The 111232-nt window shown below is 65.3% G+C and carries 111 protein-coding genes and 1 pseudogene (2 of these 112 running past the window's edge); 62 read left to right on the plus strand and 50 right to left on the minus strand.

Annotated elements, in window-relative coordinates:
* From ccoG to FBY20_RS21615, 5 genes are all read left to right on the plus strand, one after another.
* Positions 1-779 carry the 3' portion of a cytochrome c oxidase accessory protein CcoG gene (gene ccoG / locus FBY20_RS21595; RefSeq protein ID WP_056323943.1) on the plus strand. 712 nt of this gene lie to the left of the window's left edge, so only the last 779 of its 1491 coding nucleotides appear in the window; its start codon lies beyond the left edge, outside the window; the stop codon is at positions 777-779.
* Between the two features lie 36 nt (positions 780-815).
* On the plus strand, positions 816-1088 hold the full coding sequence (locus FBY20_RS21600; protein WP_062839085.1) for a FixH family protein: 273 nt from the start codon (positions 816-818) through the stop codon (positions 1086-1088).
* Positions 1089-1104: 16 nt separating this feature from the next.
* Positions 1105-1341: a hypothetical protein gene (locus FBY20_RS21605; RefSeq protein WP_056323947.1), complete on the plus strand. Its 237-nt coding sequence runs from the start codon at positions 1105-1107 to the stop codon at positions 1339-1341.
* Positions 1342-1444: 103 nt separating this feature from the next.
* Complete coding sequence (locus FBY20_RS21610; RefSeq protein ID WP_056324626.1) at positions 1445-2368, plus strand: ABC transporter ATP-binding protein; 924 nt, start codon at positions 1445-1447, stop codon at positions 2366-2368.
* A complete protein-coding gene (locus FBY20_RS21615) occupies positions 2365-3126 on the plus strand; it encodes an ABC transporter permease (protein ID WP_056323950.1) in 762 nt (253 codons plus the stop codon). Before FBY20_RS21610 ends, FBY20_RS21615 begins: the two co-directional genes overlap by 4 nt.
* 119 nt (positions 3127-3245) lie before the next feature.
* Here FBY20_RS21615 and FBY20_RS21620 read toward each other — a convergent pair whose 3' ends face one another.
* Complete coding sequence (locus FBY20_RS21620; protein ID WP_056323953.1) at positions 3246-3647, minus strand: DUF4168 domain-containing protein; 402 nt, start codon at positions 3645-3647, stop codon at positions 3246-3248.
* A gap of 211 nt (positions 3648-3858) precedes the next feature.
* Positions 3859-4674: a sulfite exporter TauE/SafE family protein gene (locus FBY20_RS21625; RefSeq protein ID WP_142054489.1), complete on the minus strand. Its 816-nt coding sequence runs from the start codon at positions 4672-4674 to the stop codon at positions 3859-3861.
* A 148-nt stretch (positions 4675-4822) separates the two neighbouring features.
* On the opposite strand from FBY20_RS21625, the gene FBY20_RS21630 reads away from it, so the two are divergent.
* Positions 4823-5620 (plus strand): helix-turn-helix transcriptional regulator, encoded by a 798-nt coding sequence (locus FBY20_RS21630; protein ID WP_062839082.1) that lies wholly within the window; start codon positions 4823-4825, stop codon positions 5618-5620.
* Here the strand turns inward: FBY20_RS21630 and FBY20_RS21635 are convergent.
* Positions 5617-6261, minus strand: a complete 645-nt coding sequence (locus tag FBY20_RS21635; RefSeq protein WP_056323957.1) for a hemolysin III family protein — start codon at positions 6259-6261, stop codon at positions 5617-5619. The two genes, FBY20_RS21630 and FBY20_RS21635, sit on opposite strands and share 4 nt — an antisense overlap.
* Positions 6262-6737: 476 nt before the next feature.
* Between FBY20_RS21635 and FBY20_RS21640 the strand changes: the two genes are divergently transcribed.
* Both FBY20_RS21640 and FBY20_RS21645 read left to right on the plus strand, forming a co-directional pair.
* Entirely contained in the window at positions 6738-7868 is a 1131-nt protein-coding gene (locus tag FBY20_RS21640; protein ID WP_142054490.1) for a PHB depolymerase family esterase, read from the plus strand.
* Positions 7869-8011: 143 nt separating this feature from the next.
* The gene (locus FBY20_RS21645; protein WP_142054492.1) at positions 8012-8533 is read left to right on the plus strand and encodes a DUF1993 family protein; all 522 of its coding nucleotides are present in this window, start codon (positions 8012-8014) and stop codon (positions 8531-8533) included.
* Between the two features lie 43 nt (positions 8534-8576).
* Here FBY20_RS21645 and FBY20_RS21650 read toward each other — a convergent pair whose 3' ends face one another.
* Both FBY20_RS21650 and FBY20_RS21655 read right to left on the minus strand, forming a co-directional pair.
* Positions 8577-9074, minus strand: a complete 498-nt coding sequence (locus tag FBY20_RS21650; protein WP_142054494.1) for a VOC family protein — start codon at positions 9072-9074, stop codon at positions 8577-8579.
* A gap of 53 nt (positions 9075-9127) precedes the next feature.
* Entirely contained in the window at positions 9128-9484 is a 357-nt protein-coding gene (locus FBY20_RS21655) for a DUF1428 domain-containing protein (protein WP_056323968.1), read from the minus strand.
* A 169-nt stretch (positions 9485-9653) separates the two neighbouring features.
* Between FBY20_RS21655 and FBY20_RS21660 the strand changes: the two genes are divergently transcribed.
* Complete coding sequence (locus FBY20_RS21660) at positions 9654-10628, plus strand: GlxA family transcriptional regulator (protein WP_142054496.1); 975 nt, start codon at positions 9654-9656, stop codon at positions 10626-10628.
* An 11-nt stretch (positions 10629-10639) separates the two neighbouring features.
* Here FBY20_RS21660 and FBY20_RS21665 read toward each other — a convergent pair whose 3' ends face one another.
* On the minus strand, positions 10640-11092 hold the full coding sequence (locus FBY20_RS21665) for a GNAT family N-acetyltransferase (RefSeq protein ID WP_142054498.1): 453 nt from the start codon (positions 11090-11092) through the stop codon (positions 10640-10642).
* Positions 11093-11363: 271 nt separating this feature from the next.
* Here FBY20_RS21665 and FBY20_RS21670 point away from each other — a divergent pair, with 271 nt between their 5' ends.
* Positions 11364-12989, plus strand: coding sequence for a methyl-accepting chemotaxis protein (locus FBY20_RS21670; RefSeq protein WP_142054500.1), 1626 nt, complete (start codon positions 11364-11366; stop codon positions 12987-12989).
* A 3-nt stretch (positions 12990-12992) separates the two neighbouring features.
* Here the strand turns inward: FBY20_RS21670 and FBY20_RS21675 are convergent, their stop codons facing one another.
* A complete protein-coding gene (locus FBY20_RS21675) occupies positions 12993-13478 on the minus strand; it encodes a hypothetical protein (protein WP_142054502.1) in 486 nt (161 codons plus the stop codon).
* Positions 13479-13587: 109 nt separating this feature from the next.
* Between FBY20_RS21675 and FBY20_RS21680 the strand changes: the two genes are divergently transcribed.
* Together FBY20_RS21680 and FBY20_RS21685 are read left to right on the plus strand one after the other, a co-directional pair.
* Positions 13588-14175, plus strand: coding sequence for an SUKH-4 family immunity protein (locus tag FBY20_RS21680; protein ID WP_142054504.1), 588 nt, complete (start codon positions 13588-13590; stop codon positions 14173-14175).
* A gap of 16 nt (positions 14176-14191) precedes the next feature.
* Positions 14192-14416 carry a hypothetical protein gene (locus tag FBY20_RS21685; RefSeq protein WP_142054506.1) on the plus strand — a complete coding sequence of 75 codons (225 nt, stop codon included), beginning with the start codon at positions 14192-14194 and terminating at the stop codon, positions 14414-14416.
* A 144-nt stretch (positions 14417-14560) separates the two neighbouring features.
* Here the strand turns inward: FBY20_RS21685 and FBY20_RS21690 are convergent, their stop codons facing one another.
* Positions 14561-15415, minus strand: a complete 855-nt coding sequence (locus tag FBY20_RS21690; RefSeq protein ID WP_142054508.1) for a helix-turn-helix domain-containing protein — start codon at positions 15413-15415, stop codon at positions 14561-14563.
* 264 nt (positions 15416-15679) lie between these two features.
* On the opposite strand from FBY20_RS21690, the gene FBY20_RS21695 reads away from it, so the two are divergent.
* The 9 genes from FBY20_RS21695 (at position 15680) to FBY20_RS21735 (ending at position 24596) form a co-directional block, all read left to right on the plus strand.
* Positions 15680-16558, plus strand: a complete 879-nt coding sequence (locus tag FBY20_RS21695) for a fumarylacetoacetate hydrolase family protein (RefSeq protein WP_142054510.1) — start codon at positions 15680-15682, stop codon at positions 16556-16558.
* Positions 16555-17340: an alpha/beta fold hydrolase gene (locus FBY20_RS21700; protein WP_056323990.1), complete on the plus strand. Its 786-nt coding sequence runs from the start codon at positions 16555-16557 to the stop codon at positions 17338-17340. Before FBY20_RS21695 ends, FBY20_RS21700 begins: the two co-directional genes overlap by 4 nt.
* Positions 17341-17434: 94 nt before the next feature.
* Positions 17435-18751, plus strand: a complete 1317-nt coding sequence (locus FBY20_RS21705) for an amidohydrolase family protein (RefSeq protein WP_142054512.1) — start codon at positions 17435-17437, stop codon at positions 18749-18751.
* A 154-nt stretch (positions 18752-18905) separates the two neighbouring features.
* Positions 18906-20096: an AMZ family class C beta-lactamase gene (blaAMZ, locus tag FBY20_RS21710; RefSeq protein ID WP_142054514.1), complete on the plus strand. Its 1191-nt coding sequence runs from the start codon at positions 18906-18908 to the stop codon at positions 20094-20096.
* Between the two features lie 264 nt (positions 20097-20360).
* A complete protein-coding gene (locus FBY20_RS21715; RefSeq protein ID WP_142054516.1) occupies positions 20361-21242 on the plus strand; it encodes a DUF2242 domain-containing protein in 882 nt (293 codons plus the stop codon).
* Between the two features lie 105 nt (positions 21243-21347).
* Positions 21348-21773: a CopD family protein gene (locus FBY20_RS21720; RefSeq protein WP_223576143.1), complete on the plus strand. Its 426-nt coding sequence runs from the start codon at positions 21348-21350 to the stop codon at positions 21771-21773.
* A 314-nt stretch (positions 21774-22087) separates the two neighbouring features.
* Complete coding sequence (locus tag FBY20_RS21725; RefSeq protein ID WP_174245485.1) at positions 22088-22849, plus strand: MetQ/NlpA family ABC transporter substrate-binding protein; 762 nt, start codon at positions 22088-22090, stop codon at positions 22847-22849.
* Between the two features lie 6 nt (positions 22850-22855).
* Entirely contained in the window at positions 22856-23959 is a 1104-nt protein-coding gene (locus FBY20_RS21730) for a methionine ABC transporter ATP-binding protein (protein WP_142054518.1), read from the plus strand.
* Entirely contained in the window at positions 23940-24596 is a 657-nt protein-coding gene (locus FBY20_RS21735; RefSeq protein ID WP_142054520.1) for a methionine ABC transporter permease, read from the plus strand. The genes FBY20_RS21730 and FBY20_RS21735 overlap by 20 nt, the downstream gene beginning before the upstream one ends.
* Before the next feature lie 33 nt (positions 24597-24629).
* Here the strand turns inward: FBY20_RS21735 and FBY20_RS21740 are convergent, their stop codons facing one another.
* Positions 24630-25652, minus strand: a complete 1023-nt coding sequence (locus FBY20_RS21740) for a hypothetical protein (RefSeq protein ID WP_142054522.1) — start codon at positions 25650-25652, stop codon at positions 24630-24632.
* A gap of 140 nt (positions 25653-25792) precedes the next feature.
* On the opposite strand from FBY20_RS21740, the gene FBY20_RS21745 reads away from it, so the two are divergent.
* Positions 25793-26983, plus strand: coding sequence for a PLP-dependent aspartate aminotransferase family protein (locus FBY20_RS21745; protein WP_142054524.1), 1191 nt, complete (start codon positions 25793-25795; stop codon positions 26981-26983).
* On the opposite strand, the gene FBY20_RS21750 is transcribed toward FBY20_RS21745, so the two are convergent.
* A complete protein-coding gene (locus FBY20_RS21750) occupies positions 26958-27443 on the minus strand; it encodes a hypothetical protein (RefSeq protein WP_142054526.1) in 486 nt (161 codons plus the stop codon). The two genes, FBY20_RS21745 and FBY20_RS21750, sit on opposite strands and share 26 nt — an antisense overlap.
* A gap of 145 nt (positions 27444-27588) precedes the next feature.
* On the opposite strand from FBY20_RS21750, the gene ppk2 reads away from it, so the two are divergent.
* A complete protein-coding gene (ppk2, locus tag FBY20_RS21755; protein WP_142054528.1) occupies positions 27589-28746 on the plus strand; it encodes a polyphosphate kinase 2 in 1158 nt (385 codons plus the stop codon).
* A 4-nt stretch (positions 28747-28750) separates the two neighbouring features.
* On the opposite strand, the gene FBY20_RS21760 is transcribed toward ppk2, so the two are convergent.
* The 5 genes from FBY20_RS21760 to FBY20_RS21780 form a co-directional block, all read right to left on the minus strand.
* Positions 28751-29101 (minus strand): DOPA 4,5-dioxygenase family protein, encoded by a 351-nt coding sequence (locus FBY20_RS21760; RefSeq protein WP_142054530.1) that lies wholly within the window; start codon positions 29099-29101, stop codon positions 28751-28753.
* 19 nt (positions 29102-29120) lie between these two features.
* Positions 29121-29483 (minus strand): translation initiation factor Sui1, encoded by a 363-nt coding sequence (locus FBY20_RS21765; RefSeq protein ID WP_142056139.1) that lies wholly within the window; start codon positions 29481-29483, stop codon positions 29121-29123.
* Positions 29483-29866, minus strand: a complete 384-nt coding sequence (locus FBY20_RS21770; RefSeq protein ID WP_062839065.1) for an RNA-binding S4 domain-containing protein — start codon at positions 29864-29866, stop codon at positions 29483-29485. Before FBY20_RS21770 ends, FBY20_RS21765 begins: the two co-directional genes overlap by 1 nt.
* A 132-nt stretch (positions 29867-29998) precedes the next feature.
* Positions 29999-30988: a tripartite tricarboxylate transporter substrate binding protein gene (locus FBY20_RS21775; RefSeq protein WP_056324022.1), complete on the minus strand. Its 990-nt coding sequence runs from the start codon at positions 30986-30988 to the stop codon at positions 29999-30001.
* Complete coding sequence (locus tag FBY20_RS21780) at positions 30985-31842, minus strand: amidohydrolase (RefSeq protein ID WP_056324025.1); 858 nt, start codon at positions 31840-31842, stop codon at positions 30985-30987. Before FBY20_RS21780 ends, FBY20_RS21775 begins: the two co-directional genes overlap by 4 nt.
* Positions 31843-31953: 111 nt before the next feature.
* Here FBY20_RS21780 and FBY20_RS21785 point away from each other — a divergent pair, with 111 nt between their 5' ends.
* Together FBY20_RS21785 and FBY20_RS21790 are read left to right on the plus strand one after the other, a co-directional pair.
* Positions 31954-32841 carry a LysR family transcriptional regulator gene (locus FBY20_RS21785; RefSeq protein ID WP_142054533.1) on the plus strand — a complete coding sequence of 296 codons (888 nt, stop codon included), beginning with the start codon at positions 31954-31956 and terminating at the stop codon, positions 32839-32841.
* A gap of 137 nt (positions 32842-32978) precedes the next feature.
* Entirely contained in the window at positions 32979-34814 is a 1836-nt protein-coding gene (locus FBY20_RS21790) for an ABC transporter ATP-binding protein/permease (RefSeq protein WP_142054535.1), read from the plus strand.
* 10 nt (positions 34815-34824) lie between these two features.
* Here the strand turns inward: FBY20_RS21790 and FBY20_RS21795 are convergent, their stop codons facing one another.
* The 5 genes from FBY20_RS21795 to FBY20_RS21815 all read right to left on the minus strand — a co-directional run bounded on the left by FBY20_RS21795 (position 34825) and on the right by FBY20_RS21815 (position 40139).
* Positions 34825-35628 (minus strand): aspartate dehydrogenase, encoded by an 804-nt coding sequence (locus FBY20_RS21795; RefSeq protein WP_142054537.1) that lies wholly within the window; start codon positions 35626-35628, stop codon positions 34825-34827.
* A 186-nt stretch (positions 35629-35814) separates the two neighbouring features.
* Positions 35815-36762, minus strand: a complete 948-nt coding sequence (locus FBY20_RS21800; RefSeq protein WP_142054539.1) for a tripartite tricarboxylate transporter substrate binding protein — start codon at positions 36760-36762, stop codon at positions 35815-35817.
* An 83-nt stretch (positions 36763-36845) separates the two neighbouring features.
* Positions 36846-38114 carry a carboxylesterase/lipase family protein gene (locus FBY20_RS21805; RefSeq protein WP_142054541.1) on the minus strand — a complete coding sequence of 423 codons (1269 nt, stop codon included), beginning with the start codon at positions 38112-38114 and terminating at the stop codon, positions 36846-36848.
* Positions 38115-38252: 138 nt separating this feature from the next.
* On the minus strand, positions 38253-39203 hold the full coding sequence (locus tag FBY20_RS21810) for an adenosine deaminase (RefSeq protein WP_056324040.1): 951 nt from the start codon (positions 39201-39203) through the stop codon (positions 38253-38255).
* A gap of 45 nt (positions 39204-39248) precedes the next feature.
* Entirely contained in the window at positions 39249-40139 is an 891-nt protein-coding gene (locus FBY20_RS21815) for a LysR family transcriptional regulator (protein WP_230964910.1), read from the minus strand.
* 222 nt (positions 40140-40361) lie between these two features.
* On the opposite strand from FBY20_RS21815, the gene FBY20_RS21820 reads away from it, so the two are divergent.
* The 5 genes from FBY20_RS21820 (at position 40362) to FBY20_RS21840 (ending at position 43909) form a co-directional block, all read left to right on the plus strand.
* Positions 40362-41129: a hypothetical protein gene (locus FBY20_RS21820; RefSeq protein WP_255452438.1), complete on the plus strand. Its 768-nt coding sequence runs from the start codon at positions 40362-40364 to the stop codon at positions 41127-41129.
* Positions 41130-41168: 39 nt separating this feature from the next.
* The gene (locus FBY20_RS21825) at positions 41169-41534 is read left to right on the plus strand and encodes a hypothetical protein (protein WP_062839058.1); all 366 of its coding nucleotides are present in this window, start codon (positions 41169-41171) and stop codon (positions 41532-41534) included.
* Positions 41535-41628: 94 nt separating this feature from the next.
* Entirely contained in the window at positions 41629-43119 is a 1491-nt protein-coding gene (locus tag FBY20_RS21830; protein ID WP_142054543.1) for a lytic murein transglycosylase, read from the plus strand.
* Between the two features lie 14 nt (positions 43120-43133).
* Positions 43134-43679: a GNAT family N-acetyltransferase gene (locus FBY20_RS21835; protein ID WP_142054545.1), complete on the plus strand. Its 546-nt coding sequence runs from the start codon at positions 43134-43136 to the stop codon at positions 43677-43679.
* Between the two features lie 47 nt (positions 43680-43726).
* Positions 43727-43909, plus strand: coding sequence for an oxidoreductase-like domain-containing protein (locus FBY20_RS21840; protein WP_056324053.1), 183 nt, complete (start codon positions 43727-43729; stop codon positions 43907-43909).
* 10 nt (positions 43910-43919) lie between these two features.
* Here FBY20_RS21840 and FBY20_RS21845 read toward each other — a convergent pair whose 3' ends face one another.
* The 7 genes from FBY20_RS21845 to FBY20_RS21875 all read right to left on the minus strand — a co-directional run bounded on the left by FBY20_RS21845 (position 43920) and on the right by FBY20_RS21875 (position 52088).
* Positions 43920-44357: an acetyltransferase gene (locus FBY20_RS21845; RefSeq protein WP_062840607.1), complete on the minus strand. Its 438-nt coding sequence runs from the start codon at positions 44355-44357 to the stop codon at positions 43920-43922.
* Positions 44358-44394: 37 nt separating this feature from the next.
* Positions 44395-46134 carry a peptidase M14 gene (locus FBY20_RS21850; RefSeq protein ID WP_142054547.1) on the minus strand — a complete coding sequence of 580 codons (1740 nt, stop codon included), beginning with the start codon at positions 46132-46134 and terminating at the stop codon, positions 44395-44397.
* 40 nt (positions 46135-46174) lie between these two features.
* Positions 46175-47041, minus strand: coding sequence for an ABC transporter permease (locus tag FBY20_RS21855; protein WP_142054549.1), 867 nt, complete (start codon positions 47039-47041; stop codon positions 46175-46177).
* Positions 47042-47046: 5 nt separating this feature from the next.
* Positions 47047-47970, minus strand: coding sequence for an ABC transporter permease (locus FBY20_RS21860; protein WP_056324064.1), 924 nt, complete (start codon positions 47968-47970; stop codon positions 47047-47049).
* A 164-nt stretch (positions 47971-48134) separates the two neighbouring features.
* Complete coding sequence (locus FBY20_RS21865) at positions 48135-49661, minus strand: ABC transporter substrate-binding protein (protein WP_142054551.1); 1527 nt, start codon at positions 49659-49661, stop codon at positions 48135-48137.
* 51 nt (positions 49662-49712) lie between these two features.
* A complete protein-coding gene (locus FBY20_RS21870) occupies positions 49713-51566 on the minus strand; it encodes a dipeptide ABC transporter ATP-binding protein (RefSeq protein WP_142054553.1) in 1854 nt (617 codons plus the stop codon).
* A 9-nt stretch (positions 51567-51575) separates the two neighbouring features.
* Positions 51576-52088, minus strand: coding sequence for a winged helix DNA-binding protein (locus FBY20_RS21875; protein ID WP_008160698.1), 513 nt, complete (start codon positions 52086-52088; stop codon positions 51576-51578).
* Between the two features lie 389 nt (positions 52089-52477).
* Between FBY20_RS21875 and FBY20_RS21880 the strand changes: the two genes are divergently transcribed.
* The 12 genes and pseudogenes from FBY20_RS21880 to FBY20_RS21935 all read left to right on the plus strand — a co-directional run bounded on the left by FBY20_RS21880 (position 52478) and on the right by FBY20_RS21935 (position 72852).
* Entirely contained in the window at positions 52478-54196 is a 1719-nt protein-coding gene (locus tag FBY20_RS21880) for a ShlB/FhaC/HecB family hemolysin secretion/activation protein (protein WP_142054555.1), read from the plus strand.
* 28 nt (positions 54197-54224) lie between these two features.
* The gene (locus FBY20_RS21885) at positions 54225-65777 is read left to right on the plus strand and encodes a hemagglutinin repeat-containing protein (RefSeq protein WP_160144426.1); all 11553 of its coding nucleotides are present in this window, start codon (positions 54225-54227) and stop codon (positions 65775-65777) included.
* Positions 65774-66232 (plus strand): DUF4279 domain-containing protein, encoded by a 459-nt coding sequence (locus FBY20_RS21890; protein ID WP_222119277.1) that lies wholly within the window; start codon positions 65774-65776, stop codon positions 66230-66232. Before FBY20_RS21885 ends, FBY20_RS21890 begins: the two co-directional genes overlap by 4 nt.
* A 241-nt stretch (positions 66233-66473) precedes the next feature.
* Complete coding sequence (locus FBY20_RS21895; RefSeq protein ID WP_222119278.1) at positions 66474-66683, plus strand: hypothetical protein; 210 nt, start codon at positions 66474-66476, stop codon at positions 66681-66683.
* 35 nt (positions 66684-66718) lie between these two features.
* Positions 66719-66869: pseudogene (locus tag FBY20_RS28040) on the plus strand (IS5/IS1182 family transposase); the annotation flags it as partial.
* A 206-nt stretch (positions 66870-67075) separates the two neighbouring features.
* Positions 67076-67348 carry a hypothetical protein gene (locus tag FBY20_RS21900; RefSeq protein ID WP_142054559.1) on the plus strand — a complete coding sequence of 91 codons (273 nt, stop codon included), beginning with the start codon at positions 67076-67078 and terminating at the stop codon, positions 67346-67348.
* Positions 67349-67446: 98 nt separating this feature from the next.
* Positions 67447-67833 carry a hypothetical protein gene (locus FBY20_RS21905; RefSeq protein WP_160144427.1) on the plus strand — a complete coding sequence of 129 codons (387 nt, stop codon included), beginning with the start codon at positions 67447-67449 and terminating at the stop codon, positions 67831-67833.
* A 302-nt stretch (positions 67834-68135) separates the two neighbouring features.
* The gene (locus tag FBY20_RS21910; protein ID WP_142054563.1) at positions 68136-68462 is read left to right on the plus strand and encodes a hypothetical protein; all 327 of its coding nucleotides are present in this window, start codon (positions 68136-68138) and stop codon (positions 68460-68462) included.
* Between the two features lie 1118 nt (positions 68463-69580).
* The gene (locus tag FBY20_RS21915) at positions 69581-69856 is read left to right on the plus strand and encodes a hypothetical protein (protein ID WP_142054565.1); all 276 of its coding nucleotides are present in this window, start codon (positions 69581-69583) and stop codon (positions 69854-69856) included.
* 1267 nt (positions 69857-71123) lie between these two features.
* Positions 71124-71435, plus strand: coding sequence for a colicin (locus FBY20_RS21925; protein ID WP_142054569.1), 312 nt, complete (start codon positions 71124-71126; stop codon positions 71433-71435).
* A gap of 449 nt (positions 71436-71884) precedes the next feature.
* Positions 71885-72322: a hypothetical protein gene (locus tag FBY20_RS21930; protein ID WP_142054571.1), complete on the plus strand. Its 438-nt coding sequence runs from the start codon at positions 71885-71887 to the stop codon at positions 72320-72322.
* Between the two features lie 131 nt (positions 72323-72453).
* A complete protein-coding gene (locus FBY20_RS21935; RefSeq protein WP_142054574.1) occupies positions 72454-72852 on the plus strand; it encodes a hypothetical protein in 399 nt (132 codons plus the stop codon).
* Positions 72853-72948: 96 nt separating this feature from the next.
* On the opposite strand, the gene FBY20_RS21940 is transcribed toward FBY20_RS21935, so the two are convergent.
* On the minus strand, positions 72949-74607 hold the full coding sequence (locus FBY20_RS21940; protein ID WP_142054576.1) for an ABC-F family ATP-binding cassette domain-containing protein: 1659 nt from the start codon (positions 74605-74607) through the stop codon (positions 72949-72951).
* A gap of 369 nt (positions 74608-74976) precedes the next feature.
* The gene (locus tag FBY20_RS21945) at positions 74977-75450 is read right to left on the minus strand and encodes an Lrp/AsnC family transcriptional regulator (RefSeq protein WP_056324093.1); all 474 of its coding nucleotides are present in this window, start codon (positions 75448-75450) and stop codon (positions 74977-74979) included.
* Between the two features lie 108 nt (positions 75451-75558).
* Between FBY20_RS21945 and FBY20_RS21950 the strand changes: the two genes are divergently transcribed.
* Positions 75559-77049, plus strand: coding sequence for an aminotransferase class V-fold PLP-dependent enzyme (locus FBY20_RS21950; RefSeq protein ID WP_142054578.1), 1491 nt, complete (start codon positions 75559-75561; stop codon positions 77047-77049).
* Positions 77050-77109: 60 nt separating this feature from the next.
* Here the strand turns inward: FBY20_RS21950 and FBY20_RS21955 are convergent, their stop codons facing one another.
* Positions 77110-77478, minus strand: a complete 369-nt coding sequence (locus FBY20_RS21955) for a hypothetical protein (protein ID WP_142054580.1) — start codon at positions 77476-77478, stop codon at positions 77110-77112.
* A gap of 264 nt (positions 77479-77742) precedes the next feature.
* On the opposite strand from FBY20_RS21955, the gene fmdA reads away from it, so the two are divergent.
* A complete protein-coding gene (gene fmdA, locus FBY20_RS21960) occupies positions 77743-78972 on the plus strand; it encodes a formamidase (RefSeq protein ID WP_142054586.1) in 1230 nt (409 codons plus the stop codon).
* A gap of 9 nt (positions 78973-78981) precedes the next feature.
* Positions 78982-79314 (plus strand): zinc ribbon domain-containing protein, encoded by a 333-nt coding sequence (locus tag FBY20_RS21965; RefSeq protein ID WP_142054588.1) that lies wholly within the window; start codon positions 78982-78984, stop codon positions 79312-79314.
* A 66-nt stretch (positions 79315-79380) separates the two neighbouring features.
* Here FBY20_RS21965 and FBY20_RS21970 read toward each other — a convergent pair whose 3' ends face one another.
* Entirely contained in the window at positions 79381-80136 is a 756-nt protein-coding gene (locus FBY20_RS21970; RefSeq protein WP_142054590.1) for an ABC transporter substrate-binding protein, read from the minus strand.
* An 81-nt stretch (positions 80137-80217) separates the two neighbouring features.
* Positions 80218-80643 (minus strand): copper resistance protein NlpE, encoded by a 426-nt coding sequence (locus tag FBY20_RS21975; RefSeq protein ID WP_056324109.1) that lies wholly within the window; start codon positions 80641-80643, stop codon positions 80218-80220.
* Positions 80644-80843: 200 nt separating this feature from the next.
* Here FBY20_RS21975 and FBY20_RS21980 point away from each other — a divergent pair, with 200 nt between their 5' ends.
* The 7 genes from FBY20_RS21980 to FBY20_RS22010 all read left to right on the plus strand — a co-directional run bounded on the left by FBY20_RS21980 (position 80844) and on the right by FBY20_RS22010 (position 84945).
* Positions 80844-81323: an OsmC family protein gene (locus FBY20_RS21980; RefSeq protein ID WP_056324111.1), complete on the plus strand. Its 480-nt coding sequence runs from the start codon at positions 80844-80846 to the stop codon at positions 81321-81323.
* Positions 81324-81332: 9 nt separating this feature from the next.
* Positions 81333-81881, plus strand: a complete 549-nt coding sequence (locus FBY20_RS21985) for a cysteine hydrolase family protein (protein WP_056324114.1) — start codon at positions 81333-81335, stop codon at positions 81879-81881.
* Between the two features lie 5 nt (positions 81882-81886).
* The gene (locus FBY20_RS21990; protein WP_056324642.1) at positions 81887-82111 is read left to right on the plus strand and encodes a DUF3820 family protein; all 225 of its coding nucleotides are present in this window, start codon (positions 81887-81889) and stop codon (positions 82109-82111) included.
* Positions 82112-82264: 153 nt separating this feature from the next.
* Entirely contained in the window at positions 82265-82585 is a 321-nt protein-coding gene (locus FBY20_RS21995) for a hypothetical protein (RefSeq protein WP_056324115.1), read from the plus strand.
* A gap of 76 nt (positions 82586-82661) precedes the next feature.
* Positions 82662-83915: an Hsp70 family protein gene (locus tag FBY20_RS22000; RefSeq protein ID WP_062840629.1), complete on the plus strand. Its 1254-nt coding sequence runs from the start codon at positions 82662-82664 to the stop codon at positions 83913-83915.
* Between the two features lie 85 nt (positions 83916-84000).
* Positions 84001-84588, plus strand: a complete 588-nt coding sequence (locus FBY20_RS22005) for an NUDIX domain-containing protein (protein WP_062840630.1) — start codon at positions 84001-84003, stop codon at positions 84586-84588.
* Between the two features lie 24 nt (positions 84589-84612).
* On the plus strand, positions 84613-84945 hold the full coding sequence (locus tag FBY20_RS22010) for a 2Fe-2S iron-sulfur cluster-binding protein (RefSeq protein ID WP_056324123.1): 333 nt from the start codon (positions 84613-84615) through the stop codon (positions 84943-84945).
* Here FBY20_RS22010 and FBY20_RS22015 read toward each other — a convergent pair.
* From FBY20_RS22015 to FBY20_RS22045, 7 genes are all read right to left on the minus strand, one after another.
* Complete coding sequence (locus tag FBY20_RS22015) at positions 84926-85411, minus strand: hypothetical protein (RefSeq protein WP_255452442.1); 486 nt, start codon at positions 85409-85411, stop codon at positions 84926-84928. The genes FBY20_RS22010 and FBY20_RS22015 overlap by 20 nt on opposite strands.
* Positions 85362-86063 carry a thioredoxin family protein gene (locus tag FBY20_RS22020; RefSeq protein WP_142054592.1) on the minus strand — a complete coding sequence of 234 codons (702 nt, stop codon included), beginning with the start codon at positions 86061-86063 and terminating at the stop codon, positions 85362-85364. Before FBY20_RS22020 ends, FBY20_RS22015 begins: the two co-directional genes overlap by 50 nt.
* 51 nt (positions 86064-86114) lie before the next feature.
* Positions 86115-86564: an SRPBCC domain-containing protein gene (locus FBY20_RS22025; protein WP_142054594.1), complete on the minus strand. Its 450-nt coding sequence runs from the start codon at positions 86562-86564 to the stop codon at positions 86115-86117.
* Positions 86465-86902 carry a metalloregulator ArsR/SmtB family transcription factor gene (locus tag FBY20_RS22030; RefSeq protein WP_056324133.1) on the minus strand — a complete coding sequence of 146 codons (438 nt, stop codon included), beginning with the start codon at positions 86900-86902 and terminating at the stop codon, positions 86465-86467. Before FBY20_RS22030 ends, FBY20_RS22025 begins: the two co-directional genes overlap by 100 nt.
* Before the next feature lie 72 nt (positions 86903-86974).
* Positions 86975-88126, minus strand: a complete 1152-nt coding sequence (locus FBY20_RS22035) for a hypothetical protein (RefSeq protein ID WP_142054596.1) — start codon at positions 88124-88126, stop codon at positions 86975-86977.
* A 14-nt stretch (positions 88127-88140) separates the two neighbouring features.
* Positions 88141-88869, minus strand: coding sequence for a fumarate/nitrate reduction transcriptional regulator Fnr (gene fnr, locus FBY20_RS22040; RefSeq protein ID WP_056324138.1), 729 nt, complete (start codon positions 88867-88869; stop codon positions 88141-88143).
* Between the two features lie 97 nt (positions 88870-88966).
* Positions 88967-89413 carry a gamma-glutamylcyclotransferase gene (locus FBY20_RS22045; protein ID WP_142054598.1) on the minus strand — a complete coding sequence of 149 codons (447 nt, stop codon included), beginning with the start codon at positions 89411-89413 and terminating at the stop codon, positions 88967-88969.
* 138 nt (positions 89414-89551) lie between these two features.
* Here FBY20_RS22045 and clpB point away from each other — a divergent pair, with 138 nt between their 5' ends.
* Positions 89552-92158 (plus strand): ATP-dependent chaperone ClpB, encoded by a 2607-nt coding sequence (clpB, locus tag FBY20_RS22050; protein WP_128828563.1) that lies wholly within the window; start codon positions 89552-89554, stop codon positions 92156-92158.
* Between the two features lie 94 nt (positions 92159-92252).
* Here clpB and FBY20_RS22055 read toward each other — a convergent pair whose 3' ends face one another.
* Both FBY20_RS22055 and FBY20_RS22060 read right to left on the minus strand, forming a co-directional pair.
* Positions 92253-93914: an S-layer protein gene (locus FBY20_RS22055; RefSeq protein WP_142054600.1), complete on the minus strand. Its 1662-nt coding sequence runs from the start codon at positions 93912-93914 to the stop codon at positions 92253-92255.
* Between the two features lie 130 nt (positions 93915-94044).
* Positions 94045-94692 carry a TetR/AcrR family transcriptional regulator gene (locus FBY20_RS22060; RefSeq protein ID WP_062840786.1) on the minus strand — a complete coding sequence of 216 codons (648 nt, stop codon included), beginning with the start codon at positions 94690-94692 and terminating at the stop codon, positions 94045-94047.
* A 161-nt stretch (positions 94693-94853) separates the two neighbouring features.
* Here FBY20_RS22060 and FBY20_RS22065 point away from each other — a divergent pair, with 161 nt between their 5' ends.
* From FBY20_RS22065 to FBY20_RS22075, 3 genes are read left to right on the plus strand one after another with little or no spacing between them, the layout of a single operon-like run.
* Positions 94854-96065, plus strand: a complete 1212-nt coding sequence (locus tag FBY20_RS22065) for a Tm-1-like ATP-binding domain-containing protein (RefSeq protein WP_142054602.1) — start codon at positions 94854-94856, stop codon at positions 96063-96065.
* Between the two features lie 11 nt (positions 96066-96076).
* Entirely contained in the window at positions 96077-96907 is an 831-nt protein-coding gene (locus FBY20_RS22070) for a phosphoenolpyruvate hydrolase family protein (RefSeq protein ID WP_056324151.1), read from the plus strand.
* A 57-nt stretch (positions 96908-96964) separates the two neighbouring features.
* Positions 96965-97408 carry an SRPBCC family protein gene (locus FBY20_RS22075; RefSeq protein ID WP_142054604.1) on the plus strand — a complete coding sequence of 148 codons (444 nt, stop codon included), beginning with the start codon at positions 96965-96967 and terminating at the stop codon, positions 97406-97408.
* 25 nt (positions 97409-97433) lie between these two features.
* Here FBY20_RS22075 and FBY20_RS22080 read toward each other — a convergent pair whose 3' ends face one another.
* Positions 97434-98399, minus strand: a complete 966-nt coding sequence (locus tag FBY20_RS22080) for a LysR family transcriptional regulator (protein WP_142054606.1) — start codon at positions 98397-98399, stop codon at positions 97434-97436.
* A gap of 89 nt (positions 98400-98488) precedes the next feature.
* Between FBY20_RS22080 and FBY20_RS22085 the strand changes: the two genes are divergently transcribed.
* Together FBY20_RS22085 and FBY20_RS22090 are read left to right on the plus strand one after the other, a co-directional pair.
* Positions 98489-99946 (plus strand): amidohydrolase family protein, encoded by a 1458-nt coding sequence (locus FBY20_RS22085; protein WP_142054608.1) that lies wholly within the window; start codon positions 98489-98491, stop codon positions 99944-99946.
* Positions 99947-99974: 28 nt separating this feature from the next.
* Positions 99975-100934: a tripartite tricarboxylate transporter substrate binding protein BugE gene (locus FBY20_RS22090; protein ID WP_056324159.1), complete on the plus strand. Its 960-nt coding sequence runs from the start codon at positions 99975-99977 to the stop codon at positions 100932-100934.
* A gap of 25 nt (positions 100935-100959) precedes the next feature.
* Here FBY20_RS22090 and FBY20_RS22095 read toward each other — a convergent pair whose 3' ends face one another.
* Genes FBY20_RS22095 through FBY20_RS22115 form a run of 5 tightly spaced genes read right to left on the minus strand, consistent with a single transcriptional unit; the run spans position 100960 to position 105366 of the window.
* The gene (locus FBY20_RS22095; protein WP_142054610.1) at positions 100960-102336 is read right to left on the minus strand and encodes a sulfite reductase subunit alpha; all 1377 of its coding nucleotides are present in this window, start codon (positions 102334-102336) and stop codon (positions 100960-100962) included.
* 6 nt (positions 102337-102342) lie between these two features.
* Complete coding sequence (locus tag FBY20_RS22100) at positions 102343-103359, minus strand: FAD:protein FMN transferase (protein WP_142054612.1); 1017 nt, start codon at positions 103357-103359, stop codon at positions 102343-102345.
* A gap of 13 nt (positions 103360-103372) precedes the next feature.
* Complete coding sequence (locus tag FBY20_RS22105; RefSeq protein WP_142054614.1) at positions 103373-104173, minus strand: DUF4198 domain-containing protein; 801 nt, start codon at positions 104171-104173, stop codon at positions 103373-103375.
* A gap of 23 nt (positions 104174-104196) precedes the next feature.
* The gene (locus FBY20_RS22110; RefSeq protein ID WP_056324163.1) at positions 104197-104712 is read right to left on the minus strand and encodes a DUF2271 domain-containing protein; all 516 of its coding nucleotides are present in this window, start codon (positions 104710-104712) and stop codon (positions 104197-104199) included.
* Between the two features lie 27 nt (positions 104713-104739).
* Positions 104740-105366: a PepSY-associated TM helix domain-containing protein gene (locus tag FBY20_RS22115; RefSeq protein ID WP_142054616.1), complete on the minus strand. Its 627-nt coding sequence runs from the start codon at positions 105364-105366 to the stop codon at positions 104740-104742.
* Between the two features lie 212 nt (positions 105367-105578).
* Here FBY20_RS22115 and FBY20_RS22120 point away from each other — a divergent pair, with 212 nt between their 5' ends.
* Both FBY20_RS22120 and crcB read left to right on the plus strand, forming a co-directional pair.
* Complete coding sequence (locus FBY20_RS22120) at positions 105579-106133, plus strand: HdeD family acid-resistance protein (protein WP_142054618.1); 555 nt, start codon at positions 105579-105581, stop codon at positions 106131-106133.
* Between the two features lie 5 nt (positions 106134-106138).
* Positions 106139-106531 carry a fluoride efflux transporter CrcB gene (gene crcB / locus FBY20_RS22125; RefSeq protein ID WP_056324169.1) on the plus strand — a complete coding sequence of 131 codons (393 nt, stop codon included), beginning with the start codon at positions 106139-106141 and terminating at the stop codon, positions 106529-106531.
* Positions 106532-106550: 19 nt separating this feature from the next.
* Here crcB and FBY20_RS22130 read toward each other — a convergent pair whose 3' ends face one another.
* The 3 genes from FBY20_RS22130 to FBY20_RS22140 form a co-directional block, all read right to left on the minus strand.
* On the minus strand, positions 106551-107339 hold the full coding sequence (locus FBY20_RS22130) for a GntR family transcriptional regulator (RefSeq protein WP_142054620.1): 789 nt from the start codon (positions 107337-107339) through the stop codon (positions 106551-106553).
* Between the two features lie 22 nt (positions 107340-107361).
* Positions 107362-108327, minus strand: coding sequence for a tripartite tricarboxylate transporter substrate binding protein (locus FBY20_RS22135; RefSeq protein ID WP_142054622.1), 966 nt, complete (start codon positions 108325-108327; stop codon positions 107362-107364).
* An 87-nt stretch (positions 108328-108414) separates the two neighbouring features.
* Positions 108415-109317 (minus strand): LysR family transcriptional regulator, encoded by a 903-nt coding sequence (locus FBY20_RS22140; RefSeq protein ID WP_142054624.1) that lies wholly within the window; start codon positions 109315-109317, stop codon positions 108415-108417.
* Between the two features lie 85 nt (positions 109318-109402).
* Here FBY20_RS22140 and FBY20_RS22145 point away from each other — a divergent pair, with 85 nt between their 5' ends.
* Positions 109403-110248, plus strand: coding sequence for a CoA ester lyase (locus FBY20_RS22145; protein WP_142054626.1), 846 nt, complete (start codon positions 109403-109405; stop codon positions 110246-110248).
* 49 nt (positions 110249-110297) lie between these two features.
* Positions 110298-111232 carry the 5' portion of a CaiB/BaiF CoA-transferase family protein gene (locus tag FBY20_RS22150; protein ID WP_142056149.1) on the plus strand. The gene runs 295 nt beyond the window's last position, so the window shows 935 of its 1230 coding nt (coding positions 1-935); it begins with the start codon at positions 110298-110300; its stop codon lies off the right edge, out of view.

Raw genomic sequence — 111232 nt, forward strand, 5'->3', positions numbered from 1 at the left:
AGTACATGTGCCCGTACGCTCGCTTCCAGAGCGTGATGGTCGATCCGGACACGTTCGTCGTCACGTACGACAAGCGCCGGGGCGACCCGCGTGGCGGCCGCTCGCGCAAGGTCGACCACAAGGCGCAAGGGCTGGGCGACTGTGTCGACTGCAGTCTCTGCGTGCAGGTCTGTCCGACGGGCATCGACATCCGTGACGGCCTGCAATACATGTGCATCGGCTGCGGCGCGTGCATCGACGCCTGTGAGCAGGTGATGGACAAGATGCAGTACGAACCCGGTCTCATCCGCTACACGTCCGAGCGCGCCATGCTGGACGGCCTGTCCACCAAGAGCGCGCGGTCGCATCTGCTGCGGCCTCGCGTGCTGATCTACGGCACGTTGATCCTGATTCTGGCGGTGGCCTTCGTGGCCTCGCTGGTGGTCCGCAACCCGTTACGCGTCGACGTCATCCGAGACCGCGGCGTGCTGGGCCGCGAGGTGGCGGGCGGCATGATCGAAAACGTTTACCGCCTGCAGATCATCAACACCTCGGACGCGCCAATGCGCCTGCGCCTGACTGCCGAAGGCATGCCCGATCTGGCGGTGATGGCCGGCCAGCAGGGATCGGACGTGGTCGAGGTCGAGCCGGCCGCCAACAAGCTGGTGCCGATGGTCATCCGCGCCCCGGCGGGCGCGACGCCCGGCGCGCATGCCATCACGCTGCGCGCCAAGGGGCAGGACGGCGAGAACCGCCAGGTCGAAACCGACGAAGCCGCCAGTTTCTACGTGCCCGAGTAGGGCTGACACCCGCCCTGGGCACTACAAGGACATTTCATGAACGCTGCACACATCACCCTCGAATCCGCCGACCCGGCGCATCCCGTCAAGCCCTGGTACCGCGAGCCCTGGCCGTGGATCCTGATGGCGGGTCCGTTTGCCGCCATGATAGGCTGCTTCATCACGATCTACTTTGCGATGACCCAGTTTGCCAGCCAGCCCATCCAGGAGGGCGTGGTCAAGCGGGGGCTGGTCATCGAACAGACCGCGCCTGCTGCGGCCGGGACGCAGTCGCCGGCGGCTGCCAGCCCGGCAGCCGCCAAACCTTGATCGGGGGAGTGCACGCATGGGATTGCGATCGCTGATGTGGATCCTGTGGCCATCGTTTTTGGCCGCCGCAGCGGGAAGCGCGCTGATCTTCGCCCTGATCGACCCGCTGGACGTGACCATTTTTGGATACGTTCCCACGGGCCGCATGGGCTTTTACACCGTGTCGTTTTTCGTCCTGTGGGTGATGGCCGGCTTTTCCAGCGCGCTGACGGCCTACCTGATGCCCAAGGTGGAAGAGGACGAAGACTTCTAAGGCCAGTGTTTCCAAAAATCAAACACACCGTTCCGCCTGGCGGAACAAGCAGGGTCTGCGCGGCGGGTAAAATCCTCCGGCTATGGTCAAGTTGGGGGCTCGCGTGCAGCCAGTCATTTCAGTACAAGGCTTATCCAAGCAATATGCGTCCGGATTCCAGGCGCTCAAGAACGTCAACCTGGACATCCAGCGCGGCGAGATTTTTGCGTTGCTCGGACCGAACGGCGCGGGCAAGACCACGCTGATCAGCATCATCTGCGGCATCGTGAATCCCACCCAGGGCAAGGTGCTGGCCGACGGTCACGATATCGTGACGGACTTTCGCGCCGCGCGGTCCAAGATCGGATTGGTGCCGCAGGAGATCTCCACCGACGCCTTTGAAAGCGTGTGGAACACCGTCACCTTCAGCCGCGGGCTGTTCGGCAAGCCGGCGGATCCCGCCTATATTGAAAAGGTCCTGCGCGAGCTGTCGCTGTGGGACAAGAAAGACAGCCGCATCATGGCGCTGTCCGGCGGCATGAAGCGCCGTGTCATGATCGCCAAGGCGCTGTCGCACGAACCGGCCATCCTGTTCCTGGACGAGCCCACCGCGGGCGTCGACGTCGAATTGCGGCGCGGCATGTGGGAAATGGTGCGTCGGCTGCGCGAAAGCGGCGTCACCATCATCCTCACCACGCACTACATCGAAGAAGCCCAGGAAATGGCGGACCGCATCGGCGTCATCCGCAAGGGCGAGATCATCCTGGTCGAGGAAAAGAACGCGCTCATGGCCAAGCTGGGCAAGCGCCAGCTTGCGCTGACGTTGAAAGCGCCGCTGCCGGGCATTCCCACGGCGCTGGACGCCTACCAGCTCGAACTGTCTGCGGACGGCTACAAGCTGGTCTATACCTATGACAACGAACGGGGCGGCGACATCTCGCGTCTGCTGCAGGACCTGAGCCGCCTGCAGATCGAATTTGCGGACCTGAATACCTCGGAAAGCTCGCTCGAGGACATCTTTGTCAGCCTGGTGCACGGTCAATCATGAACTTCTACGCCATACGCGCCATCTACCTCTTCGAAATGGCCCGCGCCTGGCGCACGCTGATGCAAAGCGTGCTGTCACCGGTGATTTCGACCTCGCTTTATTTTGTCGTGTTCGGCTCGGCCATCGGATCGCACATGGTCGAAATCGACGGTGTGAGCTACGGCGCGTTCATCGTGCCCGGCATGATCATGCTGTCGCTGCTGACGCAAAGCGTCGCCAACGCCTCGTTCGGCATCTACATGCCGCGATTCTCCGGCACGATCTACGAGATCCATTCGGCGCCGATTTCCTACGTGGAGATCCTGATGGGCTACGTGGGAGCGGCCGCCAGCAAATCCATCATCCTGGGCCTCATCATGCTGGCCACCGCGCGTCTGTTCGTGACGTTCGACGTGGCGCACCCGTTCTGGATGCTGTCCTTCCTGGTGTTGACCGCGGTGACGTTCAGCCTGTTCGGCTTCATCATCGGCATCTGGGCCGACGGCTTTGAAAAGCTGCAGATCATTCCGCTGATGATCATCACGCCCCTGACGTTCCTAGGCGGCACGTTCTATTCCATCAACATGCTGCCGCCGTTCTGGCAGACCGTCACGCTGTTCAATCCCGTGGTCTACCTGGTCAGCGGTTTCCGCTGGGCGTTTTTCGGGGTGTCGGACGTCAGTATCGAAATCAGCGTGGGCATGACACTGGTCTTCCTGGTGGCGTGCCTGATCGGCGTGCGTTGGATCTTCAAGACGGGTTATCGCCTGAAGACCTGACAGGTCCAATGAACAAGGCGCCGCAGCCCCAGCAGGGCTCGCGGCGCCGAGTCATCGAATTAGCCGCGTCGTACGCGAGCGGAATTCGATGTGGTGTCCGTTTGGGTTGCCGTTGCAGGTCAGCGCTGCGCCGGCGCCATCTTCATCAGACGGTCGCGAAGCTGGGGATCTTGCTGCACGGCTTGGCCGATACCGTTGAATTCCTCGACCGACAGCCCATCGGCGCGGACGAGTTTGACCATCTTGGCGTCGGCTTCCTGAACGACCTTCTGCTTGGCCTCATCGGTCTTGGCGGCGTCGACCTTGGGACGGTATTCGTCAACGACGCCCGAAATCTTCTGCGAAGCCGAAGCGAACTTCTGCAATTGTTGATCCGTCGGTTTCTGGATGGCGGGAGCCATGCCGGGCTGGGCCTGCGTCTGCGCCGGGGCCTGCGCGCTTTGTTGAGCCAGGGCGGGTGCACCGGACAGCGCCGTCGTCAGCACGGCGGCGGATAGGAATGCAAAAGTGGAACGCTGCATGAAAACTCCTTGTTCCGGTTGAAAGTCCGACCATGATGACGATCTGGGGGGGCGGCGGACAAGTTTCGCGATGTGTTTTCCTGTTTCGGCAGGCCACGAGACGACCGCGCCTGGGCGGGGGGGCGCCCCGGGAGCGCACCCGAAACGTTTTGCGCGGTTTCGTAGTCGCTGCTGGCCGCGATGTTTCCTTAGGTTTGCCGAAAATCGAGGGTTAGAGCGCGATCATGCTCAACATGACGAGAATCAGCAGCAGCACGTAGACGCGGGCATGCACACGGTCGGGGATGCGCGGGATCAGCGGGGCCGCAAGGTGAATCCCGGCCAGCGACCCCAACGCAAGCACCGCGAAGGCCAATATGTCCACATATCCCACAATCCACGGCGCCAGCGCCTGGGGCAGGTCGCGCGCGGCGGCCAGGTAGGCCAGCGTGCCCGCCAGCGCGACCGGCAGCGATAGCGGATTGGCCATGGCGGCGGCCTTGGCCATGGGCAGACCCCGCCGGCGCAGCAGCGGCACGGTCATGACGCTGCCTCCCACCCCAAGAAACGCGGCAATCATTCCGATGACGACGCCGCCGCCCATCGCGGTAACGCGGTCCAGCCTGCGCGGCCCCGCGCCGTCGCGTCCAGACATGAAGCCCCGGCGCAGCACGCAATCCACGACAGTCGCCGCCAGATAGACAATGAAAGCGTGACGCACGAAGTCGCCGCCGGCGTGCATGGCGGCAAGCGCGCCCAGCAGTGCGCCCGCCGCGATATACCCGGCCAGCGGCCAGACGTATTCGCCGATAAGATTGCCGGCGCGCCAATGCTTGCGCGTGGCCGAGACTGAGTTGACGATCATCACGCACGTGGAAGTGGCCACGGCGATGTGCATCGCCGATTGGCGCATCGCGTCGTCCGCGCCATGCAGCGACGTCAACACGCCATACAGGGCCGGCACCACCACGAAACCGCCGCCAAAGCCGAACAGCACCGTCGTGACGCCGCTCAGAACGCCAACCAGCGCCAACACCAGATAGATCATGTCGTTGCCCAATCAGGAAAAGCGCCACGATAGGACGCCAGCGGTTGGCCCGCTTTCGAGGGTGGGACAATGATGTTTTCGTTTCGGCCAACGCCTTGCGCCGTGGACGCGTCACATCCAGGCTGGCGCCTCGCTCCCGGCAGATCCCATGCGCAATACCCATATCGACCGCTACGACAACCTTGACCGCCCGGTGGTGGCCATCGGCAACGACTATCCGCCCGGCGGTCTGCTGCCGGCGCACGCGCATCGGCGCGCGCAGTTGCTATACGGGGCGACGGGCGTCATGCACGTCGTGACGCGTGACGGCAATTGGGTGGTGCCGCCGCAACGCGCCGTCTGGATTCCGGCGGGTGTGACGCATCAGGTCCGCATGCTGGGCGTCAGCACGCGCAGCGCGTACATCGAGCCGGGCGCGGCGCGCGCGGACCGCGCTATCTGCGAGGTGATTGAAGTGTCCGCGCTGATGCGCGAGTTGTTGCTGGAGGCGGTGGACATGCCCGCCGCCTATGATCCGCGCGGCCGGGATGGGGCACTGGCTGCCTTGCTGCTGCACGAGATCGAGCGCGCGGCGGTTCTGCCCCTGCATATTCCGCTGCCGCGCGACAGGCGTCTGGCGCCGCTATGCCGCGCGTTCATCGCCGCGCCGGATGCGCGGATGCCGCCGCAGGCATGGGCCGACCGGCTGCACGTAAGCCTGCGCACCTTCAGCCGGGTTTTCAGGCAGCACACGGGCATGTCGTATCTGGCCTGGCGGCAGCGCGCTTGTGTGGTGCTGGCGCTGGCGCGCCTGGCCGAGGGCGACCCCGTCACGGCCATTGCGCTGGATTTCGGGTATCAAAGCCCTGCGGCGTTTTCAACGATGTTCCGTCGCGTGCTGGGCCATCCGCCGACGGCGTATTTGCGGCAGGCGCCTGCGGCTGGCCGGGCGCCGTTGCGGCGTTAGGCGGCGTACCAGAACACGGCAAAGAAGTGGCAGACGGTGCCTGCCAGCACGAACAGATGCCAGATGAAATGGCTGTAGCGCCAGCGGTTGTCGAAGACGAAAAACACCACGCCGCCGGTGTACGCCAGCCCGCCCGCCACGAGCCACCACAGTCCGCCGGCCGGCACCAGTTCAAGCAGCGGTTTGACCGCGATGACGACGATCCAGCCCATTGCCAGGTACAGTCCGGTGGACAGAGCGGGCCGGTTGAGCCGCTTGCTCGCCTTCAGGCCCACGCCCAGCAGCGCCAGGCTCCAGACGAGTCCAAAGAGGGTCCAGCCCCATGGTCCGCGCAGCGCGCCCAGCGCGAACGGCGTGTAGGTGCCGGCGATCAGCAGGTAGATGGCCGAATGGTCCAGTACGTTGAAGATCTGCTTGGCGCGGCAGCGTGGCAGCGCGTGATAGATGGTGGACGCGAGGTACAGCAGGCACATCGAGGCCGCGAACACGGCGGCGCCGGCAATGAAGGCGGCATCGCCCTGACGCACTGCGGCGGCGATCAGGAGCGGTGCGCCAGCCAGCGCGCCGGCGGCGCCAAGTCCGTGGCTGATGCTGTTGGCGATTTCTTCGCCCAGGGTCTGGGGTCGGTCGTTGGGAAACATGGGGGACCTGTTTGTGACAAGTTGCCCACCTTAGGCCTTTTGGTTCGGGCGCTCAAGCGCAAGGGTTCAGTTCTGCCGGCCGATACCGGAAAGATTTGATCTGGTGCAAGGTTGAGACCCAAGTAGGCGATCCAGGCGAGCGGGGCGAACAGGACGAGCCGCGCAGGCAGGGTGGTTAGTTACTCTGTGATACATTTGACGCGCGAATTTGACGCGCGAACGAACTGCCCGGCAGAGGCGGCGCGCGTTCTTCACTTTGGGCTTGCACGTCGGCCGCGCGTGGCGCTGCCGTGATCGACACTCTTAAGGGAAGCACCCATGAATCCGGCACTCGGCGTCACGGTTGGAAAGTTCTCATCACGCGACAGGCATCTGTCTTGCGGAGCGGCATAGCCTCGGCGACCGCCGTCCGGCGCTGACGCCCTCGGCTTCTCCGGATGGCGCGGCAAACAGGAACTTCCGAACAGGCCCACTCAATGGCGCGCAGTTTCAGCAGTCTGTTTTTCAAAGCGGCAAAGAAGATCACCCGGCTCCAGCGCGCGGCGATGCGCCTGGCGGCCCCAAAACCCGCCCGCAAGCGCGCGGCCCCGGCCCGCAAGAAGGCTGCCGACGTCACGACCGGACGGGCAGCCAAAGCGGCGCGGCCCGCTGGCGCCGCGGGCGCGGGCAGGGCGGCAGCGGCCGAGACGGCGCCGCTGGGCGCCGGGCGCTGGGAAGCCTTGCGCCAATTCTCTGACAAGACAGGCCGCAGGCTGGCTTTTTCGCGCTACACCCCCGCGACCGCCCCGCCCGCGGGAATGCCGCTGGTCGTGATGCTGCACGGCTGCCGGCAGACCTCGGTCGCCTTCGCGCGCGGCTCGCGCATGAACCAGTGGGCCGATGCCGGCGGCTTCATGGTGTTGTATCCGCAGCAATCGCTGGCGCGTCAGGTGCAGCGCTGCTGGCGCTGGTTTCAGCCCGACGACGACCATGGCGGCGCCGAGGCCGACCTGATCGCGGCGCTGATCCGATCCGAAGTGGCGCGCCACGGCGTCGATCCCGAACGCATCTATGTGGCGGGCCTGTCGGCGGGCGCGGGCATGGCGGCGCTGGTCGCGTTGCGGCATCCGCGCCTGATCGCCGCCGTTGCCATGCACTCAGGACCGGTCGTGGGCGACGCGCACAACGCGGGCCACGGCCTGGGCACCATGCGGCGCGGCAGCATCAAGCCGCTTGCGCCGCTGCTGGAATCGGTCTCGGATCCCGCCGTCTTCGAACTGGGCATGCCGGCGCTGATCCTGCATGGCCAGCTCGATCCCGCCGTGGCGCCCCGCAACGCCAAGCAGCTCTTTGAACAATTCCGCACGCTGAATGCCGCCGATCCGCACGCGTTGCCGGTCGAACGCGTGCTGGGCCTGGGCACCGAAAAGGCCTACCGCCGGGTGGACGTGCTGCGGGGCCGCAAGACCGTGCTGCGCCTGTGTGAAATCACGCGGCTGGAACATGCCTGGAGCGGGGGCGATCCGTGCATCCGTTATCACGCGCGCAGTGGCCCGGATGCCTCGGCGCTGGTGTGGCGGTTCTTTCAGGGGCAGCGGCGCACGGGGGCGATTGCCGGGGCGCAGTGAGCGCGCTGGATCGCTGGGCAATTGCGGCCCGGCGGGATTGTCCAGGCGCAAGGAACGGTGATGTCGCGGCTACCGGCGGCTTGCGGGGCGGGCGCGGCGTAACATCGCGATTGCACACTCACACCCTTACGGAAATCTTTGCCATGCCCTTGTCCATGTATCAGGCGTCCGTGCCTGTCTTCATTCGCGGCCTGAACGTGCTGGCCGCGCTGCTCGAAAAGGCCGCCGCGCATGCGCAGGCGGCCGGCATTGACCCTGCCGATCTTGTGAACGCGCGGCTCGCGCCCGATATGTATCCGCTGTCGGGTCAGGTGCAGCGCGCAAGCGATGCCTCGAAGTTCGCGGCGCAGCGGTTGTCGCAAGGCGAAGCCCCGAAATTCGCCGACACCGAAAGCACACTTGAGCAATTGCAGCAGCGCGTGGCGGACACGATCGCGTATCTGCAGAGTGTGAAGCCCGAGCAGATTGACGGCGCCGAAGCGCGCCGGATCACGTTGAGCTTTGGCGATTTCAAGCCCGAGTTCCAGGGCGATGAATATTTGCTGTCCTTCGCGCTGCCCAACTTCTATTTCCACGTGACCACCGCGTACGGCATCCTGCGCCAGGCAGGCGTGCCGATCGGCAAGTTGGACTTCCTGGGGCCTTATCCGCAACTGGCCCCTTGATGGCGCGGGACGCGGCCCGTCGCGAGCCGCGTCTGCGTTGCCATCACTGCTTCGATGGATCGCCGCAGCCGTCCATCGGGCCCATCTTCGCCATGTTCTGCAGGATTTCGTCGGGCGTGAGGTCCTGGATGTGCGTGGCGATGGACCAGCGGTGGCCGAACGGGTCCACCACCTGGCCGTAGCGGTCGCCCCAGAACATGTCGGCGGCAGGCATCGTGACCTGCGCGCCTGCTGCCACCGCCTGCTCGATCGCGGCATCCGCGTCGGTCACGTACAGGTGCAGCACGGCAGGGGTGCCCTTGAGCGCCTTCGGTCCCAGGCTGCCCCATTCCGGAAAATCATCCATCAGCATGAGCACCGAATCACCGATGCGGATGGCCGCATGCATGATCTTGCCGTTGGGGCCGGGAAGGCGCATCAGTTCCTCGGCATTGAAGGCTTCCTTGTAGAAGGCGAGGGCGTCGGACGCGCCTTCGCAGATGATGTGCGGCGTCAGCGTGTGCATGCCGTCGGGAATGGGCTTGGCTGCTTGGGTGGCCATGGTGGGTCTCCAGGGAGGTTGAACGGCGGCGCAGAAGTGCGCGGCCGCGTTGGCTAGTTGCCGACCAGCGTTGCAAACCCGCCCCAGCACATGCGCTTGACGTCGAATACGCCCTCGCAGCACATGTCCGCCAGGCGCGGGTCGGACATCACCTTGGCGTTGATGCTGTTGCGCGCTTCCTTGCTGGGATACAGGATCCAGGCGAAGACGACGACTTCGCCTTCGCGCGCGCCAGCGGCCGCGCTGAAGGACGCAAAACCTTCCCCGTCGATATCGTCGGCCACGCCTTCGCGGTAATCCAGCGCGCCGTGCTCGCGCCAGATGCCTTCGGCGTGCGTCGCCATTTTCTTGTAGGTCTCCAGGTTTGCCTTGGGTACGCACAGCAGGAAACCATCTATGTACTTGTCCATCGATCACTCCTCACGTCCGTGTTGTTCTGGTTTGGCCGGGCGTCCGCAATCCGTCCCGGCCGCCGTCCGCATTTCTGGGTCGGCAGGAGTGACTGTATCGGGATCCGCGCGGGTTTCAGATAGGCGATTGCGACAATCTTGCGGGTGGATTGCGTCAGCTTGCAGGCGTATGCTTGGCAACATGAAAAACGTCGCGTTCCTGCTGCCCAAGGGGGCCAATATTGCGTCCCTGGAAACCGCGCGCCACGGGTTCATGGTGGCCAACGAATATCTGCGCGCGCATGGCCGCGAGCCGCGTTTTCGTGTGCGCACGCTGGCCCTCACGCGCGAGGTCAGCCTGGACGATGGACGCATCAAGGTACAGGCCGACATGGTGCTGGCCGACGCCACCGATATCGATATCTGCATCGCGCCGCCGCTGCTGGGATCGGTGTCGGACGCGGTGCTGTCCAACCGCGAACTGATCGAATGGCTGTCGCGCCACCACCGCGAGGGCGGCGAGGTAGCCAGCCTGTGCATGGGCGCGGCGCTGCTGGCCGCGGGCGGCGTCCTGGACGGACAGCAGGCGGTCGTGCATTGGGTGGCGCAAAACCTTTACGCCAGCCTCTTTCCCACGGTGCAGTGGACCAGCGATCGCGTCGTCATGGCGGAAAATGGGGTGTATACGAGCGGGGGCGCATTCTCGGCCGCGCACCTCGTGCTGCACCTGATCGAGAAATACACGGATCGCGACACCGCCATCTGGTGCGCCAAGTATTTTCAGCTGGACTGGAGCCGGCAAAGCCAGCTGCCGTTTTCCGTCTTCATGGGACAGAAGTCGCACGCGGACGACATCGTGCGGGCGGTGCAGGAATACATCGAAGGCCGCTACCGCGAAAAGATCACCGTCGAGGAACTGGCCGGCCGCCACGCGCTTGGCCGCCGTACGCTGGAGCGGCGGTTCCGCCAGGCCACGGGCAACAGCATCGTCGAATACGTGCAGCGTGTGAGGGTCGAAGCCGCCAAGCAGCGTCTGGAAACGTCGCGCAAGAGCGTCGCCGAGGTGATGTACGAAGTCGGCTACAACGACACCAAGGCTTTTCGCGACATCTTCAACAAGTACTGCGGCATGTCGCCCGTCGGATACCGCGAGCGCTATCAATAGCGCCAGAGCGTTCAGCCCTGATACCGGTAGACGCGCGTGTCGCGCATCGCAAAGCCGGCCGACTCGTACAGATGGTGCGCGGACATGCGCCCTGGGCTGGACGTCAGGTCCAAGGTGCGGGCCTTCAGCTCGCGGCTCTTTGCGATGGCCGCACGCGTCAGCGCCATGCCGACCTTCAAGCCGCGCGCCTGTTCGTCCACCACCACGTCCTCGATCCACGCGCGGATGCCGGTGGGTACGCGAAAGTGCACAAGGGTGAGGGTGCCCACGATGCGCTGATCGGGCGCCATCCTGGCGATGAATACGTGATTGCCCGGCGCGTGGATGATCTCGTCCAGATCCGCCTTTGATAGCGGCGCCGCGTTTGCGGACAACTGAGGCAACAGGCGCGCGAAGGCCTGCACCAGCGCGTCATTGGCCGTCGTCGCCAGCGAGACGGTCACGCTGTTTTCCAAGGGTTTCATCGGAAGCTCCCCAAAGCCTGCATGCGCCCTATAAAGCGCCTGAATACTGCAGTACGTCAAGTTGATATCAATAACGTTGCTGCTGCGCAGCATAAGTGCGTTGTCTTTGTTCAATCGCAAATTAATAAACGGATAAATATTTGCGAAATGTGACATCAAACCTAGACTGGGGTTTTCCCCCTGTTCGATGTTCCATGAAATTTCCGTGTGTTAACGCTGCACCTGATTGCATGGCAATGGCTGAAGATCGACACCCCTGCAAGAGACCCTCATGAAGACGCTTCGCATCCATTTCGGCAATCTCTCCATTGGCGCCCGGCTGAGCCTGGGCTTTGGCGCTGTGCTGGCCCTTCTGCTGGCCCTGACTGGCCTGTCGCACTACGAGTTGACGCGCATTGGCGGCATCAACCGCATGATCACTCAGGAAACCTGGGCGAAGGCCAACGCGATATCGGTGGTCGACGTGACAACGCGCGCCAACGCGCGCGCCAATCTGGAACTGATCGTCAACCCGGACCCGGCCGCAACGCAGCGGCTGTTCCAGCAGATCGAGGCCAACCGCAAGCGCATCGATGAAGCCCTGGCCACGATGCGGCCGTTGATGAAGACCGCGGACGCCGCTGCCCGGCTGCGCGCGCTGGAAGAAGCGCGCGGCCGTTACGTAAAGTCATTCCAGTCGGTCGGCGCCGTGCTCAAAAGCGGCGACCGCGAGGGCGCCCGCCAGCGGCTCTTGCAGGAGACGCTGCCCATCCTGGACAGCCTGCAGGATCACATCATTGCGCTTTCCCGGCAGCAGGCGGCCGAGATGGACGAAGCGGGAACCGCAAGCCAGGCGGTCATCGACGAGGCCGAGCGCCTGAACGCGGGCCTGTCGGCGCTGGCGCTGGCGGTCGGGGCCCTGCTGGCCTGGCGTGTCAGCCGGTCGATCACGCGTCCGCTCGCCCGGGCGGTCAAGGCTGCCGAGGCGGTGGCAAGCGGCGACCTGGGCCAGCGTATCGAAGCCGGGTCCCGGGACGAGACAGGACGCCTGCTTCATGCCCTGCAAGACATGCAGGACAGGCTTGCGGGCGCGGTCCGCGCGATCCGGCAGGGATCGGAGACCATCTCCAGCGCATCGGGCCAGATCGCCGCTGGCAATACGGACCTGTCCAGCCGTACCGAAGAGCAGGCCGCATCGCTGGAGGAAACCGCGGCCTCCATGGAAGAGCTGGCCTCCACCGTGAAGCAGACCGCCGACAACGCGCGCCAGGCCAACCAGCTTGCGGCCAGCGCATCGGAGATTGCGCTGCGCGGCGGCGCGGCGGTGTCCGCGGTGGTGGGCACCATGCAGGACATCTCGGCCAGTTCGCACAAGATTTCCGACATCGTGTCGGTGATCGACGGCATCGCTTTCCAGACGAACATCCTGGCGCTGAACGCGGCGGTCGAAGCGGCCCGCGCGGGCGAGCAGGGCAAGGGTTTTGCGGTCGTGGCGGGCGAGGTGCGCTCGCTGGCCCAGCGCAGCGCGCAGGCGGCGCGCGAGGTCAAGGCCTTGATCGAGGATTCGGCCGGCAAGGTCGGCGCGGGCGCCCGGCAGGCGGAAGGGGCGGGCGCAACCATGCAGGAGATTGTCACGGCGGTACAGCGCGTCACCGACATCATGGGCGAGATCGCCGCCGCCTCGCACGAACAGGCCAGCGGTATCGATCAGGTGAACCGGGCCGTGGCGCAGATGGACGAAGTCACGCAACAGAACGCGGCACTGGTCGAGGAAGCTGCGGCCGCCGCGGGGTCGATGCAGGATCAGGCGCGCGAGCTGGTGCGGGCGGTAGGTGTGTTCCGGTTGGCCGAAGACGGCGCGCGGCGCGGCCAGGATCCGGCGCCGGCGCAAGCGCGCGGGGCGCTGATGCTGGCGTAGCCCCTACTTGCCGCAGGCGGCCTGCAAAGCCTTCATTTGCGGGCTGCCTGGCGCAAAACGCACGAACTGCACCTGGCTTTCGTCCAAGGTCTCGTCCTTGATGGCCGCCACCAGGTTGTCGCGCAGGTAGTAGGTGGTGGACGGCAGGAAACCGACCTGCGCCCGCCGGCAATCGAACAGCACGTCCGTGACCGCCCGGTCATAGCTTGCGCGTTGCTTGTCCCCGCCCGGGATCGTCTGGGCGGCGGTGTAGCGCATTTCCATCTTGCCCTTGGCGGTCCCCGAGGCCTGCCGCGTTTCCGGCAGGCCACCTATCCGAATGGACACGTTCGGGTGATCTGGCCGCGGCGGCACCTCGAACCATTGCTGCGCGTGGGCGGCCGAGCCGGCAAAAAGCGCGGCCAGGACGGCCAGGGGCGTCAGGATCCGCAAACGAAGAAAGCCCGGGCGGGGGGCGGGGCGTGCGGAAACAGCAAACGGTGGGCGCATGGTCTGTCCGTGGACGCAATAAGGCGGGCGTTCAAATGTAGCAAAATGCGGTCTTGGCGCCGCACGATTTATCTCCAAGCCGCCGGCGCTTGCCAGGACACGCACTCACATGAATTCCTTCGAACACATCCGGGCGCAGTTCGCCCGGTTTGGCGAGCTGCGCCCGCAGCCGCGCGAACAGTGGCAAGGCAGCCTTGCGCTGCCGCAGGGGTTGGCCGACTTTTACGAACAGGTGGGCCCGTGGGGCGCCACCCGTCACCAGAACGTGGGACCGGTCGGCATCACGCTGTCCGAAACCAATATCAGCTTTGCACCCTTGCATAAGCTGTGGGACCGGCAGGCCGGCTATCGCTGGGATGCCGTGAGCGGAAAACGGGTCGACGATTGGCGGGACAACTGGCTGATGATCGCCGACCAGAACGCGGACCCCTTCATCCTGGATACGGGTACCGGCCAGATCCTCCATGCCCGGCACGGCGCGGGCGCCTGGGATGCCGGGATGGTGGCCCCCGACCTGCCGACGTTCGCCGCCGCCGCTGCCGCGGTGGGTCTTGTCTGCCTGGAGGCCGACGAAGATCTGCGCAACGATGACTGGGAGATCAAGCCCGAGCACCGGGCGCGTGCCTTGCAGGCGCTGACCGCCGTCCTTGGGGACGCGGACGAGGCCGAGGTCTTTCTGGATGTGCTCGAGTTTTAACGAAAGGAATCAACGAATGGCGGCTCTTGCCGAACTGGCCGAAGACTGCGGCATTGCGCTGCCTGCGATGCTGCGTCAACTGATCGACGCCGGACACACCAGCTATGGCGACATCGCGGCATGGCGCGCGGATTGGAAGGGCAACACGCTCGCCGCCCGTCGGACATCGGCCATCTGGTCGAAGAGGGGTTCACGCCGGCCGAGGCCGTGGCCTGCGTCAGGGCGAACATCGGAATCCTGAAGGCATATCTGCCTCAGGCCATGCAGGCGGAATTGGAACGGCTGATGGCCGGGGCGCCGCCGGTGCCGACCGACGGGTCGGCGGCGTGGATCGATGCAGCGAGCGCGGCCAGTCGTAGCGCCATCACCTGCGCGACTTTCTCCTTCAGGGAATTCCAGTCAATAGATGCGGCGCGGAACCCGTCGCCGCTCGCCGAAAGCGCGACGGCGAAACCCCCATGTGATCGCGAAAGAAGCGCGAAAAATTGCCGGGCGTGGAAAAGCCCAGGTCCATCGCCACCGAGGTCAGTGGCTGTTCCTGCTGGACGAGCCTGCGCACGGCTTCTTCCACACGCACCGCGCTCCAGAAGACCTGCGGCGTGGTGTTGAGCTGGTCCCGGAATAACGCGAAGAAATGGCCGCGCGATAGTCCCACCTTGCTGGCGATGTCTTCCACCGCAACCGGTTCGTGCACGTTGTCTCGCATGTACAGGATCGCGGTGCGAAGCCGCCGGTCCAGCGTCTGCGGTCGGGGCGCGGGGCCGGACGGGCGGCCCGCCTGGGAAGACGATTCGATTGCCGCATGCAGCAGCGCCTCGACTTCCGCGTCGATGTCGGCGCGCGGGTGGTCCTGCGGCGCGACGATCTTGTCGAGCAGGCTCCAACAGGTCTGGCGCACCGCCGGATCGATGGGCACGCCTGGCGCGGTGAAATGGAATGGCCTGCCGGTGGCGGCGCGGCGCTCGTCCAGCCAGGGCGTGGCAATGTACAGGACAAGGAAGACGGCCGGGCCAGAACGGTCGAGCAGGCGGGCATCATGGGACTCATAGGTGTTCGTGCCCAGCGCAAGCTGTTCGCTGTAGCGAACCAGTTTCGAGCCGACGTGCGCTTCGGCCCGGGCGCCACCCAGCCAAAGGGCCAGCTGCATTTCCGCGTGCGCATGCGCGATGAGGTCCCCGCGCAGTTCCAGCACGACCGCGCGGCCGAATGCGCCCTCGTGCAAGGCGTAAGTTTCCTGCATGCGTTGTCTCCCAATTTCTGATCGGGCGATGAGCGCGCTGACTCTCGCCGGTGCCCCTGTCCACCGAGGCCATTTGCGGGAATTTTATGGGCGCGGTTTCAGGCATTGCCGGGCTCTAGGTGTATACACCTAGCACGCGATCTGACTCTGCGATAAGTTCCCGCACCGATCGATAAGCGCAGCCCCAGCCGCGCTCCTAAAGTCGTGACTGATGGCGACGCATCCACCCGCTCGCCGACTTTCAGAAGCACGAAGGAGACCGCGGTGCGCATTGCAAGTTTCTTGATGAATGGAGAGCCCGGCGTCGGGCTGGTGTCGGAGGACGGCGTGACGGTCGCGCCGCTGGCGCTGGACGACGCGGGCAGGCAGCTCGGCGCGCAGGCCGTGATTGATCACCTTGCGGCGGGTCGTCCGCTGCCCGCCACGCTGACGCCGCTGCGTCTGTCGGACCTCGTCTTGCGGGCGCCGCTGCCCCGTCCGCGGCGCAACCTGTGGTGCGTCGGGCGCAACTATCACGCACACGCCAAGGAGTTGTCCGCGTCCGTCTTCAAGGACAACGACGCCAACCCGGCGGCCTGGCCCATCGTCTTCACCAAAGTGCCGGAATGCGTGGTGGGACCGCGGGCGCAAGTCCTGCTGCCGGTTGGCGTGTCCGCGCAGATCGACTACGAGGCCGAGCTGGGCGTGGTCATCGGCAAGACGGGCAAGAACATCGCGCGCGGCGAGGCCCTGGATCATGTCTTTGGCTACACCGTCATCAACGACGTCACCGCCCGGGACGTGCAGATGCGGCATCAGCAGTGGGACATGGGCAAGTCGTTCGACACCTTCTGTCCGATGGGGCCGTGGATCGTCACGGCCGATGCGTTCGATGGCGCAAGGACACGTGTGCGCTGCTGGGTGAACGGGGAGTTGCGGCAGGACGGGCCCACCGAGAACATGATCTTCGACATCCCGGCGTTGATCGAGACGATCTCGCGCGGCATCACGCTTTATCCGGGGGACGTGATCGCCACCGGGACGCCGGCAGGGGTCGGCATGGGCATGACGCCGCCCCGGTATCTGGCCGCGGGCGACGTGGTGCGGGTGGAGGTCGAGGGGTTGGGAAGCATCGAGAACGAATTCGTGGGAGCGCCGGCATGACGACACAAAACATCAAGGGCCTGTCGGTGGAAATCGACGGCGACGGCCCCGCGCTGCTGTGCATCCACGGGCTGGGCGGCTCGTCCAATACGTGGACGCCGCTGATGGCCGCCCTGACGGGCTTTCGTGTCATCCGCCCGGACCTGCCGGGCAGCGCCCGATCGCCACTGCCGGACGACACCCTGTCGGTCGCGGGCTACGTCGACGCGCTGGCGCGCATGCTTGAAGAGCTGGATTGCGGCCCCGTGCATGTGGCGGCGCATTCGCTGGGGACCATCGTCGCGCAGCATCTTGCGCTTAAAGCCCCCGCACAGGTCCGCTCGCTGGCGCTGTTCGGCCCGCTTGCCGAGCCCCCCGAAGCGGGCCGGCCGGGCATCCGGGCGCGGGCGGCGCTGGCCCGCCAGGGCGCACCGGCCCTGCAGGAAATTGCCGACGCCATCGTCAAGGGCGCCACCAGCAGCCGCACCAAGGCGGAACAGCCCGCGGTGCTGGCGCTGGTCAGGGAGAGCGTGATGCGGCAGCCGCCGGAAGGGTATGCCCAAAGCTGCGAAGCGCTGGCCGACGCGCGCGCCGCGGATCTGGAACGGCTGGGCGTGCCGGTGCTGCTGGTGACGGGCGACGAGGACGGCGTCGCGCCGCCCGCGCACGTAAAAGCAATGGCCGCGCGCATCCCGGTCAGCCGCTGCACCGTCGTGCAAGGCTGCGGCCATTGGACGACGTTCGAGCAGCCCGGCGCCTGCATCGCCGCGTTCCAGGCGTTTCATGCGGATCTGCCGGGCTAACACCCGCCTGCCGGGCAGATCCGCGGAACCCCCAACCCGCATCAATACTTTTCATAAAAAAACCGGCCCCGCGGGGTCCGGGAGGAGACCACTCATGTCCAGAATTGCGATTACCAACGTTGTCATCTTTGATGGAAGCGGCGATGACGTCTTTGACGGCGAGTTGCTGATCGATGGCGGGCGCATCGCCGAGGTGGCGCGCCTGCCCGGCCGGGTCAATCGGGACGGCGCGCGCATGGTCGATGGCAAGGGCCGTTTCCTGATGCCAGGCATGACCGAAGCGCACACGCATTTCTCGTGGAACGACCAGCCCACGTTGGCCGCCATCCAGTTCATGCCGCCCGAGGAACATATCCTGTGGTGTGTGCGCGTGGCCAAGCGCTACCTGGAAATGGGATGGACCTCCGCCATCGGCGCGGCGGCGGCCAAGCCCCGGCTGGACGTGGTGCTGCGCAATGCAATCGAGGCCGGCGAATGCCCGGGGCCGCGCTATCTTGCCGGCAGCCAGGAGATCACGACCATCGGCGCGCTGGGCGACAACACGTTGCCGCACATGCATTTCGAAGAGCTGAGCTTTGGCAGCGTCTGCAGCGGCCCGGAGGAAATCCGCCGTTCGGTCCGCACGTTCATCAAGTACGGCGTCGACCACCTGAAGATCAATCTGTCGGGCGAATACATCGCTGGCCTGCCGGCCGAGATGTCGCCCTTCGCGGAAGATGAAATCGCGATGCTGGCGTCCGAGGCCAAGCGTTACGGCAAGCGGATCGCGGCGCACGCCCGGTCCAGCGAGTCGGTCAAGCAATGCGTGCGCCACGGCATCGAGATGGTCTATCACGCCAGCTTCGCGGACGACGAAGCGCTGGACATGCTGGAAGCCAACAAGGACAGGCACTTTGTCGCGCCCGGCATCGGCTGGCTGGTGCGCACGGCCTACCACGCGTCCGATTTCGGGATCACCCCCGCGATCGCGGAAAGCATGGGCTACAAGCGCGAGCTGGAGATTGCCTCGGAAAGCCTGCGCAAGATGCACAAGCGCGGCATACGCATCCTGCCGGGCGGTGACTACGGCTTTGCGTGGATGCCGCATGGCACGAACGCCAACGACCTTCAATACTTCGTCGACTACATCGGCATGACGCCGGTCGAGGCCTTGGTGGCGGCCACGCGACTGGGCGGGCAGATCATGCAGCGGCCCGACGAGCTGGGCATGTTGCGTCCCGGCTACATGGCCGACGTCGTCATGGTGGACGGCAACCCGTTGGACGACCTGTCGCTGCTGGTGGATCCGGAGCGGATCGTCCTGGTGATGAAGGACGGCAAGGTGTGCAAGGATACGTGCGCCACGGCGCAGGACGGCACGGTGCACAGGGATGCGGTCCAGCCGTCGCGTGCCGAGCCGGCCTTGGCCTGACGCGGGGCGCCGATGGCTGGCGTCCCGGTCGGCGGACCTGCCCGTCGGCCGCAGCAGGGGAAGGGCGCCTGATGGCAGGCGCGGCGCGGTACGATTCGGCATCGCCGCGCCGCCGATCCCGCCGGACGGTCCGTCCCCTTCCTGAGAACGCTGCATGTTCACCCGTAGATATTTCTGCGCCAGCCTCCTTGCGGCTGGCTTTCTTGGCGCCCTGCCCAGTTCGGCTGTCGCGCGCTCCGAGCTGCCCTACATCGACAGCGTCGTGAACGAGGCGGCCCGCGCGGTCATCCGCCAGCACGACATCGCGGGCATGGTGATCGCGGTGACGCATCAAGGCCGCCAACGTTTCTACACCTATGGCGTCGAATCATTGCAGACGCGGCGCGCCGTCAATCGGGACACGATCTTTGAAGTGGGCTCGATCAGCAAGACCTTCACCGTGACGCTTGCCGCGTATGCGCAGGCCAAGGGCTTGTTGCAGTTGACCGACAGTCCGGCGCGATTTTTGCCCGAGCTGGCCGGCACTGAATTCGCCAAGCTGACCTTGTTGAACCTGGCGACGCACACGACGGGCGGTTTTCCGTTGCAGGTGCCTGACGAGGTCCGCGACAACGCCCAATTGATGCAATACCTGAAGGCCTGGAAGCCGGAACATGCGCCCGGCACGTATCGCTCGTACGCCAATCCCAGCATCGGCATGCTGGGCGTCGTGGCGGCTGCAAGCCTGAAGCAGCCGTTTGCCCAGGCGATGGAAAAGGACCTTTTTCCGAAGCTGGGTCTGTCCAGCACGTTTATTGAGGTGCCCGCCGCCAAGGCGTCGCGCTACGCGCAGGGCTACAACAAGCAGGGCGCGCCGGTGCGCGTGAATCCGGGCGTGCTGGCGGCCGAGGCCTATGGCGTGAAAACCAGCGCGCGCGACCTGCTGCGCTTCGTCGAGGCCAGCATGGACATGGACGTGCTAGACAAGGACATCCGCCGCGCCATCGCGGACACCCACGTGGGTTATTACCAGGTGGGCGCAATGACGCAGGACATGGTGTGGGAGCAGTTCCCGTATCCCGTGCCGCTGGATTCGCTGCTGACGGCCAACGCCGGCACGCTGAACAGCCAGAGCCATCCGGCCCAGGCGCTGCAGCCGCCGCTGGCGCCGCAGGCCCAGACCTGGATCAACAAGACGGGGTCCACCAACGGCTTTGGGGCCTACGTGGCGTTTGTGCCCGCGCGCAAGCTCGGCATCGTCATTCTGGCCAACCGCAACTACCCGAACGACGCGCGCGTGCGTCTGGCGGCGGAAATCCTGGGGGCGGTGGACAAGCAGCCCTTGGCGCCCGCCGCCGCGCGTTGATGGCGCTGTCGTCGGTGCTGCCGTAGTCGCTGTCGCTGGCGCGGCAAACCTGTTGCATGCAGGTCATGGACCGCGCATCGAATTCGATACGAATTACGACGCCTGATGTTCCCTGAGGCGGCCTCGCATATAGGGACACGGCCATTGGCCTGGAAACGGCGGAATGCGAACCTGTTTCAACATATCTCCGATCAATTCCGTCCCCAATAAATGGCCGGGTTTCTTGTCGGATAATGCACGTCGTTGCTCCACGCCGGACCTCTCATGCCACGCGCCACCCGCCGTATCGTTTTTCCCCTGTTCGCCACCCTGACCGCCGTCCTGGCCGGATGTTCTTCCCCCAAGCCCGTCTACGAGCGAGAGGACTTCGCCCAAAGCGACACCTACTCGCGCAGCGTTCCGGCGGCCAGCAGCGCCGCCTGCGACGCGGGCCGGCGCGCCTTGCTCAGCCAGGGATACAACATCGACAAGTACGAACCGTCGCGCGTCACCGGCCACAAGAACTTCGAGGGCGAGGACGGGCAGCATACGCAGATCAGTTTCAACGTGGAGTGCGCGCCCGACGGCAGCTCGCACGAAGGCGCCACCGTGTTCGCCAATGCCGTGCAGGACCGCTATTCGATCAAGCGCACGGGCAACTCGGCCAGTGTGGGGGTCAGCGTGCTGGGCCAGGTCTCGATGCCGTTTGGCGGCAGCGACGACTCACTGGTCAAGACGGCAAGCCAGACGGTGACGCGCCCCAAGTTCTATGACGGGTTCTTCCAGCTGTTGGAGCGGTACCTGCCCGACGCCAAGGCGGCCGCTGCGCCGCGCGAGCCGTCCGCTCGGCCGAAGGGAGCCGCGTCAAAGTCGGCGGTTTCTCCCGCCACAGCCCCGGCCCAGGCGCCGGCCGATCCGGTCGTGGCGCCGGATGCGCCGGCCGACACGCTGAACCCGGCCGCGGCCGGCGGCGACAAGCCGGCGCCCGCTACAGCGCCCGCCACGCCTACGCCGGCGGCAAAGACGCCCGCCTCGGGATCGCCCGCCGCAGATTCGCCCGCGGCCGCACCTGCCGCCGCGGGATCGCCCGCCGCGGGATCGCCCGCCACGGGCTCGCCCGCCGAAGGGGCGACTGCTCCCGCGCCGGCTTCGCAAACCGGCAATTGACGTCCTTGCCGCCGGCGCATCCACCGCCGGCGCGTTTGCCGTAGCGCAAACACTGCAGGCCAGCGCGCCGCATCGCGCTGGCCGCGAGCGGCGATAATGCCGCCCATGACATACCAACTCCTGAAAATGGCCCATGTGGCGGCCGCCGTGGCGTGGCTGGTGGGCTCGCTCTTCGTGTCGCTTTTTCTCCTGACGTCGCAGCCAGAGCATGGCGACGACGCGCCCAAGGAGCGCCGGATGCTCCACGTCCTGCGCCGCTGGACGCTGTTCGTCACCACGCCGGCCATGGTCATCACCTGGTTGATCGGACTGCACCTGGCCATGACGTTCGGCTGGTTTGCGATGAACTGGATCTGGATCAAGGTCGCCTTCGCGATCAGCCTGTCCGGTTTGCTCGGCATGCAGAGCGCATCGCTGCGGCGCATGGCCGGCGGCAGCGGCAAGCGGCCGCCCCTGATCGACCTGCAGGCGCCGTTCATCGTGCTGGCGGCAGCGGCCATCGTGACGCTGGTCGTGGTCAAACCGTTCTGAACGGGCACACCTGACCGCCAGTCCCGCGCATGGCGGGGGCGCCATGCCTGCACTGCGATATGACAACGCGCCATATCGAATCAACCGCGTAATAACGACTCAACGAACAAGTCGTTCGCGCGCACAAGCCCCGTCCCTAGAATCGTCTCCTCTCATAACTGCACTGGTTCAGAGGCGATTCCATCATGACTATTCGTACTTTTGCGGCCGAGGCCGCGGCGGACGCGTCCGTTTCCGGCGGCGCGCAGCCCGCGCGTTTCGCATGGGCTCCGATCTTCAAGCGCTTGCTGGGTGCGGTGCTGGCGTCCGCCGCCATGTTTCACGGCCCCGCCTTCTCGGCCGACCCCAAGCCGCTCAAAGTGGGCGTGCGCGGGGGCGTTGACGAGCAGATCTGGGAAGTGGTGGCGCAGGTGGCCAAGAAAAATGGCCTGGCCGTCGAGCCCGTCGTCATCACCGGCACCGCCAGCCCGAACGAGGCGCTGAATAACGGCGATCTCGAGGCGAACGCCTTCCAGCACATTCCCTTCCTGAACGACCAGATCAAGCAGCGCGGCTACAAGCTGGTGCCGGTGGCCAACACGCTGATCTCGCCCATCGCGTTCTACAGCAAGAAGTACAAGTCGCTCAAGGACTTGCCGGACGGCGCGAAGGTGGGCATTCCCAACGATCCCAGCAATCAGACGCGCGCGCTGGTCATCCTGCGCGACCAGGGTCTCATCACGCTGAAAGACGGCTTTGATCCGGCGACCGGGACAGCCACGCTGGCCGACGTGACGTCCAATCCCAAGAAGCTCGACTTCGTGGAAAGCGCATCGGTGGTGCTGGCGCGATCGCTGCCGGACGTGGACACCGCCGCCATCGTCAACAGCTTTGCGTACCAGGCCGGGCTGATCGCCACGCGCGACGGCATTGCAGTCGAGAAGAAGGAAAACAACCCGTACGTGAACATCATCGTGGTGCGCGAGAAGGACAAGGACGCGCCGTGGGTACCCGAGCTGGTCAAGGCGTATCACTCCGAAGCAGTGCGCCAGTTCATCCTGACGAAGTTCGAAGGGTCGGTGATCCCGGTCTTCTAGGCAATCATGCAACGCGAACTTTCCCTGCCCCAGGACGCCATGCGCGCCACGCAAGCGCCGGCGCGCGACGCGCACATCGTGTTCGAGGGCCTGCAGAAGCAGTACCAAGGCCCCGCGGGCGCGGTTGCGGCGCTATCTGACGTGTCGTTTTCGATTGCGCGCGGCGAGGTATTCGGCATCATCGGCCGCAGCGGGGCGGGCAAGTCCACGTTGCTTCGGTCGATCAACATGCTGGAACGGCCCAGCGCGGGCCGCGTGTGCGTGGACGGGGTGGACGTGGGCAGCCTGGACGAGGATGCGCTCGTGGGCCTGCGCCGCCGCATCGGCATGATCTTCCAGCACTTCAATCTGCTGTCGGCCAAGACGGTGGCCGAAAACGTCGCGCTGCCGCTGCGCGTGGCGGGCGTGAAGCCGGCTGCCGCGCGGGCGCGGGTGGAGGCGCTGCTTGAGATGGTGGGCCTGCGGGACAAGGCCGATGTTTACCCGTCAAAGCTGTCCGGCGGACAGAAGCAGCGCGTGGGCATTGCGCGCGCGCTGGTCCACGAGCCCGAGATCCTGCTGTGCGACGAGGCGACGTCCGCGCTCGACCCCGAGACCACGCAATCCATCCTGGCGCTCCTTTTGGACATCAACCGCAAGCTGGGCCTGACTGTCGTGCTGATCACGCATGACATGGCCGTGATCCGCGAGGTCTGCCACAACGTGCTGGTGCTGGATGGCGGCCGCAAGGTCGAGCTGGGTGAGGTGTGGCGCGTGTTCGGCAACCCGCAGGCGGATGCCACGCGCGCGCTGCTGCGGCCGTTGCAGCACGATCTGCCGGCGGACCTGGCGGCACGGCTGGTGCCCGATCTGCACGGGCGTCCTGGCGTTGCGGTGCTGCTGTTGCGCTTTACCGGCCAGGGCAGGCCCGACGGCGTGTCGCTGCAGGCGCTGGCTGCGATGGGGCCGGGCGCGACGCTGCTGCACGGCGGACTGGACAGGCTGCGCGGCCACGCGCAAGGCAGCCTGCTGGTGTCGGTGCCCGCAGGCGCATTACAGGAAGAGGCCGCGCGCGCCGCGCTGGTGGCCGATCAGATCAAGGTACTTGGCTATGTCGCTACCGATGCTTGATAAATACCTGCAGGCATTTCTGCAGACGCTGACGATGGTGAGCATTTCCGCGGCCATCGCCATAGGCGCCGGCCTGGCGCTCGCGGTGGTGCTGACCGTCACCGCGCCGGGCAGTCTGTACCCGCGTCCGCGCTTGAACAAGGCGTTGTCGGTCACGGTGAATACTCTCCGCGCTATCCCCTTCATCATCCTGCTTGTCGCGATGCTGCCCTTCACGCGCTTCCTGGTAGGCACGACGCTGGGCACGTGGGCGGCCATCGTGCCGCTGTCGGCGAACCTGATTCCGTTCTTTGCGCGCATTGCGCAGGTCAGCCTGAACGACGTGGACCACGGCCTTGTCGAGGCGGCGCGCGCCATGGGCTGCCGCCGGTGGCACATCGTGCGCCATGTGCTGCTCCCGGAAGCCTTGCCGGGCATCATCGGCGGCATGACGGTCAGCGTGATCGCCATGATCAACGCCTCTGCCATGGCGGGCGCCGTTGGCGCGGGCGGGTTGGGGGATCTGGCGATCCGCTACGGCTACGAACGCTACGAGACGCGGGTGATGTTCGAGGTGATCGTCATCCTGATCGCGCTGGTGTCGATCGTGCAATTTACCGGCGAGTGGCTGTCGCGCCGCGCCGACCACAAGCGCTAGCGCATGCGTGCCCTGATTGAAGGCTTATCCGGCTCAGCGCAGCGGCGCCTGCGGCATGGCCGCCAGGGATTGCGTCGCCAGCCGTTCCTGCTCGAGGGCCAGCCGGTTGACGGTGTCCTGGTGCTGGTGAAAGCGCGTCAGGTCGGCGTTGCGGCCGAACTTCAATTCGTTGCGGTCCGCGTACCAGAACTGGCGGTTGTCATCGAGCAGCGTGATCATCAGCCCGAACTCGTGCAGGATTTGCGTTTCCAGGTCCCAGACGCGCCGCAGTTTCTCATTGCTTGCCGCCCGCGAGTCCGTCAGCGCCTGCAGGATCTTTGCCTTTTCAGGTTCGGAGATGGTCAGCGAGCGCACCAGCTCGGGCATTTCGTCCAGCACGTCCAGGCTTTGCTGGCGGTAGGCGGGCACCAGCTTTTCGGCCTGTTCCAGAATCAGGCGGCTTTCGATCAGGCCCGAGTCGCGCGCCAGCCGGCCGGCGTCAAAGAGCCGGGGCAGGCCGATTTCCTTGAGTTCCTGCAGGTAGGCGCGATGCTGCGCAAGCCGTTCGCCGGCGACGGTTTTCATGGCCCGTTCCATTTCGCCGTACGGACCCGTGGCCTTGGGCGAGGGGTCGATGGCCGGCACGTCTTCGGGCACGCCGGAGCCGCCGCCGGCCTGCATGCGCAGCGCGTCGATGGCCTTGCGGATTTCGGTGTTGGCGATGTCGCGCTGGCGGTTGTCGTGGCTGCGTTCGGCAAGCGGCACGGCCACGGCGGCCAGCAGGAACACCCCCGCGCCCAGCATGATGCGCACGCGGTTGCGCGGCGTGCGAAAGCGTTTCCAGAGGGAAAAGACGCCCAGGACGACGAGCAGCAGGGCGCCCAGGAGCATGGCGCCGCCGAAGGCCAGTTGCGCAACCTCCAGCATCGTTTCCGGACGGCTGCTGTAGACGGTCCACGCCAGCATCGCGGAATAGACCAGACAGGTGGCGGCCTTCAGGAGCCAGCCGGGTTCGGGCGGAGCCGTGGCCAGAGCGGCCGGGCCGGCAGCCGTGGCGGGCGCTTGCGGGTCGTTCATGTGGCGCGCGAAAACGGGGATACGGCGTTTGACTGTAAAGACTCGCTTGGGCCCCGTCAATGCCGCGGGCCGGCGGCGGGAACCGATTTCAGGGCAGGCGCGATGCGCGTCTGCATCCACCGATGACAGGAGTGAATGACATGACCGACCACCCGCAACAAGGTTTTGCGACCCGCGCCATCCACCTGGGCTACGACCCGCTGGACGAACAGGGCGCGCTGTCGCCGCCGCTGTACCTGACGTCCACCTACACGCAGGACAGCATCGAGGCCTTTGACCGGATCCGGCTTGGCGAAGCCCAAGGCTATGTCTACGGCCGCACGCGCAATCCCACGCAGGCGCTGCTGGAAGAACGCCTGGCGTCGCTGGAAGGCGCCGAGGCCGGTGTGGTGACGGCCTCGGGCATGGCGGCCATCTCGGCCACCCTGTTTTCGCTGTTGCAAAGCGGCGACGAGATCGTGGTCGACCAGATTGTCTACGGCACGGCCTTCACGCTGTTCACGCAGGGGCTGGCCCGCTTTGGCGTGCGGGCCGTGTTCGCGGACTTCACCGAGCCCCAGACGGTGGCCGCCGCCATCGGCCCCAAGACCCGGGCCGTGTACTTCGAGACCCCCGCCAATCCCAACCTGCGGCTGGTGGACATTGCGGCCATCTCCGCCATCGCGCGCGGCAAGGGCCTGCTGACGATCGTCGACAACACCTTCGCCACGCCGGTGCTGCAGCGGCCGCTCGAGCACGGCGCGGACGTCGTGCTGCATTCGGCCACCAAGTATCTGGGCGGGCACGGCGACCTGCTGGCGGGCGCGGTGCTGGGACGCAAGCCGCATATCGACGCCATCCGGTTGCAGGGGTTGCGCTACTTCACGGGCGCGACGCTGTCGCCGTTCACGGCCTTTCTGGTGCTGCGCGGGATCAAGACGCTGGAGCTGCGCGTGCAGCGGCACAGCGAATCCGCGTTGAAGGTGGCCAAGCTGCTTCGCGAGCACCCGGCAGTGGCGGATGTGTTCTATCCGGGCCTGTCCGGCACGGCGGGCGCGGACATCGCGGCGCGCCAGCAGGCGGCGGGTGGCGGACTGGTGGCCTTCGAGCTGAAGGGCGGGTTGTCCGCCGGCAAGGCGCTCCTGAACAGCCTGAAACTGGCGCGCATTGCGGTCAGCCTGGGCGATCCCGAGACCCTGATCCAGCATCCGGCGTCGATGACCCACGCCAGCTATTCGGCCGAGGACCGCGAGCGCTACGGTTTGTCCGAAGGATTGCTGCGGCTGTCCGTGGGGCTGGAAACGCCCGAAGACATTCTGGCGGACCTCAAGCAGGGCCTGGATCGCGTGTAGCGGCGGGCAGGTCGGCAGAGGCGGCGTCCGTGCGCCGCCAGGCCACCCACTCGCCTTCGCCCTCGAAATGGCGCAGGCCCCGCGCGGCGGTCGCCAGGCCCGCGCGCAACACGTCCATGTCCAGGCCGGGCAGGTTGCGGAGCAGGGCGGGGGGCAACTGATTGATGTCCAGCACGCGCGCGTCGAAGTCCATTCGCATCAGCCCGCCGCCGTCGGTGGGCACGCGGACGAACCACAGGCTTTCCATGTAGTCGCCGAACCACGGGTCCGGATAAATCGCCTGCGTGAACACGAACCCGAATTCATGAATATCGCGCCAGGGCCAGAATTCCTGCAGGCCCATCGCTCGGGCCAGTTCGCCCGAGCGCGTCAGCCCGGCGTCATCAAAGCGCACGATTCCCTGCAAGGGGTCTTCGGCTGCCGGGGGGCCGGCGAACCATCGCTTGATGAATGACCACATGGGTGTCGCGATCAAAGGGCACAGGGAGGTGCAGTGTAAAGGGGCCGGGGTAGTGTAAAAATGTTACAACCTTTGATCCCGATCAATTTCGCGCACCCTGGCGCAAGCTAGGGTTGAAGTTTTTGGCGCAGCAAGGACAGGACGAATGACCGACAAGATATCGCAGGCTCCCGATCAAGACGAAGCCGCCCCGGCGGCGCCGGTCAAGCGCCCCGCCGCGGCCAGGGGCGCGGCCAAGCGCACGGCGAATGCCCGCCCGGCGGCCGCATCTGCCACGGGGGCCGCCATCGAGCCCGCCGTCGAACTGAGCAAGCGCGTGACGGCGCGGCAGGATGCGGCGCGGCAGGAGACCGCGGCGGTGCTGGCCGATATCGCCGGCCGCTACCAGGTGGGCGAACCGGGCGAGGCGCGCGCGGCCCTGCGAACCGTCATCGATGCGCTGTCGGCCGATGATGCGCAGGCCGTGCACCGCGCGCTCCTTGACGCCAACCGGCAGCCGCCGGGGGCGCGCCGCAACCCCGACGAAGAGCTGGCCGGAGATTGGCGCGAGGGCGTCTATCCCTACCGCCACCGCATGCTGCGCCGCAATTACGAAAGGCAGAAGTACAAGCTGCAGGTCGAACTGCTGAAGCTGCAGGCGTGGGTCAAGGCGACCGGCCAGCGCGTCGTGATCCTGTTCGAAGGGCGCGATGCGGCAGGCAAGGGCGGCACCATCAAGCGCATGATGGAACACCTGAATCCGCGGGGCGCGCGCGTGGTCGCCCTGGAAAAGCCGTCCGACACCGAGAAGGGCCAGTGGTACTTCCAGCGCTACGTGCAGCACCTGCCCACCGCGGGCGAGATCGTCATGTTCGATCGGTCCTGGTACAACCGCGCCGGCGTCGAGCGCGTGATGGGATTCTGCTCGCAGGACGAATACCTGGCGTTTCTGCGCCAGACGCCCGATTTCGAGCGCCACCTCGTCAGCAGCGGCATCACGCTGATCAAGCTGTGGTTTTCGGTCAGCCAGGAAGAACAGCGCCGCCGTTTCCAGCAGCGCAAGGTGCATCCGCTCAAGCAGTGGAAGCTGAGCCCGGTGGACCTGGCGTCGCTGGACAAGTGGGACGATTACACGCGCGCCAAGGAAGCCATGTTTGCGCACACCGACACCGCCGATGCGCCGTGGATCGTGGTCAAGTCCGACTGCAAGAAGCGCGCGCGCCTGAACGCCATGCGCTATGTGCTGAGCCGCCTGCCTTACGAGGGCAAGAGCGACGACGCGCAGATGGCGATCGATTCGCTGATCGTGGGTCGCGCGCTGTAGGGGATCAGCCGCCCAGCGCAGCCAGGTTCAACACGTGGCTGCGCCCGATCCACACCGCGCAGTCGCGGTGGTCGCGCAGCGAATTGCCGGTGTTCGGATGCATGAACACATCCAGCGCGCCGTGGTTCAGTGTCAGCCAGGTGGCGATCTCGGCCAGATGCTGCGGGCCGAACGCGATCTGGTAGCTCCATTGCGGATGCGGGCCCACGGGGCGCTCATGGAAGCGCCCCATTTCCATCTTGCCGTCGAACGTCGCGACGATCCGTTCGCGCAGGGCGAACGCGGCATCGCGGGTTGCCGCGTCGAAGTACACATGGGCGTGCCAGCTCGCGACGTCCGTCACGGGAATTTCCATCGTTCTGTCCTGATCCGGTTCAACCGCCCGCGCGCTTGGCGCGGTGGCCTTGTTTCGTGAGCGCGTCGATGATGCGGTCGCAGTGGTCGCCCTGCACCTCGATCACGCCGTCCTTGACGGTGCCGCCCGAACCGCACGCGGTCCGCAGCTGCTTGCCCAACGCGGCCAGGGCGTCGGGCGCCAGCGCCAGTCCGCGCACCAGCGTCACACTCTTGCCGCCGCGGCCCTTGGTCTCGCGGGATACCCGCGCCACGCCATCGCCCGCCGGGGCCGTGCGGCTGGCCGCCTGGCATTGGCATTGCGCCACAGGCTGGCGGCATTGCGGGCACATGCGCCCGGACTCGGTGGAATAGACCAGGCCGCCCGAGCCGCCGCGCTTCATCAAGACTTGCCCCGCATCTGGTCGATGAGACGCCGATCGCGCTTGGTGGGGCGTCCCGCGTCGATGCCCAGCGCCGGTTCCGGCGCAAGACGCCGCATTTCGGCGGCGCGCTCGCGGGCGGCCACGCTCTCGGGCGTTTCTTCATACAGCAGGCGCGCCACCGGCGCGGGGCCTCGCACGCCGCTCACGGCCACGACGCGCACCTGCAGCGCGGGGTCTTCCTTGCGCACCGCGACGACGTCGCCGGCGCCGACTTCGCGCGCGGGTTTGGCCGGCTGTCCGTTCACGAAGACGCGGCCCTTGCCGATTTCCTGCGAGGCCAGGCTGCGCGTCTTGTAGAAGCGCGCGGCCCACAGCCATTTGTCGAGTCGGATCTTGTCCATCCAGCGGGTTCCTGCGGTAAAGCTGTCCAAGGCGTCATGATAGCCCCGCCCGCGCGGCAAAAAAAAACGGCGCCCAGCATGAGCGCCGCAAACCGGCTACGCGGTGTCCGGGCCCAGCAGGCCCGGCAGTACTCAATCCAGTTTCAGGCCCGCTTCCTTGACGACGCGCTGCCACTTTTCGATCTCGGCGCGGCGGAACGTGTCCAGTTCGGCAGGCGTGGAGCCGATGGGTTCGGCGCCGATGCCGGCAAGCTGTTCGGCGATCGCGGGATCCTTCAGCACCTTGGCCAGCGCCTGCGACACCTGTTCGACGATGGCGGGCGGCGTGCCGGCGGGGGCGAACACGGCGTTCCATTCGTAGGTTTCGTAACCCGGCACGCCCGATTCGGCGATGGTGGGCAGGTCGGGCGCGGTCTTCGAACGCTCCAGACCGCCGACGGCGACGGCGCGCAGCTTGCCGTTCTTCACGTGCTGCCAGGCAGAACCCATGCTGGCGAACATGACGGGCACCTGGCCCGACATCACGTCGATCATGGCCGGGCCGCCGCCCTTGTACGCGACGTGCTGCAACTGGGTCTTGGCCAGCAGGTTGAACAGCTCGCCCGCCAGGTGCTGGGCCGAACCGGGACCGGCCGAGGCAAAGTACACCGGCTCCTTGGCATCGGGCTGGCCCAGTTTGATGAGGTCGGCGACCGACTTCACTTCGTACGACGGCGTCACGACCAGCACGTTGGGCACGCGCAGCAGCAGCGACACCGGCGCGAAGGCCGACAGCGTGTCGAACTGCATCTTGCTGTGCAGCGCGGGGTTCTGCGCGTGATTGGAGGCGTCCAGCATCAGCGTGTAGCCGTCGGGATTGGCCTTGGCGACAACGGCGCCACCGATCATGCCGCCCGCGCCGCCGCGGTTTTCAATGACCACGGGCTGGCCCAGTTCGGCCGCGAGCTTCGGGCCGATCAGGCGGGCGACCACGTCCACGGTGCCGCCGGGCGGATAGGTCACCACCAGTGTGACCGCGCGCTCGGGGTAGGCGGCGTGCGCGGCGCCGGCGGCGCCAGCCAGCAGGCCGGCGGCGGCGAACAGCGCGCTACGCTGCGCCAGGCGTTTGATGAGAGGGGTCATGGAGTGTCTCCTTTGAATTGGAATAGCTGCAACGGCGTGTCGGCAAGCACGGCCCGCCGTTGCGCGGGGTCGTCGATCCAGGCGTCCAGCCACTGCGTTGCCGCGGCATAGGACGCCAGGTGGCGATGTTCGGTATGGGGCCAGTCGCTGCCCCACATCAGGCGTTCGGGGGTGTAGGCGTCCAGCAGTTGCTGCGTGGCCAGCCGGCCGGAGGCCGCGCAGGCGGCAGCGGCCCAGTTGCGGTAGGGCGCGGCCAGCTTCACCCACACGCGGCCGCTGTCCGCCTGGCGCAGCAGGTACTGGAAGCCGGCGTCGGAAACACCGAGCGCGGGATCCGGGCGGCCAAAATGATCCACCACGATCCGGCAGCCCGCAGCCAGCAATGCCGGCATCACGCCGTCCAGGCGCGCAGCCTGCACATGAACTTCCACATGCCACCCCAGCGCATTCACGCGGGCAAGCAACGACTGCCAGGCGGGCGTCTGCAATGCGGGGCTGTCCAGCCCGACAAGGTTCAGGCGGATGCCGACCACGCCCGCGCCAGCCAGGTCTTGCAATTCAGTGTCAGTGATGTCCAGCGCCACCACGGCCACGCCGCGCAACCGGTCGGGCGCCGCGCGCAGCGCTTGAACCAGATGGCTGTTGTCCGTGCCCAGGAAGCTGGGCTGCACCAGCACGCCGTGGCGCATGCCGTGCGCATCCAGCAAGCCCAGATACTCGGCCAGCGTGGCATCGTAGTCCGGCGTGTGGCGGCGCGTGTCGGCAAGGGCGAGGCCTTGGTGAAACACGTGGGCGTGGGTGTCGACGGCGGCGCCTGGAATCGGCGAGGGCAAAGCAGTCTCCTGATTCGGCATGGCGTTCGCGGAACGGCACTGCCGGTATGTAATGTTCTGTAAATCGGGATTCTAGGAAGTCGATGTATAGTTTTCCATTGTGGAAAAGCGCTTTTTATATATTGAATCAATATGGAAACCCGGCACCTTCGGTACTTCCTGGCGGTGGTGGACCACGGCAGCGTCAGCCGCGCCTCGGACTGGCTGGGCATTGCTCAGCCTGCGTTGAGCCAGGCGCTGACGCGCATGGAAAAAGACCTGGGCGTGCGGCTGTTCGAACGGTCGCGTCAGGGCACGACGCCTACCCCCGCCGCGCAGGCCATCCTGGAAGACGTACGCGCCAGCGTGGCGCGCATCGACGCCGCGGCGCGCCGTGCGCGCGAGATCGGGCGCGGCAGCGCTGGGCAACTGACGGTCGGTCTGGTGTCCTCCGCGCTCTTTGACACGTTGCCGCGCGCGCTGCGCCAGATGCGCCAGCAGGCGCCGGGCGTGCGCATTATCCTGCGGGAAATGAGCAACGCCGAACAGGCCGAGGCCTTGCAGACGGGCGAGATCGATATCGGCCTGATGCATACACCCGTTGCGGTGGGCGGCCGCATGCGCGAGCGCCAGTTGCTACGGGACCGGCTGGTGGCCGCCGTGCCCGACGAGTTCGAGGTGCCGCCCGACGGTCAGGTGTCGATGGCGCAGATCGCGCAGGCCGGTCTGGTCATGTACCCGCAGTCACAGTTGCCGGCATTTTATGCGGACATCCTGGATGCCATGCGCAAGGGGGGACACGACGCGCACGTCAACCAGGAGGCCAGCCGCACGTTGACGGTGCTGTCGTGCGTAGCGGGCGGCTGCGGCGTGGCCTTGCTGCCCAGCTGGATACGGGCGATGGATTTTCGCGGCGTGCGCTTTTGCGAGGTGCGCGATGGCGAGCGCCTGCCCAGTTTCGACCTGAGCGCGATCTGGCCCGCGCGCAGCGTGCCGACGCTGGCGGACCTGTTCGCCAACCTGGACCTCGGTCCAACTTGATGAAATCGCCTCTCGGCTTTCAACGCGCCTTCAATCTCCTTGGAGGTCGCTTAAGCCAGGCTTAAAGCGGCAGTTTTGCCGGAACTGCGCCGGATCCGGACGTCTAACCAGGAACGTCATTGCGAGGTTCCGGGCTCATGGATCTGAATTGGCAGCAGCAACTTGCAGAAAGCGCCCTGTGGCTTGCGCGCGCGTTCGGCATCTCCGCCGTCGCGCTGGCGGTGGTTACGCTGATCCTGACGCGCACCACGGTCTGGGGCAGGAAGTTCTGGCGGCTGGCTTGGCCGTACCTGACGCCTCGCCGTAGTTGGCGCCCGATGCTCACCCTGGCCTTGCTGCTGTTCCTGGCGATGTTCGCGGTGCGCATGACCGTGCTGTTTTCGTTCTGGTACAACGGCTTCTACAGTGCCTTGCAGGCGCTGGACCAGTCGGTCTTCTGGCACTTCCTGGGGATTTTCGCGGTGCTGGCCACCGTGCATGTGGTGCGCAGCCTGGTCGACAGCTACGTGGGCCAGGCTTTCGACATTCATTGGCGCGTGTGGTTGAACGAACGGCTGACGCGCGACTGGCTGGGCGCGGGCGCCTACTACCGCGGTCACTTCCTGGCGGAACCCGTCGACAACCCCGACCAACGCATCGAACAGGACATCGCGCAATTCGTGACAGGGTCGCGCACGCTGGCGATCGGCGCGATCAGCGCGATCGTGTCGCTGGTGGCCTTCACGGCGATCCTGTGGGGGTTGTCGGGCCCGCTGACGCTGGGCGGCGTGGAGATTCCGCGCGCCATGGTGTTCGTGGTTTATCTGTACGTCATCGTCGCGACGTGGCTGGCCTTCAAGATCGGCCGCCCGCTCATCAAGCTGAACTTCCTGTCCGAGCGCCTGACGGCCAACTTCCGTTATGCGCTGGTCCGACTGCGCGAGAACGCCGAGAACGTTGCGTTCTATCAGGGCGAGGAAGTGGAGCGGGCGACGCTGTGGACGCGCTTCACGTCCTATATCGCCAATCTGTGGGCGCGCGTGTACCGGGGCCTGAAGTTCGACGGCTTCAACCTGTCGGTCAGCCAGATCGCGGTCGTGTTTCCGTTCATCCTGCAGGCGCCGCGCTTTTTCAGCGGGGCGATCAAGCTGGGCGATGTCATGCAGACCTCGCAGGCTTTCGGGCAGGTGCAGGAATCGCTGTCGTTCTTTCGCAGTTCCTACGACACGTTCGCCCAGTACCGCGCGACGCTGGATCGTCTGAATGGATTCCTGGATGCCAACGAGGCCGCGCGTGCGCTGCCGCAGGTACAGACCCAGACGCTGCCCGATGGCCTGGAGATCGAGGGCCTGAATGTGTCGCGCCCGGATGGCGCCTGTCTGCTGGACAACCTGAATCTGCGCCTGCATCCCGGACAAGCCCTGCTGATCAAGGGGCCGTCGGGCAGCGGCAAGACCACCTTGCTGCGCGCGTTGGCCGGTCTGTGGCCGTACGCCCACGGCGTGGTGCGGCGGCCGCAGGGCGCGTCCGCGCTGTTCCTGTCGCAGCGTCCATATCTGCCGCTGGGCGAGCTGCGCGGCGCGGTGGCGTATCCGGGGCTGGCGCAACCGGCCGGCGACGCGCGGCTGGCCGATGCGTTGCGGCAGGTCAACCTGGGGCATCTGGCCGGCCGGCTCGATGAGGTGCACGACTGGTCTCGCGTGCTGTCGTTGGGCGAGCAGCAGCGCATTGCGTTTGCCCGCGTGCTGTACAACCGGCCCGCGCTGGTGTTTCTGGACGAGGCCACGTCGGCCACGGACGAAGGGCTGGAGCACATGCTGTACAGCCTGCTGCGCGAGGCGCTGCCGGACGGCATGCTGGTCAGCGTGGGCCATCGCAGCACGCTGGATGCGTTCCATACCCAACGGCTGGATCTGGACGGAACGGGCCGCTGGCAGGTCGGGCCCATGCCGGCGCCGCGCCACGGCGACGCGTTGCGGCGGGCGGCGGCTTAAAGGAGGGGCCTCAGGTGCCGACGCGCAGCGGTCCGGTCAGCTTGCGCAGTGCGGCGACCACGCTTTGCGCGGTGATGCGTCCGGTCTTGGGATTGGCCGACGGGATGTTCTGGATTTCCATCGAGAACGAGGCGGAGTCGGACACGACCTCGACGCGGTGCAGGTTGCGATCGAGCGAGGGATCGGCCCAGATTTCCAGCGTTGTGCGATCCGGGCCGATGCCCGCCAGCGACACGCTGACGGCCACGTTGAGGTTGGCCGGAAAGCCCACGGCGGCCTCGCGCGGCGAGCCGCGGAAGATGAGGCGAGGCTCGGTGATGCCTTCGATGTCGATGTTGTTGTCGGTCAGGTAGGGCGCGCCCAGCAGGCCGCGCACCGGCTTGCGGGTGATCATCGTGACGGAATGGATGACGCCTTCGGCAGCGGCGGTGATGGCGTCCAGCCCCAGAATGGCGCCCGACGGCACGATGACCTGGCCGCCGTGCTGGCGCGCGATGTCGATGAGGTCTTCGTGGCGCAGCAGGGCGCCCGAACTGAGCACCACCATCTTCTTGCCGGCGCGCAATACAGGTTCGGCGATGTTGCGGAACACGGCCGCGGGCGCGCATTCCACGACAACGTCGCAATGGTCGGCAAGGCCGTCGATGGTGGTGAAGGCAGGCGCGCCGTCTTTCCACGAGAAGGCGGGCGGGGAGCTGGGATCGCGCACGGCGACCGCGGCGAGCGTCAGGCCGGGCAGGCCGGCATCGAGGGATTGCGCCACGGCCTGGCCGATGGCGCCGAAGCCGGCGATGCCGACGCGGTAGCTGTTCATGGGTATCCGAAAAAGTTGGACCCGCGGCAGGACCGCGGGCGGTTCGGGAATGCGGCAGGCAGCGCGCCGCAAGGCTGCCGGCCACTGTAGCCACCGGCTGGCGACGCGTCAATGCGGGATGCCCGCAAGGCCGCGCAACCACGCCGGCCCCGCGCCCCAAGCAAGCCGCCGGGGGTTTTGCCCGCGCTATTGCAGCTTGATCCCCAGCTCCTTGATGAGCGGTCCCATGTCGGCGCGGTCGGCCTGGATTGTCGCGGCCAGTTCGTCGGGCGTGCTGCCGATGGGGATCATGCCCAGGGTCTCCATCTGGGCCTGCATGGCGGGATCCTTCAGGATGTCGCTGACCGCCTTCTGGATCTGCGCGACACGGTCCTTCGGAATGCCGGCCGGCCCCATCAGGCCGATCCACGGCTGCGGCGCGTAGTCCAGGCCGGACTCCTTCAGTGTGGGCGTGTCCGGCAGACCGCCGAAGCGTTGCGGGCTGGTGATCGCCAGCGCCCGCAACCGTCCGCTGTCGATCAGCCCCTTCGAACTGGACGGTGCGTCCAGGCCCACGTCCAGCTGTCCGCCGATCAGGTCGTTCTGGGTCTTGCCGGACGATGACGAGGGAACGTACAGCGCCTTGATGCCCGCGCGCCGCGCCGTCTGTTCCCAGACCAGGTGGAATGCGGTGCCGATCGAGAACGATCCCACGCTCAGGCTGCGCGCGCGGCTTTCGCGCACGAAGTCTTCCCAGGTTGTGAGCGGGCTGTCCTTGGGCACGATGAAGATGAACGGCGTGCGCGCCACCAGCGAAATGGGCTGCAGGTCCTTTTGCGTGTCGAACGGCAGGCTATCGACGGCAAACGGCACGATGGTCACCGACGAGGCGACCACCATGCCCAACGTGTAGCCGTCGGGAGCGGATTTGACCAGCGCGCCGGTGCTGATGATGCCCGACGCGCCCGGCTTGTTCTCCACGACGACGGGCTGGCCCCAGGCCGCGCCCAGCTTGCTCGCCAGGACGCGCAGCATGACGTCGACCGGACCGCCCGGCGGATTGGAAACGATGATCTTGACCGGTTTTTCGGGATAGGCGGCGGTGGCGGAAAGCGGCAGCGCGAGCGCCAGCGCAAGAAGGCATTGCTTGAACATGGAATTCCCCTTGTGTTGTTGGTGTGCAAGGCGCGGGGGGCAAGCCCGGCGTCAGATGCGGCATGGCGGGTGGCGTGGCGGGCTCAGGCCAGGATCTGCATGTGCGGCGCTTGCGGCCAGGCCGGCGCATCGCCCCGGATGAAGGCCAGCCAGGCGGTCTGCGTCTGGCGCGCAAGCTGCTCTGCATGCGCGGCAGGCAGACCGGCCAGCATGGGCGCCCCGGTAAAGGCTTGCAGGGTGTCGAACACGAAAGGCAGCTCGATGCAATGGCACGCGCCAAAGCGGTCCGTCGGTGCGACGTCAAAGCGCGCCAGCCAGGCGTCGCGGCCTTGCGCGGCGGCGTGCCCGGCCCACTGCCGCGATGGCGCGCCGAACACGGCGTCGCCCATCTGCTGGCTGGCAGCGTCCGTGCCGTGGTCTGGAAAGGCGGCCATCTCGTCACGCGTGTAGCAGACCAGCACGTCCGCACGGCCCGCGGCGGTCATCAGCGCGGGGGCCATGTCCAGCGGCAGCACCTGGCCATCGAGCACCGGCGAAAACAGGCTGCGGCTGCTGCCTTCGGCCTGCAACGCCTGCGCCACCTCGGGCGCCTGTTGGGCAGCCAGCAGCGCGGACACCGGCAATTTCCGGGCCTCGGAAAGCGATTCGGCCCCGGCCGCACGCAGATAGACCTGTCCCAAGGCTTCACCCTGCGCCGCGCTGCGAAAGCCGCGGCCCAGCGCGGCGCTCTGCAGGATGGCGCGCGAGAAGCGCGGCTGGCGCGTCAGCATCGCGCAGATCGACGAGGCGCCGGCCGACTGCCCCATCACCGTGACGCGCTCGGGGTCGCCGCCCAGGTCTTCGATATTGGCCAGCACCCAGTCGATCGCCATCTCCTGGTCCAGCAGCCCGGCATTGGCCGTCTGCCCCGGCACGTACAGCCAGCCAAGCGCGGCCAACCGGTAGTTGACGGCCACGACGACCACGTCGCCCCGTTGCGCCAGGCGCGAGCCGTCGTACCAGTCCAGCGCGCCGCCGCCGCTTTGCCAGGCGCCGCCGTGCAGCCAGACCACGACGGGTCGGCGCTTGCCGTCCGCGGCCGGGGTCCACACCGTCAGGTGCAGGCAGTCTTCGGATTGTTCGGCATCGAAGTCGCCCATGGCGCCGCGCAGGCGCGAGGGCAATTGCGGCGCCACGGCGCCCGTTCCCGTGGCGTCGAATTCACCCCGCCAGCTGGCCGGCTGCGGCGGCGCAAATCGCAGTTCGCCCACGGGCGCCTGCGCATAGCGAATGGCGCCGAAGCGGCACACGCCGCCGTCGCGCACGCCGGCAAGCGTGCCGCTGCGCAGCGCCGCCTTTACGCGTTCACTCATATCCTGCCCCTTGTCTCGTTGTTCATCGTCCAGCGGCGGCAAGCGTTGCTGCCGCCGGACTATGGTAGGGAGGAAAGTGCCGCGCCGGGCATGCCGGTTTTGAACAGAGCCATGCGCAACCCGCATGGCTGGAAGGCGTTACCTGGCGATGCGCGCGTCCAGGCTGTTGTCCGCCAGGGCCTGCGCCTGCTCGCGCGTCATGCCCAGGTGCTCGTAGAGCGCGTGGAAGTTCTCGTTGACATAGCCGCCGAAGTAGGCCGGATCGTCGGAGTTGACGGTGACCTTCACGCCGGCATCAAGCAGCGACAGGATGTTGTGCTCGCGCATGTGGCCGAACACGCGCAGCCGGGTGTTGGACAGCGGACAGACGGTCAACGGAATCTGCTCGTCGATCAGGCGGGCGATCAGTTCGGGATCCTCGGCCGCGCGCACGCCGTGGTCGATGCGCAGCACCTTGAGCAGATCCAGCGCTTCCCAGATGTATTCGGGCGGACCTTCCTCGCCCGCATGCGCGACGGCGGGCAGGCCTTCGGCGCGCGCGCGGTCGAACACGCGTTGAAAGAGGCGCGGCGGAAAGCCTTGCTCGCTGCTGTCCAGGCCCACGGCGATGAACGCATCGCGGTAGGGCAGCGCCTGCTCCAGCGTGCGCATGGCCTGTTCTTCGGGCAGGTGGCGCAGGAAGCTCAGGATCAGGCCGCTGGTCACGCCCAACTGCTTCTCGCCGTCGGCCAGCGCCTGGCTGATGCCGTTCAGCACGGTCTCGAAGGGCACGCCGCGGTCGGTGTGCGTCTGCGGATCGAAGAAGGGTTCCGTGTGCACCACGTTCTGCTCGCGGCATTTGAGCAGGTACGCCCAGGTCAGGTCGTAGAAGTCCTGCTCGGTGCGCAGCACGTCCGCGCCGCGGTAATAGAGATCCAGGAATTCCTGGAGGTTGTTGTAGTCGTAGGCGCCACGCAGGGCGTCGATGTCGGGCCAGGGCAGCGCCACGCCGTTGCGTTGCGCCAGCTTGAACAGCAGCTCGGGTTCAAGCGTGCCCTCAAGATGCAGGTGCAATTCCGCCTTGGGCAATGCGTTGAGCCATTCGTACATGGGTGCTCCGGTATGAAAAAGGGGCGTGTTCGGGGGGCGCGCGGCTCAGGCGGCCAGCGCAATGCCATCGGCCAGAATGGTGCGTTCGAGCTGGGCCGCGAAGGCGCGCGCCTGACGGGTGCTGGGACGGTCGCGGCGCCAGATGGCGGCAAGCGGAGACTTGCGCAAGGCGGGGCGGGCGGGCAGCACGGTGAGTTCGCCGCGCGCCTGCCGGACGGCCGCAACGCTGCCGGGCAGCATCCACAGATACTGACCGTCCAGCAGCAATTCGCGGCCGAATTCCAGCGACAGGACGCCGATCATATCCGGAATCGCCAAACCGGCCTGGCGCAGGGACAATTCCAGCTCGCCGCGGATGCGGCTGCCAGGCAGCGCAGTGATCCACGGATACGCGACATAATCGGCCAGCGTGGCCCCCGGCAGACGGGTCAGCGGATGATGCGGCGCGCAGGCCAGCACCACGGCGTCCTCAAGCAACGTGGTCGAACGGTAGATCTGCGGATTGACGGTGCTGGAGAAACGGCTGATCAGCACGTCCAGCGCGCCGGCGTCCAGGTCCTCGATCAGCCGTTCGTGCGTGCCGATCTCGATGGTGAGCGTGATGCGCGGGTGCGCCTCGCGGTAGTCGCGCGCAGCCTGCGCCACCGGCCAGCCCGCAAACATCGAAAAGCAGCCCACCGTCAGGCTGCCTTCCTCGCCGCGCGAAACGGCGGCCAGGTCGACCTCGGCCTTGCGAAAGCCCGTCAGCAACTGGCGCGCGTGGCGGCACATGGCGTCGCCCAGCGGCGTGCAGGTGGTGCCCTTTGCGGTGCGCTCGAAGAGCCGCGCGCCCACCAGTTCCTCGATCTCGGCGATGGCGCGCGACAGGCCCGATTGCGTGCTGTGCAATTGGGCCGCCGCCTTGGACAGGTTGCCCAATTCTGAGACGGTCAGCACGATTTCCAGGTGCCGGATGCGGAGTTTGCCTCGGAACGGTGTCATGGCGCGGGGAAGCGGAAGCGATTTGCCGATTATTCTCCCGCGCTGGCCGCTTGGCAACGCGCGGAGGGATCCGGGATATAGTTCGACGCTTGGCCGCGTGGGGGCGGCGAATGGCGGCCGCGCTGCGCGCGCGGGGGTCTGCAACAGCTTCGGCTTGCAACGGGAGAAGCGGAATTGATGTTGAAAAGACGCGGCGGCAAGTGCAGCGGCCAGTGCGTAGGGCTATGCGCCGGCAACGGCAGCCGCCCCTGCGGCGGCAGGCGCACGGCGATGATTGCCGCGGTCACGCTGCTGACCGCGGCGCTGGCCGGTTGCAGCGTGTCACGCGTCGACGACGTGGCCGTCAAATGGCCGCCCTTCAAGCAAGGCACGCCGGTCGTGCTGCCGTCGGATCCAGCGCAATGCCCCGACCTGGCCGGCGTCTATCGCGCGCAGGGTGAACGGCGCGCCGGCGATGCCGATGCGTTCCTGCTCGAGGACCTGCGCGGCTTTCTGACGTATCCGTTGGATCTGCCGGGCATGCGCGATGCCCCCTTGCCGGCATGGAAACCGTCGCCCCGCGCAACCGTCTCGTTCGTCCCGGATGCTCTCGGATGGCAGATAGAGGCGCGCGATGAGCACGGCGCGCGCCAGGTGTCGCAGCTTGTCCTGCAAGAGGAAGGCGCCGATACGGCAGCCGTGGGCGAACCCCCGCATCCCGGCAATGCCATCTGGCGGGCTGCCGGATGCACGCAAGGCCGGCTGTGGGTCAGCGTGCGCCATGACTGGCGCCAGCATGAGTCCATGGGCGTGCGGCGTCACGTGGCCATCCTGCGCAAGGACGCGGGCGGACTGCTGCTGACGGTGGCGCGAGAGTCCGACAGCATCGGCATGCTGCTGCCCTGGTACACCAACGACGGCGATTTGTTCCAATACTGGTTTGCGCCCGCCACCGATCATCCCTGAAGTCCGCGGGCGCAAGCCTGCCCATTTTTTGAGAGAAACATGACCGCTAAACGGATCGTCACCTGGACCTTTTTCTTCGCGCTGTTCGTTGTACTCGTGGCGCTGTTCTGGCGTCAGCTCTTCGATCAGACCCCGCCGTCGATGCGCGAACTGGGTGGCACCATCGAGGGCGGCAACGCCCACATCTATGGCGAATCGCCGCGCCAGGACGGCATGGCCGACCGGGCGATGCTGGCTGCTGCCCAGCGTGGCGATCCCGGCGCCCAATACCTGCAGGGCCTCGTCATGGAACATTTCGACATGAAAGAGGCGCTGCGCTGGTACGAGGCCGCCGCGGCTCAAGGGTATGAAATGGCCGCGCAACGCCTGGCGCAGTTGCGTGAGGCGCCGCCCGCCCCGCAATGATCGGCCGGTGTCCGCTGGCAGGGCAGGGGCCGCGTTCGATTTCGGCCGCTGGTCGCGGTACGATCCCGGCTGACCTCGATTTTTCAGGAAAGCCATGCGCCAGAGTTTCTCCCGTCCTCGAATCGACAGCTTTTCGCGCGTGCTGCTGGCCGCGGCCCTGACCGCCGCTGCCGCCGGCGCCGCGCAGGCGCAGTCGCCCGGATCTGCCACCGGATCGCGCATCCAGACGCCCGCGCCCGAACAGCAGCAACCCGCGCTCAAACCCAAGCGCAGCTTTGACGATACGCCCGCGCCGGCTGCCCATGCCGCGCCAGCCACTGCGCCCGCTACTGCGCCGGCGGCAGCTCCTGCTGCTTCCGCCGCGCCCGCCGCCCCGACGGTCATCGTCCCCACAGAACTCGACACCAAGGCCTGCATCGACAAGCTGCGCAAGGGCGCCACGGCCAACGGCCTGACCGTTGCCGACTGGAACAAGTACACGGCCAACGCCACGCTGCTGCCCACCACCGTTGCGTCGGCCAAGGGCCAGCCCGAGGGCCGCGAAAGCTGGTGGGACTACATCGCCAAGACGGTCGACGACGAGCGCGTGCAGGACGGCAAGGCCGTGCTCGGCAAGTACGGCGCGCAGCTGGGCGCCATCAGCCAGCAGTATCAGGTCGATCCCGCGACGCTGGTCGCCATCTTCGGCATCGAAACCAACTATGGCCGCCAGGTCGGCAAGACCGACGTGCTCAACGCCTGGCTGACGCGCGCCTGCACCGAAAACAAGACGCTCTGGGAAAAGAACGCCTACGCGTCCGTGCGCCTCTTGCGCGACGGCGTCGTGCCCGCCGACAAGTTTGTCGGGTCGTGGAGCGGCGCGTTCGGCATGACGCAATTCATCCCCACGTCGTTCTACGAACTGGCCGCCGACGGCGATGGCGACGGCCGCATCGACCTCTACAACTCGCTGCCCGACGCGCTGGCTTCGACCGCCAACCACCTGCGCAAGCGCCGCGCGCAATGGACGCATGGTCTGCCCGCCGTCGTGGAAGTGCGCGTGCCGGCCGAGCTGGCCGCTGCGATTCCCGCCGAGCCCGACGCCGAGTACGTGGGGTCGCAGGATCGCCGCACGATCGCCCAGTGGGCGCAGGCCGGCGTCAAGCAGGGCGACGGCTCGGTGCTGAAGCTGCCTTCGGGCAATGACCAGCAGGCGTACCTTTTCGCGCCGACCGGCGCACGCGGCCCGGTGTTCCTGGCCACCGTGAATTTCGACGCCATCCTGCACTACAACCAGTCGCGCCGTTACGGCTTGGCGGTGTCGCTGCTGCTGAACCGCCTGCAAGGCGGTCCGGCGCTGGTCACGGCGTGGCCGACCGACGACCCTGGCCTGTCGCGTGCGCAGATCAAGGAGCTGCAGAAGCAGCTGTACGGTCGCGGTCATGACATCGGCGTGGCCGACGGCATCCCCGGCGGAAAGACCCGAGACGCCGTGCGCGAGGAGCAGGCGCGCCTGAACCTGCCGCAGGACGGCCGCGTGGGCAAGCGCATCCTGGATGCGCTCAAGGCCGATCAACCGGCCGCCATGCGGGCTTATCCGGAGTAACGAGCGAGCCTGCCATGCCGTCCACCGAATTTCCCGACGATTTCCAGACCCTGCGTCTTTACGCGCGCCGCATGTCGCAGGCGCATCTGCCGTTCATGATCGAGATGCACGCCAATGCCGACCTGATGCAGTCGATGGGCGGAACGCGCGACGCGGCGGCCAGCCGAAGCTACGTGGCGCAGAACATCGTCCACTGGACCGAACATGGCTACGGCATGTATGTGCTGCAGGACCGGGAGACGGGCCTGCCCGCTGGCCGTGCCGGGCTGAAGGCGACGGCGTCGCCCGGCCGGGCCAGCGTGGAGCTTGCCTATGCGCTGCATCCCGACTGTTGGGGCAAGGGCTTTGCAGCGGAGATTTCCCGCGCGTTGATCGGGCTGGGGTTTCGCCTGCTGCCGGTGGACGTGCTGGGCGCCGTGGCGATGCGCTCAAACCTGGCGTCGCAGCGCGTCATGGAAAAGACGGGGCTGCGTTACGTCGGCATGACGGGCGACGCGCCGGAACCCAAAGTCTGCTACGAAATCCGCCGCGCGGATTGGCGCAAGCGCGAAGGCGTGTGAACGCCCGCGCCGCGCCGGCGCATGACGCGCAGCGCTAACATGGCGCCATGAGCAAGAAGAAATCCCCGGACGACGATCCGCCGCCCGTTCCGCCTGAACGCCCCGAGCCCGGCGAATGCTGCAACAGCGGTTGCATTCCCTGCGTCTACGACCTCTATGACGAGGCCATGGACCGCTATCGCGAGGCCTTGAAAGCGTGGCGCGCCCGGCACGAAGCGGGCGGCGCCTGAACGCGTTGCCTTAACCGGCCAGCTTCATGTGAATGATGGGAAAAGGGCGGCCGGAGTCGTCGTGGGCCGAGCGTCCCACGTCTTGAAATCCGTAGTGCTTGTAGAAGCCGTGCGCCTGCGGATTCTGCTCGTTCACGTCGACCAGCAGCGTGCCATGCAGCGAGCGCGCAAAGTTAAGCAGCCGGCGGCCGGCTCCCTTGCCGCGCTTGTTGGCATCCACGAACAGCATTTCGACCTTGTTGCCGGTCAGGCCCATGAAGCCGGCGACTTCGCCGGCATCGTCCTCACAGACCCAGACCCTTACCGACGGCAGATACGTGTTCAGCACCTTCGGGTACATGGCCTGGATTTCCTTTTCCGTCAGGAAAGTGTGGGTGGCGCGCACCGAACGGAGCCAGATGTCCACCAGGGCCAGATCGTCGCCGTGGTTGCGTTCTCGGATGTTCATTTTTTTATTGCGGGTTCAAGCGGCGGGATCCAGGCTTCTATAGTCCCGCGCGATACAGATCGGTGGCCGCCAGGACGGTTTCCATCTGCACAGTATGCGCGAAAACGAATCGGTCTCCGTAGACCGTTTCATCCGGAAACTCCGAGATGAGCGCCATTGGCAATTCTTCACGATCGGTTTCCGTGACCTGCACGGGAATGCCGTTGAGCACGTCGAATCCCTTTTCCAGCGCGTGTGCGTGAAAGAGTTCCAGTTGCCGCGCGTTGAACTCCACCAGCCCCGGCACGTTGCGCGCAAGCCGCGCGGTGACGCCTTCGATCAGATGCCGGGCGCGCTCGCCCCAGCCCGGATGATGGCGCAGCACCAGGAAGAACCCCTTGGGGATGGTCCACAGCTCAAAGTGACGCGGCAGGTAGCCCGACAGCGGGCGCGTCCACTCGTGCGCGGGATAGCCGTGCAGGTTGATGTGCAGCTGCGCGCCGCTGATCGCATGCGCCTGATGGCGGCCTTCGCGTTCGAAGAACGGCGCGCGCTCGCGGTAGGCAATATCGTCGCCCAGCGCGCTGTAGCGCGAGGCGTGCAGCATGTGGCGCGGATGCTGCTCTCGCAGCCGGTTGAACAGCGCGTAGCCATCGGGATTTTCCGAGGCGATCAGCGCGAAATGCGCGTCGCCGCGCGCGGCCAGCGCCTGCGCCGCGCGCAGGGCGCCCACTACGCCGGAGGTTTCGTTGGCGTGCTGCGCGCCCGATATGAAGACGGCTGGTCCCGGGCCGCGCACATAGGTGCCCAGTACCGGACGGCCCTGCCGGGACACGGCCTGGAAGGTGTCGCCGCCAAAGGCAGCCATGCACCCGGCGATCTGCGCGGCCGACAACGGCTCGCGCGCCTGCGCCAGCGGACCGGCAGGCGCCGCCGGCGTCACGGGCGCGACGGGTGCGAAAGGTTCCACCGAGATCTGCACGCGGGGCGCGCCATCGTGGCGGCGGATGTCGGGAATGATCTGGCCGGGTTGCAGGCCCCGGTCGCCGGAAGGGCGGCCGGAGTGCTGCTGGAAGTGCTCGAGCAGCGAGAAATAGATGTCTTCGTGCAGCGCCTCGAAGGTGCTGACGATTTCCTCGTCCACCGGCAGCGCGAAGTCGATGCCGGGCAGGTCGACGCGAATCTCCAGCCGGTCGAAATACGGCTCGTGCGCGCCCCAGGTGTGGGTGCGCACCGTGTCCATGATGCTGCGAAAGAGCAACTGGTATTCGGTGGCCTGCGCGGCATCGGTTTGCACTGCACCGCTCGCGTCGCGCACCCGCAGCCAGCCGGTGGGCGACAGCTCTGGCGTGCCGTCCGGCGCGTGCCCCAGCTGATTGGGCGCGAAAACGCGGGCGTCGAGCGTGCGGCCGTCGGCATAGCCCAGGGTGACGTCGTAGTGCAGGTCGTTCGCGCCGGGCAGCATCGTCACGCGCACGTCCTTCAGCAGCGCGACGAGGGGGTAGGCTTCGAGCGTGAAGCGCTTGGCCTGCGCTTGCTCGTGCAAGGGGTAGCGGATCTCGGCCGAGATCAGCCCGTCGTGTTCGACCTCTTCAAGGAAATAGTGCAGCAGCGGCTTGTAGGCGCTGCGAAAGCGCGCCGTCACGCCGGCCTGTTGCAGCCGGTCTTGCGCGGCGCGGCGGGCTTGGGCGCTCTCGAACAGCCAGCCTTCCACGATCGCGCCGCGCCAGGCCGGCGCCATGTAGGCGTGCGTCCAGGCGTCCAGCGTGCGATCGAAACTCTTGTCCAGCAACGACATACTCAATATTCCTTCCGCGCCCAGGGTGCGGATCGATTCATCAGACCTTGCCGGTCGGATCCAGGCGGTCGCGCAGCCAGTCGCCCAGCAGGTTCAGGCCCAGCACCGTCAGCATGATGGCCAGGCCAGGAAAGACGCTGACCCACCAGGCCGTCTGCATGTACGTGCGGCCATCGGCAAGCATACCGCCCCAGCTCGGGATCATGGGATCGACGCCCAGACCCAGGAAGGTCAGGCTGCTTTCCAGCAGGATGTTGTTGGCCACGTTCAGGGTCATCAGGATCACCAGCGGCCCCAGCAGGTTGGGCACGATGTGGTGGCGGATCATGGCCAGGTCGCGCACGCCGAAGGCGCGCGCAGCCAGCACGAATTCACGCTCGCGCAGCGCCAGCACCTGCGCCCGCACCAGACGAGCGTACTGCACCCATTGCGACACGATCATGAAAAAGATGACGTTGAACAGGCCGCCGCCCAGGATGGCGATGAAGGTGATGGCGACCAGGATGAAGGGCAGCGCAAGTTGCACGTCGGCAAAGCGCATGACGATCATGTCCCAGAAGCCGCGGTAGTAGCCGGCAATGAGACCCATGATGATGCCCAGCAGCGCGCCGCCCAGCACCGAGGCAAAGCCCACCAGCAACGAGATCTTTCCGCCGACGATCACGCGCGCCAGCACGTCGCGGCCCAGCGGGTCCGTGCCGAACGGGTGGGCGGCCGACGCGAAGGGCGCCATCAGGCGCGCGGCCAGATCCATGGATTCGCCGCCGTCCGGAAACAGCCAGCCGGACGCCAGCACGAGCAGGACCATGACGCCGGTCAGAAGCGCGCCCAGCACGAATTCCAGCGAGCGATAGCGGCTGCGCGGCTTCATGGCCTTCGGGGCGGCGGGGGAAGTGGTTGTCTGCATGATGCTCAACGCGTGCGGATACGGGGATCGACGATGCCGTAGGCGATGTCGACGATCAGGTTGACCAGGACGATGACGGTGGCCAGCACGGTGACCGTGCCTTGCAGCACCGGATAGTCGCGGCCGGAAATGGCGTCGAATGCCAGCGTGCCCAGCCCGGGCCAGTTGAAGACCATCTCGATCACCACGATGCCGCCGATCAGGCCGCCGAACTGCAGGCCCAGGTACGTGATCAGCGGAATGGCGCAATTGCGCAGCGCGTGCTTGTACAGCACGACACGCTCTTTCAGCCCCTTGCTGCGCGCCACCATGATGTATTGCGCCGACAGCGTTTCCAGCATCGTCGTGCGCACCAGGCGAATATTGGTGGCGCTAAGGATGATCGCCATCGTCAGCGACGGCAGCACCAGGCTGGCCGGACCGCTCCAGCCCGAAGGCGGCAGCAGCGGGAAAGTGATCGACAGCAGCAGCACCAGCATCAGCGCCAGCCAGAAGTTGGGAAACGACAACCCCACCAGCGACAGGATGCGGATGGCCTGATCGGTGGGCTTGCCGCGCTTGATGGCCGCCTGGATGCCCAGCGGCAGCGAAATCAGGATGGACACGATGAGCGACGTGAAGGCCAGCATCAGCGTGGCCGGCAGGGCGTCGCCGATCAGCTTGGCGACCGAGGTGCCGCCCATGAAGCTACGCCCGAAATCGCCGTGCAGCAGGCCTTGCATGTACGACAGGTACTGCTCGTGGAACGGCCGGTTCAGTCCGAGCGCCTGCCGGATGTTGGCCAGATCCTGTTCGGTCACGCTGCCGGACCCTTGGCTGAGCATCAGCGCAGGGTCGCCGGTCAGGCGCACGGCATAAGAAACAAGCAGCGTCACGGCCACGATCACGAAGACCGCCTGCAACACGCGTTTGATGAGAAATCCGGTCATAAGGCGCCGCAACGGCTTGCGCCGTGGCGGGAAAAGGGTGTTAACGCGGCATCGATGCGCACCGATGCCTCAACGAGGCACACCCCAAGCGGGATGCCGCGGATCCGGGCTCTGCCGGTCCGCAGGCATGCCCCTGGGGGAGGCGCGAAGCGCTCGGGGGGGACTTACTCTATGGCCGTATCCAGGAAACGGAAGCGGATGTCGCCAGGAACCTCCAGGTTCTTCACGCGCTTGTTCACGCCCACGATCGTGTTCAGGCTATACAGCGGCATTTCCAGCGCCTGGTCGGCCACGTACGCGGCGATTTCGTGCAGCATCGCTTCGCGCTTTTTCACGTCATAGACCGTCCGCTGCGCTTCCAGCATCGCGTTCAGCTTGGGATCGTTGTCGTACGGATTCCACTTCTGACCCGAGTGGTACATCAGGTATGCCGTGTTGTCGTAGTCGTACGTCCAGCCGCCCCACTGGTTCTGCCACATTTCGCCGGTCTTGCCGCCGGGAATGATGTCGTTGAGCAGCACGCCGGTTTCATACGGCTTGATGGTGGCGCGCACGCCCACGCCTTGCAGGTAGCCGGACACGGCCTGCGCCACTTCGCGGAAGTTAGAGTCGCTGCCGCGCACGTCGATCTGCACCGTGGCGCCCGGCTTCACGCCGGCGGCCGCCAGCAGCTTCTTGGCTTCGGCGGGATTGAAGGGCAGGGGCTTTTGCTCGGGGTTGTAGCCGAACGACTGCGGACCCTGGAAGCTGGCGATGGTCTTGGCCTGGCCCAGCAGGAGCTGCTTGACGATGGCGTCGCGATCGACCGCCATGATCAGCGCACGGCGCACGTCGCGGTGCTGCGTGATGCCGTTCTTGGTGTTGTAGCGCAGCGCGAAGGCCACCGGGCCGCCCGTGGAGATGACGTCGGCGTTGCCCGACTTCTTCACGGTTTCGATCAGGCCCAGCGGGATCAGCGTGGCGATGTCGATGCGGCCGGCCTGCAATTCGGCGACCTGCGTGCCGGGTTCGCCGATGAAGCGATACACCACCTTGTCCAGCTTGGGCTTGCCGCCCCAGTATTCGTCGTTACGCGCCAGCGTCACGTTGACCTTGGGCTGGTAGCTGTCGAACTTGAACGGACCGGTGCCGACCGGATGCGTGTTGAAGTTGTCTTCGCCCTTTTCCGTGATGTACTTGGGCGGCACGATCATCGCGCCGTAGCCCGCCAGCTTCGTCAACAGCACGGGGTCCGGCTGCTTCAGGATGAAGTCGACCGTGTACGGGTCCACCACCTTGACCTCGCCGATCGAGTCGTAGTTCGACTTCTGCGGGCCCTTGGCGCCTTCCGCGCCCAGCAGGCGGTCGAACGTGAATTTCACGGCCTCGGCATTGAAAGGCTCGCCGTTATGGAACTTGACGCCTTCGCGCAGCTTGAAGCGCAGGCGCTTGTTGTCGTCCAGGTATTCCCAGCTGGTGGCAAGGCCCGGCTGCAGCTTCAGGTCGGCGCCGCGCATGGTCAGCCCGTCGTACAGGTTGCTGCCGACCGAACCCCAGAAGGTCACGAACGTGTCGATCGGATCCCAGCTTCCCGGATCCTGGTTGATGGCCACATTGAGCGTGCCGGCGGCGTGCGCCGTCGACACGGGCAGCGCGGCGGCAAGGGCCAGCGTCAGCGCGGTGGCGGAGAGGGTGGTGCGAAGGAATTGCATGGTCGCCTCCAGGGACGGGAAATCGGGTCGGACCGACGGATAAAAGGGGTTTCAGGCGGCGCGGGCGACCTGATGGCCGGGCGCGAACTCAAAGAGAGGAACGATCGCGGGCTCATCGCCCACGCGGCGCACCGGGCTGGGGATCTCGCCCTCGATCAGGGAAGTGTCGATGTGGCGGCCGGGCTCGGCCACCGGCACCGCCGCAAGCAGCTTGCGCGTGTAGGCGTGCTGCGGGGATTCGAAGATCTGGCGGCGCGTGCCCAGTTCGACGATCTGGCCCAGGTACAGCACCGCGACGCGGTGACTCACCTTTTCCACCACCGCCATGTCGTGCGTGATGAACAGGTACGACAGTCCGCGATCCTTTTGCAGATCCATCAGCAGGTTCAGGATCTGCGCCTGAATCGACACGTCCAACGCCGACACGGACTCGTCCGCGATGATCAGTTTGGGATTGCTGGCCAGCGCGCGCGCGATGCACACCCGCTGGCGCTGGCCGCCCGAGAACTCGTGCGGATAACGCGTGGCGTGCTCGGGCTTCAGGCCCACCTGTTCCAGCAGCTCGCCCACGCGCCGCGCGATGGCGTCTTCGCCGCTCAGCAGGCCATGCGTGCGGATCGGCTCGGCGATGCTGAAGGCCACGGTCTTGCGCGGGTCCAGCGACGCATACGGATCCTGGAAGATGTATTGGATCTCCTGGCGCAGGCGCTGGCGTCCCGCGCTGTCCATCGAGAAAATGTCCTGCCCGTTGTAGCGCACCGCGCCGGACGTGGGCGCCACGAGCTGCTGCAAGGTCTTGCCAATGGTGGACTTGCCGCTGCCCGATTCGCCCACCAGCGCCAGCGTCTCGCCGGGATAGACGTCAAAACTGACCTGCTCGACCGCATGCACCCGGTGTGTGACGCGGCCGAACAGGTTGTGGCCAACGTCAAAGCGCGTGGTCAGCTTGTCCACGCGCAGCACCGGTTCGTCGTAGCGTGCGGTGTCCTGTTCGCGGGTCTCGCCCACCTCGCGCAGCATGTCGCCTTCCAGCACGGTCTGCGGCGTGCGCAGCGGCAGGTCGCGGCCCGTCAGGCTGCCCAGGCGCGGCACGGCGGCCAGCAGCGCGCGCGTGTAGGGATGCTTGGGCGCGTTGAAGATTTCCTGCACCGTGCCTTGCTCGACCTTCTTGCCGCGCAGCATGACGACCACGTCGTCCGCCATCTCGGCCACCACGCCCATGTCGTGGGTAATGAAGATCACCGCGGTGCCCAGGTCGCGCTGCAGTTCGCGGATGGTGTTCAGGATCTGCGCCTGAATCGTGACGTCCAGCGCCGTCGTCGGCTCGTCGGCGATCAACAGGCGCGGCTGGCACGACAGCGCCATCGCGATCATCACGCGCTGGCGCATGCCGCCCGACAACTGGTGCGGATAGCGGTCCAGCAGCTGTTCGGCATCAGGCAGGCGCACCTTTTCCAGCAGCTTGCGCGCCGACTGGCGCGCCGCCGAACGCGACAGCTGCTGGTGCAGCATGATCGCCTCGACGATCTGGTCGCCGATGGTGAACACGGGATTGAGCGACGTCATCGGCTCCTGGAAGATCATCGCGATGTCGTTGCCGCGGATCGCGCGCATCTGTTCGTCGCTGGCCTGGGTCAGGTCGACCTCGCGATCGTCGCTGCCGCGGAACAGGATCTGGCCGGTCGAAATGCGGCCGCCGCTGTAGTCAGTCAGGCGCATGATCGCCATCGACGTGACGGACTTGCCCGAACCGGACTCGCCCACGATCGCCAGCGTGCGGCCGGGCCGCACGTCGAAATCCAGGTTGTCGACGGCGCGAAACCCGCCGGTGTCGGTATTGAAATCGACCGATACGCCGCGCACGGACAGCAGCGGGGCGGGGGCGGAGACTGGAATGCTAGACAACGTGGATTCTCACAGCGAGGTGGCGGCGCGGGCGGCCTGGTCGTACAGGCCCGAAAGGGCGCGCAAGGTATTGGCCAGTTGATGACTGGCGTTGTCGGCGGCGGGGGAGTCGATGAACGGTTTGACGAGGCACTGCTCGCGCACTTCGGCGTAGCGCTGGATGGCGGCCGCGCCGGCGTCGGTGGTGGTGTAGATCACTTCCTTGCCCGTCTTGGCGCTTTGGACGACGCCCAGGCGCTCCAGCTTCTTGAGCGAGTAATTCACCAGGTGCGTGTCTTCGACATTGAGCGTGAAGCAGATGTCGGCCAGTTTCTTGCCCCGGCCCCGATGGAATACGTGGTTGAGCACCAGGATATCCAGCGACGTCAGTTCGGGCAGCCCCGCACACGCCATGCAGCGCACCATCCAGCGGTTGAACGCATGCGACGCAATGATCAGGCCGAATTCGACCTCGGACAGCTCTGGCGCGGAAGACGCAAGGTGGGAAGACGAAACGATGGCGTCCCGAACGGATACAGGCATGGGCAAGGCAGGCAAAGGGACGGATCAACGACAAAACGTTGGCGAATTATTGACGATTTGTAGTTATGTCGGCATTCGGGTTAACCCGGCCCGATATTTCAGAGTTCTCTGATTTCTGCCGTTTCGCCAGCGTTTTACAAAGGCGGCTGATGTAGATGCCTACGCACCCGTTTGAAGTCGATTTGTTACGTGTCCGAGTTCCGTCTTTAAGAAATATCAATAAAAGACGGCAATGGGCGGCATACGGACGGCAAAGCGTCGCAATGGCGCGGAATTCAACTAAGAAACAATAGATATATATTGTAATAAACGGTATTGCGCGGCAAAATTCAGCCCCAATCGATCAACAGGAGACGACGCACGGCGGTTGGCCGAAAGCGTCCAGACGTATGAGCGGATCGCAGCATTTTCACGGAGCATGGTTGATTTGGGCGGCGCTTTGCGCCGGAGCGGGCATCAGTTCGGCGTGGGCGCAACCCGCCCCTGAGGCCGCACAGCGCGCCACAGAAATCCAGCGCCGGCAGGAGCAGGAAATCGATGCTCAACGCGCGCGGGCGGCAGAGCGTCCCGACGTGCTGTCGGCGCCCTCCGCGGCCCAGCCGGGCGGGTTGGCCCTTCCCCCCGAAACCCCGTGCTTCGTCTTGCGGGAAGTCATCTGGGAAGGCGCCGAGCCGCCGGATCTCCTGGCGCGCGCCACGGCCATCGTGCTGGGCGAATGCGTGGGCGGCAGCGGGTTGCGGGCGCTTCAAGAACACCTGATCGGCTTGCTGATCGACGACGGCCTGGTCACCGCGCGCGTCGTCGTGCCCGAGCAGTCGCTTGCGGACGGGTCGCTGACGCTGCGTTATCTGCCAGGCCGCATTTCCGCCGTCCAAAGCCAGGACGGCATCGGTTGGTGGCGCACGGCGTTGCCCACCGGCCCGGGCGGCGAACTGAATCAGCGTGATCTGGACCAGGCGCTTGAAAACATCCGCCGTCTTGGCAGCCAGGCCGACGCCGCCATCGATATCGCGCCCGGTCCCGAACTGGGCGACTCGGACATTCTCATCAAGCCCGGCACCGGCAAGCGCTGGCATGGCTACCTGGGTGGCGACAACGGCGGCATGGATACGGTGGGCAAGTATCAACTCAATGCCGGCCTGACCCTTGATTCCCCGCTGTTCCTTTACGACCAGTTGTCGGTCTCGTGGAACAGCAACGCGCACTGGCGCGACGCCGACTCCCACACGCGCGCCGCTTCCATCAACTACAACGTGCCGTTCGGCTACTGGACCGTCTTCGCGGGCGCCAGCAAATCCACATACCGCCAGACGGTCGCCGGCTTCGAAGAACCCATCGTCTACGGCGGCACCACCAAGCAGATCCAGGCAGGCGTATCGGTCGTGCCGTACCGGGGCACCTCCTACAAGGGCAACCTGTCGCTCACCGTGCTGCGAAAGCGCACCGACAGCACCCTGAACGACGTGGCCATCGACGTTCAGCGCCGCGACGTCTCGGGCTACGAGATCGGCTACGGCCATCGCCACTACGTTGGCCGGGCCGTGCTGGACATCGGCGGCGGCGTGCGCGGCACGCTGCCTCAGTTCTCCGACGAGCCCGGCTACATCTACGGCGACCCGGACTGGAACGGGCGCAGCACGATTCTTACCGCCAACGCGGGCGCTTATCTGCCGTTCCAGGTTGCCGGGCAAACGCTTGCCTATCAGGCCAACTGGCAGATCCAGCACGCCAAGACGGCCATTGTGCCGGCTGACTACTTCACGATCGGCAACCGCTACGCCGTGCGCGGCTTCGATGGCCAGATGACGCTCGCCGCCGAAGACGGCTGGACGCTGCGCAACGATCTGTCGTTCAACCTGGACGATCTGACCGGTCTTGCCGGCCAGCAGCTTTATACCGGCTTGGACGTCGGTCGGGTGGGCGGCCCGTCCGCCGAGTACCTGTCCGGCCGGACGCTGGTCGGCGCGGTCGCAGGCCTGCGCGGCCGTCTGTCCATTCCCCATGTCAGCGCCAGCTACGACCTCTCGGCCGGCTGGCCGCTCAAGAAACCCGAATCGCTCAAAACCGCGTCCACCGTCTTCGCGATGGCCGTGATGCTCGAGTTCTAAATCCGCTGTTCCCCGTCAGGTGCGCATGATGTCCAAGCTTCGTTCGTTGATTGTCTGGTCCATCGTCTTCACGCAGGTCTGGACGCCCGTGCTGGCGCAGACGCTGCCGATCTCCGTCGACAGGAACGTGGCCGGGCAAAAGCCGACCGTGGGCGTCACCAACGGCGTGCCGGTCGTCAACATCGCGCCGCCTTCGGCGGGCGGCGTCTCCAACAACCGCTACACGCAGTTCAACGTGGGACCGTCCGGCGTGGTGCTGAACAACAGCGGCGGCGCCAGCCAGACGCAACTGGCCGGCCAGGTGGCCGGCAATGTCATGTTGGGCAACCAGCGCGCCACCACCATCCTGAACCAGGTCACCGCGCCCAACCCGTCGCAACTGATGGGCACGCTTGAAGTCGCGGGCAATCGCGCCAACGTCATCGTCGCCAATCCGGCAGGCATCACCTGCAACGGTTGCGGCTTTCTGAACGCCGATCGCGCCACGCTGACCACGGGCCGTCCGCAGGTGGGGCCTGACGGCAACATTGCGCTGGAGGTTGCCGGGGGCAAGCTGCGCGTCGAGGGCCAGGGGCTGAACGGCACCGCCGCCAGCCAGGTCGACCTCATCGCCCGGACGCTGGAAATCAACGCTGGCGTCTGGGCCGACCGGCTCAACGTCACGGCGGGTGCGGCGCGCGTGGACTACGCCACCGGCAACGCGACCGCTGGCACAGGCGAGGGCCCGGCGCCCGTTGTGGCGCTGGACACCGCGGCGCTGGGCGGCATGTACGCCAACAGCATCCGGCTGATCGGCACCGAGGCGGGCGTCGGCGTGAACGTGGGCGGCAACCTGGTTGCACTGACCGGCGACCTGGAAGTCAGCGCATCGGGCGACGTCCGCATCGCGCCCAGCGCCGCCGTGCAGGCGGCGCGGGATCTGCGGCTGGCATCGGGACGCGACGTGGCGGTGGACGGCGCCGCGCAAGCTGCGGGCAATGTGGCGTTGGCCGCCGGCGGCAATGCCGCGATCACGGGGGCGGTGGGCGCGGGCGGTTCGATCGATGTGAACGCGGCAGGCAACGTAAGCGTCGCCGCGCAGGCCTCGGTGCAGACGCAGGGAGCGCTCCGTGTCGCGGCCGGGCAGGATCTGTCGTTGGGCGGCTCGCTGCTGATGGGCGGGCAAGACGTGCGGGTTGAATCCGCGCGGAATGTGCGGATCGGCGGCGACATCGCGCCGGGAGGGACGCCGCCGGGCGGTGGCGCAGGCACGGGGAACGCGGGCTCCGGTGGTTCGAGTTCCGGTTCGGGGTCCGGCTCCGGGTCGGCCGCGGGCGGTTCGAACGCGGGCAACGGCGGCACGGCGGGCACCGCCACCGGCGCGGCGCAAGTCGGCACGAATTCCAGCGGTCTGGTCACCGCAGCAGGCGCGGTAGCGCTCAAGGCGGGCCGCGACATGGTGCTGCCTGGCCAAGTCACCGCCGCGGGCGCGTTGCATGCGCAGGCTGGCGGCGACCTGACGACGGGGGCGACCGCTCAGATTCAATCAGGGGGACCCGCCCAGATACGTGCAAGCGCGGACCTGAACCTGGGCGGACTTGTCGGCGCGCGCGGCGACTTGTCGCTGATGGCCGGGCGCGACGCACGGGTGACGGGCAAGGGGTCCGCCACCGGCCGCATCGGCATCGACGCGGCGCGCGATCTGCGCATGGACGCACCCGCGCAATGGGACGCCGAAGGCGAGATTGCCGCCAAGGCGGGCGCCGGCATGACGCTGGCTGGCACGCTCCGCGCCAACGGCAACACTGCGCTGACGGCGGGCCAGACGCTGGCGGTCGACGGCACGATCACGGCCGCGTCCGGCAGCATGACCGTCTTGACCGACGGCGACGTCGCTCTCGGCGCGAATGCACAGTTGGCGGCGGCCGGTCCCGTTGGCCTCACGGCTGGTGGCAGCCTGCAAAGCCTGGGCAAGGTCACGTCGCTGAAAGACCTGTCGATGCAGGCGGCGCGCGACATGACGCTTGATGGCGCAACGCTCGCGACTGGCGATCTGCAGGTGCAGGCGGGCGAAACTCTCGCCACATCTTCCGCCTCACGCCAGCAAGCGGACGGGTCGGTGACGGCCATGGCAGGCGACGCGTCGCTGGCGGGCGCCTTCATCGCGGGCCAATCCGCGCAGATCACTACGCAAGGCAGTCTCCGGGTGGACGGCACGCTACTGGCCGACGCTGGCACGCTTCAGGCCGCCAGCGGCGGCGACATGACGCTCGGCTCGGCCAGCACCCTGCAGGCCGCGCAGCAATTGACGGCCCAGGCTGGCGGCAACCTGCTCGCGAATGGCGCCCTCTCCGGTGAAGCCGACATTCATCTTTCCGCAGATTCCCGCGCCGAACTGAACGGCAAGACGGTCGCCAACGGCACCCTGCGCGCCGAAGCGGGCACGGACCTGACGGTGGGCCAGGGCGGGCTGGCGCAAGGCAACGCCAATCTTTTCCTCGGCGCAGGCCAGGACCTGCGCGTCGCTGGCACCGCAGGCACCGCGGAGCCTGCTGCGGGTCAGGCAGGCCTGCTGCAAGCCCAGGCTGCCCGGGATCTCTTTGTGACCGGCCTCGTCACGGCGGGCACGCCCGCGAGCCTGACGGCACAGCGCAATTTGGGCGTCGACGGCACCGTGGCGGCGCTTGCCGGCAACCTGACCGCCGACGCGGGCGGGCAATTGCGCGTCGGCGCCACCGGCCGCATGCAGGCCGCGCAGAACCTCACGGCGCAATCGGGCGCGGACCTGGCGTCCGACGGTGTCATCGTCGCGGGCGGCGGCCTGACGCTCGCGGCGTCCGGCGATGCACGCCTGGGCGGCACGGCGGCCGCGCTGGGCGAGGCGGGCGCGGGCAATTTTCTGGTGTCCGGCCGCGATGTGATCGCCAAGCAGGGCGCGCAGTTGCAGGCGGCGGGCACCCTCACGGCGCAAGCCCAACGCGACGTCAGCGCCGCCGGAGCGTTGGCGTCCGTGGGCGACATGATGCTGTCGGCCGCGCGCGATGCGCGCGTGGACGGCACCGCCGCCAGCGATGCGAACCTGACCCTGACCGGCCGCAACGTCGCGGTCGGTGCGGCAGGCCTGGCGCAAGCCGCCGGCACGCTCACGTCCACCGCGCAAGGCACATTGCTTGCCGCCGGCAGCATGCTGGCAGGCATCACGCAAACCCTCAGCGCGGGCAGTGGCATGACCCTCAACGGCACCGTGGCCGCGTTGGAAGGCGACCTGAAGCTGGAGACGCAAAACGGCAATCTCGACACGGGTTCTGCGTCCAGCCTGCAAGCGGGCGCAGCGCTGACCGCCACCGCGGGCGGCGCGCTGAACCTCATGGGTTCGGCTGCCGCCGGACAAGCCATGACGCTGCGCGCGGGCGGCGACGCCGCGCTGGGCGGCGTCGCGGCCACCCAGGCCGGCAACGTCACCATCGATGCCCAGGGCGCGCTCTCAACCACGGCCGACGGCCGCATCCAATCCGCCGCGGATATCGGCCTCCGGTCCGGCAGCCTCTTGAAGAACGCAGGCATTGTGTCCGCGGCAGGCGCAGCCTCCCTGCTGTCAGATACCGGCCTGACCAACACCGGCTCGGTGCTCGCGGGTGGCGACGTCACCGCCACGGCAAAAAGCGCGCTCAACAACAGCGGCCGCTTCATCGCTGGTGTCGGCGAGGACGGCACGCTCAGCCTGCCCGGCAGCGTCAACTTGACCGCAGCCTTCATCACCCACCCAGGCATCAGCGCGGCCGGCAAGGACATGACCCTGGCCGCAGGCGGTATGGATATGTCCGGCGGCAACGTCTCGGCCGTCGGCAAGCTCGGGCTCACGACCTCTGGCGACATCACCACGCGCAACGCCGTCCTGCACGGCGGCAGCGTCGACATCGCCGCCGCCAACTTGCGCAATCAAGACGGCAAGATCACGTCTGCCGGCGAGGCCGTCGTCAAACTGGGCGGCGAACTGGATAACACCGCCGGCCTGATCGCCGCTGCGGGCGATGCACGCATCGACGCCGCGCGTATTGGCAATGCCGGCGGCACGCTGGCGGGCGCGAATCTCACCTTGGTTGCGACCGGCACCGTCGACAACCAGGGCGGCCTGATTCAGGCCGACGACACCCTGACCCTGAACGCCGCCAGCCTGGACAACCGCGCCACGCTGACCGCATCCGGATCGCCGCCCAAAGGCGTGCTGGCCAAAACGGCCACCATCGTCGCCGGCGGCATCAACAACCAGTCCGGCGCCATCAGCGCGGGCCAAGACCTGACGCTGGATACCGGCGATCTGGACAACACCGGCGGCAACATCGCCGCTGAGCGCTACGCGACCATCAAGGCCGCAATGCTGAAGAACCACCAGGGTAAGTTGCTGGCCGGCGAACGCCTCGCGGTCACGATCCACGCGCTGCAAGGCCTGGGCCTGCTGCAATCCGCGCAGGACCTGTCCTTCACCTACACCGGATCGCTCAACCAGACCGGCGACCTCGCCGCCGGCCGCGACCTGACGATGTCGGTCGGCGGCAACATGGACAACAGCGCCACCGTCAGCGCTGGCCGCGACCTGACCATCACGGCCAACGCGCTCAACAACCAGGCCAGCGGCGAGCTGCTTGCCGGACGCAACAACACCATCAACGTCACCAACGGCCTCACGAACTCGGGCCTTATCGACGGCGGCGCGACCCACATCAACGCAGGCCGCGTCGACAACTTCGGCCGCATCTACGGCAACACCATCGCCATCCGAGCGGGAGAAATCGTCAACGGAGCAGGGCCCGGCGGCGGCGCGGTCATTGCGTCCCGCGGCGATCTGGATATCGGCGTGGGTTCGCTCGTGAATCGCGAACATGGGCTGATCTACGCGGCCGGGGATATGCGCATCGGGAGCGCGCTGGACGCGAATCGCAAGGCGATCGGGCAGGCTGCGTCGCTCGTCAATGCGTCGGCGACGATTGAGGCTGCGGGCAACGCGGTGATTTCCGCGGTTTCGCTGCAGAACATCAATACAAATTACGCCAGCGAGGTGGTGCCGGTGTTGACCGTGCCGAAGGTGTACGTGACGCCGGCCGGCTCCACCGAAATGTACGACATGGAATCCAACTGGTTCTGCGTCAAAGACCGCCCAAGGTGCGAAAAGGGCATCGACCTTCTTGAAAACGACTCCCAGCACGGGTTCTTGCTTCCGTCCGACAACTATCCCGCCTCTCGATATGGTCCTCCCTTCGATTACGCGCCTTGGTACACGGGCATTACGGATGATGAGGGTCCCATCGCACGGGTGGAGGTCCCGCGCAGAATTCTTTGTTCAATCACGAATGACATCGAAGTTTGTACGCCCGAAACTCGGTTTGGGGACAACTGGGTGTACCCGCCGGTAACACATCCGTACGGTACCGATGAGCGAGTCTGGGCCGTCTTCGGTGTGACGCCTCCGGTTGGCCCGGAGCCGCAGTGGGTACCGCGAGATCCTCCATGCCGCGCGAACGACGGCGCCTGCCATGCGGCGGAAAAAGTCCGACGGCAGGCCTACGAAGAAGCGCATTACGCTTACAAGGTGCCGTTCGATGAGCTGGATGCGCGCATAGCGGCGTTCAATCTGGATTTCCAGAATCGCATGAGGTACACCCTCACGATCTACGACGTCCAGGAAACCGTCACCGAAACCCGCACCATCTCATCGGATCCTGGAAAGATTCTGTCTGGCGGCGCCATGACGCTCGTCGGGACCGTCACCAACGATAAGAGCCAGATCGCGGCTGGCGGCTCGCTGTCGGTAAGCGGACCGGCCATCAACAATATTGGAGCGGGAGGCGAGCGCGTGGTGACGCGCGTTGGCCGCGCCATCTTGTCCCAGCCGAGCGGCAGAAAGCGCAAGGAACACATTGAGGACTACAACCGCACCCTCGCCGCCGAACCCATCGAGCTGCCCGTCGGTACCTCCGGCGGCAACCTGTCGGTCTCACTCAGCGGCGCGGCGCCTGGCGCCAACGGCGCCACCGCAACCGGTCCCGTACTGGTTGCCAGCCTTGGTCTGCCCGGCGGCAACGTCGTGCGCACCGTCTCCAACCCGGCCACGATTCCCGACAGCCAGCTCTTCGCCGTCAACGGCACACCTGATGCCCCTTATGTCGTCGCCACCGACCCGCGCTTCATCGGCAACCACGAGTCCGTTTCCAGCGACTACCTGTTCGGCCTCCTGCAACAGCCCGGCGCTCCCGTCGGCAACGCGGGCGCATCCGGCGCCATCAAGACGGGCTTGGGCAACACCCCCGGAGGTCTTAACGCCCTGATTCCCGCCGACGCAAAATTCCTCACGCCGTCCGGCGAACCCCGTCGCCTGGGCGACGGCTTCTATGAACAGAAGCTCGTCTCCGACCAAATCCTGGCCACCACCGGCCAGCGCTTCCTGGACGGTTTTGGCGACAACGACAGCCAGTACAAGCAACTGCTCGCCAACGGCGCGCAATTCGCCCTGAACAACGGCATCAAACTCGGGGCCGCGCTCACCGACTCCCAGCAGCGCCAGCTCACCACCGACCTGGTCTGGCTGGTCGAGCAGACCATCACGCTGCCCGACGGCACCACCGAGACTGTGCTGGTCCCGCAGGTCTACCTGCTAGTGCGCGAAGGCGACCTGAAGGGCGACGGCACGCTCATGGCCGGCCGCGACGTCAAGCTCGCCGCCGACGGCGACATCACCAACAGCGGCACCATCGGCGCGCGCGACGCCACCGTCATGACCGCCGCCAACATCGTCAACCAAGCCGGCGGCCGGATCCAGGGCGCCGTCGTCGACCTCGCCGCACGCGAAGACCTGATCAACCTGGTCTCGCTCATCAAGGGCGACAACGTCGCCCTGTCGGCAGGCCGCGACATCGCGCTTACGTCTACCTCCGCCTCGGAGAACAACGGCGCCACCTGGGGTTCGTACGTCTCGGGCGTGTCCCGCGTCGACGCCGGCAACCTCAGCATGCAAGCCGGCCGCGACATCAACCTGACGGCCGCGCAAGTCACCGCCACGGAAGACGCGCGCCTGCAGGCGGGTCGCGACATCAACCTGGCCACACTGCAGGAAAGCCACGGTGAATCGCTGGTCCGCAACAAGAAGAATCGTCACGACCTGAGCACCGGCTCTGAAGTCGGTTCGTCGATTGCGGCGGATGGCAACGTTACGCTGATTGCCGGGCAGGACGTCAATGCGCGTGCCGCGGACGTGACGGCGGGCGAACAGCTGGCCGTCGCCGCGGGCCGCGACATCAACATCGGCGCGGGAGAAGCTTCTGCTTCCGCGCGCGACGAGATGTACTACAAGACCAAGGGCTTTCTCTCCAGCAAGAGCACGCACTCGGTCGATTCACAGGCGTGGACGCAAGCGCAGGGATCAACCTTCAGCGGCGACGCGGCGGTGTTTCAGGCGGGCAGGGACTTTTCGCTTAACGCTTCGCAAGTCGTCACCACTAATGACTTGGTCGTCGACGCCGGCCGCGATCTGTCGGTAACGGCTGGGACGAACACCTATGGTGAGAGCCATTACAAGCGAGTAAAGAAAAGCGGTCTCTCAACCGGTGGTTTGGGAATTTCGTACAAGAGCAGCGACGCTAAATCCCTGCAGACCGTGGACTGGATGACGCAAAGCGACGCGCGGAGTCTATTGGGCGCGACGGGCGGCAACGTCATCATCACCGGAGGGCGGGATGTCCTGATCGCAGGCAGCGATGTGGTCGCGGGCAGGGCGGCAGGCGACACCAAGGGCAAAACCGGCAACATCGATATCCAGGGAGGAAACGTCGCTATCGTGGCAGGGCGTGACGTCGAGACGACCCACAGCGAATACTCCCTCAAGGAAAGCGGCTTTGGCGTGGCCGTAGTTGGGACGGTGATGGACACCGTCAAGAATCTGTCCAATGCCGGGTCCGTCAAATCCAAAGGTCACGAGCTTGCTCACAGCGGGGCCACGACGCCCGGCGTGTCGTTCTCATACAGCAGCAGCAAGAGCAGTGGATCGTTCGACTCGCATAGCCAGGTCAGCAGCGGCTCGTCCTTGAGCGCAGCCGGCGACATCGTGGTGCGCGCGACCGGCAGCGGCGTACGCGACGCCTCCGGACGAGCGCAGGATGGCGACGTCGTGATCTCCGGGTCTAGCCTGCGCGCCCAGGGCGGTGTCGTACTCGATGCCCAACGCGACATCGCCGTTGTTGGCTCAGACAACCGCCAGACCCAGACCAGCGAAGAGTCCAGTAAGAGCACCAACTTCTCGTTTGGAAGCATGAGCCTGGGAGACATCGGTCGGGCGGTTGACGGTGGTCCCAATGCCAGCGGCGTCAAGATGTTCCCCTACGGCAGTCAATCGGCGCAATCCGATGAGCTGTCTTCAGGCACGTGGCAAACGTCGTCGCTCATCACGGGCAACACAGTCCACCTGAACAGCCGTGACGGCGACATACGCATCGCCGGATCCGCCATTGACGCCATTAACAACGTGGGCCTTTTGGCTAATCGCGGATCGATCGTCATCGACACGGGCAGCGCGACGCGCGACCACAGCAGCAGCTACAGCAATAAGACGGTGGGTGATCTCGGGCGTGAGGGTAACGGCTTTTCCGTGGGGGTACGCAGCAGTAGCGGCAGCCTGAATGAGCGCAGCAGCACGCCGAGCGCGGCCGGCAGCACCATCACCAGCCATCTGGGTGATGTCTCGATTGTGGCCATGGACGACGTACTGGTGCGTGGAAGCGATATCCGTGCAGGCCGCGACCTCCTCATGGCCGGCCAGTCAGTCGCCATCGAAGGCAGTTATGACACCAGCGTCTATCGCCAGTTCCAGGAGACCAGCCAGATCGGCGTAACGATCAGCGCTAGCAACCCTGTTGTCAGCGCCGTGCAAAGCACCAACCGCATGCGCGAGGCGGCCCAGGAGACCAACAATGGCCGCCTGCAGGCCATCGCAGCCGTGGCGGCCGGTTTGGCCGCCAAGAATGCCTATGACGCTGTGGCGAAAGATCCCGCCAAGGTCGGCGGGATCAACATCAACGTCGACTTCGGTGCCAGCAGCGCCAGCCAGACCAGCAGCGGCCAAAGCAGTACCGCAAGCGGCGCGGCCATTTCCGCTGGCCGCGACATGACGATCATCGCCGCCGGCAAGGGCGATCAGTCTGACATCATCGTGTCCGGATCTGACCTTGCCGCGGGCCGCAACATGGTGCTGGATGCGCAAGGCGACATACTGCTTACCGCTCAACAGAACACCGCCAGCCAAAAGACCGACGGCAAAAGCAGCAGCGCCAGTATTGGTGCGGGCTTTTCGATCGGGGGAACCCAAAACGGCGTCAGCATCAACCTGGGCGCGGGTGGCAGCAAGAACAAGAGCAATGGCGAGGATGTGACGTGGAACAACACGCACGTGCAGGCCGGCAACGTACTGACCATGAAGTCCGGCGGCGACACGGTTCTACGCGGCGCGCAAGCGACCGGCGACCGGATTCTGGCCACGGTGGGCGGTGACCTCGTTATCGAAAGCCTGCAGGACATCAGCAACTACACGGCGCGCGACCGCAGCGTGGGCGTGCACGTAAGCCTGTGCATCCCTCCCATCTGCTACGGCGCCAGCTCGGTCAGCGGCAACTATGGCAACACCAAGATCAACAGCGAATACGCCAGCGTCACGGAGCAGTCAGGTCTGTGGGCGGGCGACGGCGGCTTCCAGCTCGATGTCGCCAAGAATACCGGCCTGATTGGTGGCGTCATTGCCAGCAGCGACAAAGCGGTCGCCGATGGCAAGAACGTCCTGATCACCGGAACCCTCACCAGCCGCGATGTTGAAAATCGCGCCAGCTACGAAGGCCAGTCCATTCAGCTGGGCGGCGGCGTGAGCTTTGGCGGCGGCAACGAAGGTGGCAAAGACAAGAGCAACATCGGCACCGATGGCAAGGGCGAGGTCGCTGGCGGAACCAAGGCCACGCCGAATTCAAACTTGCCCAGTTCGAACGGCGTGAGCATGGGTGTGCCGGTGGTGGCGGGTGCCAGCGGAGAAGCTAGTTCCACCACGCTCAGTGGCATCAGCGGCGGCACGATTGTCATCCGAGACGAAGCTGGGCAGAAAGCGCTGACGGGGCAGACGGTGGACGAAGTGATCGCGGGGTTGAACCGAGACACCAAGGACACGCTGAACAGTCTGGATCCGATATTTGATGAGAAGGAGATTCGGGCGGGGTTTGAGATCGTTGGGGAAGCTAGCCGGCAGGTTGGGCAGTTTTTGTCGAATCGAGCGGAAGAAAGGCAAACCGCGAAGGAGCGTTCTGAAGATAAAACCCTCTCGTACGCGGAGCGCGCGAAAGCGGCACAGGACTATGCCGAGCTGGAAAGCAAGTGGGGCGCGCAAGGATCCTATAGCCAATGGGCCACGATCATTCTCGGCGCGGCCAGTGGGAATGTGACCGGTGGCACGGGCCAGTTCATTCAGGCCGCTGCGGTCAATTATTTGCAAACCCTGGGTGCTGCAAAAGTCAAGGAGTTGAGTAGTGCGTTAGGCGGAGAAGGGTCTGTGGGCCATGCCGCGTTGCACGCGGTACTTGGCTGCGCTGGGGCCGCTGCTCAGCACGCATCGTGCGGCGCGGGCGGCGCCGGCGCGCTATCGGGCGTAGTGCTGAGCAAGCTGCTGGAAAGCATGGACGGCGCCAACGGGAAGGATCTGTCTCCTGATGAAGCGCAAGCGCGCGTCAACCTGATTAGCAGCATAGTCGCGGGCATTGCTGCGTCAATTGATCCCGCAGCGGCGGTGCCGGCAGAAATTGCGGCGCGCATAGAGGCGGAAAACAACAGTCAGTATAGGAACCGCGACAAGGTTGCCCGGATGAAGGCCGAGCTCGTGGGGCGCCTGGAGGCAGAGTGCGGCAATGACAATGGTTGCTTGCAGGCAGGGTGGGCTGAAGCGGATCGGATGACAGCGTCCTATGACGAGGTGCTTACGCTGACTCACTATCCCGACCTGACCAAGGAGAAGGCCGACGCGCTCGCGCAGGCGGTGCTCGATTTGGCGCCGGGAGTGTCAAATGCCAGTGCGCTCTATGAACTCGTGACGGGGATGACGGCGACCGGTGATGAGGCAAACCGGTATTTTGCGGCGATTGGTTTAGTGCCTCTGGCTGGCGGCATGATCAAGAAAGGCGGCCAGGCGATACACATGTTCGCGGAAGGCGATAAGGCGCTTGACGTTGCGAAGGTTGGAGGAACACTTGAGGACGTAGTCGCAACTGGAAATCATCAACTAGATGGAAAGTGGTTTGACGCCAACGGACTGCCGTTGCCAGTACCACCCAGTGTGGGCGCGGCAGGTCGAGTCCCGAATGTTCTTCAGACGGGTGGGCATACTCTAAATAAAAGCACAGCTAATGCGCTGAATGAGGCTTTCGGCGAAAATTTGACCTCTCGAGACTGGGGAAGAGCTCTAGAAGCGTTAAAGCAGGACTCGGGAAAAATGCGAAACGATGTTCATGGGCGGATACTAGATAACGGTGATTATGTGAGCAAAACAGGTGAGGTTATAGGAAATATTGGGGATTATTTGCCATGAATCTACAAACGAGGATTACCCCAGTTGCCCCCGACTACGAAAGTTGCGCCGAGTGTTATGCCCGGTTGATGATTTATCCTGGTGGGCGGCATCCGGATGTGATAACAGATATTTTCCATATTCAACCCACGTCGGTTAATGTTGTCGGTGATGTGATTACCAACTCCCGAGGTCGAAAAAGGCAAATTAAGAATTCGGGATGGTTCTTGTCAACAGAAGGTCTTGTCCTATCAAAGGATATTAGGCAGCACATAGATTGGTTGGTAAAAATAATATATCCACGCCGCCATGCGTTAAAAGAAATTCAAAATATGGATGAGATGAAAATAACGCTCAAGTGCGTCTGGTTTTCGTTGTTGGGACATAGTGGCCCAGTACTATGGCCGGAGCAAATGAAAGCGCTCGCAGAGTTAGACTTAGAGTGCTCATTCGATATTTACTTTGTAAATCAATAGGGGCTATTGCAAATCACCTTATCTCCTGGGTAAGGCGCGGGGATGGCGCTCCCTATAATCTGCTCGGTGTGGTTGAGTTTGTGGATGTCCGACAATACCGCCCCTCCTCGTAAGTACTCTTGTCCGGTAGGCATCGGCGGCAGAAGGCTCGGCGTACGGGTTAGCCGACGCGTATCGCTTACAGCGGGCATAAGTTGTCACCCAACCTACTAACAACCATATTCCCTGTGCGGACTAGGATGTGAATGTGACAATCGTTCGGAAGGGTTTTGTTGTGTCTGGCGAGTATTCTGGCTGGAAGATTTTTATTGCTGATGACCGAGATGGTGACACAGGTGGTTATTATATTTACCTGAAGAAAAGTGATGTTGAGGGGTTCGATTACTGGTTCGAGAATAAGACCGGACTTCAAGCCCAGCTAGCTGATTTTGAAGTGAGGTGGATGGATTAAGTTGGGTCGGTAAAACGCATGATCGTTGGGAGAAGAAGCGGCGTAGCGCCATCGAACCGACGATCGGACACATTGAGGGTGGCGGCAAGTTCGGCCGGAACCGGCTCACGGGCGCCGGCAGATGCGGTCCATGTCGTTTTGTATGGCGCGGGCCAAAGCATCCGCCTGCTGCTGCGCCGGTTGCGGTTTTCTTTGAGACTTGTTTCTGGTGAGTTGGGCGTGCGGATTTACCGCAAGAGCGGTGTCCGCGATCCGATAGCCACCGGATCACACGTTTATGCTGATGGGAACTCTGGGATTAATTCCACAGGTGTCCCAACCTCCACAATTAAGGTTAATGTTCGTGGTGGGGTGATTCAGACGGCGTTTCCATTCTAATTAGGGAGATAATCATGGCTAACGGTGGGTCTCTAATGGAGCAATTCATCGCTCAGGAATTGAACGCTAGTGTGCGCTCTGTTTTGAATGGGGCGCTTGAAGAAAGGGCACGCTCGGGTGACGTTTTGCTCAGGGAGTTTGAATTTAATTGTTTTGACGTTGTTCTTGATTTCGAGAGAGGGGTAGTTAGGTTGCAGGATGCGCTGTCGTCAGGTGTTGAAAGCTCTACTGAGTTGCCATTATCGGACTTTATTTTTGCATGTGGTTTGCACTTGTTGAAAACGTAGATAAATAGGCCTGGCATGAACGCCCTAAATCGCCACAACCAGCGTCTGGCTGGTTGTGGGATGACAGTGGAACGCCTGGGCCGGCGCTCGCGCGAGCGGTGCTGGATCTGGCGCCGGGAGTGTCAAATGCCAGTGCGCTGTACGAGCTCGTGACGGGGATGACGGCGACCTGTGATGAGGCAAATCGTTATTTTGCTGCACTTGGCCTTCTGCCCGTCGCGGGAGGCATTACCAAGAAGGGCGGACAATCCATTCAGGCATTTGCGGAAGTGCATAAGGTTTTGGATATTACCAAATTGAAATCCGGCGTTATGGGGCAGGCTAAGAGTGCGAAAGGATTTGTTCCTGCGGAGATGTCAGGCCTGGAATTCGAAAAGAAGTCAATCTTAAAGGCTGGCGGGAGTATTGAGATAGCACTTTCTCTAGGCAAAAATTCGATAAAACGGGTGCACTCGTTGATAAAAGATTTGCACAAAGCGACCTAATCGGGAGATATTCTCCGGACGGAAATCTACGTATCGATTGGTATGAAACATCGATTTCAGGGAAAGGGGTGGGAACGGAAAAGATATCTAGAGCGATCGAACTAGCTGGTCCAGACAAGATTAATTCGGTTTCCGCACTTTTGGGTGCAGCGAATGCGGCGGTCTCTAGAGATTCGGTCTCATCCGGAAGTTCGTTGGAACAGGCGGGGTGGCATACTCCGCTCGGAAAATCCGTGAGTAGTTTGGGGTTATAAGTGGTCGAGGTAAATGGGGAAGCGGTTGAGTTTCTTTATAGGTGACATATGAATAAAGTTGCCGCTATTAGGCTCCTTATGGATAAAGGTTTTGTGCGGGATGTGCTGGAGTTAATAGAAGGGGAATCTGAATTTACGTCGGGTGAGTCAGCAGGCGTTCCCGATAATCCGGATTTGAAGAAGCTCTGGGTTATATCGGTGCACCATTTGAGGTTTGTTGTCGAATTTGATCAAGGGGAAAGTTCGGCAGTTAAGGGAGGAAAATTCAGAGCGCCTTTTCCTCGTGAGTTTGAGCAATGGCTTCATGCAGGAGCGCCCGGGGTCGCCAGTGCTGATGTTGATGCTTGTCTGCGGGATCGTTTGCTCTCAACTTAATGTTGATTCTGACGGGCGATTGCCGTGTTGGGTGGGCAGCAAGGGGCATGACGGGAAATGGGTGTCCGGTTCGGAGTTCATCCACGCCAACAGGCTCGCAGCAGTTGCTCGCTGTTGAACGATGTAGGGCTTGAGTTGGTGGTGGATGCTAGCGAGGCGTCTCACCGTGGATTCGCTAACTTTGGGATACTAAGATGAAAAGCCGTTTTATAGATGTTGATTGTTCGGCTTTGTTGACGCCTTCGTTCACGGATGCCGACACTTTCTCGGGACTTATCGAGGATTTTTTGGAAGGCTGGCCCGAATTTCGTCCTGGACACTGGGGGTTCGTAGAGCAAACAGCTTCATCCCGACGAGAAGGAGCTCGCCAAAAGGATTGCAGCTGAGGCACGGGCCCCAGGGTCTGAGCTATACGGTTGAACAGATCGAGGCACAGATGCGACAAATGGATGTTGCCATGCCTAATGGCGAGTCCTACGCGGGTGGACCTGCTGTGGTCGTCGGCTACGAAGGCATAAGCGACAGAGGAGCGAACTTTATCGAGGTCGGCAGAACGCAGAGCGGACAGCCAATCCTCATGGAGTTTGGTTCGCCGGAGTTGGACCGGCAGCTTCAGGGCCGTATTGTTTCCCACGCTAGCGGTGGGACAATTCCGACCGGGCTTTCGTACCCCCTGACGCCGGAATGCATCGATCCAATGGAACGCTTTGGGCTTCCGTTTTTGCAGCATTCCCCGATGGCTCGATATTGCGTAACAGGCGATTGTGCCGCTGGGGCTTCAAAGAAACATGACGGCAGGCGACTTTCTCGATAAGCGGAACGAGAATGCGGACGTCCTGGCGTATCTGGCTAGCGGAATGGGACGAATAGGCGCCGGCATAGAGTCTGCAAGCTATTATTCTGGGACCGCGTCCCCGGCTGTCCGCCTAGTGGGCAGCGAGACAGTCGTTGCGGGCTGAGCGTTTGGAGGACTAGAGCAGATTATGAGGCCTAATTCGCATGCCTACGGAATTTCGGGGTTAATAGATATCGGTGTTCAAACTGCGGGAAAAAGCCGCGCCAAGCGGAACCTTTCTCCTCAACGAACTCGGAGAATACCTAAAATCAAGGTACGCGAAATGAGGCATAAACTTCAGCAATTGTTTAAACGGCATGCTGTCCGCGATGGACACATGCGTTATGGATATATTGTTTTTCTTGTTCTTTTGGGGGGGGCGCTTGTTTTGGCTGATCTGTATCGATGGCATACGGAGTGGTTATATATCTTCGGGCTGGGAATTGCGGCTTTTGGTGGATATTCCGCGCAGGCTTATCTTCTTAAGATTCGTCCCTTTGAGGATCCACCGTATCCTCCGAAATGGTTGGATAAACGAAAAAATGAGGGCGAAAAATAAAATTGATCTTTTTTTATTGGCGTGAATATCGGGCCTACGCCGACCTCACATACCTGATATCGCTGCGCTAGTTTTCCGATCGGTAGTCGTCCAAGGCGCAGATTATTGAAATAAGCATTGCGAACAAGTTGGCGCGAAGCATGCTAAAGCTGTTGACCGAAGAGTATCCAAACCAGTGCGAAAAGCTTGGGGAGATGCGCTTTGCTGAGCCCAGGGATTTATACGGTAAGTAATGCGAGATTCTAGTTCCTGTGCGAGCAGCCGATCACATTGCTGCTGGTATATCTGGAAATTTCGTTGTCGCTACTGAATGGAAAAAATGTTGATTTTTGACTCAATGATTCTTCGATCGTGATGCATCCGCGAATATGGTTATCGATTGATGGCTACCGATGGCCCAGATTCTAGCCAATTCACTGATCGAGTTCGGCCAGACGTATGGTATTGCTGTAATTGTTGATGAGTTCGATCGAATGTGGGGAGTTGGAATCTTGCGAGATTTATGTTCGGCTCCGGTGAGGTGCATAGTTTGGCCCTTTTCAGATTTGTTTAGCCTTCCATAGGACCATTGGTTTATTGGAGGGGTTTTCGAATTTGGGGCATTTTTATGCTAAATAATAACGCGTTAAACTGCCGGGTTTGCGGCTATCGCTCAGATGTTCCATCATGGGGTAATGACGGACTAACGCCACTCTACGACTTTTGCCCTTGCTGTGGCGTTGAGCATGGTTATCAAGATTCGACGAAACATGGTGCCTGTGCGTACAGGAACCATTGGATTTCCAATGGGGCCGAATGGGAAGATCCTGGATCTAAGCCTGACGGCTGGCTCTTGAGTGAGCAATTGGCTAATGTTCCCTCGGATTTTCGGTAGGTGGCCAGAATTGCCCGCTGCGCTGTACATCCGCCGCACGAGTACGTAGGTGCGGCTGCGAGTCGGGGCAAGCTAAGGAATAAAAAACGTGGGCGCCGTCAGTATCACGCGTAGCCTGGGCACCAACAAAAGCAGCAGTGCAACTGATTGCACAGCGTCCAATTGGGTGGAATCCTCGGTTGCAACAGAAAAGAACTTGACCATCGTGTTGCGAGTAGCGGGCATTGACTCGGACTGTATCGTCCCGACTTAGACGCCGCCCCTGACAGCAACGCGGTGCTTAAAGCCGAAGGCGACATCGTGCTGGAGGCCGCTTGAAACGTCTTCGAGCAAAAGGCCACTAAGTGGAGAGCGCATTGTTCGAATAAATCCTTCTGCTGTTGGAGAAAAATAATGAGAACTTTGCCTGATTGGTTGGTTTTATGTGTTTGGCATGCGCTGATAGGTGAGATATATCCAGCAATAAGGGCAATTGCTCTTTCATTATCTGATGATCGAAAATTGTTTATATGTTATTACCTTGATAGACATCCTAAAGAATTTGATTGGGATAGCTTAGAAGTGGTGGCTACGAATATGTCAGCTTCAATTGGTAAGGAAAAAATTAGCCATATTGACATTGAGTGCAAGTTTTCAATGGACCCGATAGGCAGTCTGGATTGTTTTGACGGTTTTGCCTATTGCCGCCGAGAATATGATTTGTAGGCGCAAATGCGACAGATGAAGTTATCACTCAAATCCCCGGCTGAGTTCGAGTATAGATTTTGCCGGTTGCTCCGCAGAAACCAACCAGCTCCTTGATATTGGTATAAGCCAGTATGCCCTCAGGCGACTGGAATGCGTGTTCTGTTCTTAGGTCAGCGACGCGGCCTGATGCGGGACCAGAAGTCGATGGTCAAGCGGCGCAGGTCAGTCTGAAAATGGAAATATCAATGACTCCTGGGTTGCAACCTGGGGCGTTGATGGAGAGCAAAAGATCGTCCCGAACGGGGATGTATCTTCTGAGGTTATTGGGTGAAATAACTCATATTCAATTCTGGCGTGCAGCCGAGGATATGTTTGATGGCTTGGAAAGAAAGGTCTCGAAGTCACTACTTCTCTATTTACGTGAAAAGTGTCGAGCGTAATGGCTAAGGATTGAGCTTGGTGAAAAGATGAGTTTCGGAATTTCCCTTGGACATGAGACTTCGATAAGGTTCGGTGGACTTACGCTGTGGGGTAAAGTAGAAATTGATGAATATACAGAAGATTTTTTGGCTTCTGTTGATTTCTGGTCCAGAGATGATTATTTAAGAAGTTGGAAGAGATCTTTATCTGAAGGCTTGTGTGGTGGTGAGCGTTGCGCATTAATCACATCAATGCATGATCCGGCTTCGTCAAATTTTTTATTCTACTGGGCAATTTATTTTGAGGGAGAAGTTGCATATTTGCAGAATAGCGTTCTGTTTTTGAGCGACCTGGTCGAAGATTTTGACCCAAACTCCATTAATAGATATGTTGCGGCTCGGTTACAGGTCAACGATGATGGCGTGGCTATTTCTCAGTGGAGTGTGAGTCGCAGATCTGTGTTGAGTTTTTATGAAACTCTTTGAAGCAAAGAAACTGAGTTCGCCGTGCTGGACGCCGAAGCGGCACGTCGGATGCGGGCCAGCGGTTTGATGCCCAGCTTTTCGGCGGTGGTATTGGAACCGATAAGTTCAATAATTTCTCTCAGTCCACCAAAATGACCGAGCTTACTGATGGTGCGGGGAAATTGGTATCAGCGTTCCCAGGAGTGCTAAAGAAGCCAATGGAAAGTACATCCGATCAAAAAGTTAGAGAAAGGCTAATTTCGTCGGTCTCGTATGTATTTGGAAACTCAATTATTCGTAATTTTCTTGAGCGGACATTTGGGGTCCTCTCATCCGCCTATGTGCTGGGCCATACTCCGGATCAAGGCGAAGACTTTTGTGTTGTGCTTGTGAATGGATCAACTATTGCCAAATTCGAGCTTTCAAGAAGCTCTAATGCTGAACCCAGAGATTTAGTCACTATCAGCGTTGACGAGTATCGTAAGGCCCTTCGAGGGCGTCAGTCGCAATTAAAGCTGTCTATAGCAATCAAGCTGGCTGCCGGGAGATAAGGCAGGCTTGACGTGCCAGCCGAATATCCGTATCGGTCAACACTGGAGGTAAGGTCTTTTTTGACCATTCCTGCAAATCCCTCATCGGCCGACCCTTCATACCGCAGTCAGCAGCCAGCCTCGAACTCCCCAAACCATTTCATGCGTAGGCGCAATCCCCTCCAAAAACGCCTCATCATGCGACACCACGACCATCGCACCGGGATACCCTCGCAGCGCCTTCTCCATCGCCTCCGCCGACTCAATATCCAAATGATTCGTCGGCTCATCCAGCAGTAGCAACTGCGCAGGCGCTTTCCGCCACAACGCACATGCCAGGGCAGCCTTGAGGCGTTCCCCGCCGCTCAAGGTCCCCGCGGGCGCATTGACCTGCTCAGACCCTAGGCCCAGCAACGCCAACCGACTGCGAAGTTCACCTTCCGATAACGTGGCGCCCAGCACATGCAGCGTCTCCAGCAGGGACTTATCTTCCGGAATGACAGACGCCCGCTGGTCCAGCATGGCGGTCGGCACGCGGACGGCGCAGAGGCCTTCGTGCGGAATCAACTCCCCCGCCAACATCGATAGCAACGCGCTTTTGCCGCAGCCATTCGGCCCGCGAATTGCCAAACGGAAAGGGCCGGACAGGGGCATCGTCAGCGCGCAAGCGTCCGCTGGATAGGGCGGTCTCGCATGCTCCAGATGCAGTACGCGGCGGCCCTGCGGCACCGCTGTTTCGGGCAAAGCTAGTGCGACGTTGGCCGATTGATCAATCTGTGCGGCTGCCTGCCTTACCGCATCATCCAGCGCGGCAACCGCATCCTGCCGCCGCACGTTCTCTCTGCCCGCATGAGCTTGGGCATTCGCCTTCTTCATCCCCAGCAGTATCGGCGCCTGGTTCGCATCCCGGGCCTTGCGGGCGTCGCGGGCGGTACGTTGTTGTTGGGCGTCGTGTTGTTGGCGCAGCGCGCGCAGGGTGGCGGCCCGTTCGTTGCGGGCGTGTGCGAGGGACGCTTCGTTCGCGGCGGTCAAGCGGTCGCGGTGGTCGCGGTAGGCGGAATAGTTGCCGGAATGGGCATTGAGGTTGCCGCGATCCAATTCGACGATGGAGGACATGGCATCGAGCAGTGTCCTGTCATGGCTGACGACAATCAAGCCGCCGCGCCAGGCGGCGATGTGGTCCATGAGCCAGCGGCGGGCGCCTGCGTCCAGGTGGTTGCTGGGTTCGTCCAGCAGCAAGGCGTCGGGGGTTTGCATGAGGGCGCCGGCTAGCGCGACGCGGGTCAGTTCGCCTCCACTGGCGGCCGATGCGGGATGTTCGGGCTGCCACGCAGGTAAGCCCGCGTCGGCAAGCATGCGGGTCCATTCATCTCGGATGCGCCAATTGCCCTCGGCGAGGTCGTAATCCGCTTGGCGGGTGCTGCCGGATTCGATGTTGGACAAGGCGTCAAGAATCGGCGCGATGCCGGCGACGTGGGCCAAGGTGGTGCGGGTGGATCGTAGTTGTTCCTGCGGGACGTAGGCGATGCGGCCGCGACGCACGATGCGGCCGCTTTGTGTGGCGATAACGCCGTGCGCCAATTGCAGCAGCAAGGACTTGCCCGCGCCGTTGCGGCCGATGAGGCCGTGGCGGATGGGGGCGAAGTCGTGGCTGACGTCACGGAGCAGGACGCGGCCGTCTGGCAGCGCATGGCTGACGTGACGCAGGCTGAGGAAAGGCGCCGACGCGGGCGGCTGAAGATGCGCCGGCGCGGGCGCGTGAGAAGACTGGGCCATGGAAAGCTCTCCGGAATCGACAAGGCGCGTTGCGCGTAGCGCAAGCGGTGATCTGGGGGAGGGCTTAGAGGGTCATGGCCGGACGAGTCTCCGCGATGAGGGAATAAGGGAGGTTCGAGCAGTGTGCCGCGGGAAAGTTCCGGGCTGCACGCTGCGAAGCATTTTAACGGGCGGGCGGCACCGTAGGTGCATTGCCGTTTCTACACCGGCAACTGGCAAGCGAAACGCTGGGCCGTTTTGAAAGGGCGGCTGGCATTTAAACCTGTGAACGGTAGGACATAGGCGGCCGTTATTGAAACACATGACCGTTAAGGCTCAAGCAGCCGGTAAAAAAAACATGCGGTCGTCAGCGACGCCGCCCGATTCCCCTCAATCCTCCAGCAGCCGCAAATCCGGCGGCCGGTTTTCGATAATGGCTTCCATGCTGAAGAACCCCGTCACCGTGGACAGCTCAAAATCCGTGATCAGCTTTTGATAGAACCGGTCGTACCCTGCCATGCCGCGGCAGACGACTTTGATCAGGTAGTCCCAATCGCCGCCGATGCGATAGAACTCAGTGACTTCGGGTAGTCGTTCGACGTGCTGGCGGAATCCGTCAGCCCAGGCCTTGGCATGGTGGCTGGTGCGGATCATGACGAAGACGGTCAGATCCAGGCCCAGGGCGACCAGGCTGACCTCTGCGCGCGTGCCGCGAATGATGCCGCAGGCGTTCAAGCGTTGAAGCCTGCGCCAGCACGCGTTCTGGGACAGGCCGACCCGATCGGCTAGCTCGCGCTGCGACAAGGAACCGTCTTTTTGCAGGCAGTTGATGATGCTTAGATCAAGCTTGTCTATTTTTTCCATGGATTCGATCAAATGACCCGTTTATGCAACATATAGGCAAAAAAACGGTGATGTTTCATCTTGGCATCCATCGTATGATATTTCCGAACTTTTCGGATCTATCGCCCCATGAATACGACCCTCGCCGGTGCGCCCGCAGGCGCCCCGGCTTCGCCTTTGCAGCAGTTCCAGGACAGCTTGAAGACTTCCGATATAGCCGCCGCGCTTGCCGACGGGCTTATCGGAAAGGACGCCAGCATTGACGGACCGTTTGGTTCCAAGCCGCTTGTCTACGCCGATTACGTGGCGTCGGGCCGTGCGCTGATTCAGGTCGAGCGCTTTGTCCTGGAACAGGTGCTTCCGTATTACGCCAATTCGCACACCGAAGCCTCGTTCTGCGGCGGCTTCATTACGCGTCTGCGGCGCGAGGCGCGTGCGGCGATTGGCCGCGGTTGCGGGGCGGGCGACGAACACGCGGTGATTTTCTCGGGCTCGGGCGCTACGGCCGGCATCAACCGGCTGGTGAATCTGTTTGGCGTGAAGGCGGCGGTGGCGGCTGGCCGGAAGGTCCGGGTCATTATCGGACCCTACGAACATCATTCGAACATCCTGCCATGGCGCGAATGCGGCGCTGACATCGTCGAACTGGAAGAAAGCGCCGAAGGCGGGCCGGATCTGGCTCAACTGGCTCAAGCGCTGGACGCGCCGGCGGGCGCGCTGGTCGTGTGCGCGCTGTCGGCGGCGTCGAATGTGACGGGCATCGTGGCGGACGTCGAAGGCATCACGCGGCGGGTGAAGGCAGCCGGCGCGAAGATGCTGTGGGACTATGCAGGCGGCGCGCCGTACCTGCCGATCCGCATGTCGCCGGCGCCTGATGCGCAGATCGACGCCATCGTGTTTTCGCCGCACAAGTTCATTGGCGGCCCGGGTGCCTCGGGCGTCCTGATCGTGCGCCGCGATGCGGTGCTGGATACGACGCCGACGTGGCCGGGTGGCGGCACGGTGAAGTTCGTGTCGCCCGTGGGTCATGACTACAGCGGCAGCCTGGAGTCGCGTGAGGAAGCAGGTACGCCGAACGTGGTGGGGGACATCCGCGCCGCGTTGGTGGTGCTGGTCAAGGAAGCATTGGGCGCGGATTTCATGCAGCAGCGCCATGCGCATTTCGTGCAGCGGGCGCTGGCGGCGTGGAAGGGCCCCGAGCGCCTGCAACTGTTGGGGTCGTTGACCGCAAATCGCCTGCCGATCTTTTCTTTCCGGGTGCGCGACGGCAAGGGCGGGTTCGTGCATCAGCAGTTGGTGACGCGGATGCTGAGCGACCGTTTTGGCATTCAGGCTCGTGGCGGATGTGCGTGCGCGGGTCCGTACGTGCATCGTCTGCTGGAAATCGATGACGCGCAGTCTTTGCAGATGCGGCAGGCCATTCTGGATGGCCGGGAAATCGAAAAACCCGGCTTTGTGCGCTTGAACTTCAGTGCGTTGCTGTCGGACGCGAAGGCGGATTTCATTCTGGAATCGGTGTTGGCACTGGCGGCCGACGCCACGGAATACGCGCACCTTTATGGCTTTGATCCCAGCCGCGCCATTTTCTTTCCGCATGACGCCCAAAAGAAGGCGGCTTGACGTGCGCTAGGGGATGACTGCGGTTGCGGCGCTGGAACGGCCGCAACCGCAGGCCCGCGTTCAATTCTTCATGTGCAGGCCGCAGGTTCGGATCCACGACGCCTTCATGTCCGTGAGATCGTCGGACGCGCCCGTCAGCGTGCGCGTGACCTGATCCGAAAACTGCACACCGTCGCGGCGGCAGGCTTCAAAGTCGTCGCTGAGCGCAAAGCGCGCGTCCAGCAGGTCCAGCCGGCCTTGGCAAAGCTCCCGGTTCAATTCCAAATTATTGGCGGCCTCGCGCGTGCGCTGGACGTCTTGCGCCTGTTTGATGCGGGCCAGCTCCGCATCGACGCGCGCGATGCAGCCGTCGTCGGCAAAGGCGGGCGCGCTGGCGCACGCGGTGATGAGTAGTGCGATGCCGAGTAACGGGCGATGGAGTACGGGCATGCTGGAAAACCTTGATGTAGCGCGATGATCGGCTTGCATCATAACTGTTGCTTGATCGGCATTCCTGGCGCGCTGCCCCAGCCATTTGCGGCGCAGGCGTCGTGCACTGTGCAAAAAGCCAGTTTACCGATGTCTCAAACTGTCCTACCGTCGTTTCCAGATCATTGGCTCACGAAGCCCGGGTGTGCGCTTATCGCTTCCATGTAAGCAGCCAGCGGTCAACCCTTCTGTTTTATCAACGCTTTACGACGGAGATGAAAGAGAATGACCAACACGCTTATCAGTGTCGATCTGGAACAATCCCCCTACGACAACAAGCAGATCCATAACCGCTGGCATCCGGATATTCCGATGGCGGTGTGGGTCAAGCCCGGGGACGATTTCATTTTGGAAACCTACGACTGGACGGGCGGCGCGATCAAGAATGATGACAGCGCCGACGATGTGCGGGATGTGGATCTGTCCACCGTGCACTTTCTGTCCGGGCCCGTGGGCGTGGAGGGCGCGGAGCCGGGGGACCTGCTGGTGGTCGACCTGCTGGATATCGGCGCCAAGTCCGACAGCCTGTGGGGGTTCAATGGGTTTTTCAGCCGCAACAATGGCGGCGGGTTTCTGACGGATCATTTTCCGCATGCGCAGAAATCCATTTGGGATTTTCACGGCATGTTCACGTCGTCGCGGCATATTCCGGGCGTGAGCTTCGCGGGTCTGATTCATCCGGGACTGATCGGGTGCCTGCCGGACCGCAAGCTGCTGGACGAATGGAACCGGCGTGAGCAGGCGCTGATCGATACCAATCCGAATCGCGTGCCGCCGTTGGCCAATCCGCCTGCGCCCAAGACCGCGCACATGGGCGCGTTGCAGGGCGCGGACCGCGATCGCGCGGCGGGCGAGGGGGCGCGCACGGTTCCGCCGCGCGAGCATGGCGGCAATTGCGACATCAAGGACCTGTCGCGCGGGGCGCGGGTGTTTTTTCCTGTGTATGTGAAGGGCGGCGGGTTGTCGGTGGGCGATCTGCATTTTTCGCAGGGCGACGGCGAGATCACGTTCTGCGGCGCGATCGAAATGGCCGGCTGGGTGCACATGCGCGTGTCGCTGATCAAGGGCGGCATGGACAAGTATGCGATCCGCAATCCGATCTTCAAGCCCAGTCCAATCACGCCGGCCTACAAGGACTTTCTGATTTTTGAAGGCATTTCGGTCGATGAGGCTGGCAAGCAGCATTACCTGGACGTGAACGTGGCCTACCGGCAGGCGTGCCTGAACGCCATCGAATACCTGAAGAAGTTCGGCTATTCGGGGGCGCAGGCCTATTCGCTGCTGGGTTGCGCGCCGGTGCAGGGGCACATCAGCGGCGTGGTCGACATTCCCAATTCGTGCGCGACGCTCTGGTTGCCGACGGAGATTTTCGATTTCGACATTCAGCCGTCGGCCAGCGGACCGGTCAAGCACATCAAGGGCGACGTCGATATGCCGCTGTCGCGCGATTTGTAGGAGACGACGATGCCGATGTATGACTATGCCTGCGCGGATTGCGGCGAGTTTGCCGTGTTGCGGTCCTTGGCGCAGTGGCGGGATCCGGCCGCATGCCCGCAGTGTGGGGTGCCGTCGGGCCGCATCGTGGCGGGTGCACCGGCGGTGTCTGCGCTGTCCTCGGCGATGAACCGGGCGCACGCGGCCAATGAACGCAGCGCCAACGAGCCGCGCAGCACGCGGGCGGGGCACGGCATGAACTGCGGGTGCTGCAGCGGCGGGCGTTCGCGGGGCCGGACGCGCACGTCGGGCGATGGCGCAAAATCATTCGCGGGCGCAAGGCCCTGGATGATCAGCCACTAGCCCGATCGCCGCCGGCCGGGCCGCTGTTCGAAGACGCCCGGCCGTGCGGCGTTCCCGCGCCTACGACTAGGTCTGCGACTGCGCGGCCGGTTCCAGCGGCGCCACGGCGGCGCCCTGGATTTGGTGGCGCGCCAGCGCCTCGGCGACGAAGCCGGATTTCTTCATGGCTTCGACGAAGGCCGACAGGTAGGCGCTGGCCTTGTCGCCGCGGCGCTTGGGCACGCCCATGGCCTGGCGGATCAGCATGAAATGGCCGTCCAGAAGGCGCAAGCCGCCCAGACGTTGCGCGTCGGCTTCGAGCTGCTGTTTGACGCCTGCGGCAACTTCCATGTTTTCCTTCAAGAAGGTGTCGACGACGGCGGGCGAGGTGGGGGCGCGAAAGATCTCCGCCTGCTTGAGTTCGCGCGTCAGGTACAGGTCATAGGCGCTGCCCTTGCCGACGACGACGCGCTGGCCCGCACGGTCAACTTCGTCCATGGCGGCAATCGGCGAGTCCTGGCGGACGAGGTACGCGCCTTCGATGACGACATACGGCGCCGTGAAGGCGATCTGCTCGCCACGCAGCGGGTCGATCGCGAAAAAGCCGACGTCGGCCTGTTCGGCGGCCACCGCGCTGACGGATTCGCCCGCCGATTTGAAGACGACGAGTTCCAGTGTCACGCCCAGCCGGCGCGCAAGTTCGGTCGCCAGGTCTACCGACACGCCGCCAGGTTGGCCAGTGGCGGGGTCGGCGTTCGCGAGAATGGGATTGCCCAGGTTGATGGACGCGCGCAGCACGCCCGTGGGGGCGAAGGCAGACAGCAGTTCGTGATCGGTCTTCATGGCTTCCTTGCGGGAGGGGACGCGCCGCCGGGCGCGGTCGATGCCAGAGGATAGCCCCAAAGCCCGCAGCGGCGCGATGCCTTATTGCGCGCGGCGCAGCACGTAATGACCCGCGAGCGGTCCGGTGGGACGCGTGCCGTCGCGGTACAGCATCGTTACCTGGTTCTCGCCGACGAAGTAACGCTGGCTGTCGCCCGCGGCGTCCAGACGGATCGTGCTGCCGTCGGACTCCCAGCTGAAGGTGCCCGACACGACTTCGGGCTGGGGCTGGCGGTCGAGATACTGCGTCAGCTTCTCGTAGCGGCCGTCCTTCATGAGCGTCAGGCGCGTGCGGATGCCGGGGCAATCGGCGCAGGGCAGCACGCCTTCATAGCTGCCCGGCCAATCCAGGGAATTGCGAGCGGTGTGGTTGTCCACCGGCACGGAGCGGGCGGTGATCGGCTTGGACGGGGCGCAGCCCGCAAGCAGCGCAAGACTCAGGGTGCAGGTCAGGGTGGTTTTCATCATGGCGAGCTCCTGTGTGACGGCCTGACGGACGGCCAGACGAGTTTTCACGATACGGACAGTAACTGTCCGATGCTGAAACGGGATGTAAGACCGCAGCGCCGCCAGTTTGGCCAACCGGGACAAGCAGGCCTGCGCTAAGCTCGGCGTTCCTTGCGCGGGAGGCGGCATCGGGCTGCCGGCGCAGCGATAGGGCGACAGGCATGAAAGGCGAACACCATTACAAAGTTTCTGTCGAATGGACCGGCAACACCGGCGCCGGCACGGCCGGCTACGCGGCCTATTCTCGAGACCACCTGATCCGGGCCGCAGGCAAGCCCGACGTGCCCGGATCGTCGGACCCGGCCTTTCGCGGCGACCCCGCGCGCTGGAATCCCGAGGACATGATGGTGGCCTCGTTGTCGGCCTGCCACAAGCTCTGGTATCTGCACTTTTGCGCGGTCGAAGGCGTGACCGTGCAGGCCTACCGGGACGAGGCCGAAGGCGTCATGGTGGAGGACCCGAAGCGCGGCGGCGCGTTTGCCTCGGTCACGCTCAAACCCCAGGTCACGATCGCGGCGGGCGGCGACGCCGCGTTGGCGCAAGCGCTGCACGAGCGCGCGCACCATTTCTGCTTCATTGCCAATTCCGTGAATTTTCCGGTACGGTGCGAGCCACGCATCGTGATCCAGTCTGCCTCCTGACCACATTCCATGAATACCGCTCTTATCGTGATCGACGTGCAGCGCGCGTTGTTCGAAACCTCGCCGCCGCCTTTCGAGGCCGAGCAGGTGCTGTCGCGCATCAACGCGCTGGCCGCACGCGCCCGCTCGGCCGGCGTGCCGGTTATCTATGTTCAGCATGAAAGCCCCGGCTCGGACCTTGCGCATGGCGCGCCGGGATGGGATCTGGACACGCGCCTGGCGACCTCCGCGCAAGACATCCGCATCCGCAAGACGACGCCGGATTCGTTTCTGCGCACGGATCTGGCGCTTGTGCTGGCGGACCGGGGCGTAACGCAACTAGTTGTATGCGGCTACGCCACGGAGTTCTGCGTGGACACCACAGTGCGGCGCGCGGCGGGGCTGGGCTTGCCCGTGACGCTGGCGGCCGATGCGCACACCACGCACGACAAGCCGCACGCGGATGGCGCGCAGATCCGGGCGCACCACAACGCGACGCTGCCGGACATTTCGAGCTTTGGCGTGAAGATCGCCGCGGTGCCGTCCGCCGAACTCTTTGCCGGCGGCGGGCCGCGATGAACGTGATGGACCCGGCACTGCTGTCGCTGCTGGTCACGCGCGACATGCCCTTCGGCAAATACAAGGGGCGGCTGATTGCCGATCTGCCGGGGCCTTATCTGGCGTGGTTTGCGCGCAAGGGCTTTCCGCCTGGAGAGCTGGGGCGCCTGTTGGCGCTGATGCACGAACTGGACCATAACGGGCTGTCGTCGCTGCTGGATCCGTTGCGCCAATCGCGGCGCCCATCTTGAGGGCAATCCGGCAAGCGGGGCTGACCGGAAATGCGAGGAAACAACTGGCGGCTTCCGTGTAGCGTCTTGGCACGACGCGGGCGCCACGCCGCGTAATACGATAGGGTCGCAGCCGGCCATCGGACCGGGCGCTGACTTATCGAAGAGGTTTCCATGAACAAACACCACGTCTCTGCCTTCCTGCTTGCTGCCCTGTGCGCGGCGGGCGCCGCCCAAGCCCAGAACGCCGTGCCCGGCACGACGCAGGAAATGCAGTTTCCGTCCAGCCAGGGCAGCCTGTCGCCGCCGTCGACGCTGCGCATGACGGTCACGCCCGAGACGCCGCCGGTGGTGATCCGCGATACGCCGCAAAGCCAGGCCGAATTCCAGCGCTGCCGCACGGTGTCTGACCGTGCCGCCACGTCGCGCACGCAGATGCAGGCCGGCCTGGAGCAGTGCCTGCGCGAACTGGAGCAGCGCCGCCAGCAGCAATAGAAGCGGGTGGGAATCCAGGGCCGGAGCCAGAGCGGGTACACTTGTGCGCCGTTTTGCTCTAAGCGCCTGAATTCCCATGATTTCCACCGCCTGCGGCGTCGACTTCGGCACCTCCAATTCCACCGTCGGCTGGAGCCGTCCCGACCAACATGCGCTCCTGACGCTGGAAGACGGCAAGACCACCTTGCCGTCGGCCATCTTCTTTCATGACGAAGACGCCGAGGTCAGCTATGGCCGGGCGGCCATCTCCGACTACCTGGCTGGCTACGACGGGCGCCTGATGCGCTCGATGAAGAGCCTGCTGGGCAGCTCGCTCATCGACGGCTCGACCGAAGTGCAGGGCCGCTCCATTCCGTTCCGTGTGCTGTTGACGCGCTTTATCGCCGAATTGAAGGCGCGCGCCGAAACGGCCGCCGGGCGCGGCTTTACCCGCGCCGTGCTGGGCCGTCCCGTGTTCTTCGTGGACGACCATCCCGCCGCCGACCAGACGGCGCAGGACACGCTGGAAGAGATCGCACGCAGCGTGGGCTTTACCGACATTGAATTTCAGTTCGAGCCGCTGGCGGCCGCGTTCGACTACGAGTCGCAGATCAGCCGTGAAGAACTGGTGCTGGTGATCGACATTGGCGGGGGTACGTCGGACTTTTCGCTGATCCGGCTGGGACCGGACCGTGCGGCCAAGCCCGACCGCCGCGACGACATCCTGGCCTATGGCGGCGTGCACATCGGCGGGGTCGATTTCGACAAGCAGCTGAGCCTGGCGCACGTGATGCCGCTGCTGGGCCTGGGCAGCCAGCTGCGCAGCGGCAAGGACGTGCCGTCGACGCAGTACGGCAATCTGGCCTGCTGGCACACCATCAACCAGGCCTACACGCGCAAGGCGGCCGAGCACTTTGCCTACATCCGCGCCGAGGCCGGCGACCGCCAGAAGATCGACCTGCTGCTGAACCTGGTCAAGGAGCGTGCGGGCCACTGGGTGGCGGTGCAGGTCGAGGAAGCCAAGATCGCGCTGTCGGACGCGCCCGCCACGCGTATCGACCTGTCGCGCGTCTCGCCGGACCTGGGCGTCGAGGTGACGCGCCCGTCGTTCGACGCATGCGTGGGGCGGTTGATCGACAAGGTCGAGACCACCGTGGGCCAGCTGCTGCGTGATGCAGGCGTGTCCACGGCGGACGTGGACACCGTGTTCTTTACCGGGGGCTCCAGCCGCGTGCCGCGCCTGCGCGAAAGCGTGTCCCGGCTGGTGCCCGAGGCGCGCAGCGTGGAAGGCGATTTGTTTGGCAGCATCGGGGCAGGCCTCGCGCTGGACGCGGCGCGCAAGTTCGGCTGACCGGTGGCCGGCGGGGCGATGGTAAGCTGCCAGGCGTGCCTCGCACGGCCAACCGCCCCATCCTGTCCATGATCCAGACGTCCTCATGACCCGACCCGCCGATACCCATCTCGTCGAAACGCTGCTCGCGAGCGAGGCGCCGTATGACGGCAGCTTCCTGAAGATCCGCCGCGACACCGTCAGCCTGCCCAATGGCCACACCGGCATCCGCGAGTACGTGGTGCACCCGGGCGCGGTGGTGGTGATTCCGCTGCTGGACGACGGCCGGGTGCTGCTCGAGCGCCAGTTCCGTTATCCCATCGGGCGCGTCATGACGGAGTTTCCGGCCGGCAAGCTGGACCCGGGCGAGGATCCGCTGGTATGCGCCAAGCGCGAATTGCTAGAGGAAACGGGCTATACGGCCGCCCAATGGGCCCATGCCGGCGCCTTGCATCTGGCGATCGCCTATTCCACCGAAATTATTCACATCTTCTTTGCGCGCGGCCTGCAGGCGGGGGAACGCCAGCTCGACCAGGATGAATTCCTGGACGTGATCAGCACGCGCCCCGAAGACTTGATCGCCGCCTGCAGCCAGGGCGAGGTCACGGACGCCAAGACCCTGACCTGCGTGCTGTGGATGCAGAACGTGCTGTCCGGCGCCTGGAAGCTGGACTGGCAGGACAACGCCGCCTGAACGGCGGCCGCCGTCCCGACGCCCATGTCCTCGTACCCCGTTCTTGTCCAGCCGGCAGGCCTGCGCTTTGAGGCGCCCGCCGGCACGTCCGTGCTGCTGGCCGCGCAGGCGGCGGGCATCAAGCTGCCCAGTTCGTGCCGCAATGGCACGTGCCGTGCCTGCATGTGCCTGCTGGTCGAGGGATCGGTCGTGTATGGCGTCGAATGGCCTGGCCTGTCGCGGGACGAAAAAGAAGAGGGCTGGATCCTGCCGTGCGTGGCGCAGGCGACGTCCGCGCTGGAGATCCAGGCGCCCGGCGCGGCGCCAATCGAGGCGCGGCCGCCCGCCGTCCGCCCGCTTACCGGCGCCAGGCGTTGAGCGCGGCCACCGGCAGCAGCGCGGCGGCCATGCCGGCGGTCATGCCCAACACCATTCCCCAAAAAGGTGCGGTTCCCAGCGCCTGCGCCGTTTGAACGCCCAGGCGCGCGCCCAGCACCATTCCGATCGCCATCAGGATCAGGCATAGCAGGCGGCTTGCCAGCGGCGTTTTTGCCCCCGGACGCCGGGACCAGGGAAGCCAGGACCAAGGCAGCAGCGCTGCCGGCGCCATCGCGGCGGAACTGGCGGGCATCAGCGCCGCGTGCCGCCATGCCAGTTGCGCCAGGGTGCCCGGCGCACCGCATTCGCTGGCCAGCAGCGCGGCAGGCGTGCGCCATGTGTCCACGACCAGTCCGGCGCCCATGGCCGCCAGGCAGGCCAGCCAGAGGCGCGCCATGCCGGCCGTGGCCGGCGGCTTAGCGCTGGCCGTGGCAGGCGTGGCGGGGGACGTCGCCGTATTGGTCATGGTGGCGCACCCAGTCGCGTACGTCGAAATACGGGCCGTTTTCATTGCGGCCCAGCGGCGCGATGTCCAGATAGTTGTACGCGCCGGCCAGCCGCTCCACGCCGCGTTCGAAGGCCGAGTAGGTGTGGAAGATCTCGCCGTCGGGATCACGGAAGAAGGCGCTGGCTCCAGGACGTTCCTCGACCGTGCCATCCGCCTGCGGCACGGACGCACCGAAATCGAAGTTGAAGTCGCCGTCCGCCGAGGAATACCAGTCAAATGCCCAGCCCATGCGGACCTTGAACGCGGCCAGCCGGGAATACGGCGCGCGCGAGACGGCCACCACCGACACGTCGTGGTGCCGCAGATGCAGGAGCGCGCTGTCCAGGTGGTCTGCCAGCAGCGAGCAACCCACGCAGCCTTCCTCCCAGTCCGGACCAAACATGAAGTGATAGACGATGAGCTGGCGCTTGCCGTGAAAGAGGGTCTGCAGGCGCTGCGGCCCCTGCGCGCCTTCGAACAGGTAGGGCTTGTCCACCTGCACCCACGGCAAGGCCATGCGGTCGCGCGTCAGGGCGTCGGTGGCGCGGGTCAGTTCCTTTTCGCGCCGCAAGAGCGTCTCGCGCGCTATATGCCATTCGTTGCGGGATACGACGGGATGATCGGTTTGCATCGTACGTCTCCTCTTCGTGCCGGGCGCGTTCGCCCGGGCTGGGGTTCAGCGTCAGGCCGCGCCGGCCAGGTGATTGGCCAGCCGGTCCAGGGCGCCCGACCAGCCGTCTTCGTGGCCGTCGCGCGTGGCTTCGTCGACGAAGGGCGTCTGCAGGAAGGCAAGTTCGGTGCCGGCGCCCGCCGCCGTGAATTCCAGGGTGATCAACGAGACTTCCTGCGGGGTGTCGCGCCACGCCCAGGTGAACACCAGGCGGCGATGCGGCGCGACCTCCTGATAGCGGCCGCTGGCGTAGTGCTCCGCGCCGTCGGCGGTGACGAAGCCCACTTGATAGGCGCCGCCCGCCCGCACGTCGGTTTCGGCCAGCAGCACGCGCTGCGTGCCTGCCGGGCCGAACCAGCGCATCAGCGCTTGCGGGTCCGTCCAGGCTCGCCAGACACGTTCGACGGGGGCGTCAAAGCGTCGCTGGAGCCGCAACTCGATGGGGGAGAGTCGGTTTTCCATGGATGGATTTCCTCTTCGTGATACAGGTATCGCGCCAGCGAATCCAGTTGGCCCGTCCAGAACTTCTCGTAGCGCGCCAGCCAGTTGGCGGCGTCGCCCAGGGGCTTGGCCGACAGCGTGCAGCTTACGACCCGGCCGTCCTTGGCGCGCGCGATGAGTCCGGCGTCTTCCAGCACCCGCAGGTGTTTCATGAAAGCGGGCAGGGACATGGCATGCGGCTGGGCCAGCGTGCTGACCGAGGCAGTGCCGTTTTCCAGGTCGGCCAGCACCCGGCGCCGCGTGCCATCGGCCAGCGCGGAGAAGATGGCATCGAGCGCGTCATCATTTAACTTAACCATAAGGTTAAGTTTTAGGCCTGCCACGAACGCCTGTCAAGGCGGGAGGCTGCGGAATTTCCCTAGGGGGAGCGCTTATTTGGCGCGAGGCTTGATGATGTCGCAGGCCGCGGCGGTGCGGCTAGCCTGGGCGTCGCCGCCCAGCAGCGCCCGAACGCCACAGATCGACCCGAACATGCGCTTGCCGTCGTGGCCGACGCCGCCGACTTCGAAGGCGGTGTGGCGCAGGGTGACGGGCTTGCCGCCGCGCGCGGCCAGTACGTGTTCGTACTGGACGTAGCCCGTGCCGCGCGCCAGCCGGGTGGCACCCTGGGCTTCGGCGCCGCAGGCCTTGTCCAGCAGGCGGTGTTCGGGGTTGTTGTCGGCGCCGCCCAGCAGGTAGACCACATCGCGCGCGGCGTAGCGCACGAAGAGCGTGGCGTCGTCGGTTTCGCGGGCGTAGGCGGGCAGCTTGTCGGTGCCGTACTTGTACTGGTTGTAGGTCGGGCAGATGCCGCGCTCGTACGGCGCATAGCCCTTGCCGTCGGCGCGGGGCCGTTCGTTGGTCAGGTACAGGTAGGACGACGGATTGGCAATCACGTAGCGCAGCGTGAGGCCGTCGCGGCGCAGTGCGCCATCCAGATTGTTCAGCACCGCGTACCGGTGCACCAGTTGTGCGCCGGCGGAATGGCCGGCCAGCACCAGCCCGGTCAGCGACGGTAGCCGTTTGCGGTCGTTCAGGCTGCGCAGCAAATCATCCAGGACCTGGAACGAGGCGACGGGGGCGGGGCGGCCGGCGGCCTGGACACTTTCCTGGCCGTCTTCCCAGCTGGCCTTGCGCCAGGCGGCCATGCCGGCAAACCCGGAGTCGATGGAGCCGGAAAACCGGGGGGCGAGCACCAGCGTGTCGCCGGCGCGCGCCGGGTCGGCGGCGACCAGGGCCGCGGCGGTCTCAAAGTATTGATCGGCGTCGCGCTTGACGCCGTGGATGACGATGAGCACCTGCTTGATGCCGCGCAGATCGTCCTTGGTCAGGTCGCGGTTGGCGTAGACCGGCATCTTGTACCGGTGGCCGGGCCGACCCAGTTCAACGGTCTGCCAGCGCAGCGGCGCCGCGCGCTTGGGCGCGGGCGTGGCTTCGTCGTAGTCGTAAGGGTCCGGCAGCGGCGTCTGGGCGTGCGCGCTGGCAAATGCCAGCACGGCGGCCACCGCCAGCGCGGCAGGCAGGAGGGCAGGCGCGCGGCGCATGGCGCGGCGACTGCTCAGCAGCTCTCGTGTCCCAGCAGTTGCTTGAGCGCCGGCAGGTCCAGGATGCGGACTTCGCGCTGGTTGATCTTGATGAGACCGTCGCGCGCAAAACGCGAGAACAGCCGGCTCACCGTTTCCAGCGTCAGGCCCAGGTAGTTGCCGATTTCTTCGCGGCTCATGCGCAGCACGAACTCGGTCGAGGAATAGCCCAGCGAGGCATAACGCTGCGACAGGTTCAGGAGGAAAGCGGCCAGGCGCTGTTCCGAACGCATGGAGCCCAGCGACGCGAGCATCTGGTGCGAACGCGTGATTTCGCGGCTCATGAGGCGGCGGAACTGCTGCTGCAGCGAGGGCAGGTGCGAGGCCACGCGATCGACTTCGTTCAGGCGGATGACGCAGACCTCGGAGTCTTCGAGCGCCACGGCGGCCGACACGTGCTTGCCGTCCAGCATGCCGTCCATGCCGACGATCTCGCCGGGCAGGTGAAAGCCGGTGATCTGGATCTGGCCGGTGGCGTCTTCAAGTTGCGTCTTGAGGCTGCCGAAGCGCACGCCGTACACGGCGTCCAGCGGATGATCCAGCGAGTAGAGCGTCTTGCCTTTTTCGACGCGGACGCGTTCTTTCACCAGCTCGTCCAGCTTTTCGACTTCAGCGGCTGCCATGCCCACGGGGACGCAGACATGGCCCAGCATGCACGTGGAACAGTGGGCGGCATCAGGGGCAATGGGGACCCGTTTTTGCATACGATGACCTTTAGAGTGCCCATTGCGCGGCGGGCGCCGGAACGGGTGTGAAGCACGAGACAGGCGTCTATTGTAGTCCGTTGTTACTACGGACGTCTTACGAGGGGCCCTTCCGGTCGTCCGGCGTTGTCCGGGAAACACGGTGGACGATCCAGTCGTCCCCGGCGACATCGACCGCCGTGGCTCGCCACGCGGGATCGATCGGGTAGTACTCGCAGTGCAGCAATAGGGGTTCGCCGGGGCCTTCAAGGCGGGCGCAGACCGTCCTGCGCACGAAGCAGCAAGGCTTGCCGGGCTCGTATTCCTCGATCTCGTCCATCAGGGCGAGCAGCGCCGGGCCCACCCGGAAGACGTCGCCGCGGACCCGCCGGCCGTCGTCCACGGGGATGAGTCCGGGCCAGTCGCCAAAATCGACCAGCATGCCGGGCACGCTGGCGGCGCCGACATGGCTGGCCGGGGGCAGGCCGCGCCGTGCGGCGGCCCGGGCGAGGTCGTTGATTTCGCCTGCCCGTAGGGTTCCGTACACAAAAACGTATATGCTCATCGCTAGGTTTGCTGCTGCACGTCGAAAACGACCATGAAGGGCGCCGGGTGTTGAAATTGTCTCATCCGGCCACATATTCAGGTTATCGAGCCAGCCGGCACGTATCGGTCAGGCTCCCCACAAGCCAATACGACCATTATGCGATTCGACAAACTTACGACCAAGTTCCAACAAGCGCTCGCCGACGCGCAAAGTCTGGCCGCCCGCAACGATCATCCCTATATCGAACCCGTTCACGTGCTGTCCGCCCTGTTGTCGGATCCCGACAGCGGCGCCGGCAGCCTGCTGGCGCGGGCGGGCGTTGCGGTAAACCGTCTGGGCCCCGCCCTGGAGACGGCGCTCAAGTCGCTGCCGCAAGTGCAGGGCGATGACAACGTCCAGGTGGGCCGCGACCTGCAAGGCGTGCTGACGCGCACCGACAAGGAAGCCGCCCGCCGCGGCGACACCTACATCGCCAGCGAACTGTTCCTGCTTGCGCTGGCCGACGACAAGGGTGAGGCCGGCCGCATCCTGCGCGAGGCGGGCCTGCAGAAAAAGGCCCTGGAAGCCGCGATCGACGCCGTGCGCGGCGGCGAGAACGTCTCCGGCGCGGAAGGCGAGGCCAACCGCGAAGCCCTGTCCAAGTACACGCTTGACCTGACCGAGCGCGCCCGCCAGGGCAAGCTCGACCCGGTCATCGGCCGCGACGACGAAATCCGCCGCACCATCCAGATCCTGCAGCGCCGCACCAAGAACAACCCCGTGCTGATCGGCGAACCCGGCGTCGGCAAGACCGCCATCGTCGAAGGACTGGCGCAGCGCATCGTCAACGACGAGGTGCCCGAGACCCTGCGCGGCAAGCGCGTGTTGTCGCTGGACCTGGCGGCGCTGCTGGCGGGCGCCAAGTTCCGCGGCGAGTTCGAAGAACGCCTGAAGGCCGTGCTGAAAGAGCTGGGCCAGGACGACGGCCGCAACATCGTCTTCATCGACGAGCTGCACACCATGGTGGGCGCGGGCAAGGCCGAAGGCGCGATGGACGCGGGCAACATGCTCAAGCCGGCGCTGGCGCGCGGCGAGCTGCACTGCATTGGCGCGACCACGCTCGACGAATACCGCAAGTACATCGAAAAGGATGCGGCGCTGGAGCGGCGCTTCCAGAAGGTGCTGGTCGACGAGCCCGACGTGGAGTCCACCATCGCCATCCTGCGCGGTCTGCAGGAACGCTATGAAATCCACCACGGCGTCGAGATCACCGACCCCGCGATCGTGGCGGCGGCCGAGCTATCGCATCGTTACATCACCGACCGCTTCCTGCCCGACAAGGCCATCGACCTGATCGACGAGGCCGGCGCGCGCATCCGCATGGAAATCGACTCCAAGCCGGAAGTGATGGACAAGCTGGACCGCCGCATCATCCAGCTCAAGATCGAGCGCGAGGCCGTCAAGAAGGAGACGGACGACGCGTCCAAGCGCCGCCTGGGCGTCATCGAGGACGAGCTGCAAAAGCTGCAGCGCGAATACAACGACTTCGAGGAGATCTGGAAGGCCGAGAAGGCCGCCGTGCAGGGCACGCAGGCCATCAAGGAAGAGATCGACAACGTCCGCGCCGAGATGGCGGAATTGCAGCGCAAGGGCCAGTTCGACAAGCTGGCCGAGCTGCAGTACGGCAAGTTGCCGGACCTTGAGGCGCGCCTGAAGGCCGCCGAAGTGGGCGCCGCCGAGGCCGCTGAAAACGCGGAAGGCGACGAAACCCGTCCGCGCCTCTTGCGCACCCGCGTCGGCGCCGAGGAAATCGCCGAAGTCGTCTCGCGCGCCACCGGCATTCCGGTGTCCAAGATGATGCAGGGCGAACGCGAAAAGCTGCTGCACATGGAAGAATTCCTGCACAAGCGCGTGGTGGGCCAGGACGAGGCCGTGCGCCTGGTGTCCGATGCCATCCGCCGCTCTCGTGCCGGGCTGGCCGATCCGGCGCGTCCGTATGGGTCGTTCCTCTTCCTGGGGCCGACCGGCGTCGGCAAGACCGAACTGACCCGTGCGCTGGCCGAGTTCCTGTTCGACTCCGAAGAGCACATGATCCGCATCGACATGAGCGAGTTCATGGAGAAGCATTCGGTGGCGCGGCTGATCGGCGCGCCGCCGGGATACGTGGGTTACGAAGAGGGCGGCTACCTGACCGAGGCCGTGCGGCGCAAGCCCTATAGCGTGGTGCTGCTGGACGAAGTCGAAAAGGCGCATCCGGACGTGTTCAACGTGCTGCTGCAAGTGCTGGACGACGGCCGCCTGACCGATGGCCAGGGCCGCACCGTGGACTTTCGCAACACCGTCATCGTGATGACGTCCAACCTGGGTTCGCAGCATATCCAGACGCTGGCCGGCCAACCGTACGACGTGGTCAAGGAAGTGGTGTGGGATGAGCTGAAGCAGACGCTGCGGCCGGAGTTCCTGAACCGCATCGACGAAGTGGTGGTGTTCCATGGCCTGGAAGCGCAGCACATCGAGTCCATTGCCCGCATCCAGCTTCGCCGCCTCGGCGAACGCCTGGAAAAGCAGGAAATGCGGCTGGAAGTGACCGAACCGGCGCTGGCGGAACTGGCCCGCTCCGGCTTCGATCCGGTGTTTGGCGCGCGCCCCTTGAAGCGCGCGATCCAGCAGCAGATCGAAAACCCGGTGGCGCGCCTGATCCTGGAAGGCAGGTTCGGCCCGCGCGACGTGGTGCCGGTCGACTGGCAGGACGGCAAGTTCGTCTTCACCCGCACCTTGCAGTAAGCCTGCTGCACCAACAAAAATGCCCGGCGCGAGCCGGGCATTTTTTTGCCTGCGCTGCGCCGCCGAAATCGGCGGCGCAGGGGGGGCGATCAGATCAGTTTTCGACGGTCACGAACACCGGGTTCGAATAGAACCACAGGTCGTTGTAGTTGCGTGCGTTGATCGCGTTAAAGCGCGCCGCGTTGTCGGCCAGGTCGATCTTGGCGTCCGGCAGCGGTTCGCCCGCAGCGGTTTCGCCGGCCACGTCCACGCCAAGGTTGGTGCCGCGCAGGCGCAGGTACTGGCTCTTGTCGGCGGTGATCGTGGTGGTGATGACGTTGTAGCCTTCGTCGTCCACCTTCCAGTCCGCCTTGGTGAAGCGGGCCAGCACGCGCGTCGTGGGATTGGTGTCGGCGTCGTATTCCGGCGTGCCTGCCTGGGCGCGTTCGGTCACGTCGCCCACGATGAGGTCCACGTGATGCACGGTGGGCTTCACGTAGGTCGGGTTGCCGCTTTCGATCGGGTACTCGTAGTTGTTGCTGTCGGGGCTGCGAAAGCGGATGGTGACTTCCACTTTTTCACCCTTGGCCGCCTTCAGCTCGCCGCCCATGTGCGCGGCGCCGGCCAAGCCCTTGGCCTGGAAGTCCAGCGCGTCGATCAGGTCGCCGAAGACGCCGAACATGCGGCCGCTCTTCAGGCCGGCCACCACCGCCGCCATGTCGTCACCGTCTTTCCAGACGTGCGTCTTGCTGTATTCGCCGGGCGCGTAGCCGCTGCTGTACAGGCCCGAGGCCGTGCGGAAGTGATAGTCCGAATCCGCCACGTTCCAGATGCGCCGGCCTTCGCCCAGCAGCGCGTCCCACGTGCCGCCCAGGTGCGCGACCAGGTAGTCCGTGCCGCCATAGGTGCGGTTGGGCAGGAAGGGCGTGGTGTACGCGGTGGCGTAACCGCCGCGGTCCGGTTCCATCTGGTTGCCGACCATGCCTTCGATGGCGAAGAAGACGGTGGGCGCCAGGTCGTTCATCTCGCGCAGTTGGGCGATGGTGTACTTGCCCGCGTAACGCGAGGGATGGTTCAGCAGCATGTAGCTGTCGGGGTGCTTGTCGCGCAACCACTTCAGCGCGGCCAGCGCGTCGGCGTGCGTGGTGTAGGCGCGCGTCTGGCCGGACAGGCGCGAGACCAGCAGCGGGTCGAACTTGTTCGGATCGCGGTTGGTGAACAGGTATTCGAACTCGGCAACCGCCTCCAGCGACTTGGCCGACTGCGGATCGTTGTAGCCAATGCCGATGTTGACGTGGTCGTGCGTGGGCATGTCCCATTCGAACGACGAGAAGATGATCTTGCCGGCGTAGCGCCCCGCGGCCTGCGCCTGCTTGATGAAGGGCACCTCGTACTGCGCCATGCCTTGCGAAAACGGGATCGAGCCGCCCGGCAGGTTCACGCCCGTATGGTCGCGCGCGGACAGACGCAGGTGATTCGAGATCGCGGCCCAATCCAGCTTGTAGCGGTCGAACGCCTGGTCCAGCGCGCTTTCCAGGCTGACCTGGGCGTCGTCCGACTGGAACGTATGCACGTGCAGGTCGCCCGTGGACCACGCGCCCGTCTCGACCGGCTTGGGCTGCTCGGCGGGCGGCGTGGGATCGGTCACGACGGGGGGCGCCGGTTCGGGGGTGACTTCGTCATCGTCATCGCTGCCGCCGCAAGCGCTCAACAGGGTCACGCAAGCCAGCGACAAAGGCATGAGGGCTCGCCGCAGGCGGGATACTTCGAACTGCATCTACAACACTCCAACGTCAGGCGGCGTGCAACACGCACTGCCGCGAAGCGCGCCACTATGCGGGCGGGGAATGACGTGGGAATGACAGCGGCGGGCGCGGACGCGGATCTGGTGCGCTGTCCGGGCCGGCCTATTTCTTGCCGGCTTTGGCTTCGGCCAAGGCCTGGGTGATGATGGCGTTGGCGGTCCAGCGCACGACGTCGGTGACGCCGGGCAGGTCGAGCTTCCAGATGTCCTTGAGCACCAGGAACACCTCGGTGCCGTACACCAGCGACAGCGCCTGCGCGACGCGCTCCTGTTGTGCCGGCGTCAGGTCGGCGGCAAGCGGGGCGATGGCGCGCTTCAGGATGTCGACCCGATGGCCGCGCACCAACCGGGGCTCGGCGTCGGCCTTGCCGGCGCTGGCTTGCGCGTGCTGTTGCAGCGACACCAGGATGGCGGCGCGCAAGGGCGCTTCGTGGGCCTCCAGCCGCGGATAGGCGAATCGCAGCAGCTCGTCGACACGGGCCGCGGCGTCGGGCGCGTCGGAATTCCAGGCGAGGATGGGACCCAGGCTTTCGTCCACCACGGCCGCGATCAGCGCGCTCTGGCTGGGGAAATAGCGGTAGGCGGTGGCGCGCGATACGCGGGCGTGCTCGGCCAGTTCGGCGACGGACGGCGTGACGCCTTGCGCCATCAGCTGCTGGGCGGCCTCGAGCAGCGTCTTGCGCATCCGGGCGCGCGGCCCGTGGGGCGGTTCGCCGCTGGCCGCCGCCTGCGGGCTGGCGGGAGCGATCAGCTTGGCGCCGCCTGCGGACGCTTGCCCCTTGCGGGCAGGGGAGTCGGATTGACGTGAGACAGGTGTCTCAGTATGATTCTTTCGTCTCATTTCTGGATTCTACAGGCCTTTGGCCTCACATATCGAGGCGCGCACGGAGTGTAGCCGCCCGCGGAGGAGTCATGACGCATACCAAGCAGCGGGTGTTTGTGGCCGCGACCTACGACACCAAGGGCCACGAGGCCGAATACGTGGTGGATCTGCTCCGGCGCGAAGGCCTGGACGTGGTGTCGGTGGACGTCTCGACCTCGGGCGCGCCCAGCGCCGCCGAGGTCTCGGCGCAGGAGGTTGCGCGCAGCCATCCGGAGGGCGCGGGTGCGGTCTTCACCGGCGACCGGGGTTCGGCCATCGCGGCGATGGCGCTGGCGTTCGAGCGTTATGCCGCCGGCAATGCCGAGATCGGCGCGCTGCTGGGCCTGGGCGGATCCGGCGGCACCGCGCTCATCACGCCCGCGATGCGCGCGCTGCCCATTGGCACGCCCAAGGTGATGGTGTCCACGATGGCCTCCGGCAATGTCGCGCCCTATGTGGGACCGTCCGACATCGCGATGATGTATTCCGTGACCGACGTGGCGGGCCTGAACCGCATCTCGCGCCGCGTGCTGGCCAATGCGGCCGGGGCGATTGGCGGCGCGTTCCGCCAGTCGGCGAATGCGGCCGCCGACGACGGCCGGCCGGCCGTGGGTATCACCATGTTCGGCGTCACCACCGCCTGCGTGCAACAGGTCACGCCGCTGCTGGAATCGCAGTTCGACTGCCTGGTGTTTCATGCCACGGGCACGGGCGGCCAGTCGATGGAAAAGCTGCTGGACAGCCGGCTGCTGGCGGGCGTGCTGGACCTGACTACCACCGAAGTCTGCGACCTGCTGTTCGGCGGCGTGCTGGCGTGCACGCAAGACCGCTTCGGCGCCGTCGCGCGCACGGGCGCGCCGTATGTCGGCTCTTGCGGCGCGCTGGACATGGTCAACTTTGGCGCGATGGACACCGTGCCCGAGCGCTACCGCGGCCGGCTGTTCTACCCGCATAACCCGCAGGTCACGCTGATGCGCACGACCGCCGAGGAAAACACCCGGCAGGGCGAATGGATTGCCGACCGGCTGAACCGCTGCGATGGGCCGGTGCGTTTCCTGATCCCCGAGGGCGGCGTGTCCGCGCTGGACGCGCCGGGCCAGGCGTTCTGGGACCCCGAGGCCGATGCCGCGTTGTTTGCCGCGCTGGAAGCCAACTTGCGGCAGACGGCAGACCGCCGGCTGATCCGCGTGCCTTGCCACATCAACGATCCGCTGTTCGCGAAAACGGCGGTCGACCATTTTCTTGAAATTGCCGCACATTGAGGATTGCCGCCATGCCGCGTTTTGACCGTCACGAACTGCTGGACAAGTTTCGCGCCATGGTGCGCGCCCGCACGCCCATTGTGGGCGGGGGCGCGGGCACCGGGCTGTCGGCCAAGTGCGAGGAAGCGGGCGGCATCGACCTTATCGTGATCTACAACTCGGGCCGCTACCGCATGGCCGGCCGCGGCTCGCTCGCGGGCTTGTTGGCCTACGGCAACGCCAACGAGATCGTCGTGGACATGGGCCGTGAAGTGCTGCCGGTGGTCAAGAAGACGCCGGTTCTGGCCGGCGTGAACGGCACCGACCCCTTCTGCGATTTCGATGTCTTCCTGGACGACCTGAAGCGCCAGGGCTTTGCCGGCGTGCAGAACTTTCCCACCGTCGGCCTCATCGACGGCAACTTCCGCGCCAATCTTGAAGAGACGGGCATGGGGTACGCGCTGGAAGTGGACATGATCCGCCTGGCGCACCAGAAGGGAATGCTGACGACGCCGTATGTCTTTAACGAGGACGACGCCGTGGCCATGGCCCGCGCGGGCGCGGACATCATCGTGGCGCACATGGGCTTGACCACCGGCGGGTCCATCGGCGCCGAGACTGCCCTGACTCTGGACGATTGCGTGGGCGCCATCGACCGTATCGCCGAGGCCGCGCTGGCCGTGCGCCCGGATATCATCGTGCTTTGCCATGGCGGTCCGATTGCAATGCCCGAGGATGCGGCGTACGTGCTGCGCGCCTGCAAGCATTGCCACGGCTTCTACGGCGCCAGCTCGATGGAGCGTCTGCCGACCGAACAGGCCCTGACGGCCGCCACGCGTGAATTCAAGAACCTGACCTTCTGATCCGCATTGCCGCAGTTTCCCCCTCATTCGACGCGCATCGCGTCCGCCGGAGCCCGTATGCCGCACACCGTACACATCACCGCCATCGTCAACGCGCCGCTGGACAGGGTCTGGCCGTTGTTCCGCGACTTCAATGGTCTGGGGGGCTGGCATCCCGGCGTGGCGCAAAGCCGCCTGGAAGAGGGCGGCCGCCACGACGCCGTGGGCTCGGTGCGGCACCTGACGCTCAAGCCGTCCGGCTTCGTGCGCGAACAGCTGCTGATGCTGGACGATCCCAATACCGCACTGCGGTACTCGATCATCGAAACCGACCTGCCCATGCGCGACTACGTCGCGGGCATATCGCTGCATCCCGTCACCGAGGGGGGCGGCACGCTAGTGCAGTGGTGGGCAGACTTCCGCGTGGAAGGCGCGCGGCTCAGCGATGTGGCCGAGGCCGTGGGACAGAACGTGTTCGCGGCGGGATTGGCTGCGCTGGAGGAAAAGCTGCGCGGGAAGTGAGGGTGTCAGACACCCATTGGCTCGATTAGTGCTTCTGCCGCCCCGCGGATAGTCGGCGGCAGCCTGGAGGTAGCTGAGCCGTTCGCAGGTAGTCGTGGATGGCCGCGATCAATGCCTGTGCCGCCGGGCTGAGCGGGTAGTCCTTGTTGCGGATGATGCACAGCGTGCGCACCACGGTCGGGCGCGCCAGCAGTGCATAGGCCAGGCCCGGCTCCATCACGCGCTGCGCAGCCAGTGCCGGCAGCAGCGCCACCCCCATTCCCGCTTTGACCAGCGCCGCCTGCGACGTGGTGCTGGACGCTTCATAGAACGGCGCCGCGGCCTCGATCGGCAGGTCCGCGCGGGCGCGCAGCAGCGCCATGATCCCTGTTTCATCCACCACGCCCACCAGCTTGCGGCCGGCCAGATCGGACCAGCGCATCGCGCCGTCGCGGCCCGGGCGCAGGCTGGCGTCGTCCTGCCGGTAGAGCACGCCAAAGCGGTCCTCCAGCAAGGCGTCGAACAGCAGGCCGGGGGCGTCGGCCCAGCGGCTGGTCAGGCCAAAATCGACCTCGCGCGCGGCCACCTTGCGCTGGATGCGGCCGGAGTTGTCGTCGCTGAGATACACGCGCACCGCCGGATACTGCGCGGCGAACACGGCGGCCGCCGGTGCGATGAGTTGCGTGATGGCGGACGGCGCCGCCGCCACGCCCACCCGCCCGCGTTCCAGCGCGCCAAAGCGCACCACGTCCTCGATCACGCCGTCAAAATCGGCCAGCAGCCGCATGACGCGCGGCAGGAATTCCTCGCCGGCCGGGGTCAGCAGCACGCGCCGGCTGGTGCGCGCGAAGAGTTGCGTGCCAAGCGCGTCCTCAAGCTGGCGCACCAGGCTGGTGACGGACGACTGGGTCTGGAACAGGCGTTTGGCGGCGTGCGTGAAACTGGATTCCTGCGCCACCGCGACGAACGCGGTCAGGTGCTTCAAGGTGACGTGCTTGGGTAGACGATGCATTTCAAAACGCGATAGATGGATCAATAAAAACAATTTTTCCAGATTGATCGCGCCGACGATACTAGGGCCTTCATCAAGGCAGGAACACCATGCAGGGCACTCTGGATCTGATCATCGAAGGCGGCTGGCTCATCGACGGGCTGGGCGGTCCGCGCCAGCGCGCCGACGTGGGCGTGGCGGGTGAGCGCATCGCGGCCATCGGCGACCTGTCGGCAGTCAAGGCCGCCCGGCGCTTGGACGCTGCCGGCAAGATCGTGGCGCCCGGCTTCATCGACGTGCATGGTCATGACGATCTGATGTTCGTGGAAAAGCCGGACCTTGCCTGGAAAACCAGCCAGGGCGTCACGTCGGTGGTGGTGGGCAACTGTGGGGTAAGCGGCGCGCCCGCACCGCTGCCCGGCAATACCGCGGCCGCGCTGGCGCTGCTGGGCGAGACGCCGTTATTCGCCAGCATGCAGGCCTACTTCGACGAATTGCGCGAGCGCCAGCCGGTGATCAATGTGGCCGCGCTGGTGGGGCACGCGAATCTGCGCCTTGCCGCGATGCGCGACCCGGCGGCGCAACCGACCCCCGCCGAACAGGAATCCATGCAGCGCATGCTGGCCGACGCGCTGGACGCCGGCGCGGTGGGCTTCAGCACCGGCCTGGCCTATCAGCCAGGGGGCGTGGCGCAACCGCCCGAACTGGAAGGCCTGGCCCGCTTGGCGGCGGCACGGGGCGCGATGCACACCAGCCATATCCGAAACGAGGGCGATGCGGTCGAGGCCGCCGTGGACGAGGTGCTGAGCATCGGCCGCAACACCGGCTGCGCCACCGTGCTGTCGCATCACAAATGCATGATGCCGCGCAATTGGGGCAAAAGCGCCGCCACGCTTGCCAACATCGACCGCGCCCGCGCCGAAGGCGTGGACGTGGCGCTGGACATCTACCCGTATCCCGGCAGCTCGACCATCCTGATCCCCGAGCGCGCCGACACCATCGACGACATCCGCATCACGTGGTCGACCCCGCATCCCGAGTGCAACGGCGAATATCTGAGCGATATCGCGGCGCGCTGGGGGTGCGACAAGACGACGGCGGCCAAACGCTTGTGCCCGGCGGGCGCGATCTATTTCGCAATGGACGAGAACGAAGTGCGCCGCATCTTCCAGCATGAGTGCTGCATGGTGGGCTCCGACGGCCTGCCGAACGACGCGCATCCGCATCCCCGGCTGTGGGGCAGCTTCACGCGCGTCTTGGGCAGGTATGTGCGCGAGGCCCGGCTGGTGACGCTGGAGGCGGCCGTGGCCAAGATGACCGCATTGCCCGCCCGCGTTTTCGGCCTGACGGACCGCGGCCGGATCGCCGTGGGCGCGTGGGCCGACATCGTGGTGTTCGATGCCGAGACGGTGATCGACCGCGCCACGTGGGAGGCGCCGACGCTGGCATCCGATGGCGTGGCGCACGTGCTGGTCAATGGCGTACCGGTATATCCAGCTGCGGCAAACATGCCGCGGCCCGGCCGCATCCTTCGCCGCGATCCGGCCGCGGCGCAACCCCTTTCATAACAACAGCCGTTCCAGGAGATCCACCATCATGTTCCGCAAGACTTGCGCCGCCCTGGCGCTGGCCGCCGCGCTGCCGGCCGCCCACGCTGCCTTTCCCGATCGTCCGATCACCCTGATCGTGCCGTTCCCGGCCGGCGGCCCCACGGATATCGTCGGCCGCGTGGCCGCCGCCAAGGCGGGCGAGATCCTGGGCCAGCAGATCGTGGTCGAAAACCGCACCGGCGCGTCCGGCACCATCGGCATGACGGCCACGGCGCGCGCCAAGCCGGACGGCTACACCGTGGGGCTGGCCACCGTCAGCACGCACGGCACGGCGCCCCACCTGTTTCCCAACCTGGCCTATGACCCGGTCAAGGACTTCACGCCCATCAGCAACCTGGTGACCAGCCCCAACATCCTCAGCGTGAATCCGAATTTTCCGGCCAAGACGCTGGCCGAATTCGTGACTCACGTGCGCGCCAATCCCGGCAAGGACGGCTACGCCAATGCGGGGGCGGGCGGCGTGAACGACCTGGGCATGATCTGGTTCCTGCAGATCATCGGCGGCAAGATGAACAGCATTTCGTACCGCGGTTCGGCGCCTGCGCTGACCGACACGGTGGGCGGCGTGGTGCCGGTGATCTTCGACAATTTCCCGTCGTCGCTGCCCTACGTCAAGAGCAATCACCTAAAGGCGCTGGCGATCACCGGCACGGCGCGCAACCCGCGCCTGCCGGACGTGCCGACCTTTGCCGAGCAAGGCTACAAGGATTACGACGTGACGGCGTGGTACGGCGTGGTGGGTCCGGCCAACATGCCGGCCGACGTGCGCGACAAGCTGGCCGATGCCTTTGCCCGTGCGGTGCGCGACCCGGCGACCGCCGCAAAGATGGAAGAGACGGGCGCGTTTCCGTTGGGCAACACGCCGGCGCAGTTTGGCGAGCAGATCAGCACCGAACGCGATCGCTGGAAGACGGTGATCGACCGCGCGCAGATCAAGCTGCAGTAACCGGGCCGGGCAATCCGGCGCGCGTTCAGTACACGTCGCGCCGGTAGCCTCCTGCATGCTGCAGCGCCTGCAGGCGGTCCTCGCCCAGGATCTCGCGCAGCGCGGCATCCACGCCGCCCGCCATGCCTTGCAGGCTGCCGCAGACGTACACGGCGGCCCCTGCGTCCACCCAGTCGCGCAGGGCGCCAGCCTGTTCGCGCAGGCAATGCTGCACGTAGCGGCGTTCAGCCTGGTCGCGCGAAAACACCCAATCCACGCGCGCCAACGTGCCGTCTTGCCGCCACGCGTCGATTTCGTCGCCGCAGAACCGGTCGTGGGCGGCATTGCGCTCGCCAAAAACCAGCCAATTGCGAAGGTGGCCGGCCGCGCGGCGCGCCTTGATGAGCGCGCGCAGGCCGGCCAGGCCCGTGCCATTGCCAATCAGGATCAGCGGACGGCCGTCCTCGGGCGGATGGAAATTGCGGTTGGCGCGCACGCGCAGCGCGATGTCGTCGCCGGGCTGCGCAATGTGCGTGAGCCAACCGCTGCCCAGCCCCAGCGCGCCGTCCGCGCCGCGCATCTGGCGCACGAGCAGTTCGATGGCGCCGTCTGCGGGCAATGAAGCGATGGAGTATTCGCGATGCGCCTGCAGTTCGCCGCCGGGTTCGCGCCGGGGGCCGATCTCGGCGATGTCGCCCGCCTGCCATGCCGCGGGGCTGCCGGCAGGCGGCGTCAGCGTCAGCAGGTAGCAGGGGCCGCCCTGGCTATCGGGATTGAGCAACGTCCGGCCGGCCAGGCGCCAGGTGTCGTATGCCGGCGCTTCCCAGTCGGGCAGGTCGCTGCGGCCCGCCAGCAAGCCCAGGTGATGCTGCCAATGACGCAGCGCGGCGGCGTCGTCGTTGTCCACCTCGACCAGGTCGAAGAGCGGCGCCGCGCCCTGCGCGTGAAGCCAGTCGTCCAGACGGTGGCCAAAGCCGCAGAAATGCGCGTATTCACTGTCGCCCAGCGCCAGCACGGCGTAGTGCGCGCCCGCCAGCGCGGCGCCTGGCGGCGTTGCTTGCATCATGCCGGCAAAGGCCGCCGCCGCGTCGGGCGGATCGCCTTCGCCGTAGGTGCTGACGACGAACAGCATGCGCCGGTACGCCGCCAGCCGTGCAATATCCAATTGGTCCAGCGAGGCGACGCGCACGGTCAGGCCGCCGGCGCGCAGCGATTCCGCGGTCTGCGTGGCCAGGGACTCGGCATAGCCGGTCTGGCTGGCATAGGCGACCAGCAGGGCGTCTTCGGGCGCGGGGGCGCCAAGGGCCTGCAGCGCCAGCGCATGTTGCGCGTCTTGGCGGCGGGCGCGCCGCCAGGCCCACAGGCACAGCAGTAGCCAAGCCAGCACCACGCACGCCGCTGCAATCAACCGGGTATGAAGCATCAGCATTCAGGGCGCAAGGGCCAGTGCTTCGAACTGCGGCGTGGCCACGACGCGCCAGGCGTCTTCCCCGCGCAGAATGAAAAGCGCTGCGAGACCATGGCGGCGCGCGTAGGCCAGCCCGTCGGTGTCGCCCAGCACCGTCAGCACGGTGGCCAGCGCGTCGGCCTGCATGCAGACAGGATGCAGCACCGTCACGGACGCCACCGCATTGCGCACCGGCCGGCCGGTGCGCGGGTCGATCGTATGGGCGTAGCGCGCATCGCCGTCGCCCGCGTGGCGCCGGTAGTCGCCGGATGTGGCGATGCTGCAGTTCTCCAGCGGCAAGGCCAGCGCATGGTCGTCGCTGGCGTCGGGCACCTCGATGGCCACGCGCCACGGCTGTCCGTCGGGGCGTTTGCCGCGCGCGCGCAATTCGCCGCCGACTTCGACCAGGTAATCGGTGATGCCCAGGGCATCGAGCGCCATCGCGGCGCGGTCCACGCCGAACCCTTTGGCGATGGACGACAGGTCCAGATACACGCCGCCGGGCTGCCACGCCGCGCGGCGGTCATCGTCCAGCTGCACACGTTGCCAGCCGCAGCGCTCGCGCGCCGCCTGGATGGCGGCGGGCGAGGGCGGTTCGAAGGCGCGCTGGTGCGGACCGAAGCCCCACGCATTGACCAGCGGTCCCACGGTGGGGTCGTAGGCACCGCCGCTGTCTTGGGCCAGCATCAGCGCATGGCGCAGCACATGGAAGAATTCGGCCGGCAGCGTCTGCCAGCCGGGCGCGGCGCGGTTGTAGCGGCTGATGTCGGCGTCCGCCTCCCATGTGCTCATCTGCGCGACCACGTGATCCAGCGCAGCCTGGATCGCGCCCCGCGCCGCGTCGTCGGCCACGCCCGCGGGCAACGCCATGCGCGCGGACCACGTGGTGCCCATGGTGGCGCCGGCCAATGCGGCCGGCCGCCCGGGCATCGCGCCATAGGCGATGCGAACGGCGGGCGCCGCGGCACCGCGCGGCGCATAGGAAGGGGCATTGGCCACGCGCGCCGCTGCCTTACGGTTGCAGCACTTCGACGGTGCCCGCGTACGACAGGCGGCGCTTCTTGGCCTGCGGCACGGTGACCTTGGCGTCTTCCATGCCGGCTTCGATCCAGTACAGGCCGGGCTGCGGCCACTTGACCGAGAACTTGCCGTCCTTGCCGGTCTTGACCGCGATCTCGCCGACCTTGTCGCGATAGCGGCTGCCGCCGGGCACGACGGTCACGTCCAGGTCCGCGGCGGGCTGGCCGTCCAGCAGCATCTGGAACGTGGCGGCTTCGTCCGTGAAGAGGTCGTTCGGGTGCGTCACCGGCGCCAGCTCCAGGCCGCGGCCCACGGGCTTGACTGCCGACGGCTTACCCGCGGTCACGAAGGTTTCGACGCGGCCCAGGCTTTGCGACACTTCAAGCTCATCGGCCTTGGCCGGGACGGCCTGCGCCAGTCCGTCGGCCTTGCCGAAATAGCGCTTGTTCTTGCCGTCTTCCTTCCAGCGTGCGAACACGCCGTCGTTGACCACGGCCACGCGGTAGGTGCCGGCCTGCTTGAGCTGCAGATCGAAGGTGCTACGCAGCTTGCCGCGGTTGATGTTTTCGGCTTCGGCGGCATTGCCGTCCGGCGCGGTCACGGTCAGGCCGTCCAGGCGCAGCGGCGCGTGATTGAAGTAGAACTTGTCGTTGCCGACCGCGGCGTCCACGGTGATCCAGCTATCGGTACCCGACAGCACGGTGGAGGACGGCACGATCCAGACGTCATGCGCGTGGGCGGCAAAGGGCAGGCACAGCGCCAGCGCGGCGGCCAGTTTGGCGGCGGTTTTCATCGTTGCGTTCCTTTAGGACGGGGTCAGGGTTTGAGGTCGAGCGCGATGGCGCCCAGTTCGTGTTCGCCGCGCGCGGCCAGTTGCTCGGCCTTTTGCGGCGGCCACTGGAAGGGGATGCGCACCAGTTCGCGGCCGCCCACTTCGCGCGCGGCTTCGACCACCACGGCGTACTGTCCCGGCTTTAGCTGCGCCAGGGGCTTGCTGGCCGCATCAAAGGACAGCGCGTGCTTGCCCACGGGCTTGGTCGCGCCGCTGACACCGTCCACCGGGAACTGCTGGTTGCGGCCGCTGCGGCGCCACCACTGGCGCATGTCCTTGAGCCATTCGGTGCCTTCGTTGTTTTTCTTGGCCACGTCGTACCAGACCGCCAGGTCGGCCGCCACGCTCTGGTCGGGGTTCTCGATCCAGATCGCCACGTAAGGGCGGTGGTATTCGGCCACGTCCAGACGCGGCACCTCGATGGACAGGCCGATGTCTGCCGCGTGGGCCGTTCGGGCGATCAGGCCGGCGAGCAGCGCCGGCAACAGCAACTTGCGCATGGAAATCTCCAGGGCGTATCGATGGAATCAATGGATGAAAAGCAGCGCCAGCACCAGCGGAATCACGAGACCCAGGCCCACCATCGGCCAGGTCGCGCTGCGGTTGCCGGCGTGCATCTTGAGCAGCACCAGCCCGGTGAGCGAAAACACCAGACAGGCGACGGCAAAGATGTCCAGGAACCAGCTCCAGGCAAAGCCCGTGTTGCGGCCCTTGTGCAGGTCGTTCAGGTACGAGATCCAGCCGCGGTCGGTGCGCTCGTATTCCACGTCGCCGCTCGCGCGGTCGATGGACAGCCAGGCATCGCCGCCCGCGCGGGGCAGCGACAGATAGACCTCGCCGGCGGACCATTCGGCGGGCCTGCCGGCCGTCGAGGCGTCCAGCGCGTCGTCCAGCCAGGCGGCGACGGCGGCGGGCAGGGGCGCCTTCTTTTGCGTGGGCGTGGCGGCAAGCTGCTGGAGCTCGGTGTCGGGCAGGCGGACCTCGCGGCTGGTCACCACGGCCTTCGATTCGATGTGCGACGCGTTGTTCAGGGTCAGCCCCGTCACGGCGAAGAGCAGCATCGCCACCATGCAGAGCGCAGCGCTGATCCAGTGCCACTGATGCAGGGTCTTGAGCCAGTAGGCGCGGCGTCGGGGAGCGGGTTGGGTGTCCATGGAATATCAGGCCGGAAGCGGGCGGATTCTAGCATTTAATGAGAATTACTCTTAAAAAAGCCCGGCCTTTGCGCACGCGAAAATTTCAATCGATTTCGGCCGGAAACGGCTGCGGCGCCGAGTCTGAACAACAGCTGAATGCGGGCCGCCGGGTGCGCGCGCTGCCCGGCGGGGCTAAGATAGGCCACCCTTTGCAAACACCGGAGGTCGTCATGCTGCAACAGCAAGTCGTGGATCAAATCGGTCGTCATTGGGGGTGGGTGGCGCTTCGCGGCGTCGTCGCCATCCTGTTCGGGTTCATGGCCATGTTCATGCCGGCCATCACCTTGTCGGCGCTGGTGCTGGTGTGGGGCGCCTTCGCGCTGGTGGACGGCGTGCTGGCGTTGATTGCCGGGTTCCGCATCCGGGATAACGGCAAGCCGTTGTGGGCGCTGATCGTCGTGGGCCTGCTGGGCGTGGCGGCCGGCATCGTCACCTTTCTGTGGCCGGGCCTTACCGCGCTGATCCTGCTCTACATCATCGCCATCTGGGCGATCGTGGCGGGCGTGTTCCAGATCATCGCGGCCGTGCGCTTTCGCAAAGCCATCCGCAACGAATGGCTGCTGGGCCTGTCCGGGCTGGTTTCGGTGATCTTCGGCGCCATGCTGATCATGCAGCCGGGCGCCGGCGCGCTGGCGCTGGTGTGGGTCATCGGCATCTACGCCGTGTTTTTCGGCATACTGCTGCTGGTCTTTTCCCTGCGCCTCAAACAACACGGCAACGCCTGAGCTCCATGTCCGCTTATCAAACGCTAGTTCCCCTGAATTTCCTGGCCGTGGGCCTGGGCGCCATGTTGGGCGCGTGGGCCCGCTGGCTGATGGGCCTGTGGCTCAATGCCGGCTCCTGGCCGTGGGGCACGATGGCGGTGAATCTTGCGGGCGGCTACCTGGTGGGCGTGGCGCTGGCGCTGGTGGCCGGGCACCCGGAATGGCCGGCCTGGGTGCGGCTGGGGGCCATCACGGGTTTCATGGGCGGACTGACCACGTTCTCGACCTTTTCGGCGGAAACCGTGGCGATGCTGGAACGCGGGGCGTACGTCAGCGCGCTGAGCTACGCCGGATTCAGCCTGGCCGGGTCGCTGGCGCTGACGGCGGCGGGCCTGGCCACGGTCAGCCTGCTGCGCTAGCCGGCACCACCTGCGGCGGTCAGGCGCCGTCCGGGGGCGTGGCGGCGGGCGCGGGCAGCCACGTGGGCTGGCCGGGCATGTCGTGCGCCTGCATGTCCATGCGGTATTCGTAGCGGTCCGGCCGATAGCGGGCATGCAACCATTCCACCGGCCGGCCGGACGCATCGCGCACCACGCGATGCAGGCTGAGCAAAGCCGACCCCACCGGCACGTCCAAAAGCTCGGCAACGCCGGGCTCGGCCAGCACGGCCGAAATCGATTGCTCGGCCCGCGCCACGTGCACGCCCAGATCGCGGAAGATGGCGAGCAGGGGTTTGTCGCCCAGGTCCTTGCGGCGGATGCGCCGGCCGATGTCGTCCGGCACGAACGTGGTCAGGTACGAGAACGGCTGTCCTTCGTGGCTGCGCACGCGCACGGCGCGCTGCACAAGCGCGCCCGGCGGCAGTTCCAGGCGCGCGGCCACCAGCGGCGTGGCCGGCGCGGTGTCCAGTTCCAAAAGGCGCACCTGGGTGTGCATGCCCATGCGGGCCAGGTGCGCCATCAGCGCGTCGATGCCCGCGCCGTGCTGCGGCGCCCCGAACGTGGCGGGCGCGACGGCAAAGGTGCCGCGCCCCTGGCGCCGCTCGATCAGGCCATCGGAGGCCAGCGCGTCAAGGGAGCGCCGGATCGTCAGGCGCGACACGCCGTATTCGGCGGCCAGCGCGTTTTCGCCCGGCATGGCGCTGTCCGTGGCGAATCCGCCCGCTTCCAGCCGTTGCTTCAGCAGCAGATAGACCTTGTGATAAAGCGGCAGCGGGCTGGCGGGCACGATGGGAGCTCCTGGTTGGGGTTCAGTCGACGGTCGCGCCGGTGAACTTGACGATCTCGGCGTAGCGCGCGATGTCCTGGCGCACGAACTCGTCCAGTTCCTGCGGGCTGCTGCTCACGGCGGTGGCGGCCTCGCCCTCAAGCAGCTTGCGGAACGATGGCGTATCGACGGCCTTGCGCGCGGCCGCGTTCAGCGCCGCCAGCTTGCCGGCCGGGAGCTTCGCGGGACCGAAGAGCGCGAACCACGCGTTCGATTCGAAACCCGTGATGGTATCGCCGATGGGCGGCACGCCGGGAAACTGCGGCAGCGGCTTCGGGCTGGATACCCCCAGCGCGCGCAATGCACCGCTCTTCATGTGCGGCAGCGCATTGAGCGAACTGGCGAACATCATGTCCACCTGCCCGCCCAAGAGGTCGGTGATGGCGGGCGCCGTGCCCTTGTACGGCACGTTCAGGATGTCCAGGCCCGCCATCATCTTCATGCGCTCGCCAGCCATGTGCAGAGAGGATCCGATCGCGCCCAGCGCCATCGTGTACTTGCCGGGGCTGGCCTTCACCAGCGTGACGAACTCCGGCATGGTGCGCGCCGGGAAGTCCTTGCGCACGACCAGCACGCTGGGCACGTTGGCCAGCATGCTGATGGGCGTGAAATCGGCCACGGGGTCGAAGGGCAGGTTCCGGTAGAGCGTCGCGTTGATGGAGAAGCTGGTGAACGTGACCAGCAAGGTGTTCCCGTCGGGATTGCTCTTGGCCACGTAGTCCGCGGCAATGTTGCCGCCCGCGCCCGGTTTGTTCTCGACCACCACGGGGCGTTTCAGGTCCAGTGCCATGTGCTGCGCAATGCTGCGCGCCACGGTGTCGGTGGTGCCCCCCGGCGGCGCGCCCACCACCAGCCTGATGGCGTCGTTTTGGGCAAGGGCGGGGGCCAGCGGCATGGCGCATGCGGCCAATAGCGCGCAACCCGCGGCGATTCGATGCAGTCCCGGCATGAGTTGTCTCCTGATATGTTGTATTGAGGACAATACAAGTATAGGAAGACTGCACGGGGCGCGCCAGCGCGTTTGCCCTACCTGCGGTCATTGCACGGGCGCGTTGCCCGTTCCTGGCGCCTTTGCGTATTCCATGATGGCAATGTCCCGGAAAGCCTGGATCAGCGCCAGGCGCGGCGACACGCGCGACCAGATCAGGCCAAAGCGGCGCGGCTCGCAGTGCTCCGGCAGCGGCAAGGCCAAGAGGCCCAGCCGTTCGATCGTGCCATTGGTCGATTGGGGCAGGATCGCCACACCAAGATCCCGGCTCACCATGACCGCGATCGATTCAATCGCGTTCAATTCGAACCGGTCGCGCGGCGTGATGCCGACGCGGCGCAGGTAGTCGTCGACATGGCGTCCGCTCCAGTCGCTGCGCTGATAGCGGATGAACGGCTGCGCGGTCAGCAGGCTGTGCGGGTGCCGGCCCGCATGGCGCGGGGCGGCCGCCAGCACATAGGGTTCTTCGCGCAGCAACTGCCAGCCCAGGCTCTTGGACAGGGGGTAGGGCGCCTCCAGCGCGATGGCGGCGTCCAGCTCGCCGCTTTCGATGGCCGGATAGAAGCGGGCGGAATGCCCGGGCTGGATCTCCACGCTGATGAGCGGATGGCGTCCGACCAGGTGTTCCAGAATGGCCGGCACCATCGAGTTCAGCGCCGTGTTGCCGGCGCCCAGCCGAAGCTCGCCCATCATCTCGCCGGACCGTGCCAGGTACCGGATCTTTTCGATGCGTTCCAGGACCTCGCGCATCGGTCCGATCAGCTCGATCGCCTTGGCCGTCAGGTGCACGGTGCGCCCGGCGCGCGCGACCAGCGGCACCCCCAGTTCCTGTTCCAGTTTGCGCACCTGCTGCGCCACGGCGCCGTGCGTCAAGCCAAGGCGGCGCGCGGCCTCGGCCATGGAGCCGTGCTGGGCGACGGCGGATAGCGTGTGCAGGAAGTCGGTATTCATGATGATAGGAATTCTATCTTTTTATCGTATGCCCGCTTTCCCCTGGCAAGCGCCCGCGCGATCACAATGCGCCCAGGAGACCACAATGAGAAGCAAGCTTTTTGTGCCGGCGTCGCGCCCGGAACTATTCGACAAAGCCTTGGCTAGCGAAGCGGATGCGCTGTCTTTCGATCTGGAAGACGCCGTCGCGCCCTCGCGCAAGCCCGCGGCGCGCCAAGCGCTGGCCGACTGGCTGGCCTCGCCGGCTTTCCAGGCAGCGCAGTCGGAACATCCCAAGAAAATTATCGTCCGCGTCAACGCGGCGGACACGTCGTATTTCCCCGAAGACGTGGATGCACTGGGCGGCTTGCCGATCGACATGGTGAATCTGCCCAAGGTCGAGTCCGCCGATGCGCTCCGCGAGGCCGCGGCGCGCGCCGCGCAGGCCGGCTTCGAGGGCGAATTGCTGGTCACCGTGGAAACGCCGCAGGCGCTGGCGCGCGCGGCCGAGCTGGCATCGGCGCATCCGCGCGTCGCCGGCCTGCAACTGGGGCTGGCCGATCTGTTCGAACCGCTGGGCATCGACCGCTACCAGCCTGAAACGCTGCGCGCGGTGATGCTGGCGTTGCGCCTTGGCGCCGGCTGCGCGGGCAAGTACGCCATGGACGCCGCCTACGCCCGGGTGCGCGACGGCGAAGGCTTTCGCGCTGAAGCGCAGCTGGCGCGATCCCTCGGTTTCCTGGGCAAATCCTGCGTGCATCCCAGCCAGGTCGCCATCGCCAACGAGGTATTCGGGTTCAGCGCCGAAGAGATCGGCGCGGCCGAACGGATCGTCGCCGCGAGCGAGGCCCAGGCGGGCGTGGGCGCCTTTCTGCTTGACGGCAAGATGATCGATGCGCCTTTCGTGCGCCGCGCCCGCGACGTATTGCTGGCGGCCGGGCGGGCCGCCTGAACCGGTCTGCGCGACGCGCGGCCGAGCCATTTATCGGATGAATTGCATGATGGAATTTGAAACCCCGGGTCAACTGCCGCTGGCCGGCGTCAAGGTCCTGGATCTGAGCGCCTACATCGCGGGCCCCTACGGTTGCGCGCTGCTGGGCGACATGGGCGCGGACGTCATCAAGGTCGAGCCGCCCGAAGGCGACAACCTGCGCAAATACCCGTCGACGCTGCCGGCCGAGAGCCGCGCGTTTCTGGGCATCAACCGCAACAAGCGCGGCCTGTGCCTGAACCTGAAGGACCCGGCTGGCTACGAGGTGCTGGTCCGGCTGGTGCGCGAGGCCGACGTGCTGGTCCACAACTTCCGGCCGGGCGTTCCGGAACGTCTGCGCATCGACTTCGCGACGCTGGCCGCCATCAACCCGCGCCTGATCTACTGCGCGATGACGGGCTATGGCGCGGCCGGTCCGATGGCGCGCCACGCCGGCTACGACCAGGTGCTGCAGTCCATGACGGGGATGTGCGCGGCGCAAGCCAAGCCCGACGGCCCGCCCGAAGTGCTGTACGGATCGGTGGTCGACTACTACGGCGCCGCGCTGATCTCCAACAGTGTGTCCGCCGCGCTCTATCAGCGCGAGAAAACCGGGCGGGGACAGGCCATCGAAGTGTCGCTGCTGGGCAGCGCGCTGGCGATGCAGTCGGCTCGTCTGGTGTGGGCCGAGGGCGAACCGCGCCACATCGAACGCGACATGCGCTCGGGCGGGATCACGGGCATCCATCCCACGCGCGAAGGCCATCTCTACATCTCGGCCAATACGCCGCATTTCTGGCGCGCGCTGTGCGGCCACCTGGACCTGCCCGATCTGGCCGACCACCCCGATTACGACACGGTGAAAAAGCGCGCCGCGCAGGCGGCGGTGCTGGTGCCGCTGGTGCGCCAGGCCTTGGCGCGGGCCTCGGCCCGCGAGTGGGCTGAGCGCTTCGGCCAGAGCGTGCC

The sequence above is a fragment of the Achromobacter sp. SLBN-14 genome, assembly GCF_006715415.1.
In the GTDB taxonomy this organism is placed as follows: domain Bacteria; phylum Pseudomonadota; class Gammaproteobacteria; order Burkholderiales; family Burkholderiaceae_B; genus Achromobacter; species Achromobacter mucicolens.

Excerpts from the sequence above, each read along its gene's own strand:
- FBY20_RS21600 (WP_062839085.1), top strand. The coding sequence starts at position 816 with ATGAACGCTGCACACATCACCCTCGAATCCGCCGACCCGGCGCATCCC.
- FBY20_RS21605 (WP_056323947.1), top strand. The coding sequence starts at position 1,105 with ATGGGATTGCGATCGCTGATGTGGATCCTGTGGCCATCGTTTTTGGCC.
- FBY20_RS21615 (WP_056323950.1), top strand. The coding sequence starts at position 2,365 with ATGAACTTCTACGCCATACGCGCCATCTACCTCTTCGAAATGGCCCGC.
- FBY20_RS21620 (WP_056323953.1), bottom strand. The coding sequence starts at position 3,647 with ATGCAGCGTTCCACTTTTGCATTCCTATCCGCCGCCGTGCTGACGACG.
- FBY20_RS21625 (WP_142054489.1), bottom strand. The coding sequence starts at position 4,674 with ATGATCTATCTGGTGTTGGCGCTGGTTGGCGTTCTGAGCGGCGTCACG.
- FBY20_RS21630 (WP_062839082.1), top strand. The coding sequence starts at position 4,823 with ATGCGCAATACCCATATCGACCGCTACGACAACCTTGACCGCCCGGTG.
- FBY20_RS21635 (WP_056323957.1), bottom strand. The coding sequence starts at position 6,261 with ATGTTTCCCAACGACCGACCCCAGACCCTGGGCGAAGAAATCGCCAAC.
- FBY20_RS21640 (WP_142054490.1), top strand. The coding sequence starts at position 6,738 with ATGGCGCGCAGTTTCAGCAGTCTGTTTTTCAAAGCGGCAAAGAAGATC.
- FBY20_RS21645 (WP_142054492.1), top strand. The coding sequence starts at position 8,012 with ATGCCCTTGTCCATGTATCAGGCGTCCGTGCCTGTCTTCATTCGCGGC.
- FBY20_RS21650 (WP_142054494.1), bottom strand. The coding sequence starts at position 9,074 with ATGGCCACCCAAGCAGCCAAGCCCATTCCCGACGGCATGCACACGCTG.
- FBY20_RS21655 (WP_056323968.1), bottom strand. The coding sequence starts at position 9,484 with ATGGACAAGTACATAGATGGTTTCCTGCTGTGCGTACCCAAGGCAAAC.
- FBY20_RS21660 (WP_142054496.1), top strand. The coding sequence starts at position 9,654 with ATGCTTGGCAACATGAAAAACGTCGCGTTCCTGCTGCCCAAGGGGGCC.
- FBY20_RS21665 (WP_142054498.1), bottom strand. The coding sequence starts at position 11,092 with ATGAAACCCTTGGAAAACAGCGTGACCGTCTCGCTGGCGACGACGGCC.
- FBY20_RS21670 (WP_142054500.1), top strand. The coding sequence starts at position 11,364 with ATGAAGACGCTTCGCATCCATTTCGGCAATCTCTCCATTGGCGCCCGG.
- FBY20_RS21675 (WP_142054502.1), bottom strand. The coding sequence starts at position 13,478 with ATGCGCCCACCGTTTGCTGTTTCCGCACGCCCCGCCCCCCGCCCGGGC.
- FBY20_RS21680 (WP_142054504.1), top strand. The coding sequence starts at position 13,588 with ATGAATTCCTTCGAACACATCCGGGCGCAGTTCGCCCGGTTTGGCGAG.
- FBY20_RS21685 (WP_142054506.1), top strand. The coding sequence starts at position 14,192 with ATGGCGGCTCTTGCCGAACTGGCCGAAGACTGCGGCATTGCGCTGCCT.
- FBY20_RS21690 (WP_142054508.1), bottom strand. The coding sequence starts at position 15,415 with ATGCAGGAAACTTACGCCTTGCACGAGGGCGCATTCGGCCGCGCGGTC.
- FBY20_RS21700 (WP_056323990.1), top strand. The coding sequence starts at position 16,555 with ATGACGACACAAAACATCAAGGGCCTGTCGGTGGAAATCGACGGCGAC.
- FBY20_RS21705 (WP_142054512.1), top strand. The coding sequence starts at position 17,435 with ATGTCCAGAATTGCGATTACCAACGTTGTCATCTTTGATGGAAGCGGC.
- blaAMZ (WP_142054514.1), top strand. The coding sequence starts at position 18,906 with ATGTTCACCCGTAGATATTTCTGCGCCAGCCTCCTTGCGGCTGGCTTT.
- FBY20_RS21715 (WP_142054516.1), top strand. The coding sequence starts at position 20,361 with ATGCCACGCGCCACCCGCCGTATCGTTTTTCCCCTGTTCGCCACCCTG.
- FBY20_RS21720 (WP_223576143.1), top strand. The coding sequence starts at position 21,348 with ATGACATACCAACTCCTGAAAATGGCCCATGTGGCGGCCGCCGTGGCG.
- FBY20_RS21725 (WP_174245485.1), top strand. The coding sequence starts at position 22,088 with ATGTTTCACGGCCCCGCCTTCTCGGCCGACCCCAAGCCGCTCAAAGTG.
- FBY20_RS21730 (WP_142054518.1), top strand. The coding sequence starts at position 22,856 with ATGCAACGCGAACTTTCCCTGCCCCAGGACGCCATGCGCGCCACGCAA.
- FBY20_RS21735 (WP_142054520.1), top strand. The coding sequence starts at position 23,940 with ATGTCGCTACCGATGCTTGATAAATACCTGCAGGCATTTCTGCAGACG.
- FBY20_RS21740 (WP_142054522.1), bottom strand. The coding sequence starts at position 25,652 with ATGAACGACCCGCAAGCGCCCGCCACGGCTGCCGGCCCGGCCGCTCTG.
- FBY20_RS21745 (WP_142054524.1), top strand. The coding sequence starts at position 25,793 with ATGACCGACCACCCGCAACAAGGTTTTGCGACCCGCGCCATCCACCTG.
- FBY20_RS21750 (WP_142054526.1), bottom strand. The coding sequence starts at position 27,443 with ATGTGGTCATTCATCAAGCGATGGTTCGCCGGCCCCCCGGCAGCCGAA.
- ppk2 (WP_142054528.1), top strand. The coding sequence starts at position 27,589 with ATGACCGACAAGATATCGCAGGCTCCCGATCAAGACGAAGCCGCCCCG.
- FBY20_RS21760 (WP_142054530.1), bottom strand. The coding sequence starts at position 29,101 with ATGGAAATTCCCGTGACGGACGTCGCGAGCTGGCACGCCCATGTGTAC.
- FBY20_RS21765 (WP_142056139.1), bottom strand. The coding sequence starts at position 29,483 with ATGAAGCGCGGCGGCTCGGGCGGCCTGGTCTATTCCACCGAGTCCGGG.
- FBY20_RS21770 (WP_062839065.1), bottom strand. The coding sequence starts at position 29,866 with ATGGACAAGATCCGACTCGACAAATGGCTGTGGGCCGCGCGCTTCTAC.
- FBY20_RS21775 (WP_056324022.1), bottom strand. The coding sequence starts at position 30,988 with ATGACCCCTCTCATCAAACGCCTGGCGCAGCGTAGCGCGCTGTTCGCC.
- FBY20_RS21780 (WP_056324025.1), bottom strand. The coding sequence starts at position 31,842 with ATGCCGAATCAGGAGACTGCTTTGCCCTCGCCGATTCCAGGCGCCGCC.
- FBY20_RS21785 (WP_142054533.1), top strand. The coding sequence starts at position 31,954 with ATGGAAACCCGGCACCTTCGGTACTTCCTGGCGGTGGTGGACCACGGC.
- FBY20_RS21790 (WP_142054535.1), top strand. The coding sequence starts at position 32,979 with ATGGATCTGAATTGGCAGCAGCAACTTGCAGAAAGCGCCCTGTGGCTT.
- FBY20_RS21795 (WP_142054537.1), bottom strand. The coding sequence starts at position 35,628 with ATGAACAGCTACCGCGTCGGCATCGCCGGCTTCGGCGCCATCGGCCAG.
- FBY20_RS21800 (WP_142054539.1), bottom strand. The coding sequence starts at position 36,762 with ATGTTCAAGCAATGCCTTCTTGCGCTGGCGCTCGCGCTGCCGCTTTCC.
- FBY20_RS21805 (WP_142054541.1), bottom strand. The coding sequence starts at position 38,114 with ATGAGTGAACGCGTAAAGGCGGCGCTGCGCAGCGGCACGCTTGCCGGC.
- FBY20_RS21810 (WP_056324040.1), bottom strand. The coding sequence starts at position 39,203 with ATGTACGAATGGCTCAACGCATTGCCCAAGGCGGAATTGCACCTGCAT.
- FBY20_RS21820 (WP_255452438.1), top strand. The coding sequence starts at position 40,362 with ATGTTGAAAAGACGCGGCGGCAAGTGCAGCGGCCAGTGCGTAGGGCTA.
- FBY20_RS21825 (WP_062839058.1), top strand. The coding sequence starts at position 41,169 with ATGACCGCTAAACGGATCGTCACCTGGACCTTTTTCTTCGCGCTGTTC.
- FBY20_RS21830 (WP_142054543.1), top strand. The coding sequence starts at position 41,629 with ATGCGCCAGAGTTTCTCCCGTCCTCGAATCGACAGCTTTTCGCGCGTG.
- FBY20_RS21835 (WP_142054545.1), top strand. The coding sequence starts at position 43,134 with ATGCCGTCCACCGAATTTCCCGACGATTTCCAGACCCTGCGTCTTTAC.
- FBY20_RS21840 (WP_056324053.1), top strand. The coding sequence starts at position 43,727 with ATGAGCAAGAAGAAATCCCCGGACGACGATCCGCCGCCCGTTCCGCCT.
- FBY20_RS21845 (WP_062840607.1), bottom strand. The coding sequence starts at position 44,357 with ATGAACATCCGAGAACGCAACCACGGCGACGATCTGGCCCTGGTGGAC.
- FBY20_RS21850 (WP_142054547.1), bottom strand. The coding sequence starts at position 46,134 with ATGTCGTTGCTGGACAAGAGTTTCGATCGCACGCTGGACGCCTGGACG.
- FBY20_RS21855 (WP_142054549.1), bottom strand. The coding sequence starts at position 47,041 with ATGCAGACAACCACTTCCCCCGCCGCCCCGAAGGCCATGAAGCCGCGC.
- FBY20_RS21860 (WP_056324064.1), bottom strand. The coding sequence starts at position 47,970 with ATGACCGGATTTCTCATCAAACGCGTGTTGCAGGCGGTCTTCGTGATC.
- FBY20_RS21865 (WP_142054551.1), bottom strand. The coding sequence starts at position 49,661 with ATGCAATTCCTTCGCACCACCCTCTCCGCCACCGCGCTGACGCTGGCC.
- FBY20_RS21875 (WP_008160698.1), bottom strand. The coding sequence starts at position 52,088 with ATGCCTGTATCCGTTCGGGACGCCATCGTTTCGTCTTCCCACCTTGCG.
- FBY20_RS21880 (WP_142054555.1), top strand. The coding sequence starts at position 52,478 with ATGAGCGGATCGCAGCATTTTCACGGAGCATGGTTGATTTGGGCGGCG.
- FBY20_RS21885 (WP_160144426.1), top strand. The coding sequence starts at position 54,225 with ATGTCCAAGCTTCGTTCGTTGATTGTCTGGTCCATCGTCTTCACGCAG.
- FBY20_RS21890 (WP_222119277.1), top strand. The coding sequence starts at position 65,774 with ATGAATCTACAAACGAGGATTACCCCAGTTGCCCCCGACTACGAAAGT.
- FBY20_RS21900 (WP_142054559.1), top strand. The coding sequence starts at position 67,076 with ATGGCTAACGGTGGGTCTCTAATGGAGCAATTCATCGCTCAGGAATTG.
- FBY20_RS21910 (WP_142054563.1), top strand. The coding sequence starts at position 68,136 with ATGAATAAAGTTGCCGCTATTAGGCTCCTTATGGATAAAGGTTTTGTG.
- FBY20_RS21915 (WP_142054565.1), top strand. The coding sequence starts at position 69,581 with ATGAGGCATAAACTTCAGCAATTGTTTAAACGGCATGCTGTCCGCGAT.
- FBY20_RS21925 (WP_142054569.1), top strand. The coding sequence starts at position 71,124 with ATGAGAACTTTGCCTGATTGGTTGGTTTTATGTGTTTGGCATGCGCTG.
- FBY20_RS21930 (WP_142054571.1), top strand. The coding sequence starts at position 71,885 with ATGAGTTTCGGAATTTCCCTTGGACATGAGACTTCGATAAGGTTCGGT.
- FBY20_RS21935 (WP_142054574.1), top strand. The coding sequence starts at position 72,454 with ATGACCGAGCTTACTGATGGTGCGGGGAAATTGGTATCAGCGTTCCCA.
- FBY20_RS21940 (WP_142054576.1), bottom strand. The coding sequence starts at position 74,607 with ATGGCCCAGTCTTCTCACGCGCCCGCGCCGGCGCATCTTCAGCCGCCC.
- FBY20_RS21945 (WP_056324093.1), bottom strand. The coding sequence starts at position 75,450 with ATGGAAAAAATAGACAAGCTTGATCTAAGCATCATCAACTGCCTGCAA.
- FBY20_RS21950 (WP_142054578.1), top strand. The coding sequence starts at position 75,559 with ATGAATACGACCCTCGCCGGTGCGCCCGCAGGCGCCCCGGCTTCGCCT.
- FBY20_RS21955 (WP_142054580.1), bottom strand. The coding sequence starts at position 77,478 with ATGCCCGTACTCCATCGCCCGTTACTCGGCATCGCACTACTCATCACC.
- fmdA (WP_142054586.1), top strand. The coding sequence starts at position 77,743 with ATGACCAACACGCTTATCAGTGTCGATCTGGAACAATCCCCCTACGAC.
- FBY20_RS21965 (WP_142054588.1), top strand. The coding sequence starts at position 78,982 with ATGCCGATGTATGACTATGCCTGCGCGGATTGCGGCGAGTTTGCCGTG.
- FBY20_RS21970 (WP_142054590.1), bottom strand. The coding sequence starts at position 80,136 with ATGAAGACCGATCACGAACTGCTGTCTGCCTTCGCCCCCACGGGCGTG.
- FBY20_RS21975 (WP_056324109.1), bottom strand. The coding sequence starts at position 80,643 with ATGATGAAAACCACCCTGACCTGCACCCTGAGTCTTGCGCTGCTTGCG.
- FBY20_RS21980 (WP_056324111.1), top strand. The coding sequence starts at position 80,844 with ATGAAAGGCGAACACCATTACAAAGTTTCTGTCGAATGGACCGGCAAC.
- FBY20_RS21985 (WP_056324114.1), top strand. The coding sequence starts at position 81,333 with ATGAATACCGCTCTTATCGTGATCGACGTGCAGCGCGCGTTGTTCGAA.
- FBY20_RS21990 (WP_056324642.1), top strand. The coding sequence starts at position 81,887 with ATGGACCCGGCACTGCTGTCGCTGCTGGTCACGCGCGACATGCCCTTC.
- FBY20_RS21995 (WP_056324115.1), top strand. The coding sequence starts at position 82,265 with ATGAACAAACACCACGTCTCTGCCTTCCTGCTTGCTGCCCTGTGCGCG.
- FBY20_RS22000 (WP_062840629.1), top strand. The coding sequence starts at position 82,662 with ATGATTTCCACCGCCTGCGGCGTCGACTTCGGCACCTCCAATTCCACC.
- FBY20_RS22005 (WP_062840630.1), top strand. The coding sequence starts at position 84,001 with ATGACCCGACCCGCCGATACCCATCTCGTCGAAACGCTGCTCGCGAGC.
- FBY20_RS22010 (WP_056324123.1), top strand. The coding sequence starts at position 84,613 with ATGTCCTCGTACCCCGTTCTTGTCCAGCCGGCAGGCCTGCGCTTTGAG.
- FBY20_RS22015 (WP_255452442.1), bottom strand. The coding sequence starts at position 85,411 with ATGACCAATACGGCGACGTCCCCCGCCACGCCTGCCACGGCCAGCGCT.
- FBY20_RS22020 (WP_142054592.1), bottom strand. The coding sequence starts at position 86,063 with ATGCAAACCGATCATCCCGTCGTATCCCGCAACGAATGGCATATAGCG.
- FBY20_RS22025 (WP_142054594.1), bottom strand. The coding sequence starts at position 86,564 with ATGGAAAACCGACTCTCCCCCATCGAGTTGCGGCTCCAGCGACGCTTT.
- FBY20_RS22030 (WP_056324133.1), bottom strand. The coding sequence starts at position 86,902 with ATGGTTAAGTTAAATGATGACGCGCTCGATGCCATCTTCTCCGCGCTG.
- FBY20_RS22035 (WP_142054596.1), bottom strand. The coding sequence starts at position 88,126 with ATGCGCCGCGCGCCTGCCCTCCTGCCTGCCGCGCTGGCGGTGGCCGCC.
- fnr (WP_056324138.1), bottom strand. The coding sequence starts at position 88,869 with ATGCAAAAACGGGTCCCCATTGCCCCTGATGCCGCCCACTGTTCCACG.
- FBY20_RS22045 (WP_142054598.1), bottom strand. The coding sequence starts at position 89,413 with ATGAGCATATACGTTTTTGTGTACGGAACCCTACGGGCAGGCGAAATC.
- clpB (WP_128828563.1), top strand. The coding sequence starts at position 89,552 with ATGCGATTCGACAAACTTACGACCAAGTTCCAACAAGCGCTCGCCGAC.
- FBY20_RS22055 (WP_142054600.1), bottom strand. The coding sequence starts at position 93,914 with ATGCAGTTCGAAGTATCCCGCCTGCGGCGAGCCCTCATGCCTTTGTCG.
- FBY20_RS22065 (WP_142054602.1), top strand. The coding sequence starts at position 94,854 with ATGACGCATACCAAGCAGCGGGTGTTTGTGGCCGCGACCTACGACACC.
- FBY20_RS22070 (WP_056324151.1), top strand. The coding sequence starts at position 96,077 with ATGCCGCGTTTTGACCGTCACGAACTGCTGGACAAGTTTCGCGCCATG.
- FBY20_RS22075 (WP_142054604.1), top strand. The coding sequence starts at position 96,965 with ATGCCGCACACCGTACACATCACCGCCATCGTCAACGCGCCGCTGGAC.
- FBY20_RS22080 (WP_142054606.1), bottom strand. The coding sequence starts at position 98,399 with ATGCATCGTCTACCCAAGCACGTCACCTTGAAGCACCTGACCGCGTTC.
- FBY20_RS22085 (WP_142054608.1), top strand. The coding sequence starts at position 98,489 with ATGCAGGGCACTCTGGATCTGATCATCGAAGGCGGCTGGCTCATCGAC.
- FBY20_RS22090 (WP_056324159.1), top strand. The coding sequence starts at position 99,975 with ATGTTCCGCAAGACTTGCGCCGCCCTGGCGCTGGCCGCCGCGCTGCCG.
- FBY20_RS22095 (WP_142054610.1), bottom strand. The coding sequence starts at position 102,336 with ATGCTTCATACCCGGTTGATTGCAGCGGCGTGCGTGGTGCTGGCTTGG.
- FBY20_RS22105 (WP_142054614.1), bottom strand. The coding sequence starts at position 104,173 with ATGAAAACCGCCGCCAAACTGGCCGCCGCGCTGGCGCTGTGCCTGCCC.
- FBY20_RS22110 (WP_056324163.1), bottom strand. The coding sequence starts at position 104,712 with ATGCGCAAGTTGCTGTTGCCGGCGCTGCTCGCCGGCCTGATCGCCCGA.
- FBY20_RS22115 (WP_142054616.1), bottom strand. The coding sequence starts at position 105,366 with ATGGACACCCAACCCGCTCCCCGACGCCGCGCCTACTGGCTCAAGACC.
- FBY20_RS22120 (WP_142054618.1), top strand. The coding sequence starts at position 105,579 with ATGCTGCAACAGCAAGTCGTGGATCAAATCGGTCGTCATTGGGGGTGG.
- crcB (WP_056324169.1), top strand. The coding sequence starts at position 106,139 with ATGTCCGCTTATCAAACGCTAGTTCCCCTGAATTTCCTGGCCGTGGGC.
- FBY20_RS22135 (WP_142054622.1), bottom strand. The coding sequence starts at position 108,327 with ATGCCGGGACTGCATCGAATCGCCGCGGGTTGCGCGCTATTGGCCGCA.
- FBY20_RS22140 (WP_142054624.1), bottom strand. The coding sequence starts at position 109,317 with ATGAATACCGACTTCCTGCACACGCTATCCGCCGTCGCCCAGCACGGC.
- FBY20_RS22145 (WP_142054626.1), top strand. The coding sequence starts at position 109,403 with ATGAGAAGCAAGCTTTTTGTGCCGGCGTCGCGCCCGGAACTATTCGAC.